This is a genomic window from Paludibacillus litoralis (genome assembly GCF_037646705.1).
GTDB classification, from domain to species: domain Bacteria; phylum Pseudomonadota; class Alphaproteobacteria; order Rhodobacterales; family Rhodobacteraceae; genus Pikeienuella; species Pikeienuella litoralis.
In genome coordinates this window covers 1-115343 of record NZ_JBBHER010000004.1, presented here as the reverse complement: position 1 = coordinate 115343, position 115343 = coordinate 1, and the positions used below count along the sequence as shown (strand labels likewise).

Sequence of the window (115343 nt, the reverse complement as noted above, 5' to 3'; positions counted from 1 at the left end):
AGGAGAGCGTCTTCGCCGGGCGGGAGCGGCGCGTGAGAAGAAAATCCAACGCGGCCTGATTCACTTCTGGCATGTCATTCCTTCGGTTCGGGCGAGGCTCATGTCATGCGAAGGCGCGGTCATGTCAAGAAGTCGAGGAGGCGCGCGCGAAGGGCGGCGTCCGCCTTGATCTCACACTCCCAGATCACCAGCGTCGTCCAGCCCTGCGCGGCGAGCGCGCTTTCGGCGGCGGCGTCCCGCGCCCGGTTGCGGACGATCTTGGCGCGCCAATAGGCGGCGTTCGTCTTCGGCTCCCGCGCGCCGCGCTTGCACTCATGGCCATGCCAGAAGCAGCCATGAACGAAGATCGCGCGTCGCCGGCCGATATAGGCGATGTCGGGCCGCCCGGGAAGATCCCGGCGCTGCAGCCGATAGCCGGGCTGGCCCAGATCGCGAAGGAGGGCGCGCACGGCGCGCTCCGGGCCCGTGTCCCGCGCCTTGACGCGGCGCATGACCTCGGAGCGGTCCATCTCAGCCGGTATTCACCAACAGCGGGCGCGTGAGAGCGGAGAGGGACTGGCGCTGCCGCCCGCCATCGTCGAAGTTTTCGGGCGCGAGCCAGGAGCTGAGCGCGGCGTCCAGCGCCGGCCATTCCTTGTCGATCGCAGCGTACCACGCAGTGTCGCGGTTGCGGCCCTTCACCACCATATGCTGGCGAAAGACGCCCTCGTATGACAGCCCTAGCCGCATCGCGAGCCGCCGCGACGGCGCGTTGAACGCGTTGCATTTCCACTCATACCGCCGGTAGCCGAGCTCGAACGCCCGGCGCATCATCAAATACATCGCCTCGGTTCCCGCGCGGGTGCGCCGAAGCGCGGGCGCATAGGCGATGTTGCCGACCTCGATCACGCCGGAGGGCGGGTCGATCCGGAGGTAGCTCGCGACCCCCTTCGGCTGGTCGTCCTCAGTGTCGATGATCGTGAAGAAGAGCGGATCATCCGCCGCCGCCGCCCCGCGCGCCCAGGAAAGATAGGCGGAAAGATCGGCGAACGGCCCGACATGCATGTAGTCCCACATCTCGTCCACGCCGCGATTTGCGGCGAAGAGCGCGGGGCCATGGCGGGCGGGGTCCAGCGGCTCGAGCCGGCACCATCGGCCGGTCATCGCCGTGCGCGGAGGAGGGGGCGGGGGCGTCCATCCGGCGACCGGGGCGCCAAGCAAGGGGTCAGTGGCCATAGGCGACGCTCGCGCACATGGGGGCGGGTCGTCAAGCGAGGAATTCCGGCCGCGCGCCCATCTCCAGCCCCGGGAAGACCTCCCTCTCCAGCGCCGCGCGCCCGACGCCGAAAAGCGCGCTGAGCGCCCAGGCGGGGTAGCGCCGGATATCGCCGGTCGGCATGAGATCCCGGCCCTTGTAGAGGGCGTCTTCCGCGACGCCGGGCCAATCGCCGTAAATCCGCCCGCCCCTGAGCGCGCCGCCCGCCAGGATCGCCGCGCCGCCGGTGCCGTGATCGGTGCCGCGATTGCCGTTTTCGCGGGCCGTGCGGCCGAACTCGGTCATCGCGACGACGAAGGTGCGGGCCCAGTGCGGGCCCAGACCGGCCTTGAGCGCGATCAGCGCCTCCGACAACTGGCTCAGCGGCCGGTTCAGCGCCGGGCGTTGCCGCGCGTGGGTGTCCCAGCCGCCAAGGGAGAAGGCGGCGATCCGCGCCTCCGCCGCCAGGCGGCGCGCGGCGTAGGCGGCGACGGCGCGGTCCGCTCCCGGCTCGTCGAGCGCGGACAGCGCCGTCGCCATCGCCGCGGCGCGGGCGAAGAGCGGATCGTCCGCGTAAAGGCGGGTGAGGAGGCCGCGCTCATCGTTTCGGAGCGCGAGCCGCTCTCCCGGGGCCCAGGCGCGAAAGGGCGCGTCGCCGCTGGTCAGGAGCATGGCCTCGCGACCAACGGCGAGCGCCTGCTCCTCGGCCGCGCCATCGATCCTCGCGACGGCGCGGTTGAGCCAGCCGTCGCGGGCGGCGCCGACCGTGGCGAGTCCCGCTTCGAGAATGTCCTGCCCGTCAAAATGGCTGCGCTTGTCGCGATATGGCGTGGAGACGGCGTGCGCGACCGCGAACTCTCCCGCCGCCCAGAGCGGGGCGAGCGCGGCGAGCCGGTCGTCCATCCCGAAACGGCCGTCGAGGTCGATCAGCCCGTCGCCGGGGCGCGCGCCGATGGTCGGGCGAAGGGCGGCCCAGTCGCGCTCGCCATAGGGCGGGAACACGCCGAGCCCATCCATGCCGCCCCGGAGGATGATCACCACCAGCCGATTCGCGCCCGGCGCCGATGCGAGCGCGAGACGCGTGGTCACCGGAAAGGCGGCGGCGGAGCAGCCGAGCGCAAGGCCGGATTTCAGAAAGGCGCGGCGATCGAATGCGGGCATGGGCGCCTCCTCACCGGCGATTGAAGTCGGGCGAAGCGAGGATGAGCGCGAGGCCCTCCCAGCGCTCGGCGGCGTTGGCGGCGACGAACCTGACCGCAGGCGAGGCGGCGTCGGAAAGAGCGAGATCGACAAAATCGCGCGGGTCCGTCCGCGCCGCCGCCGCGCGCGCCAGCCGCGAGGCCCAATCGATGCGGACGGTCAGCGCCTGCGGCGTGATCCAGCTTTCGGCGGTTTCCGGCCACCCTTGGGGGCCGGGCGGAAACAGCGGCGCCTGATTGAGCCTCCGGGCGGTCTGGACCATCGGCGAAGGCCCGTCCCCGGGGGCGCGGAGCCCCTCGATCTCGGCCGGGGTCGGATCCGTCGCCCGCAGCGACGAGACGATGAAATCGAAGGGCTGCTTCACCTTCTCGCCAAACCGGGCCCAGCTCTCGTCATGCTCCAGCAGGGCGCCGTAGACGGCGCGGAGATCTCCGCCGGACCGGCGGAACGCGGCGGCGAGATGATCGACCAGCGCCTCCGTGGGCGTATCGGCGACGAAGTGGACGGCGAGTTTGCGCGCGATGCGCCGGGCTGTCGCCGGGTGCGCGGCGAGAGCGTCAAGCGCGAGATAAATGTCCGTCAGGCGCGCCGCGCCGCCCCCGTATGAGACGCCGAGGACCGCCTCCGCGCCGGGCTCCGCGCGCCGGGGGCGGAACCTCATCGCGCCGGTTCGCCGGTCGAACGTGAGGCCGGTCAGGAGCTCGGCGAACTGCCTGACGTCGGTCTGGCTGTAATCCGCGGCGACGCCAAGCGTGTGAAGCTCGATGATTTCGCGGGCGAGGTTCTCGTTGAGCCCGCTCTTGCGGCTTCGCCCTGTGGGGGAGTTGGGGCCGACGGCGCTGTCCTGGTCGAGATAATGAAGCATCGCGGGATGCGTGACGGCGGCCCGCAAAAGCAGATTGAACGGGCCGGCGAGATAGGGGCGAATCGCCTCCGTCTCGAAGCGCCCGGCGAGCGTCTTGCCGAGAAGGTTCTTGCCGCCGAGGGCGAAGTGACCGCTCCAGAACCATGCCAGGCGCTCAAAAAATCCGTGCGGAGAAAGCACCGATGTCAGCACGCGTTCGCGGATATCCGTGAAGAACAGCGTGCGGATCTCTTTCTGGATCCGATCCATCTCGGGGCGATTGGCGTTGTTGCGGTTGGCGCGGCGGAGATCGTTGAAGCGGGCGAACGCGGCGACCCGCTCGGCGATGGGCGGGCCGGGCCGGGTCGGAAACGCGGCGCCCGGCGCCAGCGCCGCCAGGAGCGCGGCGGCGGAGTCCGGCCGCGCCTCTCCGGGGCGGAATCCGCACCCGAACCTGATCGCGGCGATCGTCTCGCGTGACGCCTTCATCCGGAACGTCCTTCTCTTTGCGCGCCCGGCGTCAACGCGCGGGCCTGGCGGGTCCGTCGTCCGAAAAACGGCGCGTTGGACACGGGTTGCATCGAGACCCGCCCCGGCTATAGTCCGCGCCGAATTCTGGACCCAGAGGATCATTCATGTTCGTGACACCCGCATATGCGCAGGGAGCCGTCGGCGGCGGTGGGGCTGATATGCTCACCTCCTTCGCACCCCTGATTCTGATCTTTGTCATCTTCTACTTTTTTCTCATTCGCCCACAGCAGAAAAAGGCCAAGCAACACAAGGCCATGGTTGCGGCGATCCGGCGCGGCGATCAGGTTCTGCTTCAGAGCGGCATGTACGGGAAAGTAACGAAGGTTAAGGAAGGCGGCGAAGATATCGAAGTCGAGATCGCGGACAATGTTCGTGTTCGGGTCTTGCGCTCGACGATCGGCAGCGTCATGTCGAAATCCGAACCGGCTGAAGGCTGAGGCCGCCTCTGGCGGCGCGACGGGGGGCGGACAGTGCTTTATTTCACGCTCTGGAAAAAGGCGCTGGTGATCGGCCTGTGTCTGATCGGCATCATCCTGGCGGCGCCCAACATCACCTATGACCGCGCCGACGGCGCTTCGCAGGCGCGGAAGGCGATCGCCAAGCTCGAGAAGGCCGGCGCGCCCATTCCGGCGGATCTGAAGGCCGAGGCGGAGCGCTGGCCGTCCTTCCTGCCGTCGAGCGTCGTCAACCTTGGGCTCGACCTCAGGGGCGGCGCGCATCTCCTCATCGAAGTCAGGATCGAGGATGTGATCGCGGAGCGGATGGAGTCCGTGCGCAGCGACGCGCGCGCCGCTCTGCGCGATGCGGGCGTCCGGCGCTATTCGCGTCTGACCGCGGCGGACGGGCGCGTATCCGTCCGGATCACCGACGCCGCGGATCTGCCGGCGGCGCGCGAAGCGCTCGCCGCCCTGGCGGAACCTGTCACGGATTCCATACTTGGCGTGTCGGCGCCGGATCTCGTGGTCGAGGACGCGGGGGATCAGACCCTCGCCGTGACGATGACCGACAGCGCGATCCAATCGTTGACCGACCGGACCATGGCGCAAAGTCTGGAGATCATCCGCCGCCGCGTGGATGAAGCCGGAACGCGCGAACCCTCGATCCAGCGGCAGGGCGAGCGGCGGATCCTGGTTCAGGTGCCGGGCGTCTCCTCCACCAATGAGATCAAGGATCTGATCGGCAAGACCGCCAAGCTCACCTTCCATCTCGTCGATGGGCCGACCCGCGATCTCAAACGCGCGCCGGGGCCGGGCAAGGCGGTGTACGAAGACGCCCAGAATCCGGGCTCGGGCTATATCGTCGAGCGGAGAGCGCTGGTCAGCGGCGACGAGCTGGAGGACGCCCAACCCGGGTTCGACTCGAGAACCGGCGAGCCGGTGGTGAATTTCCGCTTCAACAGCGCGGGCGCGCGCAGGTTTGGCCGCGCGACGTCGGAGAATGTCGGGCGCCCCTTCGCGGTGGTGCTGGACGGGCAGGTGATCACCGCTCCGGTGATCCGTGAGCCGATCCTCGGCGGATCCGGGCAGATCTCCGGATCTTTCACCGTCGAGGGCGCGCAACAGCTCGCGATCCTGCTGAGGGCCGGCGCGCTCCCCGCCTCGATCAGTTTCGAAGAGGAGCGGACCGTTGGACCCGGCCTCGGCGCGGACAGCATCGCGGCGGGCAAGATCGCCACGGTCGTCGCCTTCGTGGCGGTGCTGATCTTCATGGTGCTGAGCTATGGCCTGCTCGGAGTCTTCGCGAATCTGGCGCTGATCATCAATGTCGGGCTGATCATCGGGGTGCTCAGCCTCATCGGCGCGACCCTGACCTTGCCGGGAATCGCGGGGATCGTGCTGACCATCGGCATGGCGGTCGACGCCAACGTCCTGATCTTCGAGCGCATACGCGAGGAATTGCGAGGCGGCGCCAAGAGCGTCGCCCGCGCCATCGAGACAGGGTATGAACGCGCGTTCAGCGCCATCGTTGACGCCAACATCACGACATTCATCGCCGCCGTGGTTCTCTTCAGCGTGGGCTCCGGCCCCGTGCGGGGGTTCGCGGTGACGCTGGCGATCGGTATCGTCACTTCGGTGTTCACGGCGGTCATGGTGACCCGGCTGATCATGTCGGTGTGGTATGACTGGCGCCGGCCGAAGACGCTGACGGTCTGAAGGGAAAAGCGATGCGGCTGAAACTGGTTCGGGACGTCACGCATTTCGATTTCATGGGCGCCGGGCGATTCGCCATCGGCGGCTCGGCCATCGCGATGGTCGCCGCCGTGGTGGTCTTTCTGGTGATGGGGCTGAATTTCGGCGTCGATTTCAAAGGCGGCACCATCATCGAGCTGCGGACGCCTGAAGCCGCGGACCTCGGACAGATCCGCGGCGTCGTGGATGGGCTCGGGCTGGGAGATTTCTCGGTTCAGGAGTTCGGAAATCCGAACGAAGTCCTGATCCAGATGTCGTCGGAGGTCGAGGCGGAAGGCGCGAAAACCGCGGATGCGCTGGTTTTGGACGCGCTCAGCAAGGTGGTCTCGGGGATCGAAATTCGCCGTGTCGAATTTGTTGGGCCGAAAGTGTCCAACGAATTGATCGAAGCGGGGGTGCTGGCGGTGGTGCTGGCCCTGCTCGCGGTGCTCGTCTATGTCTGGCTTCGATATGAATGGCAGTTCGCCGTCGGCGCGGTGGCGTCGCTGTTTCACGACGTGATCCTGACGATCGGTCTTTTCGCGGCCATTCAACTCGAGTTCAATCTCTCCATCGTCGCGGCGCTTTTGACCATCGTCGGTTATTCCATCAACGACACCGTGGTGGTCTTCGACCGGGTGCGGGAGAATCTGCGTCGCTACAAGGTGATGCCGGTCAAGGATCTGCTGAATCTCTCGATCAACGAGATGCTGAGCCGGACCTTGATGACTTCCGTCACAACCCTGATCGCGCTGATCGCGCTCTACACGCTGGGCGGCGAGGTGATCCGCGGGTTCACGTTCGGAATGATCTGGGGGATCGTGATCGGGACATATTCGTCGATTTTCGTCGCCTCGATGCTGGTGATGATTCTGGGGGTGAAGCGGGACTGGTCGAAATCGGGCGAGGGCGGGAACGCCGGCGTCCAGTTCGGCTCATCCGAGACGCCCTGAGCCGATGCGGATCAGCGAGCTTTCATGGGACGGACCGCCGCCGATCGACAGTTACGGCGGCGGCGGGTTCAGGGTGTCGGGCGTGTTTCGGGCCGGCGGTCTGCTGCTGACGCCGGGCGGGATGGCGGGATGGCCGGCCGCCGCGCCATTCTCGCCCGAGGACTTCGCCCCGGTGATCGCGGAGGCGGCGGAGACGGACGTGCTTCTGGTCGGGATGGGGCGCGAGATCGCGCCGCTGCCAGCGCCGGTCCGGCTCGCGCTCGAGGCCGCGGGGATCGGCGCCGAGGTGATGGCCACCGGCGCGGCGTGCCGCACATACAACGTCCTCCTTTCGGAAGGTCGCCGGGTTGCGGCGGCGCTGGTCGCGGTTTGAACCTGGCGCGTAACTTGACGCGTCAGGATTAATTCTTTTCCAGCGCGGCGGGGCGGGGGATGGCTCTCCGCGCAAAGAGTCTTATATCTCTCTCGGTCGAAACTGTTTGAGAGAGGGCTTATCCATGGCATTCGAACTTCCCGATCTTCCCTATCCTCACGACGCGCTCGCCGCTGGCGGCATGTCGAAGGAGACGTTGGAATATCATCACGACCTCCACCACAAGGCCTATGCGGACAACACCGCGAAGGCGGTTTCCGGTTCCGACCATGAGGGAAAGAGCCTGGAGGAGATCGTGAAGGCGACCTATCAGAAGGGCGCCGTGGCGCAGTCGGGGCTGTTCAACAACGCGTCGCAGCTGTGGAACCACAATCAGTTCTGGACGATGATGGGGCCAAAGGGCCGCTCGATGCCGTCCGAATTGGAGAAGCGGCTCAAGGATGCGTTCGGCTCCGTCGATGAATTCAAGAAGGAATTCGCCGCGGCCGGCGGCGCGCAGTTCGGCTCCGGCTGGTGCTGGCTGGTGAAGGACGGCGACGCGCTGAAGGTGACGAAGACCGAAAACGGCGTGAACCCGCTCTGCTTCGGTCAGACCGCGCTTCTGGGCTGCGATGTCTGGGAGCATTCCTATTATCTCGATTTCCGGAACAAGCGCCCAGCGTATCTCTCCAACTTCCTCGACAATCTCGTCAATTGGGAGAATGTCGCGGAACGGCTCGAGAAAGCCGGCGGCTAAACAATGTAAAAGGTCCCGCCAGCGACAGCCGGCGGGACCTTTCCAGCCTCAGCGCGCGCGGCGGCTCTCGTTCGCGCGCGACATAGCAAACGCAGATCATGCTTTTTCGTCACATTGCTCGCGTTTTCGATCGCTAGAACAAGGACCTGTCTGATAGCCCGCGCTCGACAGCGCCGGGCTTTTCAGGTCATGAAGGACGAACGGAAATTCGGGAGAGTGCGAGATGGCGAACCGCGTCAGGCCGGGGAAGGGCGTGATCCTCGCTGTCGTGGCGTTGTTCGCGGCGTTTGTCGCCTGGTCCATGCTGAAAGACGATCCGACGCTGACGCCAACGTCGGCGCCGGCGCCGGCGCCGGCGGCGACGAAGGGCGGCGCGGGATCGGCCGCCGTCGCGGGCCGGGCCGAGGCTCCGACGCCGGATGCCGGGGGGGGAACGGAGCGCGCGGCCGAAAGCGCGCCGGCCGCCGATCCGAGCGAGGGCGCCGATCCGGATGACGGTCAGGCGGCGAAAGACGACCTCCCGGCGCCGGAGACCGAGACCGCCGCGCGCCAGGCCGAGGCGCAGGACCCGGCGGCGCCTGAGCTGGATATCGTGCGTATCGAACCGGATGGGGCCGGGCTGGTGGCGGGGCGCGCGCGGCCCGGCGAAGAGATCGAGATCGTCGTCGGCGACATGGTGGCGGGCCGCGCTGAGGCGGGCGCCGACGGCGGCTTCGTCGCGCTGATCCAGACCGCGCCCGACAGCTCCACCAAACGCGTGATCGCGCGCCGCGCCCCGGCGGCGGCGGATGAAGACCTGGCCGCGCGCGCGGCCGGGCCGGATGCGCCTCCCGAGCCCATGGTCGAGGCGGGCGCGTCGGCGCCCGTCTACATCATCGGCGCGGCGGAGCCGGACGCCGCTCCGCTGGTGGTTCAGCCGGGCGCGGAGGGGCTTCGGCTCCTGCAAGGGCCGCCGCGCGGCGCGGCGGACGAAGTGACCCTCGAGACGATCACCTATGATGAGGCGGGCGGCGTTGTTCTCTCCGGCCGGGCGCCGGAGGGCGCGGCGGTCCGCGTCTATCTCGATGACAGGTCGATGGGCGTCGCGGAGGCTACGCGTGACGGCGGCTGGACCTTCCGGCCGGAGGCGGATGTCGCGCCGGGGACCTACACGCTCCGGCTCGACGAGGTCGACGGCGCCGGCCGGGTGGCGAGCCGGATCGAGACCCCGTTCCGACGCGAGGCGATCGTCGCGGGGGAGACGCCGCCGAACGCGATGATCGTGCAGCGCGGCGACAGCCTCTGGCGGATCGCCGAGACGGTCTATGGCGAGGGCCTGCGCTATACGTTGATCTATGGCGCGAACGACGATGCGATCCGCGATCCCGATCTCATCTATCCCGGCCAGATATTCACCATTCCGGACGCTCCGAAGGCGGAATGAGCCGCCACCCCATGGCGTCGGCAGGCGCCGCGGGCTAGATAAGAGGCTTCCGGACGAAAGAAACCCGATGCTGAACTCGAACAACCGCACCCGCGGCGGTGTGGAATGGAATGTGGTGCGCCGGGTCGCGCCCTATCTCTGGCCGAAAGACGACGCGGGCGCGCGGCGGCGGGTCGTGGCGTCGATCATCGCGCTCTTCATCGCCAAGATCGCGACCGTGCTGACGCCGGCCTTCTACATGTATGCGGTCGACGGGCTGGCGAAAGACGCGCCGCCCGCGACGGTCTGGATGATGACGCCGGTCGCGCTGGTCATCGTCTACGGTCTGACGCGGATCTCGGCGGTCGGCTTCGCGCAGTTTCGCGACGGGGTGTTCGCCAAGGTGGCGCAGAAAGGTCTGCGCCGTCTGGCGCTGACGACGTTCCAGCATGTGCATTCGTTGTCGCTTCGCTATCACATCACGCGCAAGACCGGCGGGTTGAGCCGGATCATCGAGCGGGGCGTCAAGGGGGTCGAGTTTCTTCTCCGCTTCATGCTGTTTTCGATCGGGCCGCTGATTCTCGAACTGATCATGGTCGCGACGATCTTCTTCTTCGCTTTCTCCGGCTGGTATTTTCTCGTCATCGTCGTGACCATCGCGATTTATGTGTGGTTCACGTTCGCGGTGACGGAGATGCGGGTGAGGATCCGCACCCGGATGAACGACAGCGATACGGACGCGAACCAGAAGGCGGTCGACAGTCTGCTCAACTTCGAGACGGTGAAATACTTCACCGCCGAAGCGCGCGAGGCCGAGCGCTATGACGTGTCCATGGAGCAATACGAGGATGCGGCGGTGCTGACGTCGGTCTCTCTCGCATGGCTCAATTTCGGACAGGCGGTGATCATCAATGTCGGCCTGATAATCGTCATGGCGATGGCGGCGGTCGGCGTCTCGAACGGGTCGATGACCGTGGGCCAGTTCGTCGCGGTGAACGCCTACATGATGCAGCTGACCATGCCGCTCAATTTCCTCGGAACCGTTTATCGGGAGATCCGCCAGAGCCTCGTAGACATGCGGGAGATGTTCACGCTTCTCGATCACCCGGCGGAGGTCGTGGATCGGCCTGGCGCGCCGGATCTGAAGGTCGGCGCGGGCGAAGTGAGGTTCAGGAACGTCTGCTTCACCTATGAGCGGGAGCGCCCGATCCTGAAAGACGTCGACTTCACGGTGCCGGGTGGGAAAACTCTCGCCATCGTCGGGCCGTCCGGCTCCGGAAAGTCGACGATCTCACGGCTTCTTTTCCGGTTCTACGATGTGGAATCCGGCGCGGTGTTGATCGATGGGCAGGATGTGCGGGAGATCACGCAGACCTCCCTCCGGCGCGCCATCGGCGTGGTCCCGCAGGATACCGTTCTGTTCAATGACACCATCCGCTACAACATCGCCTATGGCCGCCACGGGGCGAGCGACGCCGAAATCGAGGACGCCGCGCGCTCGGCGCAGATTCACGATTTCATTCAGAGCCTTCCCGACGGGTACGACACCATGGTGGGCGAGCGCGGCTTGAAGCTTTCGGGCGGTGAGAAGCAGCGGGTCGCGATCGCGCGGACAATCCTGAAGAATCCGCCGATTCTGATCCTGGACGAGGCGACATCCGCGCTGGACACCGGGACGGAGCAGGAGATTCAGGAAAGTCTGAAGCGGCTCGGCGCGGACCGCACGGTCCTGATGATCGCGCACAGACTGTCGACGGTCGTCGATGCGGACGAGATCATGGTGCTGAACGCGGGGCGGATCGTCGAACGCGGCTCTCACGCGCAACTGATCGCGCATCAGGGGGAGTACGCGGCGATGTGGCGGCGCCAGGAATCCGAACGCGGCAAGGATGAAGCGGCGTGATCCCGCCGGCTCCCTATCGGGCGCATGGGCCCGCGTCAGGCCTTCCGCCGGCGGGGCGGCGGCGCGGTTGCGCATGCGCGGCGCCATCGCGGCGCGGATATCGGCCGATGGATTTCGGGTCTAGGATTTCCCCGGCGCGTTTTGTAACCTCTGTCGCCCGCGACAAGGTCCGCGCGGGGTGGCGGAGGCGCGCGTGAGCAATCCTGATTCATTTATCAACGAGGTCACCGAAGAGGTCCGGCGCGACCGGATGTTCGCGCTCTGGCGGCGCTGGGGGCCCTATGTGATCGGCGGCATCGTCGTGATCGTGGCGCTCGCCGGGGCCAAGGCCTGGATGGACGCGAGGACCGCGGCTGAAGCGCGCCAGGCCGGGGCGGCGATGATCGCGGCGGCGGAGGTGGCGCCGACCGAGGCCGCCGAAGCGCTGACCACATTGGCGGAACAGACCGGTAACAAGGGCGCATCGGCCTTGGCGCGGCTGCGCGCCGCCGGCGTGTTCGCCGAGGAAGGCCGGAGAGCGGAGGCGGTCGCAGCCTATCAGGCGGTCGCGGAGAATGACGCTGTGGACAGGCCGTTGAGGGAATTCGCGGCGTTCCGGGCCGTCATGACGCAGGCGCCGGACCTGACGCCGTCGGCGCTGGCGGAGGCGCTGAAGCCGATCGCGGAGGGGAACGGCGCGTTCCGTTTGCTGGCGCTGGAGGCGCAGGCCGGCGCGCTACTCGAGGCGGGCGACGTGGCGGCGGCGACGGAGACGCTGCGAAGGGTTGTGGCGGACGACGCGACCCCTCAAGGGCTGCGTCAGAGGGCCGAGGCGGTTCTGGCTGCGATCGGCGCTCCCGTGGACGCCACCGGCTGACCGTGAAAGCAAGAAGGATTCCGAAATCATGACCGTCTTGACGCGCGCCGGCCTTGTCGCCGGGATTCTCGTGCTGGCGCTTTCCGGCTGCAGCGTCTTCGAAGAAGACGAGGAGCGGCTGCCGGGCGATCGGATTCCGGTGCGCGCGGTGGAGGGGGAGCAGATGACGGCGCCCGACGTCGCGGCCCAGCTTTCCGCCATCGGGCCCGCGACGACAAACGCGGAATGGACTCAGGTCAACGGCTCGCCGACCCATGCGATGGGGCATCTGGCGGGGCCGGCGTCGCTCAAGGTCGCCTGGCGCGCGGATATCGGCAGCGGCGGCGAGCGGCTGACCGGAACGCCGGTGGTCGCGGAGGGACGGGTGTTCACCCTCGACTCGTCCGCCACCGTCAGCGCGTTCGGGGCCAGCGGCGGCGCGGCGCAGTGGCGGCGCGACCTTTCGCCGGAGGACGAGAGCGGCGACGACGGTTTCGGCGGCGGGCTCGCCTATGAGGCGGGGCGGCTCTTCGTCACCACGGGATTTGGCCAGGTCGTCGCGCTCGACGCGGCGAGTGGAGAAGAGATCTGGCGGCAGAAGCTCCCGGCGCCCGTGCGCGCCGCGCCGGCGGTGGCGAACGGCGTCGTCGTCGTCGTCGCGCGCGACAACACCGCGCTCGCCTTCTCCGCCGAAGACGGCGGGGTCCGCTGGCGCGCGGCTGGCGCGAGTTCGGCGGCGGGGATCTATGGGGGGGCGAGCCCGGCCATATCTCCGGGTGGCGTGGCGATCCTTCCTTTTGGCTCAGGGGAGTTGATCGCGGTCAGGGCGGGGAGCGGCCAGCGGCTCTGGTCCGATGTCCTCAGCGGCGGCCGGCGCGGGCTTGCGCGCTCGGTCATCAGCGATATCTCGTCGGATCCGGTGATCATCGGCGTCGCCGTGATCGCCGGCAATCAGAGCGGCCGCCTCGCGGCGATCGACGGGCGGAACGGGCGGCGCGGCTGGACGCGGGATTTCGGCGCCCGCGGGCCGGTCTGGGCCGAGGGGCAGACGATTTTCCTCATCAGCGACAATGCGGAGCTGAAACGGCTCTCGGCGCTGGACGGCTCCACGATGTGGTCGACCCCGCTTCCCGAATACCGGGATCCGGAGGATCGTGAAGGCGCGATCGGCTACGGCGGACCGGTGCTGGCCGGCGGCCGGCTGATCCTGACGAGCACCGAGGGCGAAGTGCTTTCCTTTGACCCGATGACCGGCGCGGCGAAGGGCGCGGTGTCGATCTCCGGCCTCGCCGGCCTGGGGCCGGTGGTCGCGGGAGGGACGGTTTACGTGCTGTCCCAGTCGGGAGAGTTGGTGGCGTTGCGTTGAGGACGCTTGTCGCCGGCGTCCGGCCGGCGTAATGGGCGCCATGGCTTACACGATCGCACTCATCGGCCGACCGAATGTCGGCAAATCGACGCTCTTCAACCGGCTGGTTGGGCGGCGCATCGCGTTGGTCGACGATCAGCCCGGCGTCACCCGCGACCTTCGCGAGGGCGATGGCCGGATCGGCGACCTCAAGTTCCGGGTGATCGACACCGCGGGCCTGGAGGCTGTCGCGGATCAGAGCCTGCCGGGCAGGATGCGAAAGCTGACCGAGCGCGCGGTCGAGATGGCCGATTGCTGCCTTTTCATGATCGATGTGCGCGCCGGAGTGCTGCCGGCGGACCTTGAGGTGGCGGAGATCCTGCGCCGGACGGGCGTGGACGTGATCCTGATCTGCAACAAGGCGGAAGGGCGGGTCGCCGACGCGGCGCATGAGGCGTGGTCGCTCGGCTTCGGCGAGCCAGTGCCCGTCTCGGCCGAGCATGGCGAAGGAATGCAGGAGATATACGCGAAGCTTCAGGCGCGGGTCGACGCGTTCGAAGCGGCGTTGGCGGCGGTGGATGAGCCGCCTTCGGACCCGGCGGACGCGGCGGATCGCCCGCTCCAGATCGCGGTCGTCGGGCGGCCGAACGCCGGCAAATCGACGCTCGTCAACGCGATCCTCGGAGAGGATCGTCTTCTGGTCGGGCCGGAAGCGGGCATCACCCGGGATTCGATCGGGCTGGAGACGGAATGGGGCGATCGAAAATTTCGAATCTTCGACACCGCCGGCCTCCGGAAACGGGCCAGGGTCGATGAGAAGCTCGAAAAGCTCTCGGCCTCCGACGCGGTCAGGGCGGTGAAGTTCGCCGAAGTCGTCGTTCTTCTGATGGACGCCGCGAGCGCCTTCGAGACCCAGGATCTGCGGATCGCCGATCTGGCCGAGCGCGAGGGCCGGGCGGTGGTGTTCGCGGTCAACAAGTGGGATCTGGAGGAAAATCGGGGCGCGCGATTGGCGGAGCTGAAAGAGATGCGCGAGCGGCTCTTGCCGCAACTCTCGGGCGCGCCTCTGGTCACGGTTTCCGCATTGACCGGGCGCGGCCTGGATCGGCTGCGCGCCGCTGTGCTGGAGATGCATGCGAACTGGAATTTGCGCGTGCCGACGGCGAAGCTGAACCAATGGCTGGCGGCCCGGGTCGCGGCGCATCCGCCTCCGGCGCCTTCGGGGCGGCGGATCAAGCTCAAGTACATGACTCAGATCAAGGCGCGCCCGCCAAGCTTCATCGTGTCCTGCTCCAAGCCCGAGGATCTGCCCGAAAGCTATTCCCGTTTTCTGATCAACGGGCTACGCCAGACGTTCGGCATGAAGGGCGTGCCGATCCGCCTGAATATGCGCAAGAGCGAGAATCCGTACGCGGACAAGAAAAAGCCCCGGGGCCACTGACCAGCCCTTTCAGAGCGCCACGGTCTCGCCCGGCTCGACATCCGCCGACGCGATCCTGTCGACGAGACGCGCCGCCACATCGGCGCAGGCCGAGAGCGTCATGGGGTCCTCCCCCGGCCGCGAGCGCGCGCGAATGGCGGTCGGCATGGGGGGCGGGGCGGCGAGCCAGATCCGCGGCCCATGCCGCGCCTGCTCTTTGGCCCAGGACATGACCAGCGCGCGCGCCGCGGCTTTGACCGCGCCATAGGCGCCGTTGAAGCGCGCGCCTTCGGCGTCCGGATCGACGAGGAACACCGCCTGCGGGGTCTTTGCGCGTTTCAGCAACGGGTCGACGACGCGGATCAACCGCTGGACGGCGCGGAAATTGGCCGCGATCACCTTGTCCAGTTCGGCGGCGGCGATGTGCTCCGCCGGGGCCATCGGCGCGGCTTCGGCGGCGGCGTGAACGACGAGATCGAGCCGTCCCCAACGCTCGTAAAGCGCGGCGCCGAGCCGCTCCAGTCCGGGGTCGTCATTCAGGTCGAGCGGGACGAGGGTTGCCTCGCCGCCGGCTTTCTTGATCGCGTCGTCGAGATCTTCAAGCCCGCCGACGGTGCGGCCGACCGCGACGATATGGGCGCCGCGGCGGGCGAGCGATAGTGCGGCGGCGTAGCCGAGCCCACGCGTGGCGCCGGTCACAAGGCAAATCGAGTTGTTCATATCTGCTGAAATCTTACGCGCTTTCGGTGAGCTTCAAGGCGCCCTTCGCGATCATGTCGGACGGCGGGATCGGATAGTCGCCGGAGAAGCAGGCGTCGCAGAATTGCGGCCGTGCGGCGTTGCGCCCGTCCTTGTGGCCGCAGGCGCGATAGAGGCCGTCGAGACTGATGAACCGCAGGGAATCCACCTTGAGATGCTTCGCCATCTGCTCTTCGGTCATGTTGTGCGCGAGGAGCTTCGAGCGCTCCGGCGTGTCGACGCCGTAAAAGCATGACCATTTGTTCGGCGGCGACGCGATGCGGAAATGAACCGAGGCGGCGCCCGCGTCGAGCACCATGTCGCGGATCTTCCGGGACGTCGTGCCGCGCACGACGCTGTCGTCGACCAGCGCGATCCGCTTGCCCTCGATCAGCGCGCGGTTGACGTTCAGCTTCAGGCGCACGCCCATGTTCCGGATCTGGTCGCTCGGCTCGATGAACGTGCGGCCGACATATTGATTGCGGATGATCCCCATCGCGAAGGGGATGCCGCTTTCCTGACTGTAGCCGATCGCGGCCGGCGTCCCGCTGTCGGGAATTGGGCAGATATAATCCGCTTCGACAGGGGCTTCCTTCGCCAGCTCGACCCCGATCCGCCGCCGCGCCTCATAAACCGAGAGCCCGCCGATCATGCTGTCGGGGCGCGAGAAATAGACATATTCGAAGATGCAGAACTTTGACGGCGCGGGCGCGAACGGCCGCTCCGATGTCACGCCGTCGCTGGTGATGACGACCATCTCGCCCGGCTCGATGTCGCGAACGAATTCCGCGCCGACGATGTCCAGGGCGCAGGTCTCCGAGGACAGGACGTAAGCGTCGCCAACCTTGCCGAGAACCAGCGGCCGAAAGCCGAGCGGGTCGCGGACGCCGATCATTTTCGTGCGGGTCATGGCGATGAGCGAGAATGCGCCCTCGACGCGGCGGAGCGCGTCCTTCATGCGCTCCTTGATGTTGCGCTGAATTGAGCGCGCCATGAGATGGACGATGCATTCCGTGTCGGAGGATGACTGGAAGATCGAGCCGCGCTCGATCAGCTCCGCACGCAGCGACTCGGCGTTGGTCAGGTTGCCGTTATGGGCGACGGCGAAACCGCCGCGCGCGAATTCCGCATAGAGCGGTTGCACGTCGCGGAGCGCGGTCTGGCCTTTCGAGCCGGAGGTGGAGTAACGGACATGGCCGATCGCAAGCGGGCCGGGGAGCGTGCGCATGACATCGGCCCGCGTGAAGTTATCGCGCACATAGCCAAGCCGGCGAACCGAGTTGAACCGGCCCTCTTCAGGATCATACGCGACGATGCCGCCGGCCTCCTGCCCGCGGTGCTGCAGGGCGTGGAGGCCCAGAGCAACGAAATTCGCCGCGTCATGAGGCCCCAGGACACCGAAGATTCCGCATTCTTCATGCAGCTTGTCGTCATCTGGCCCGGCGTCGAATGGCGAGCGGAATTCAGGTGCGAATGATGCCGACATGGTGCGATCCTCGACTCGACCCCTCACGGGGGCGCTTATAGGCGGGTGGGCCGGGCGTGTCGACACGCGGCGTCAGGCTTCCTGGGCGACGCATGCGCCCATCAGATTGTCGATCCGGGTCTGCAGCCAATCCGGCACGGAGGTCGGCGCCCATGCCTGAACCGCGCGCGCCGCATCGGAGATCAGCGCGTGGCTGGCGGAATTCTCGATCACGGCCAGGCGCTCGGTGTCGGTGATGACGAGATTGTAGAGAAGATAGACGACCGCGACGAGAAGCACCCCGCGCGCCGCGCCGAACACAAACCCGAGACCGCGGTCCACGACCGCAAGCGGCGTCGCCTGCACCGCGGATGAGAGAACCGGAGTGAAGATCGACAGCACGATCAACGCGACGGCGAAAACGGCGATGAACCCGGCCAGCGCCGTCATCGTGCAGGACGAGCGGAGGAAATCGCCAAGATACGGGATCTCCAGCATCAGCGGCGCGGCGAGGGGCGCGAAATAGAATGCGATGAATGCGCTGGCCACCCAGCCGCCGATCGCCAGCGCCTCCCGCACCAGGCCCCGATTGAAGGCGAGCATGGCGGAGACGAGCACCACCAGCGCCACGACGGCGTCCGCGATTGTCAGCGCCATGCGTTCCTCGTCATCGTCATGGTCATGCCCCCTGCGCCGGCCCGATCAGATCCATCAACGCGTCCAGATCCGCCGTCTCCTCGACCTTCATGCCCGATTCGAGGTCGGGTTTCACCATAGAAGGCGCCCATGCGGTGGTGAAACCCAGCTTTTGCGCCTCTTTGAGGCGCGAAGGCGTCTGCGAGACGGCGCGCACGGCGCTGGAAAGCGAGATTTCGCCAAAGACCACGACCTCCGGCGCGATCGCGATATCGCGATGCGCGGAAAGAACGGCCGCCGCGACCGCGAGGTCGGCGGCCGGTTCGGTGATCCGCAGGCCGCCCGCGACATTGAGAAAGACGTCATTGCCGGCGAGAGAGACCCCGCAGCGCGCCTCCAGCACCGCGAGGATCATGGAGAGGCGCCCCGCGTCCCAGCCGATGACGGTTCGGCGCGGCGTCCCGAGCGGGGAGGACGCGACCAGAGCCTGAAACTCGACGAGGAGCGGGCGCGTTCCTTCCACCCCGGCGAACACCACCGAGCCCGGGGTCCGGTGATCGCGCCCGGCGAGAAAGAGCGCGGAGGGGTTGGCGACCTCGCGAAGGCCTCGGTCGGACATCTCGAAGACGCCGATTTCATCGGCGGCGCCGAACCGGTTCTTCACCGCGCGGAGGATGCGGAACTGATGCCCGCGTTCGCCTTCGAAATAAAGCACCGTATCGACCATGTGTTCGACCACGCGCGGCCCCGCGATCTGCCCATCCTTGGTCACATGGCCGACAAGGACGACGGAGACGCCGCGCCGCTTGGCGAAACTGGTCAGCTCATGCGCGACGGCGCGGACCTGACTGACCGAGCCTGGCGCGCTTTCGACATTGTCGGCCCACATCGTCTGAATCGAATCGATGATCGCGAGCGCCGGGCGCTCCGCCTCCAGCGTCGTCAGCACATCGCGCAGATTGGTGGCGGCGGCCAGCAGGACCGGCGCTTCGGCGAGGCCGAGCCGCGCGGCGCGCATGCGAATCTGCGTGAGCGCCTCCTCGCCGGAGAAGTAGATCGCCTTCTGGCCGGTGAGGCTCAGCGCGGCGGCGACCTGAAGGAGAATCGTGGATTTGCCGATCCCCGGATCGCCGCCGACAAGGATGGCGGAGGCGGGCGCGAGGCCGCCGCCGAGAACCCGGTCGAATTCGGCGATTCCGGTGAGCGCGCGGGGCGGCTCCGGCTCCTCGCCGGTGAGGGCGTGAAGCGGGATCGCGCGCCCCTTCGACGGGCCAAGGGTTTTCGAGGCGGGGCCGGCGGCGGAGAGGCCGGCTTCTTCATGCACCGAATTCCACGCGCCGCAATCGCCGCAGCGCCCGGCCCATTTCTTGTGCTGGGCGCCGCAGGCGGAGCAGACGAAAAGAGTCGCGTTCCGAGCCATGGTCGGGGTTTGGCTCATGACGGCGGGCGGGGCAAGCCCGGTTCATGGCTCATCGTCCCCGGCTTCGCCCCGCCGCGAGAGCGAGGCCGAAGGAGGCGAGCACCAGCCCGGTGAAGAACCAGAGCCCCCACGCCGTCTCGACATGGCCGACGCCGACGCCTTTCACGACGACGATGTAGAGCGCGAGAAGGAACACGTCCGTCATGGAAAGCTTGCCCATGAACACCAGGACGCCGCTCCACCCAGCCCCGCTGAGCGCGCCGAACTGAACCAGCGCCAGCAGGATCGTCTTCAGATAAGGCGCGCCGATGGCGAAGAGGGCCACAAGAACGGCGAGCGCGGGATCCGAGCGCCAGAGGTCGCGGACGCCGCCGAGGATCGTGAGCTCGGTTCCGGAGAAAAACGGCAGGATCCGCGCCCGGGCGAGGGGCGCCGCCCAGGCGATGGGATAGAGGACGAGAAGCGCGAGATTGAACGCCTTCAAAACCGTCTCGGTCGCGGCGCTCACCGAGATTTCTCGCGCGATCAGGTTCATTTTCACGATGCGCGCGCCTCCTGCCGCCTCCATGGGAGATATGGGCGCGCGAGGCGGGGCGGGGAAGCCGCCCTAGCGGATCGCCTCGATCGGGCCGGTCTCGCGGCCATGGATGAACTGGTCGAGATACGGGTTGCCGCTGTTCTCGATCCGGTCCACCGGACCCTCCCATTGCACCACTCCATCATGGATCATCGCCACCCGGTCGGCGATTTCCACGACGGAGCGCATGTCATGGGTGATCGTGATCGCCGTCGCGCCGATCTCGGCCACGAGGGAGCGGATCAGCTTGTTGATGACGGAGGCCATGATGGGATCGAGCCCCGCGGTCGGCTCGTCGAAGAAAATGATCTCCGGGTCCGCGGCGATCGCGCGGGCGAGCCCGACGCGCTTCTGCATGCCGCCTGAAAGTTCGGCCGGATAAAGATCCGCCGTTTCGGGCTTCAGGCCGACCCGGCGCAATTTCTCGATGGCGATGGCGCGGGCCTCCGCGGTCGGGCGCTTTTGCCGGCCCTGAAGAAGGCGGAAGGCGACATTTCTCCAGACCGGCATCGAATCGAACAGCGCGCCGCCCTGAAAGAGCATGCCGAAACGCTCCAGCAGCGCCTCGCGCTTGGAGCCGCTCGCTCCGAGGATGGAGACGCCGTCGAGAAGGATGTCGCCTGAATCGGGCTCGATCAGGCCGATGATGGTCTTGATCGTCACCGATTTTCCGGTGCCGGAGCCGCCGATGATGACGAGGCTGCCGCCCTTCGCGACGCCAAGATCGACGCCCCGAAGAACCTTGTTGGAGCCGAACGCCTTGGCGACGTTTTTCATCTCGATTTTCAGAGGTGCGCTCATTTGGTGAAAAACGCTTCATTGAGCGCGTAGTTGGAGGCGAGGATCAGGATCGACGCGGAGACGACGGCGTTGGTCGTGGCGCGCCCGACGCCGAGCGCGCCGCGGCCGGAGAAATAGCCCTGATAGCAGCCCATCAGCGCGATGATGAACCCGAAAACCGCCGCCTTCACCAGGCCGGAGGAGACGTCGCCGAGGGTGAGAAAATCCCACGTGGTGCGCACATAGCTCGCCGGATTGAAGCCGAGCCGTGCGACGCCGACGGCGAATCCGCCCATCACGCCGATCACGTCGCTGATGAGGGCGAGCGCCGGCAGCGTCAACGTCGCCGCGAGGATCCGGGGGGCCACGAGATATTTGAACGGGTTGGTCGAGAGCGTGGTGAGCGCGTCGATCTGCTCGGTCACGCGCATCGTGCCGATCTCGGCCGCGATCGAGGCCGAGACGCGCCCGGCGACGATGAGGCCGCCGAGCACGGGGCCGAGCTCCCGGACCATGCCGATGGCGACGATGGACGGCACCACCGATTCCGCGTTGAAACGCGCGCCGCCGATATAAATCTGGAACGCCAGCGCGGCGCCGGTGAAAAAGGCGGTCATGCCGACGACGGGAAGAGAGAAATAGCCGACCCTGAGAATCTGCTTGCCGATCTCGGCAGGGTACCATGGCGGCTGAAACACATGGAGGACGGATCGCGCCGCGAACAGGACGAGAGAGCCTGTCGCGGCGCAGAGGCCCAATGTCGCCGCGCCGATGGCGGCGAGAAAACCTTGAATGAGGGTCATGTGGTCTTGGCCTCTCGCTCGATCACGCGTCTCTGTAGCGCCGTTCAAATCGCGAGCCAAGGCTGGTGAGGATTTCATAGCCGATGGTGCCGGCGGCGTCCGCGAGATCGTCGATGGTCTGATCCGGCCCGAGCAGCGTCACCAGCGCGCCTTCCTTGGCGTCCGCGCAGCCGGTGACGTCCAGCGTGACGAGGTCCATCGAGACGCGGCCGACGGAGCGGAGCGGGGTCCGGCCAAGATGGGCGGCGAACCCGGCGCCGAGGCAGCGGAGGAACCCATCCGCGTAGCCGAGCGCAAGGGTCGCGACGCGCCGCGCCGTCTCCGCCTTGTAGGTCGCGCCGTAGCCGACGATCTCCCCCGGGGCGACATCGCGAACCTGGATGATCGGCGCCTCCAGCATGACGACGGGCCGCGCGCCCCTGAACGGCAACCCGCCGTAAAGGCCGATGCCGGGGCGGGTCAGGTCATGGTGGTACGCCGGGCCGAGAAGCACGCCGCCGGTCGCGGCGAGACTTTTCGGCGCGGCGGCGAGCGCCGGATGGGAGGCGAGCGCGAGGAAGGCCGCATTCTGCGCGCCGTTCAAACCCTCCGCAGGTTCGTCCGCGCAGGCGAGATGGCTCATCACCAGAGCCACGTCGAGCCCCTTCAACGCGTCAGGCGCCGCGAGAGCGTCGGACAGCTCGGGCGCTTCAAAGCCGAGCCGGTTCATGCCGCTGTCCACCTGAAATCCGACCTCGAGCGGCGCGCCGCCGGCCGCGGCCATGTCGCGCGCGCGGGCGAGCTGCGCCGGCGCGTTGAGCAGGGGGATGAGCCGGGCGTCCCGGATCAGCGGCTCATCTCCGGGCATGAGGCCGGAGAAGACGAAGATGCGCGGCCGGGCGCCGAGGGCGGCCCGCAGCGCCGCGCCTTCCTCCGCGAGGGCGACGAAGAAGGTTTTCGCCCCCGCCGCCGCCAGCGCGGGCGCGACGCGCGCCGCGCCGAGCCCATAGCCGTCCGCCTTCACGACCGCGCCGGTCTCGCAGGCGCTCATCGCGTCCAGCGCGCGCCAGTTCGCGGCGATCGCGCCGAGGTCTATCGTCAGTCTCGCGGACGCCATATCACCGAAAATCCTTGTGGTCGCCGCCGAAACGCTCAGGCTTCGCGAGATTGGAGAACCGGGTGAACTCGCCTTCGAACTTCATCTCGACCGTGCCGATCGGCCCGTGCCGCTGCTTGCCGATGATGGCCTCGGCCTTGTTGAACAGCCGCTCGCCTTTCGCCATCCACTCGGGGTAGGCCGGATCCTCCTCCGGCGGCTTCATGCGCTCGTGGTAGTATTGCTCGCGGAAGACGAACATCACCACGTCGGCGTCCTGCTCGATGGAGCCGGACTCGCGAAGATCGGAAAGCTGGGGCCTCTTGTCTTCGCGGTTCTCGACCTGGCGCGAAAGCTGGGAGAGGGCGATCACCGGAATGTTCAGCTCTTTGGCGATGGCTTTCAGGCCCTGCGTGATCTCCGAGACCTCATTCACCCGGTTTTCCTTCGCGGAGGCCGCGCGCGCGAGTTGGAGGTAGTCGATAAAGAGCACGTCCAGCCCTGATTTCCGCTTCAGGCGGCGGGCGCGGGCGGCGAGGGTGGAGATCGGGAGCGCGGGCGTATCGTCGATATAGAGCGGGATATTGCCGAGCAGGCGCGACGCCTCGACCACGCGGCGGAACTCCTCCTCCTCCATCTCGCCGCGGCGAAGCTTTTCCGAGGGGACCTCGGCCTGCTCCGAAAGGATGCGGGTCGCAAGTTGCTCCGCGCTCATCTCGAGGCTGAAAAAGCCGACGATTCCACCGTCGATCGTGCCTTCCGTCCCGTCCGGGCGCTGGCCTCTCTTGTAGGCCTTGGCGATGTTGAAGGCGATGTTGGTGGCGAGCGCGGTTTTCCCCATCGAGGGCCGCCCGGCGAGGATGATCAGATCGGAGGGGTGAAATCCGCCCAGCAGCCGGTCCATGTCGGCCAGCCCGGTCGAGATTCCGGCGAGCCCGCCTTCGCGGTGATAGGCGGCGTTGGCGACGTCCACCGCCTCGTTCACCGCCTTCAGAAAGGTGCTGAAGCCCCCTTCGTATTTGCCCTTTTCCCCGAGGAGATAAAGCTGCTGTTCGGCGCTCTCGATCTGGTCGGAGGGGGAGCTGTCGATATCCATCGCCGCCGCTTTCGCGGAGATTTCTTCGCCGATCATGATGAGATCGCGCCGGAGCGCGAGGTCATGGATCACGCGGGCGTAGTCTCGGGCGTTGAACAGCGAAATGGCGGCGCCCGCGAGCCGGGCGAGATAGGCGGGGCCGCCGAGCTCCGCCATTCCCGGGTCGTTGTCGAAAAACGGCTTCAGCGTGACCGGGGTCGCGAGCGCGTTCTGCTCGATCCGGCGCATCGCGGTCTCGTAGATCCGGGCGTGCAGCGGGTCGTAGAAATGCCGGGGTTCGAGAATCGACGACACCCGCTCATACACCTCGTTGTTCACGAGAAGAGCGCCGAGAAGCGCCTGTTCCGCCTCGATATTGTGGGGGGCCTCCTGGACCTTCAGCCCGTCTGATCCGTCCGCCATCATCTGCTCCTTGTTGGCCGCGGACATTAGGCGGATGGACGGATTCGGCCAAGATGTATGTGGCGGAATCCGGGGCGCCGCGGGATGGCGAGAGTGCGTTATCGCATGCGATAAGGGGGTTAACCCATTGAGATATATAGAATACCCAAAAAACGGACATTTTCGGCGGCGGGAAACCGCGCCGAGTCCGGCCGCCGAGAGGGAAGGCGGGGGCGCCGGCCCGCCGTCACCCCGCGGCGGGCGCGCCGGTCAGCTCGTCCAGCACCCGCTCCCACAATTCGGGAGGCTGCGCGCCGGAGACGACATGCTTGCCGGCGACGACGAATGTCGGCACGCTGTTGACCCCGATCTCGCGCACCGTCGCCTCCTCGGTCTGGAGCGCTTCGCGGTCGGCGTCGCGGTCGAAAAGCTCCTTCACCACGGCGCGCTCCATGCCGACGCTTTCCGCGATGTCGAGCAGGAGATCCCGGTCGCCGATATCCTCGCCCCGTTCGAAATAGCTGGCGAAGAGCCGCTCGACGAGCGGGGTCTGCGCGCCGGAGGTCCGGGCCCAGCGAATCAGGCGGTGCGCGTCGAAGGTGTTCGGCGTGCGCTTGATGAGGTCGAAGCGAAGCTCGAGGCCGGCGGCCTTCGCGTGCTCCTCGATCCGGGCGTAGGATTTCTTCGCCCCGTCAGGCCCGAATTTCTGCTCCAGATAGGCCCGCCGGTCCATGCCGGCGGCGGGCATGTCGGGGTTCAGCTGGAACGGGCGCCAGTGGATGTCGAAAGGCTGCACGCCCCGGGATTCGACCGCGCGGTCGAAATGCGTCTTGCCGATATAGCACCAGGGGCAGACCGGATCGGAAATGATGTCGAGTGTTATCATGATCTGTTCATAAGCCTATTCTGCGGTTTTGTAACCATGTTGCGCGACCAGATCCTTCCGCCTGAGCTTGCCGTTCGGATTTCGGGGCAGCGCGGCGACGATACGGACGATCTTCGGCCGCTTGTAGTCGGCGAGCGTCGCGTCGGCGTGGGCGCGGAGGGTCTCTTCGTCCGGCTCGCCCTCCACCGTCAGGAACGCGGCGATGAGCGAAAGATCCGCGCGAACCGGCAGCGCCACCGCCGCCGCGCCGGTGACCGCGGGATGGGAGAGGAACGCGGCCTCCACCTCCTCCGGCGCGACGCGGTAGCCGAGCGCGTTCATCTGATCGTCGGCCCGGCCCTGAAACGCGATGTAGCCGTCCTCGTCCATGAGGCCGATATCGCCGCTGACGAACCACGCGCCGCGCATCGCGGCGGCGGTCTCCGCCTCGCGCCGCCAATAGCCGAGCATCAGGCCGGGGTCCGACCGATGCGCGGCGATCAGGCCCGGCGCGCCAAGCGGGACGGGGGAGGCGGCGCCCTCCAACGGCAGGATCGCGACGCGCCGGCCCGGCTGCGGCCTGCCGGCGAAGCCCGCGCGCGGCGGCGCGTCGGGCGAGCTGGAGATATAGGTGGAGATCTCCGTCATCCCCAGGGCCTCGTAGATCGGCTTCCCGGCGCGCTGGAGCCATTCATCCCGGGTGGGCGCGGGCAGCGTCTCCCCGGCGGAGAGGGCGTGGCGAAGCGCCGAAAAGCCGGAAAGATCCGCGCCTGACTTGAGGAGTTGGCGGTAAACGCCGGGCGCCGCTGCGAAAATGCTTGCGTCATGCGCCTTGGCGAGGGCCGGCCAGACGCCCGGATCGCGCGGCCCCGCGTAGATCAGCGTGGAGGCGCCGGCGGCCCATGGGTCCATCAGCCCCGCGCCGAGCGTATAGGTCCAGTTGAAGGCGCCGGCGTGGAACATCACGTCGTCGGGCCCGAGCCCATACCAGCCGCGCCACATCATGCGCCGCGCCCAGGCCGCGCGATGCGCATGCGCGACGCCCTTCGGCCGGCCGGAGGAGCCGGAGGTGTAGACGATATAGGCGAGATCGTCGGCGCCGGTGTCGGCGAAGGCCGCCTCCGGCCCGTCGATGTCCGCCGGCGTCCGGATGGGGGCGGGGGCGCCGGCGAGATCCAGGCCTTCGGAGGCCACGATCAGGCGCGCCTCGGTCTCGTCGGCGATATAGCGGACCTCCTCCGCGCTGAGGAGCGTCGAGGTGGGAACCGGAACCGCGCCGAGCGCGGCCGCGCCGAGGAAGAAAACCGGAAAATCGCTGGAATGTCCGATCCGGAGCAACACCCGCTCGCCCTGGCGGACGCCCTCGGCCGCGAGCCCGCCGGCGGCGCGAAGAACGCGGGTTCTGAGATCGGCGTAGGTCAGGCGTTCGGGCGCGGGGTCGGCGGCGGCGCGCGCCACGGTCAGCGCGGTCTTGGCCGCGGGGCCGGCCGCCAGCGTATGCGCCGCGAGATTGAAGCGGGAGGGAGGGGGCGGCGGCGGTCCGAGATCGCACTCGCTGAGCGTCAAGGACGGCATCGGCGCGCTGCTCGCATATCGAACCCTCATGGCGTATCTATTGAAGAAGCCGGACGACGGGGAGGATGAACCGATGAGCGATGGAGAGCAATCCCGGGAAGCCGTGTCGATGCTGCGCCTGGCGGCGAATGACGGGACGGGGCCGCGCGTCGCGCCTCTCAAGCTGGGGGAGCGGGCGCGCGCCATTCGGCTCGCCCGGAACTGGACGCTGGAGGAGGCGGCGCAGCGCGCCGGCCTCGCGCGCTCCACGCTTTCCAAGATCGAAAACGAGCAGATGTCTCCGACATTCGACGCGGTTCAGAAACTGGCCCGCGGCCTGGATATCGACGTGCCGCAGCTGTTTCGGCCGGCGGCGGTCGACAAGGTCTCCGGCCGCCGTTCGATCACCTTCAAGGGGGAGGGGCGCGCTCACCCGACGGCGACATATGAGCATGAGCTGCTGGCGACGGAAATCAGCCGCAAGCGGATGCTGCCCTACAAGGCGACGGTGCATGCGCGGGATTTCAACGAGTTCGACAATTGGGTTCGCCATCAGGGCGAGGAGTTCCTGCTGGTGTTGACGGGCTCGGTCACGCTCTTCACAGAGTTCTACGAGCCCGTCGACATGCAGGTCGGCGACAGCGCCTATTATGACGGATCGATGGGGCACTGCGTCGTCTCGACGAGCCCGGAGGATGCGGTGATCCTCTGGGTCACGTCGATGTGATCGGGGAGCCGATCGGGAATGTCAGAGCGCGGTCCAACCGCCGTCGACCGAAATCGTCGTGCCGGTGATCTGGTCGGCGTCGGCGGAGCAGAGGAACGCGACCGTGCCGCCCATCTGCTCCACGGTGGCGAAGGCCTTGGAGGGCTGGCGCGCCAGCATCACGTCGCGAATCACCGTCTCGCGGTCCTTCCCGTACTCCTTCATCGTGTCCGGGATCTGCGCCTCGACCAGCGGCGTCAGCACATAGCCGGGGCAGACCGCGTTGGCGGTGATCGGCTCCTCCGCCGTCTCCAGCGCCGTGACCTTGGTCAGGCCGACGACGCCGTGCTTCGCGGCGACATAGGCGGATTTGAACGGCGAGGCGGTGAGGCCATGCGCGGAGGCGATGTTGACGATCCGGCCCCAGCCGCGCGCGCGCATCAGAGGCAGCGCCGCCGCGGTGGTGTGAAACGCCGAAGAGAGGTTGATCGCGATGATCCGGTCCCATTGCGCGGTGGGAAATTCGGCGATCGGCGCGACGTGCTGGATCCCGGCGTTGTTGACCAGAATATCAAGGCCGCCGAACGCCTTGGCGACCGTGTCCACCACCTTGCGGCATGCGTCGGCATCCGACATGTCCGCCTGAAAATAGCGGACGTCGGCGCCGGTCTCGGCCGCGATCTTCGCCGCGAGGTCGTGATCCTCGCTGGCGTCGGTGTATGAATTCAGCCCGACGGAGGCGCCCCGCGCGGCCAGGGTTCTGGCGATGCCGAGGCCGATCCCGGAATTGGAGCCGGTGATGAATGCTGTCTTGCCGGAAAGCGGATGATCGGACATGTGAGCGCCTTGATGAGGGTTGAAGTTGCGGTGCAACATAGGCCCGAAACGCGCCGAATAGAAGCCGGGCCGGAAGGCCGCCGCCGGCGCGCCATAAAAAAAGCGCCCTCGCGAGCGAGGGCGCCAGTACATTGAGGCAGGTTTCATACAGGCAAGAAACCTATCGAGCAGTGAGGTTAAGATGAGGGTATGCGCGCCAAATAGCAAGGCCAAAAATGGCCATGCCGGCAGGGTTCGACAAATTTCACTCTTCGGAAAACTGTTTGCTTTCGCGGCGCTGTCCATCTTTCTTGCGCCTGCGGATTCACTTGCGGCGCAGCCGGGAGCTGGGCTCGCGATGTATGGCGAGCCGGAATTGCCATCGGATTTCATCCACTTGCCATACGTCAATCCGGCGGCGCCGAAGGGCGGCGCGATCCGCTTCGGCGAAGTCGGCGGTTTCGACAATGTTAACCCTTTCATCGTGAAAGGTGTGGCGCCGTGGCAACTGCGGTTTCTGACATTCGAGTCGCTTCTGGGGCGAAACTGGGACGAGGCCTTTTCGCTCTACCCTCTGCTGGCGGAGCAGGCGGCCATCGCGGATGATCGCTCATGGGTCGAATTCCGGCTGAACCCGGCGGCCCGGTTCGCGGACGGCGCGCCGGTCACCGTGGACGACGTGGTCTTCTCGATGGAGACGCTGGCGGCCGACGGGCGGCCGAATTTCCGCAACACCTGGGCGAATGTCGAACGGGTGGAGCGGGTGGGCGAGCTGGGGGTGCGGTTCCACTTCCGGACGCCGGAGCGCGAGGCGCCGTTGATTCTGGCGCTGCATCCGATCCTCCAGAAGGCGGACGCCGCGCCGAGGGCGTTTCGCGAGACGACCCTGTCGCCGCTGGTCGGCAGCGGCCCCTATGTCGTGGACGCGTTCGAGCCGGGGCGGCGGATCTCCTTCCGGCGGAATCCGGACTATTGGGCGCGCGACCTTCCGCTGATGCGCGGGCAGGCGAATTTCGACGCGGTCGTCATCGAGTATTTCCGCGACGCCAACGCGGTCTGGGAGGCGTTCAAGGCCGGCGCGATCGACGTCTACCGCGATGGCGACCCGGCGCGCTGGCGGCGCGGATACGACTTTCCGAGAGCCTTGTCCGGCGAGGTCGTCCAGTCGGAGATCGAAAACGGGCGCCCGTCAGGCATGAAGGGGTTCGTGTTCAACACGCGCCGGGCGCTCTTCGCCGATATCCGGGTGCGCGAGGCGCTGACGCTCGCGTTCGATTTCGAATGGATCCAGCGGACGATGCTGGCGGGCGCCTATACGCGCATCTCCAGCTATTTCGGGGCGTCTCCGCTGGCGTATTCCGGCGCCGCCGAGGGGCGCGAGCGCGAGATCCTGGCGCCCCACGCGGACGCCTTGCCGCCGGGCGCGCTCGACGCGGCGGTGACGCAGCCGCGATCGGATGGCGACGGGCGCAACCGGCGCAATCTCACGCGGGCGGCGGCGCTTCTGGAGGAGGCGGGATGGCGCATGGTCGACGGCCGCCTGCAGGATGAGGCGGGCAGGCCCTTCGCGTTCGAGATCCTGCTCGGGAGGAGCGCCGACGAGCAGGTCGCCGGCGTTTACGCGGAGGCGCTGAAGAAGCTGGGGATCGCGGCCTCCGTGCGGCTGGTCGACTCGGCGCAGTATCAGGCGCGGCGCACGGAGTATGATTTCGACATGATGGTGAACGCCTGGGCGCTCTCCTTGTCGCCAGGGGTCGAGCAGCGCTTCTACTGGGGCGAGAGCGGCGTGGAGACGCCGGGCACGCGCAACTACATGGGCGTCGCCAATCCGGCGGTGGAGGCGGCGCTGGCCGCGCTGATGGCGGCGAACGACAAGGAGGGGTTCGTCGCCGCGGTTCACGCGCTCGACCGGGCGTTGACGGCGGGGCGCTATGTGATCCCGTTCTGGTATGCGCCGACGAGCTGGATCGCGCATGACGCGCGGCTTCGCCGGCCGGCGGTCACGCCGCTTTACGGCGACTGGATCGGCTATCTGCCGGATGTGTGGTGGCGAGAGCCATGACCGCCGCCGGCGAGGGCGGCGTCAGGCGGCGGGCTCGGAGCGCCGCGCCGCGACCCCGGCCTTGATCTCCGCCTTCGTGGGGGGGACGACGAGCCCGGCGGAGATGACCAGTTTCGCGGCCTCCTCCACGCTCATGTCGAGGAGGACGACATCGGAGCGCGGCGCAAAGAGAAGAAAGCCCGAGGTCGGGTTCGGCGTGGTCGGCAGGAATATGCTCAGCATCTCCGGCTCGCCGGTGCGGCCCGGGATCTCGCCTTTCGTCGTCGTCGAGACGAAAGCGATGGCCCAGAGCCCCTTGCGCGGATACTCGACCAGACAGGCGTTCTTGAACGAGGTCTGCGACTGACTGAGGATCGTCTCGGCGATCTGCTTCAATGCGTTGTAGATCGAGCGGATCACCGGCATCCGCGAGACCCAGCTCTCGCCCATCCGCACGATCTGCCGGCCGAAGAAATTCTTCGTCAGCCAGCCGACGATGGTGGTGAACACGAGAAAGACGATGACGCCGAATCCGGGAACGTCGGAGCCGAGATAGGTTCCGGGATTGTAGGCGCCCGGCACCCACGGCACGATCCACCGGTCGATGACGGTGATCACGGTCCAGGCGAGATAGATGGTCAGCGCGACCGGGCCGACCAGCACGATTCCGGCCAGGAAGTTGCCGCGCAGCCGCTGCAGCAACGTCCGGCGCGGCGGTTTGATGATGACGCGTCGTTTCGCGCGCGGCTGCTTCGCCATGGTGCCCCGTGCCCTCTTCAAGGATCGCCTGTTATCTAGTAGCCGGCGGCGCGGTCGACAACATTCAGCAGCGGCTCGCCCCGAACCATTCGTCCGATCTGCTCGACGACGACGCGCGCGGCGTCTCTCGGGCGGGTTTCGGCGGCGATATGCGGGGTGACGGTGACCTGCGGATTGCGCCAGTAGGGATGCCCCTCCGGCAGCGGCTCCGTCTCGAAAACGTCAAGCGTCGCGTGGCTGATCTGGCCGGATTCGAGCGCGGCGAGAAGCGCCTCGTCGTCGATCAGCGGCCCGCGGCCGGGATTGATGACGACGGCGCCGCGCGGCGCCAGCGCCAGCGTCCGCTGGTTGAGAATTCCGCGCGTCTCGGCGGTGTCGGGCAGGATCGTCACGATGATTTCGGACCGGGCGAGAATGTCGTCGAGCCCCGCCGGGCCATGAAAGCAGGTCACGCCTTCGATCGATCTGGGCGTCCGGCTCCAGCCGGCGACATCGAAGCGGAGCCGCGCCAGCATCCGGGCCGCGTCCGCGCCGAGCGCGCCGAGCCCCAGCACGCCGACCTTCCGGTCGCGGGCGAGGGGCGGGCCTTGCGGCTTCCAGACGCCGGCGAGGCTGTTCCGGACATCCCGGTCGACGCCGAGATGGTGGCGCAGGACATGCCCGGCGATATATTCGGTCATCCCTTCGGTCAGCCCCGGCTCGACCATGCGGCAAAGCGTCGGCCCCTCGGGCAGCGTCGGGTTGGCGAGAAGCGCCTCGACGCCGGCCCACATGCTCTGGATCACCTTCAGGTTCCGGTAGGGCGTCAGATCCTGAACGCCCCTCACCGGGTTTATGACCAGCATGTCGATCTTCTCGGTCGGCGCGGCGGCCGGATCGAGATGGAGTGTGAACGGAACGCCCAGCTCCGAACGGAAATGCGCGAGGCGGGGCGCCCAGGATTCGACCTGATCGGGTCGGGTGGAAAGCAGAACATGAGTCAATTGCGGCCGCTCCGGTGTATGTGCGCGCTCTGTATCAGTCCGAACGCGAAAAGAAGCACCAGCATAGCCGAGCCGCCGTAAGAGACCAATGGCAGCGGCACGCCGACGACCGGCATCAGCCCGACCACCATCGCGATATTGACCGCGAAGAAAAGAAAGAAGGTCATCGCCAGCCCCCCGGTGAGCAGCGCGCCGAAGCGGCCCCGGTTCGCGGCCATCGACGCGAAACAGAACACCATGATCAGCAGATACAGCGCGATGAGCGAGGCCGCGCCGACGAAACCGAACTCCTCCGCCAGGGTGGTGAAGATGAAGTCGGTGTGATTTTCGGGCAGAAAGTTGAGCCGGCTCTGCGTGCCCTCCATGAAGCCTCTGCCGGAGAGGCCGCCGGAGCCGAGCGCGATGGTGGATTGCGTGATGTGATAGCCCGCGCCCAGAGGGTCCTGGGACGGATCGAGGAACACCGCGATCCGGCGGAACTGATAATCCTCCAGAATCTGCCATTCCGTCCCCTGGGACATCATGACCAGCGCGACGGCGCCCAGCGCCGCGACGAGCCCGGCGGCGAAATACCAGAGCGAGACGCCGGCGAGGAACATCACCGAGACGCCGCCCATGATCAGCAGGATCGCGGTGCCGAGATCGGGCTGGCGCAACACCATGCCGACCGGGACGAGGATCAGAAGCGCCGGCGGGATCAGCCAGAACGGGCGCGACGCCTTCTCCGGCGGCAGCCATGCGTAATAGGCGGCGAGGGCGAGAACGACGGCGACCTTCATCACCTCCGACGGTTGCAGACGAACGGCGCCGAGGTCGATCCAGCGCTGCGCGCCCATCCCGGTGACGCCGACGATCTCCACCGCCGCCAGAAGCGCCAGAGAGACGCCGTATATGGCCGGCGCCGCCGCGCGCCAGAAGCGTAGATCGATCATGGCGACGACCAGCATCATGGCGAAGCCGACGGCGAAGCGGATCATCTGCGGGCGCGCCCAGGGCGTGAGCGCGCCGTTCGCGACCGAGAACAGCATGAGGAAGCCGACCATGGCGACCGCGATGACGAGAAGCGCGAGCCCCCAGTGGAACCGGAGCGTCTTCGCCCAGAGGCCGAGCCGCTCCGCGCGGCGTCTCTCGCCGAAAGTCACGCCCGGCTCCGCGGCGCGCCGACGGTGTCGTCGGGGGGCGGGCGCCGCTCCTCGCGGCGGCGCTGGATCATGTCGCGCTGCTCGGGCGGGTAGGCGCGGAGCGGCGCCTCTCCGCCGTATAGCGCCCGCAGCATCACGTCGCGCGCGATCGGCGCCGCGACGGTGGAGCCGCCGCCGCCATGCTCCACGATGACGGAGACCGCGTAGCGCGGCCGGTCATAGGGGGCGAACGCGACGAAAAGCGCGTGATCGCGCCGCTCCCAGGGCAGGTCCTCGTTGCGGGTCACGCCGCGGGCGCGCTCGGCCGTGGTGATCCGGCGCACCTGGCTGGTGCCGGTCTTGCCCGCCATCGCCATCGTCGCCTCCGCGATCCGGTTGCGATAGGCGGTGCCGCTGCGCTCGTTCGAGACGGCGAACATGCCGTCGCGAATCAGGCGCAGATGCGCCGCCGAAACGCCGAGCGGCGGCGCCTCGGCGACGGGCGCCGGCGCCCCGTTGATGGTGCGGATCAGGCGCGGCGCCACTTGCCCGCCGTCGCCGGCGATCCGCGCCGCCATGGTCGCGAGCTGGAGCGGGCTCGCCAATATGTAGCCCTGACCGATGCCGGCGTTGAGCGTGTCGCCGCCCTGCCAGCTCTCTCCCTGGGTCGCCAGCTTCCAGGCCTTGGTCGGGGTGAGGCCGCTTCGCACCGCGGTGATCGGCAGATCCGGCTGGACGCCGATCCCGAACCGGTTGGCCATCTCCGAGATCCTGTCGATGCCGACCCGGCGCGCGGTCTCGTAGAAATACACGTCGCATGAGAATTTCAGCGCGTCGCGCAGCGCGACATGGCCATGCCCACCGCGCCGCCAGCAGTGAAAATACCTGTCGCCGAGCTTGTATCGGCCATTGCAGAACACGCTCTCCTTCGGGTCGATGACGCCGGCTTCGAGCGCGGCGAGCGCGACCATCATCTTGAAGGTGGAGCCGGGCGGATACTGGCCGGAGACGGTCTTGTTCGCCAACGGCCTGTGGTCGTTCTCCAGCAGAGCGCTCCATTCCTGCTGGCTGATGCCGACGACGAACTTGTTCGGGTCGAACCCCGGCGAAGAGGCGAGGGCGAGAATATCGCCGGTCTCGATCTCGATCAGCACCGTCGCGGCGCTTTCCTCTCCCATCCGCTCCAGCGCGTAGCGTTGCAGGTCGAGATCGATGGTGAGCCCGAGATCGGCGCCGGGAACGCCTTCGGTGCGGTCGATCTCCCGGATGACCCTCCCGTAAGCGTTCACCTCGATCCGGCTCGCGCCGGCGGCGCCGCGCAGGGTCTTCTCCTTGACGCGTTCGACGCCGGTCTTGCCGATATGGAAATCCGGGATCTGGAACAGCGGGTCGTCCGCGTCGTCGCGGTCCTGATCGGCTTCGGAGAAACGCGCGACATATCCGATGACGTGGGCGAGCGCCTCCTTCTCGGGATAGTGCCGGGTGAGGCCGACCTCGGGCGCGACCCCGGCGAGGGCGGGGGCGTTGACGTTGATCCGCGCGAACGCGGCCCAGTCGAGATTTTCGGCGATGGTCACCGGCACGAACGCGCTTTTCGAGCGGATCTCGCGCAATGCGCGGCTGCGCTGGTGCGGGGGGATGTCGACGATGCGCGCGAGCTCGTCGAGCGCCGCCTCCACGTCGCCGGCCTGCTCGCGGATCATCACCACGCGGTAATTCTGCTTGTTGACCGCGAGCGGGCGGCCCTTCCTGTCGGTGATGTCGCCGCGGGCCGGCGGGATCAGCCGGATGTTGATCCGGTTCTCCTCCGCCATCATCCGGTATTCGGCGGCGGCGTCGATCTGGAGCGATTTCAGGCGCCAGAGCAAGCCGCCCGCGACCAGCGTCTGCGCGCCGAGCAGGAGCGCGCCCCGGCGCGTCAGGCGGGGCGGGGCGCCGGGGCGCCGGGCGTCGCGGCGGAAGGTGAACCGCTTCATCTTCCGCGCCCCGCGCGATCGGAGAGCTTCAGGTTCTCCTCGGTTTCCGGCCGGATGCGAAAGATGTGGCGGAAGATGAGCGCGACGCCGAAATAGGCCGCGAAGGTGGCGAGCGCGCCGATCCCGAGCACCTCGAGCGGCGGCGAGGGCGTCAGCGCCAGAAGCAGCAGCGCGAGCTGCGCGGCCGTCATCGCGACGATCGCGAAGGCGACGGCGCCCGCCTCGGCGACGAACGAGCGGATCAGCCGGTCGCGGCGAAAGCGAAGAAACTCGACGCCGCCCCAAAGCGCGAGCGCGCCAAGCCCGACGGGGCCGCCGCTGGCGAGATCGCGCGCGAGGCCGAGGATCAGGATCAGCGCCGCCGGCGTCGCGCGCGGCCGCCGGATCGCGAGAAACGCCGCCACGCAGAACAGAAGATCGGGCGTGGGCGCGGCGGAGGCGCGCGCGTCGACCGGGGTCAGGCTGATCAGGATCGCGAGCCAGCCGAAGCTGATCAGCACGGCCATGTTCGCGAGAATCAGCGGACGGGACGCGCGCTCGGCCATGTCTATTCCTCCGCCGCGCCGAGCGCCGGGGCGGGATCCGGCGCGGCGGGGGGGGAGAACGGCTCGATCAGCCCGCCGGGCGTGTCTATCCGGGTGGAGGGGCGGTAGAGCAGGATGCGGACGAACTCCAGACGTTCGTAATCGGCGCTGATCTGCACGCGGGCGCCGTAATCGCCGACGACGGCGACGAGGCCGACCGGCAGATCCGGCGGGAACACGCCGCCATCGCCCGATGTGGTCACGCGGTCGCCCGGCGCGACATCGGTCATGGCGTCGAGAAAGTTCAGGCGCGGCGCGTCCGAATTTTCACCGGTCAGGATCGCGCGGCGCCCGGAGGGCAGAACCTTGACCGGGATCCGGCTGTTGAAGTCGGTCAACAGGAGAACCCGCGACGCCCGCTCGCCGACGCCGACGACGCGCCCGACCAGCCCGCCTCCGTCGACCGCCGCCGCGCCGTCGAGAACGCCGTCCGCGGCGCCGATATTGAGGAGCGCGGACTGCGCGAACGGGCTGCCGCTGTCGGCGATCACCTCGCCGGCGACGAAACCGATCCGGGGGGCGAGCCGCAGATTGTTCAACGCGCGGAGCTGCGCGTTCTCGCGCTCCAGCTGCTGCGCCGTTTCGCGCCAGGCGCGCAGACGCTGGATCTCATGGCGCAGCGCCTTGTTCTGCTTGTAGACCCGGGTGAAGTTCTCGAAATCCCGCGCCATGTCGACCATGGCGCCGAGCGGGTTCGCGGTCAGCTCGACCGACGGCGTCGCCCAGTCGACCAGCGCCATGCGCAGCCGCTCGATGCGCGGGCTGTCGGCGCGCCAGAGGATGAAAAGCGCGATCATCAGGAAAACCAGCGCAACGACGACGCCGCGGCGCAGGAGCCGCCCGAACTCCGTGCCGATATCGCCGCGCTCACGGCTCGCCATGGTTGCTGCTCCTTTCCGCGCCGCTCGGGCGCGGTCGTCTAGACGCTGTCGCGCAGAACATGCCGCAATGCGGTCCGGTGCTCCAGCGCCTTGCCGGTGCCGAGCGCGACGCAGTTGAGACATTCTTCCGCGACCGTGACCGCAAGGCCGGTCTGCTCGCGCAGCGCGCGGTCGAGATCGCCGAGAAGGGCGCCGCCCCCGGTCAGCATGACGCCGCGATCGACGATGTCCGCGGCGAGGTCGGGCGGGGTCGCCTCGAGCGCGACCATCACCGCCTCGACGATCTGCTGGACCGGGTCCTGAAGCGCGGCGGCGATCTGGGCCTGGGTGATCTCGATCTCCTTCGGTACGCCGTTCAGAAGGTCGCGCCCGCGAATCTCCATCGACTTGCCGCGCCCGTCATCGGGCATGCGCGCGGTGCCGATCGCCTTCTTGATGCGCTCGGCCGTCGCCTCGCCGATCAGCAGGTTCTGCTGCCGGCGGAGATAGGAGATGATCGCTTCGTCGATCTTGTCGCCGCCGATGCGGACCGAGCTCGCATAGACGATATCGCCAAGCGAGAGCACCGCGACCTCCGTGGTTCCGCCGCCGACATCGACGACCATGGAGCCGGTCGGCTCGCCGAAGGGCATGCCGGCGCCGATCGCGGCGGCCACCGGCTCGGGGATCAGCGACGCCTTGCGGGCGCCGGCGGAGAGCACGCTTTCGAGAATCGCCCGCTCCTCCACCGCCGTCGCGCCGTAGGGCACGCAGACGATCACCTGCGGCGCGGTGAAGAAGCCGCGCCGCTGCACCTTGCGGATGAAATGCTTGATCATGGTCTCGGCCACGTCGAAATCGGCGATGACGCCGTCGCGCATCGGCCGGATCGCCTGGATCGAGCCGGGCGTGCGGCCCAACATGAGCTTGGCGTCCTCGCCGACGGCGAGCACCTCCCGCTTTCCGTCCTTCACATGATAGGCGACGACCGAGGGCTCGTTCAGCACGATTCCCTTGCCCTTCACATAAACAAGGGTGTTTGCCGTGCCGAGATCTATGGCCATGTCCGAGGAGAACATGCCGAATAAGCCGTTGAACATCAGTAATCGCCTTTTCGCCCGAAGGCCGGTTCGCCGTATCGACGTGCTTATAAGTTGAGTGCGCGGCGAGGAAAAGGGCTAGCGGCTTTCACAGGATCCCTACGTTATCCGCCGAAGATTAGCAGAACTTCAACGCAGCCAGCGGCCCGGAAGCCCGGGCGGGGCCGAGGACCGGCCCCGCCGCCGATTCAGCTTGCGATTGAGATGGTCTCGTTCGGCGCGCTTTTGCCCCGCCGGAGCAGGAGACGATTCAGCGCGACCACATAGGCCCGCGCGGACGCGACGATGGTGTCCCCATCCGCCGCCTGACCGGTGACGAGCTTGTCGCCCTCCCCAAGCCTCACGGAGACGGTGGCCTGGGCGTCGGTGCCGTCGGTCACGGCGTGAACCTGATAGAGCTTCAGCACGGCCGTATGCGGGACCAGTTGGCTGATCGCGTTGAACACGGCGTCCACCGGGCCGTTGCCGGTCGCGGTCACGCTCTTGTCGACGCCGTCGATGGTCAGCGTCAGATCGGCCGATTGCGGCCCGTCGGTGCCGCAGACCACGCGCAGCGCCTTGACGCGGATCCGGTCGTTCGCCGCGGAGGTCCGCTCATCGTCGATCAGCGCGACGATGTCCTCGTCGTAGACGTCCTTCTTCGAATCGGCCAGCAGCTTGAAGCGGACGAACGCCTCCTGAAACGCGTTGTCGCCGAGTTCGATGCCGAGATCCTTCAGCTTGGCTCGGAACGCGGCGCGGCCCGAATGCTTGCCCATCACCAGCGCGTTGGTGGTGAGGCCGATGTCTTCGGGCTTCATGATCTCGAAGGTTTCGGCGTTCTTCAGGACGCCGTCCTGATGGATCCCCGATTCGTGCGCGAAGGCGTTCTTGCCGACGATCGCCTTGTTGAACTGCACGGGAAAGCCCGCGGCGGTGGCGACCATGCGCGATGCGCTCATGATCTTCGTCGCGTCGACGCCGGTGTGGAACGGCATGATGTCGCGCCGCACCTTCAGCGCCATGACGACCTCTTCGAGGGCGGTGTTGCCCGCCCGCTCGCCGATGCCGTTGATCGTGCATTCGATCTGGCGGGCGCCGGCCGCCACCGCCGCCAGCGCGTTCGCCGTCGCCATGCCGAGGTCGTTGTGGCAATGCGTGGCGATCACGCATTTGTCGAGCCCGGGCGTGTTGGCCAGCAGATCGCGGATGATCTCGGCCGATTCGTTCGGCGCGGTGTAGCCGACCGTGTCGGGAATGTTGATCGTCGTCGCGCCGGCCGCGATCGCGGCCTTCACGGTTTCGATCAGATAATCGCGCTCGGTCCGGGTCGCGTCCATCGGCGACCATTGCACGTCCTCGCAGAGCGAGCGGGCGTGGCCGACCGTCTCCTCGATCTTGCGGAGCACCTGGTCCCGGTCCATCGCCAACTGATGCTGCCGGTGCAGCGGCGACGTGCCGATGAAGGTGTGGATGCGCGGCTTTTTCGCATGTTCGAGCGCGGCCCAGGCCCGGTCGATATCCCCCTTCGCGGCGCGGGCGAGCCCGCAGACCACGGCGCGCTCCGCGACCTTGGCGATCTCGCTGACCGCTTCGAAGTCGCCTTCCGAGGCGATGGGGAATCCGGCCTCGATGATGTCGACGCCCATCTCGTCGAGGATCCGCGCGATGGCGAGCTTCTCGCTCAGCGTCATCGTCGCGCCCGGCGACTGCTCGCCGTCACGCAGGGTGGTGTCGAAAATGAAGACGCGCTCGGCGTCGGCTCTTGTGTCCTGGGTCATAAAACTCGCTCAGCTTTTCCGGGTGTCTTGCGGCGCGTGGTCAAATCCCCCAGACGCGCGCGCCGCGATCCCGGCGCGCCTAGGGGCGGCTAAGGAGAAGGAGCGCGCGCGGCGCGCCCATAAGGGCGGCCGGAATAACGACGTCGATGTGCGCGGCGATCTTCATGGGTCCGTTATACGCGCTGGAGCGCGCCGCGCAACGCATATTCTTCGTCTTCGCGGCGGCGGGGCGTCAATCGGCCGGGGCCGGGGCGGGCTTCTCCGCGCCGCGCTGGCCGTCGACCCATTCGCCCTCGTAGACCGCGCCGTTGGCGAAGGTCATCGCCCCCGCGCCGTGGCGGCGGTTGTCCTTGAAGACGCCCTTGTAGACGTCGCCGTTCGGATAGGTCGCGACGCCGGGGCCCTCCATCCGGTCGTCGACCCACTGGCCGTCATAGCTGAACCCGTCGGTCTGGGTGAATTTTCCGGCGCCCATGCGCCGCCCCCCGACGAATTCGCCTTCGTAGACGCCGCCGTCCGGAAACCGGGCGACGCCGATTCCGTGCGGGCGCCCGTCGGCCCATTCGCCTTCGTATTCATAGCCGTCCGGATAGGTGATCGCGCCCTTGCCGCTGATCTCTCCGGCCTTGAACTCGCCCTTGTAGACGGCGCCGGTGGCGTAATGGAATTCACCCACCCCCTCGATCCGGCCGTCGACCCATCCGCCCTCGTAGACGCCGCCGTCCGGCGTGGTCATCTTGCCGACGCCGGAGATCGCGTTGTTGACGAAAGCGCCTTCGAGCACCCGCCCGTCGGCGAGCCGGGCGACGCCGTTTCCTTCGAACCGGCCGTCGACCCAATCGCCTTCGTAGACGTCGCCGTTGGCGGCGGTCAGGGTTCCGGATCCGTGGCGTTTGCCGGCCTTGAAGGCGCCCTTGTAGACATCGCCGTTCGCATAGGTCGCCTCGCCTTCGCCCTCGCGCTCCCCATCGACGAAATAGCCGACATAGACGTCGCCGTTGGCGTAGGTCGCCTCGCCCTTCCCGGAGATCTGGCCGTCCCGCCATTCGCCGGAATAGACGAAGCCGTCGGGCATCCTGATCTCGCCGACGCCCTCGCGGACGCCGGCCTTGAACGCGCCCTTGTAGGCCGAGCCGTCCGAATAGGCGACCGAGCCCTCGCCATCGGGCGAGCCGTCCGTCCACTGGCCCTCGTAGCGATACCCGTTCGGCCGGGTCATCACGCCCCGGCCGTCATGAGCGGAGTTCTTGAATTCGCCTTCGTAGCGCGCGCCGTCGGCGTAGACCGCGACGCCGGTTCCCTGGATCACGCCGCCGATCCACTCTCCGTCATAGGAGCCGCCGTCGGCGTAGACGATCTTGCCTTTCCCGTGCGGCGCGCCGTCCTTGAATTCGCCCTCGTAGACGGAGCCGTTTTCATATTTCACCCGGCCCTGGCCCTCGATCCGCCCGTCGACCCACTCGCCTTCGTATTCATAGCCGCCGGGCAGCGTGAACGAGCCGTGCCCATGCTGCTTGCCGTCCTTGAACTCGCCCTCGTAAACGCCGCCGCTGTCGTATTTCTTCACCGCGACGTTCGCGTCCTGCGCCGCGACGGAGAGTGGGACGAGCGCGAGCGCCGCCGCGGCCGCCATTCGCGCCCCGCAGGCCGCCAACCGGAATGATCCGCGCATGTTTTCAGCTCCCGCCGTTCCTCGAATTATCGCGCCGAGATTAGGGGGATGGGTCCGCCCTGACAACTCCGCGTCGTCTTCCGCGCTTGCGCAGGCGCCGGGGCGGCGGGTAAGGCGGGGTCCGAAGTCCAAGCCTCGGGGCGGAGATCGGAAAAGCCATGATCACGACGCGGTTCGCGCCTTCGCCCACCGGAGCGCTGCATCTGGGCAATCTCCGGACCGCGGTCTTCAACGCGCTCCTCGCGCGGAAGGCCGGCGGGCGGTTCATTCTGAGGATCGACGACACCGACCGGGAGCGCTCGCAGGAGCGGCATGTCGACGGCATCCGGCGCGATCTCGAATGGCTCGGCCTCTCCTGGGACGCGGAGTTCCGGCAATCGGCGCGGATCGGGCTTTATGAAGAGGCGGCGGCCCGGCTGAAGGCGGAGGGCCGGCTTTACCCCTGTTGGGAGAGCGCGGCGGATCTGGCGCTGATGCGCCGCCGGCTCCGGGCGGCTTCGAGGCCGCCGATCTATGACCGCGCCGCGCTGCGCCTGAGCGAGGCTGAGCGCGCGGCGCTTCTCGCCGAACGCCCGCCCCATTGGCGCTTCAGGCTGGAGCCGGGCCTGATCGAATGGGACGACGGCATGCGCGGCCCGCAGCGTTTCGAGGCGGAGGCGATCTCCGACCCGGTGCTGATTCGGGAGGATGGGCAGTTTCTCTATTCGCTCTGTTCGGTGGTGGACGACGCCGATATGGGCGTGACCGACGTGGTGCGGGGCGCGGATCACGTGACCAACACCGCGACGCAGGCGCAGCTCTTCGCGGCGTTGGGCGCGCCGGCGCCGCGGTTCGCGCATCACGCGCTGATGGTCGGCCCGGGAGGGGAGAAACTCTCCAAGCGGATTGGCGGCCTCTCCGTCGCGGAGCTGCGCGAGGGCGGCGCGGAGCCGGCGGCGCTGATCTCCTGGCTGGCGCGAATCGGCTCTTCGCTGCCGGTGGTTCCGGTCTGGTCGGTCGAGGCGGCCGCGGCGGGGTTCGATCTTTCGAGCTTCGGCCTCGCGCCGGTGCGCGCGGCGCCGGAGGACATCATGCATCTTTCGAGGAAGATCCTGCACGACGCGCCGTTCGAGTCCGTTCGCGCCCGGCTTCCCGACGACGTGAGCGAGGCGTTCTGGCTGGCGGTCCGGCCCAATATCGAGCGTCTCGAAGATGTGGCGGAGTGGCGGGCGGTGGCCGCCGGCGCGGCGCCGACAGAGGCGGAGACCGCGCCGGAGGACGAGGAGTTCGTCGCGCAGGCGCTCGCGCTTCTGCCGCCGCGCCCATGGGATGAGCGAACCTGGGCCGAATGGACCGGCGCGGTGAAGGCGGCGACGGGGCGCAAGGGCAGGGCGCTCTTCCAGCCGCTCCGCCGCGCGCTGACCGGGCGCGACCATGGCCCGGACATGGCGTCCTTCATGCCGTTTCTCGAAGGACCCTGACTCGGCGCTTGCCTCGATATGGCGCTTCGGGCATAGGACTACGCATGAACCGCGCGATCATCATCGAGATCTGCATTATCCGCTGACATTCGTCTGCGGCGGCGCTTCGTGTTCATCTCTCGACAGAACCATGGCCCGCCGGGACCTCCGGGACCGAAGCCATGACCGAGATTCGCCTCCATAATTCCGCGACCCGCGAAAAGGAGATTTTCGCGCCCGAGGATCCGCGGAACGTGCGGATGTATGTCTGCGGCCCCACGGTCTACGACCGGGCGCATATCGGAAACGCCCGCCCGGCGGTGGTCTTCGACGTTTTGTTCCGTCTGCTTCGTCATCGCTATGGCGAGGCGCATGTGACCTATGTGCGCAACATCACCGATATCGACGACAAGATCATGGCCCGCGCGAAGGAGCGCGGCGTCTCCATCGGCGAGATCACCGCCGAGACGACGGCCTGGTATCGGGACGACATGGCGGCGCTCGGCTGCCTCCCCCCGACGCACGAGCCCCGCGCGACCGAGTTCGTGCCGGAAATGATCGCGATGATCGAGGTCTTGGTCGCGAAGGGAAACGCCTATGTCACGGAGGGCCATGTGCTTTTCGAGGTCGCGACCTGGCCCGAATATGGCGGGCTCTCCGGCCGCTCGACCGACGACATGATCGCGGGCGCGCGCTCCGAGACCGCGCCCGGCAAACGCTCGCCGATGGATTTCGTGCTCTGGAAACCCTCGGCCGCCGATCAGCCGGGCTGGGACAGCCCATGGGGCCGGGGCCGCCCCGGCTGGCATATCGAATGCTCGGCGATGGCGTCGAAGCTGTTGGGCGAGACCTTCGACATCCATGGCGGCGGCGGCGACCTGATGTTCCCGCATCACGAGAATGAAATCGCGCAAAGCTGTTGCGCCGCGCCGGATTCCGGGTTCGCGCGTGTCTGGATGCATAACGGCATGATCAATGTCGATGGGCGGAAAATGTCGAAATCGCTGGGGAATTTTCTCACGGTGGAGGATCTGCGCGGACAGGCGCCGGGAGAGGTGCTGCGGCTGGCGCTTTTGGGGACGCATTATCGTGGAACGTTGGACTGGACGCAGCAGCGAATGGATGAGGCTGCGGCGGTGTTGACCAAGTGGCGAGCTGCTATTGAGGGGGCTTCTCCTAAGGTTCCTCATGTGGTGGTTGAAGCGCTGGCCGATGACCTAAATACTCCTGCAGCGATTGCGGAGTTGCATCGATTTGCTCGGGAAGGAGACGGCGGTTCACTCGCTGGCGGAATGGCGCTAATGAATCTTCGTGCGCCGAATCTTGAGCTTTTTCAGGAAGTTCTCGATAGCGAATCTGAGCTTATTGAAGAGTTGCTTGCTGAGCGATCAGCGGCTCGCGCTGCGAAAGAATTCGGGCGCGCCGATACCATACGCAAGCGACTTGATGCTGCCGGGGTGCTGGTGATTGATGAGAAAGGCGGACCTTCCGAGTGGCGGCGTGGTCCGGGCTTCGATCCCAAGAAACTTTACGACAATCTGTCGGAGCAGAGATGATGACCCGCGCCCGTCTCTCCCTCTACGACACCACGCTTCGCGACGGCCAGCAGGCGCAGGGGGTCGATTTCTCCGGCGACGACAAGCGCAAGATCGCGCTGGCGCTGGATGCGCTCGGCCTCGATTACGTCGAAGGCGGCTGGCCCGGGGCCAACCCGACCGACAGCGAGTTCTTCGCCCACGCTCCCACGCTCCGCCGCGCGACCTTCACCGCCTTCGGCATGACCAAGCGCGCCGGGCGCTCCGCCGCCAATGACGAGGTGCTGGCCGAGGTGGTGAACGCCGGAACCCCGGCGGTCTGCATCGTCGGCAAGACCCATGATTTTCATGTGACGACCGCGCTCGGCCTCACATTGGACGAGAACGAGGCCAACATCCGCGAGAGCGTCGCGCATCTGACCGGGCTTGGCCGCGAGGCGCTGTTCGACGCCGAACATTTTTTCGACGGCTACAAGGCGAACCCCGCTTACGCGCTCCGCTGTCTCGACGCGGCGATGGAGGCGGGCGCGCGCTGGGTCGTTCTCTGCGACACCAATGGCGGGACGCTGCCCGATGAGATCGCCGAGATCGTCGGCGCCGTGGCGGCGCGCCTCCCCGGAGACCGGCTCGGCATCCACACCCATAACGACACCGAGACCGCCGTCGCCGGCGCGCTGGCGGCGGTGGATGCGGGCGCGCGGCAGGTTCAGGGCACGCTGAACGGCCTTGGAGAGCGCTGCGGCAACGCCAATCTCGTCTCGCTCATCCCGACGCTTCTGCTGAAAGAGCCATGGGCGAGCCGGTTCGAGCTGTCCGTCGCGCCGGAGAAGCTGGGCGGGCTCACCGCGCTCTCGCGCATGCTGGACGAGCTTCTGAACCGGGCGCCGAACCGGCACGCGGCCTATGTCGGCGCGGCGGCGTTCGCCCACAAGGCCGGGCTGCACGCCTCCGCTATCGTCAAGGATCCGACGACCTATGAGCATATCCCGCCCGAGACGGTGGGGAACGCGCGCATCATCCCGATGTCGAACCAGGCCGGCCGCTCGAATCTGGTTCGCCGCCTCGCCGAAGCCGGGATCGAGGTCGAGAAGGACGATCCCCGCCTTGCGCGTCTCTTGCAGGATGTGAAGGAGAAGGAGGATCAGGGCTTCTCCTATGACAGCGCCGAGGCGTCGTTCCAGATTCTGGCGCGCGCCCATCTCGGCCTTCGGCGGCGCTTCTTCGAGGTCGAGCGATTCCGGGTCACGGTGGAGCGCCGCTACAACGCGGTGAACGATCTCGTCACCGTCTCGGAGGCGGTGGTGGTGCTGAACGTGGATGGGGAGCGGTTCGTCTCCGCTTCCGAAAGTCTGGACGCGTCGGGCGCCGATCAGGGGCCGGTCAACGCGCTCTCGCTCGCGCTTCGCAAGGATCTCGGCAAATACGACGCCGTGATCGCGGATATGAAGCTGGTCGATTTCAAGGTCCGCATTCTCTCCAGCGGCACCGAGGCGGTGACCCGCGTGCTTCTTGAAAGTCAGGATGGCGCGGGGCGCCGCTGGACCACGGTCGGCGTCTCCGCGAATATCGTCGACGCCTCCTTTCAGGCGCTGATCGACGCGATCGACTTCAAGCTCCATCGCGACGCGGCCTGAGAAACCATGGCGGCGCCCCCTCTCTCCACGGTCGGAAACCTCGCGCGCGAGGGCGATGAGACCCGCTTTCTCGCCGCGCTCTGCGCGCCGCCGCAGGCGCGCGAGCGGCTTTTCGCCCTGATCGCGTTCAATCTGGAGCTGGCGAAGATCCCGGCGCTGGTGTCGGAGCCGATGCTGGGCGAGATCCGCCTCGCATGGTGGCGGGAGGCGCTGGAGGATCTCTTCGACCGCGGCGTCGCGCGCGGCCATGAAGTGATCGGCGCGCTGGCCGCGGCGCATCGGGAGGCGCCGTTCGACCGGGCGGCGCTGGAGACGATGGTCGAGGCGCGTCTCTATTCGCTGGCGCCGGGCGGCGCCGATGATCGCGAGGGGCTGGACCGGTTTCTGGCCGGCACCGGGGGGGCGCTGGCCGTCGCCGGCGTGCGCGCGCTCGGCGGCGGGGACGCGGCCGCCGAAGTCGCCGGGCTCGGCGGCTGGGCGGAGGGCGCGGGGCGGCTGATCGCGGCGCTTCCGGCGATCATCGCTTCAGGCGGACAGGCGCCCATGACTGCGGGGCTCGACATGAACGCCATCCGCGAAGGCCGCGCGCCGGAGACGTTGACCGGCGCGCTCCGCGATCTCGCAGACGACGCGTTGACCCGGCTTCGCGCGGCCCGGGCCCGCCGCCGCGAGGTGCCGCGCGCGGCGCGCGCGCCGCTCCTCAGCATTCACGCGGCGGAGCCGGCGCTCGTCGCGGCCGCCGCGCCGGGGTTCGACCCGTTCAGGCGAGTGGGGCCGTCGCCGCTTCGCGCCCGGTTGTCGCTGCTTCGGCGGGCCGCGACGGGGCGGTTCTGACGGCTCAGGGAACCCGCTGGGACCTGCCTTCGCCCTGATCCGGATTGACGGCGGGCATCAGCACGCTCATCAGGACCGAAAGCCTCTTGCCGAAATCCGGATCCGACGGCGTGGGGGAGCCCGCGGCCGTGAAAAGCGCTTCCGAGGCCGGCGTGCCGTAACTGGAGCAGAAGGCTCCGAAGACCTTCAGGGGCGAGCCCGCGACGCCGCCGGAGACTTCGCCGCGACAGGCGTCCCGCGCGGAGGCGGCGCTTTGCGGCGCGAAGACCAGCACGAGATGCGGGCCGTTCTGCGCCTCCCCGGTCGGCGCGGCGTGGACCGTTCGCTGCGCGAGATGAGCGGGCAGCCGGAGCGCCGCCGCGATCTCGTCCGGGCTGGCGCCGTCGCGCGTCGAGCCGAGAATGGTCGTCGCGCCGCCCGATGCGGCGAACACGCTGACCGAACTCGAATCGTAATTCGGCTCGATCATGGTGCGGGTGACGACGTCGAGGGGGAGGCCGCCGCCGGTGGCGCATGCGGAAAGGGCGGCGGCCGCGCTGGCGACGAGAAGGAGGCGTTTCATCTATCTTTTCCTTTGAAACTCCCAAAGGAATATAGGCTGCGCGGGGCCTTCTGTCGATCATCTCCGCGCTTAACGCGGCATTCAAAAGTTCGAGACCCGCCCGTGGGCGCAGGCGCGAGGAGGGGCCGGAACGCGCGGCGCCGGCGTTTCGGCCCCGCGCCGGAGCGAGCGGCGCCGCCGGCCGGGGCGCCCGCGTCAGATATCCAGCGCCTCGGCGAAGCGGGCGTTCTCCTGAATGTAGTTGAAGCGGAGCTCCGGCTTCTTGCCCATGAGCCGGTCGACCAGAGTCGCGGTCTCGCCCGGCTCGTCATCGTCGATGGCGATGCGGATGAGCTGGCGCGTCCTCGGGTTCATCGTCGTGTCTTTCAGGTCCTTCGCGTCCATCTCGCCGAGCCCCTTGAAGCGGCTGACGTCGACCCGGCCGCGGCCGGAGAAGGCGCTCTTCAACAGCTTGTCGCGGTCGACCTCGTCATGCGCGTAGACCGAGCGCCCGCCCTGGGTCAGCCGGTAAAGCGGCGGCCTAGCGAGGAACAGGGCGCCGTTTTCGACCAGCGGGCGCATCTGGGTGAAGAAGAACGTCATCAGGAGCGAGGCGATATGCGCGCCGTCGACATCGGCGTCGGTCATGATGATGATCCGCTCATAGCGCAGGTCGTCATGATCGTATCGCGCCCCCATGCCGACGCCGAGCGCCTGACAGAGATCCGCGATCTCCTGATTCTGGCCGAGCTTCGACGACGCCGCGCCGAGCACGTTCAGGATCTTGCCCCGCAGCGGCAGGAGCGCCTGATTTCTCCGGTCGCGCGCCATTTTGGCGGAGCCGCCGGCGCTGTCGCCCTCGACGAGGAAGATCTCCGTCCCCTCCCGCCCGGTGGCGGAGCAATCGACCAGCTTCCCCGGCAGGCGGAGTTTCTTCGTCGCGGTCTTGCGCCGGGTCTCCTTCTCCTTGCGGCGGCGAAGCCGGTCCTCGGCGCGCTCGATGAACGTCTCAAGGAGCGCGTCGGCGGATTTCGGATCGGCGGCGAGCCAGTTGTCCCAGTGGTCGCGCACGGCGCCTTCGACCAGGCGCTGCGCCTCCGCGGTCGAGAGCCGGTCCTTGGTCTGGCCGACGAAATCCGGGTCGCGGATGAAGGCGGAGAGGGTCGCGCATCCTTCGGCGAAGAGATCCTCGCCGGTGATCTGGGCGGCCTTGCGGTTGCCGACCAGTTCGCCATAGGCGCGGGCGCCCTTGGTCAAGGCGGCGCGAAAGCCGGCCTCGTGGGTGCCGCCTTCGGGGGTCGGCACCGTGTTGCAGTAGCTGAAGGTGAAAGGGTCGCGCGCCGGCGTCCAGGTGATCGCCCATTCGACGGAGCCGACGGCGCCGGCGCCGAATTTCTCCGAGAAATCGACCTTCCCGGCGAAGGGCAGGGCGGTGCGCGTCATGGCGCCCTTCAGGGTCGCGGCCAGAAAATCCGCGAGCCCGCCCGGAAAATGAAACTGATCCTCCGTCGGGGTGGCGTCGCCGGGGCCGAGCAATTCGGGCGCGCATTTCCAGCGGATCTCCACGCCCCGGAAAAGATAGGCCTTCGATCGGGCCATCTTCCAGAGCCGGGCCGGCTTCAGCGCGGCGCGCGGGCCGAAGATCTCCGGGTCCGGGCTGAAGAGCACGCTGGTGCCGCGCCGGTTCGGCGCCGGGCCGATCTTCTCCAGCGGGCCGAGCGGCGTCCCGCGCGAGTAGCATTGCCGCCAAAGCACGCGGTCCCGCGCGACCTCGACCTCCAGCCGGTCCGAGAGCGCGTTGACCACCGAGACGCCGACGCCGTGAAGCCCGCCCGAGGTCTCATAGGCCTTGCCCGAAAACTTGCCGCCCGCATGCAACGTGGTGAGAATCACCTCGAGCGCGGATTTCTCCGGAAAGCGCGGGTGCGGGTCCACCGGCACGCCGCGCCCATTGTCCACGATCCGGCAGGCGCCGCCCTCCAGAAGTTCGACCTCGATCCGGCTGGCGTGGCCGGCGACCGCCTCGTCCATGGCGTTGTCGAGCACTTCGGCGGCGAGATGATGGAGCGCGCGCTCGTCGACGCCGCCGATATACATGCCGGGGCGCTTCCGGACCGGCTCCAGCCCCTCCAGAACCTCGATGGCCGACGCGTCATAGGCTTTCGACGCGCGGTCTTCCGCTGCGAATAGATCTGTCGCCGTCTGTGCGGCGGTGCGGGCGGCGGCCATTGGGCTCTTCCTGATACTGCTCGAGTGGTCTTTGGCGGCGATTGTGCGGCGCCGCGCGGCGCCGATCAACCTCAATGCGGGTTGAGCGCCCCGCCCGCAACCTCTTCCGCGCAGAACCCGGCGATCAGCGCCGCGACCTCGTCGGGTTTCTGGTGATGCAGCCAATGGTCGGCGTCGTCGATCTCGGCGCGGGTGAGCGCGTCGCAATGGCTTTCAAGCCCGGCGGTCGCTTCGGGCAGCAGGGCGCGGTCCTTCATCCCCCAGATCAGAAGATGCGGCGGCCTGACCCGGAGCCGCTCGGGATCGAAGGCGACCAGATCCGATTCCGCGAGAGGGGCGCCGGGATCGGCGACCTGAAACGGCGTCGCGCGATACCAGTTCAGCATGCCGGTGAGCGCGCCGGGCGCCTCCCAGGCCGCCTGATAGGCCGCGCGGCGGGCGCCGGTCAGCCAGTCGAGATTCATTCCCTCCGCGAAGAGACGGGCGAGGCCGGCGAACCCGTTCGCGGACAGCCGCGCCTCGGCGGTTTCGTTTCGAAGATAGTGAAAATACTGGGAGGCCGCGGATTGCGGCCCGCCGGCGGCGAGCGCCCTCTGGAACGGGATCGGGTGCGCCCCGTTCATGATCACCAGACGCTCCATCAGCTCCGGATGCTTGAAGGCCAGCACATAGGCGACCGAGGCGCCCCAGTCATGGCCGATGACGGCGCGGGCGCGGGGCGCGAAATGGGTCAGGATCGCGGCCGCGTCCTCCGCCAGCTTGCCGGCGGCGTAGTCCTGAACCGCCGGCGGCTTCGACGAGCGCCCGTAGCCGCGCTGATCCGGCGCGACGCAGAAGAAGCGGTCCGAAAGGCGCGCCAGCATCTCCTCCCAGGCCCCGGAATATTCGGGAAAGCCATGCAGGAAAAGCAGAAGCGGCCGCGCCCGCGAGCCGGCTGTCAGGCAATGGAATGAAAGCGGGCCGGCGGTGACGGTTTCCGATCTGATCATGCCCGAAGATCGCGCGGCGGCGGCGCGGCGTCAATCGCGATGTCAGAGCCCGGCGACGCCGAGCGCGTCGGCGAACCCTTCGGCCCCGATCGCCGTCTCCGCCGGCCGCTGGCGCACATCCGCGAGGGTCGAGAGCCCGCTCGCCGTGGTGGCGGCCATCAGCTCTCCGTGAACCCGCGGCCACCACACCGCCTGCCAGAGCCAGATCAGGAAAAGCACCGTCGCGGCGTAATTGAGCCACGCGGCGCCCAGGAAGATCGCGCGCGCGCCGAAGGACTGGAATCGCCCGAGCATGGAAAGATCGAGGCTGAGCGCGAAACCCGCCGGGTCCGCGCCCTCCGCCGCCACCGCGAGCCGCAAGGCCAGCGAGGCGAAGGAGAAGAGGAGAAGCGCGAGCAACGCGCCCACCACAATCGCGCGCCCGATCGTCGCCCAGGCGGGGCGCAAAAGCCCCTTCGCGTTGAAATCGCAGGAGATCCGGACGCCCTTGATCCGCCGCGCCGTCATGAAGAGCCTGAGCTCCGCCGCCCGGTAATGGCACCAGAACCGGAAGACGAACCAGATGAGCCCGGCCCCGATGAGCGGAACCAGAAACGACATGACGTCGATTCGCGCCCCGTCATGAACGAAGCCGAAATGGACCCGCCTTATGATCGAATAGGCGGCGAAGGCGGCGACGGCGGCGAGCCAGAGCCGCAGCCAATCCATGAAAATGGCGCGCGCCGAGCCGTCGAAACTGAAATCCGCGTCGCCGTAGACCATCGCTTCGGTCATGCACCGCTCCCGCGCGACGCGGAGCCAGGGCCGGGCGAGGCCGAGGGTCAGAACCATGATCAGCGCCCATTTGAGCCAGATCCGCATGAACGCGCCGGCCGAGCCGTTCATCCCGAAGCGCAGCCCGCGCCAGCGGGTTCGGCGCAGCCGGTACCGCCGCGCGCCGAACCGCGCGAATTCGAGGATCGGCGTGAACGCCAGCGCGCTGAGGAGCGCCGAGGCCTGCGGCGACCAGGCGTCCCAGAGCGCGAGGCCGACATATCCGAGCGCGAAATTGAAGAGCAGAAAGACGACCGAGAGCGCCAGCACCGCGAGAAAGACGCCCCGCGCCAGTTCGAGCGCGGTTCCGTCATATTCGAACGGATCGCCCGCCAGGGTGGTGCGCCGCCAGATCAGCCGGCGAAAATGGGTGTTCATCCAGAAGCGATAGACGCCGAAACTGAGCGCGCTGATCGCGCCGTCCCGCAGGATGAGATCCTGCACTTCTCCCGGAGCGGGCGCGAAGCGGAACGCGCCTTGGTCAAGTTCATTCATCGCATCATCGCCCCAACGTCGCCGCCCGATGCTAACCGTCCGGCGCGGCGAAGGAAACGCCCGTTCTGCGCCAGGGTGGAGCGGCGCGCGGGATTGCGGGGGAGAGGCGCCGCTTGTATGAGCGGAGCCATGGATCCGGTCGCCGCGCAATATGAAGCCTACCCCTATCCCGCCCGCAATCCGGCGGACGAGGCGAAGCGCCTGATCGAGGGCTCGCCTTCGCACCCGGCCGAGGTCGATCATTTCCTGTTCGGCGGGCGGCGCGACTGGTCGAGGCCGTTCCGCGCGCTTTTCGCCGGCGGCGGCACCGGCGACGGGCTGATCATGCTGGCGCAGAAGCTGGCGGACCGCGGCGCCCCGGCGGAGATCACCTATCTCGACATGTCGGCGGCGAGCCGGCGCGTCGCGGAGGCGCGGGCGGCGGCGCGCGGGCTCGGCTCGATCCGGTTTCTGACCGGCGATCTCCTGAGCGCGCCCGATCACGGCCCATTCGATTATATCGACTGCACCGGCGTGCTGCATCATCTGCCGGACCCGGACGCGGGGTTCGCCGCGCTCGCCGCGGCGCTGGCGCCGGATGGCGGGCTCGGGGCGATGGTTTACGCGCCCTATGGGCGGACCGGGGTCTATCCGCTCCAGGGCGCGCTCGCCGCGCTGACGGCGGGGGAGGCGCCGGAGAAGCAGGTGGAGATCGCGAAGGCGACTCTGAAAGGCCTGCCGAAAACCAACTGGTTCACGCAAAACCGCATTCTTGGCGATCATCGTGAAAGCGACGCCGGGCTGTACGATCTTCTCCTCCACGCCCGCGACCGGCCCTATGACGTCGAGGCGTTGATCGGCGCGCTCGGGCGGGCGGGCCTCGCGCTCACGTCCTTCACCGAGCCGCTCCGCTATGAGCCGGCGCTGTATCTGCCGGCGGCGCTGCATCCGCGCCTCGAAGGGCTGGCCCCGACCGCCCGCGCCGCGATGGCGGAACGGCTGGCGGGGAACATGAAGGCGCATGTCTTCTACGCCGCGCGCGGGGCGCGAAAGCCCGCCGGGCTCTCGCCCGAGGCGCGGCCCCGGCTCGGCGCGCTCTCCCCGGCGGCGCTGGCGGCGCAGATCGCCCGGCGCGGCGGGCTCCGGGTGGAGCGGGACGGGCTCACGCATACGCTGGCGATCCCGCGCCAGGCGGCGGAGCTCATCGCGCTCGCGGACGGGCGGCTTCGCCTCGGCGAGATCGCGCGCGTCAGGCGGATCGACTGGTTCGCCTTCGCCGCGCTCTGGAAGCCGGCGCATGACGCGCTGACGGGGTTCAACCTCCTGCGCTATTCCGAGGGGATGCGCTGACGGGGAGGGGGCGTTACTCCGCCCGCGCCTCTATCGCCGCGATCTGATCGTCGGTCAGGCCGAAATGATGGCCGATCTCATGGACGAGCACGTGGCTCACCAGCTCGTAAAGCCCGACATCGCCGCGCTCCGCCCACTCGTCGAGGATCGGCCGGCGATAGAGCCACACCTCGTCCGGCGGCGGCGCGATGTCCTCGTGGCTCTTCAGGGTGAGATCGACCCCGCTATAGAGCCCGGTCAGGTCGAACGGGTCGTCGATCTCCATCTCGCGCAGAATCTCGTCGCTGGCGAAATCGGCGACGCGGATGACGACCGAGGCGCACCGCGCGCGAAACGCGGCGGGCAGCGATTCAAACGCGCGGGCGGCCATCTCGGCGAACGCGTCGAGATCGGGCGCGACGAGATCTTCTTCGGCGGCGTCTTCCATCCCCTTCGCGTAGGCGCCCGCCGCGCGCCGGTCAAGCGGAAGCATATGGACATTTCGAGCGCCGCGCTCATCATGGGCCCGCCCGACAACAAGGAGTGCGCCGATGCCGACCCTGGACCACATCTCCGGATACGCCGATGAGTTGACCGCGATCCGCCATGACCTGCACGAACATCCGGAGCTCGGCTTCGAGGAGGTTCGCACGGCGGGGATCGTCGCCGAGAAGCTGAAAAGCTGGGGCGTCGAGGTGACGACCGGCATCGGCGGCACCGGAGTCGTCGGCGTGATCGAGGGCGATCGCCCCGGCCGCACGATCGGCCTCAGGGCGGATATGGACGCCCTGCCGATCGAGGAGCAGACCAATCTTCCCTACGCGTCGAAGAACCCCGGAATCATGCATGCCTGCGGGCATGATTCCCACACGACGATGCTGCTCGGCGCCGCCCGCTACCTGGCGGAGACACGGAATTTCGCCGGCCGCGCGGTCCTGATCTTTCAGCCGGCGGAGGAGGGGCTCGGCGGCGGCCGGGCGATGATCGCCGACGGGCTGTTCGACCGGTTCCCCTGCGACGAGATCTACGGGATGCACAACTCGCCCTATCACGCGCCGGGCGAAATCGGCGTGAAGCCGGGGGCGGCGATGGCGGGGGCGAATTTCTTCGACATCACCATGACCGGCCGCGGCAGCCACGCGGCGATGCCGGAGGTCTCGCGCGATCCGATCGTGATCATGTCGGCGCTGGTCGGCCAGATCCAGACCATCGTCTCGCGGAACATCCCGGCGACGAACCCGATCGTGCTCTCGATCACCCAGTTCCACGCCGGCTCCGCCTATAACGTGATCCCCGAGACGGCGAAGATCAGCGGCACGGTGCGCTATTTCGACCGCGACCTGGCGGACAAGGTCTCGGAGCGGATGCGCGCGCTTTGCGCCGGTTTCGCGGCCGCGCACGAGATCGAGATCGATTGCGACATCCGGAACGTCTTCGACGTGCTGATGAACGACACCGAGCTTTCGGCGGCGATGGTCGGCGCGGCGGCCGAGCTTGTCGGCGGCGACAAGGCCAAGATCCGCGACACGCTGGTCATGGGATCCGAGGATTTCGCCGACATGCTGCATGTCGTGCCCGGCGCGTATTGCACGCTCGGGCACGGCGGCGACGTGCCGCTGCACAATCCCGGATTCGTCTTCGACGACGAGATGCTGCCGGTCGGCGCCAGCCTCATGGCGCGGATGGTGGAGCTTCGCGGCGCCGCCTAGAGCCAGGATGAATGCGCGCTGTGGCGCGGGATGCGCGCGTAGGCGGCGTCGAGATCGGGCTCGACGCCGAGCAGCGCCTCGATATTGAGCGCGCGCACGCGAATCCGGTCGTTCGGCCCGGCGTTGATCCTGCGAAGGACGCGGACGTCGTCGGCGCTCGCTCTGAGCGCCTTGCGAAACGCCTCGACGATCTTCCAGCGCGCGTCGAAGCGCTCCAGCATGGCGCGGTGGCGCGCCACCCAGAGCGCCGCCGCCGCCGCGACCTGCGGCGCCGCGTAGGAGGTGCCGACAGGCTTGCGCTCGGTGTTTCGGGGGTCGTTCGTGTCGGCGAAAAAGCGGAGCGGCTTTCCGTCCGGCGCCCGGACGCCGGACGCCCGGTTCAGATTCGCCGCCTGGGCCCAGACATCGATCAGCCCGTTCTCGCCATAGCCGCCGTCCGGATACTGGGCGCACGTGAATCGTGAGGCCGGTTCGGTCAGCCCGCCGACGGCGATGGTGCGCTTGAACCGCGCCGGATAGGCGACGGTGTTATGGATCTGACCGCCGGCGCAGACGACGATGACGCCCATCTCGTAGGCGCGGTTGATCGCGTCCACCGTCCGCTTCTGCATCCCCGGCGTCGACTTCACCCCGAAGGCGTTCAGAAGATGCGCCGGCGAGCCGCCGGGATTGCCCATCGAGATCGTGACCACGCGCGGCGGGCGCGGGGAGGCGAGCGCATGATCGAGCGCGTCGCCGATCGCGCCGGTTTTCGCCTCGCCGACGAAGACCGGGCCGTTGGCGGCGCGGTAGGGGCGGACCCGCGCGCCGGGCGCGACGCCGCGAAATTCCGCGGTGGCGCCAAGGATGACCGACAGCGTCTTGACCCCATGATCGGGAACCTGCGTCACCCGCGCGACGAGACCGTCGGGCACGGAGAGGTCGGTGAGAGGCAGGCGCCCGAACGGCCCGCCCGGATCGAACACGTTCAACCCTTCGTCGACGCGGACATTCTCCGGCCAACCGGCGGTCTCCGACCAACCGAGCGCCTCATGGCCGAAAAGTCCGGTGTCGATCTGGGCGATCCAGTCCTCGGACGCCGCGAGAACGCCGATCGTGTCGCGCCATCTGGCGTCGCCGTGTCGCGGCCCGAGATCCCGGTTTAACTGCATGCGATTCTCCCTCGGATACGGGCGCGTCGCGCGCGCCCGCCTTCGGGAATCAAATCTACCTTAAAGCGAGCGCGGGGCGGAGGATTATTGTCACATGAAGAAAAGGGCCCCGTTCCCGGGGCCCTCTCTCGCCGCTTGCCGATCCGGTCAGCAGGAGTAGTACATCTGGTATTCAACCGGGTGGGGCGTGTGCTCGAAGCGGTACACCTCCTCCCATTTCAGATCCATGTAGCCCTGAATCTGGCCTTCGGTGAAAACGCCGCCCGCCGTCAGGAACTCCATGTCCGCCTCAAGCGATCCGAGCGCCTCGCGGAGGCTGCCGCAGACGGTGGGGATGCCGGCCAGCTCCTCCGGCGGCAGATCGTAGAGATCCTTGTCGGAGGCTTCGCCGGGGTGAATCCGGTTCCGGATGCCGTCAAGCCCGGCCATCAACAGCGCCGACATGGCGAGATAGGGGTTCGCCGTCGGGTCGGGGAAGCGCGTCTCGACCCGCTTGGCCTTGGGGTTGTCGGTCCAGGGGATGCGAATGGACGCCGAGCGGTTCTGCGCCGAATAGGCCAGAAGCACCGGCGCCTCGAAGCCGGGGATCAGCCGCTTGTATGAATTGGTCGACGGGTTGGTGAACGCGTTCAACGCCTTGGCGTGCTTCAGGACGCCGCCGATATAGAACAGCGCCTCTTCCGAGAGGTCGGCGTACTGGTTGCCGGCGAAGAGCGGCTTGCCATCCTTCCAGATCGACTGGTTGACGTGCATCCCGGTGCCGTTGTCGCCGGTGATCGGCTTCGGCATGAAGGTCGCGGATTTGCCATAGGCGTTCGCGACCTGATGGATGACGTATTTGTATTTCTGAAGGTTGTCCGCCTGTTCGGTCAGCGTGCCGAAGACCATGCCGAGCTCATGCTGGCAGGAGCCCACCTCATGGTGGTGCTTGTCGACGTTCATGCCGATCTGCCGCATGGTCGAGAGCATCTCGGAGCGCATGTCCTGGCCATGATCGACCGGCGGAACCGGGAAATAGCCGCCCTTCACGCCGGGGCGGTGGCCGGTGTTGCCCATTTCATATGCGGTGTCCGAGCTCCAGGCGGCGTTGACCGCGTCGACCTCGTAGCTGACCTTGTTCATCTTCACGGAAAAGCGCACGTCGTCGAAGACGAAAAACTCCGCCTCCGGCCCCCAATAGGAGACATCGCCGATTCCGGTCGCCTTCAGATGGGCCTCGGCCTTTCTCGCGGTGCCGCGCGGGTCGCGCTCATAAGGCTCGCCGGTGTCGGGCTCGACGACGTCGCAATGCAGGCAGAGCGTCTTTTCGGCGAAGAACGGATCGAGATAGGCGGTGGCCACATCGGGCGTCAGTTTCATGTCCGACTGATCGATGGATTTCCAGCCCGCGATCGACGAGCCGTCGAACATGAAGCCGTCCGCGATGAAGTCCTCATCGACCTGATTCTCCATCACGGTGACGTGCTGAAGTTTCCCGCGCGGATCGGTGAAACGGATATCGACATAGGCGATATCCTCGTCCTTGATCCTTCTGATGATTGATTCTGCGTCGCTCATCTTGAGATATTCCTTCTCGGATTGATCTTGTTCGGGCGGTGCGTCGACTCAGAGGGCGTCGACGCCGTCCTCGCCGGTGCGAATGCGTATGGCGCGCGAAATCTCGGAGACGAAGATCTTGCCATCGCCGATCTTGCCGGTTCTCGCCGCGGCGACGATGGCGTCGAGCGCCTGGTCGACCAGCTCGTCGGAGACGACCAGCTCGATCTTCACCTTCGGCAGGAAATCGACGACGTATTCCGCGCCGCGATAGAGTTCCGTATGGCCTTTCTGGCGGCCGAATCCCTTCGCCTCGATCACTGAAAGGCCCTGAATGCCGATCTCCTGCAGGGCTTCTTTCACCTCGTCGAGCTTGAAGGGCTTGATGATCGCCTCGATCTTTTTCATCCTGGTCTCCTGCTGGGCGGCTCGGCGCGTTGCTCTGGGTTGGAACCACTTGCCGGCGCGCGTTTCAATCGGTCCGCGCCGCAATCGACGCGAACCGAGTCTGAATTCGTGATTTTCGCCTATTTTTTAGGCATGGCGCCTGTTGTGTGGGCGGATTCGGGAGAGTGAACGTGGAGCTTCTGACAGCCGCGCAGATGCGCGGGATCGAACAGGCGGCCATCGGCGGCGGTTCGGTCGCCGGGCTGGAGTTGATGGAGCGCGCCGGGAGCGGGGTGGTCGACGCGCTCCTGGCCTGGCGCCCGGCCTTCTTTCGCGCGCCGGGCCGGGCGGCCGCGCTCTGCGGGCCGGGCAACAATGGCGGGGACGGATTCGTCATCGCCCGGCGTCTGAAAGAGGCGGGGTGGGAGGTCGAGGTCTTCTTGCTGGGAGACCCGGAGAAGCTGCCTCCCGACGCGGCCGAGAACGCCCGGCGCTGGCGGGAGCTGGGCCGGATCAGGCCGCTCGCGGAGGCGCCCGATGATCTGGGCGCCTCCGCCGATCTGGTGATCGACGCGCTTTTCGGAACCGGGCTGGCGCGGCCGCTGGAGGGGGCGGCGGCCCGGATCTGCGCGGCGTTGTCGGCGCGGCCCGCCGGCGGGCGCGCGGTGGTTGTCGGCGTCGATGCGCCGAGCGGCCTATGCTCCGACAGCGGCCGCGTTCTCGGGGACGGCTCCGCGGCGGCGATGGTCTGCGACCTGACCGTGACCTTTCACCGGGAGCGCCTTGGCCACCGGCTCGATCAGGGGCCGGACCGGCTATGCGGCGATCTTCGCGTGGTCGATATCGGCCTCTCCGGCGCGCCGCGAGAGGCCGCGCGCCTCATCGGGCCGAAGGCTTTCGACGTCGCGAAGCGCGGCGGCCACAAATATGCGCATGGCCATGTGTTCGTCATCTCGGGCGGCGCCGGCAAGGGCGGCGCGGCGCGGCTGGCGGCGCGGGGGGCGCTGCGCGTCGGCGCGGGGCTGGTCACGGTCGGCGCGCCGCCGGCGGCGATGGCCGAAAACGCCGCCCGGCTTGATGCGATCATGCTGCGCCCGATCGGGGACGCGGAGGAATTGGCGGCGGCGCTGGCCGACCCGCGGCTCAACGCGCTCGCGCTCGGCCCGGGGATGGGCGGCGGCGAGGGCGCCCGGGCCATGGTCAAGGCGGCGCTGACGGAGGGGCGCCGGGGCGTCGTGCTGGACGCGGACGCGCTCAGCGCGTTTTCCGACGATCCGGACTCCCTCTTCGCGCTCTCACATGACGCGAACGCGGTTCTGACGCCGCATATGGGCGAGTTCGGGCGCCTCTTCCCCGCGATCCGGGCCAAGCTCGCCGCGCCGTCGGCGACCGGACCGGCCTATTCCAAGGCGGATGCGGCCCGCGAGGCGGCGGCGCTGGCCGGCTGCGTGGTGTTGCTGAAAGGGCCGGACACGGTGGTGGCGAGACCGGACGGAGGCGCCGCCGTCGTCTCGGCGGCGTATGAGCGCGCGTGCCCGTGGCTGGCGACGGCGGGCGCGGGCGACGTTCTGACGGGGATGATCGCGGGGCTGATCGCGCGGGGGATGGACGCGGGGCCGGCGGCCGAAGCCGCAGCCTGGCTGCATCAGGAGGCGGCGCTGACATTCGGCCCCGGCCTGATCGCGGAGGACCTGCCCGAAACGTTGCCGGCGGTGTTTCGCGCGCTTGGCCTATGACCGGCCGCCAGGGCGATCGCGCCTGAGAAGCCGGGGCAGGAACGCCGGCGTCCGCGCCGACCACGCCGCGTAGCCCGGTTTGGAGGCCTCGAGGCCGGCGCCGGTCATCGGCGCGCCGGAGACCCGCGTCAGAAGGAAGGTGAGAATGAGCGGAGAGACGACGCTCCACCAGGCGCCAGCCTCCGCCGCGATCAGCCAGATTCCCCACCAGAACAGCATCTCGCCGGTATAGGAGGGGTGGCGGACATGGCGGCGGAGTCCGGTCGTCAACAACTGGTCGGGGCGCGCCCGCAGCTTGAACCGGTCGAGCTGCGCGTCGCTGATCGCCTCGATGAGGAATCCGGCGGCGGCGAGCAGCGCGCCGGCCGCGCCGATCACGCCGATCCTGGTCGGCGGGGCGAGCGCCCCGGCGGCCGCGGTGAGTGAGATCAACCACTGAAGAACGCCTTGCAGGATGAAGACGATAAACAGACTTTTCCACCAGAAGCCGCGCCCCCAGGACCGGCGGACGGAGATGTAGCGGCTGTCCTCGGCGCCATGGCGAAGGCGCCGGCGCAGCATGACGCCCCCCAACCGGAGCGCCCAGGCGCCTACAAGGATGAGAATGATCGTTGAGCGCGCGCCGCCGTCGCCCATCCCCCACGCGACCGCCGCGACGCCGAGAAAGCCGGGCCCCCACCAGGCGTCGACGATGCTGACGTCGCGAAGGAGAAGGCTGACGGGCCAGAGCAGCGCAAAGACGCCGAGCGACAACGCCAGAGTGGCGAGATAAAGGTGCGCCTGGTCCATTTGATCGTCGCTTCCGATTCGGGGTATGCAAGCAGTGGTTGAATCGTCGCCCATGCCGAAACCGGGCGCCAGCCCTGTGAGCGGCGGTTCGCCGCTGTCAACCCAACGTTAATGTAACAGGCGCGATTATGTGAGCGAAAGTTCAGAAATATCTTGTTATCTGGCGCTGAGGTTTCCGTGTGTTTCATGCTAAATTGATGCGGCTGAAACTTGCAGCAAGGCGGCTTAGGCCATAATACGCTTAGGCGTGGTGAAGAGGCGTTGGGATCGGGCATGGGGAGTGAATATCACCCCGGGTTGCGAGGCTTTGATTCCTTTGAATTGAAGCTCGGGGACGAATTGCGCGGTGAACGCGCCTCCAAGGGCAAGTCGCTGCTCGATGTTCAGCGCGAGTTGCTCATCCGCGCGGATTATATCGCCGCCATCGAGGATGCGGACGCCTCGGCGTTCCCGTTCGCCGGATACGCGGCCGGATATGTGCGCTCCTACGCCCGATATCTGGATCTCGACGGCGACGACGTCTACCGCCGTTTCTGCGAAGAATCAGGGTTCACGGGAGTGGAGATCACCGGCGCGCTCAGCCCGAAGGAGCGCGCGGCGACGCAGGCCAGGCCGCAGACGCGCGCCGTGGGCGCGAGCGCGGCGGACCGGGCCGTCATCTCCAACCGGTTCATGAAGTCGAACGCGAACGCGGCGCGGGTCGATCTCGGCGCCAGCCTGCGGGGGCTCGCGTCCGTCGCCGTCCTTGTCGCGCTCGTCGGCGGGCTCAGCTATGGCGGCTGGAGCCTGCTTCAGGATCTGCAGCGACTCGGATTCGCGCCGTTGCCGACGGCGCCGGAGGTGCTGGTGACGGCGCCGGACATCTTCGCGCCGGCGGAGATGAAGGTCGCCGGCCCCGCAGAGCCGGGGCGGGCCGATGACGACCGGATCACTCTGGCGTCGATCTACGCCGCGCAAGAGGCCGCCGCGCCGCCGGTGTCGCCGCGCGACGGCCCGATCTCCTCGATCGACCCGAGAAGCGCCGGAATATACGCCGTGCCGGCGGCGGTCGTGGTCGCGGATGCGCAGATCGAGCCGCCGGTGGAGCATGTGCTCGCCGCCGTCGACGAAACGCCGGCCGCAGAGATCGCGGCCAGCGCGCTCTCGGCGCCGCCGCAGGGTGTGGACGTCTACGCGACGGAAGACGCCTGGGTGCGGGTGCGGGATGGGGAGCGGCGCGTGCTTTTCACCGGCATTCTCGGGCCGGGCGAGCGGTTCACCCTGCCTGAAGGCGCGAGCGCGCCGCAACTCCGGGCCGGAAACGCGGGCGCGGTCTATATCCTCGTGGACGGGACCGCGTTCGGCCCGCTCGGCGACGGGCCGGAAGTCGCGAAGAATGTCGACCTGAAGCCGGATGCGGTGCGCGCGCTCTATCCGGCGGCGGTGAATTTCTCGGCTCCGCCGCGGGCGGACCGGGAGGCGAACCTGACCGGCGATGAAAACACGGTCGCGCTGCGCGGCGAATAAGCCGACGCAGGGCTGCGCGATGGACAAGCGCGCGGGCGGGGCCTATCTCTCCAGCGTGATGCAGGACCGGAGTTTGGCATGAGCATTCGCCCCTGGCGCGATATCCAGCGCCGCGTCTCGCGCAAGATCCGCGTCGGCGCGGTCGAGGTTGGCGGCGATGCGCCGATCTCGGTCCAGACGATGACGAACACCCTGACGACGGATGCGAAAGCGACCATCGAACAGGTGCTCGCCTGCGCCGAGGCGGGGGCGGACATCATCCGCGTCTCCTGCCCGGACGAGGGATCGACCCGCGCGCTGCGCGAGATCACGCGCGAGAGCCCGGCGCCGATCGTCGCCGACATCCATTTCCACTATCGCCGCGCGATCGAAGCCGCGGAGGCGGGCGCCGCCTGTTTGCGGATCAACCCCGGCAATATCGGCTCGCCCGAGCGGGTGCGCGAAGTGGTGCGCGCGGCCAAGGATAACGGCTGCTCGATCCGGATCGGGGTCAACGCCGGCAGCCTCGAGAAGCATCTTCTCGACAAATACCGGGAGCCTTGCCCCGAGGCGATGATCGAGAGCGGCCTCGAGCATATCCGGATCCTCGAAGACAACGATTTCCGGGACTACAAGATCAGCGTGAAGGCGTCCGACGTGTTTCTGGCCGCCGCCGCCTATCAGGGGCTGGCCGAGGCGTGCGACGCGCCGATTCACCTCGGCATCACCGAGGCGGGCGGGTTCGTCTCCGGCTCGGTGAAGTCGGCGATCGGGCTCGGGTTCCTGCTCTGGCAGGGGATCGGCGACACGATTCGCGTCTCCCTTTCGGCCGATCCGGTCGAGGAGGTGAAGATCGGGTTCGAGATCCTGAAATCGCTCGGGCTGCGCCATCGCGGCGTCAACATCATCTCCTGCCCCTCCTGCGCGCGGCAGGGGTTCAACGTGATCGAGACGGTGGCCATACTCGAAAAGCGGCTGGAGCACATCCGCACGCCGATGAGCCTGTCGATCATCGGCTGCGTGGTCAACGGGCCGGGCGAGGCGCTGATGACCGATGTCGGCTTCACCGGCGGCGGGGCCGGGGCGGGCATGGTCTATCTGGCCGGCAAGCAGGATCACAAGATGGATAACGAGCGGATGATCGACCATATCGTCGAACTCGTTGAAAAGCGGGCCGCCGAGATCGAGACCGCGCGTGAAGCCGCCGAGTGAGGCGCATCGGCAAGGGGCTTCTCTGGCTGGCGGCGGCGCTGGGGCTCGCGGTCGCCGGATTCGCGATCTGGGTTCGGGCCGCGCCTGACGATCCGGCCCGCTGGAGCGTGGACCCGGCGGCGATCGTCTCCGAAGGCGCGGCCAACGCCTATGTCGTGAAGCCGGCCGGGGAAGGGGGCGACGCCGCCTCGCCGATCTTCGACGAGACGCCGGCCGCGCTTCTGGCCCGATTCAAGGCGGTCGCGCTGGCCGAGCCCCGCGTCACGCTGCTGAGCGATGATGGCGAGAGCCTGACGCTGATTCAGCGCTCGGAGATCATGGCGTTTCCGGATTATATCTCCGTGCGCGCGGTCCCGGTGGAGGGCGGCGCGGCGCTCGATATCTATTCGCGCTCGCGCTATGGCGCGGACGATCTGGGGGTCAACGAAGCCCGGATTTCATCCTGGCTGGGAAAGCTCTGAAAGCGGCGCGGACCGGCTGAGCGGCGTCGGCGCGCAGCCTTCGGTCTTGTCGCGCCACGCCGGATTGTTCAGCGACATGCCGCAGCGCGCGGTGAATTCCCGCGCCCCGATCCGCAGGCAGCTTATCTCCCCGATCTCCACCCGAACCCCGCGGTTGGTGCAGTAGCATTCGGGATAGGCGTATCCGCTCTTCGCCTTCGGGTGCTGGAAGGTCGGGTCCGCCGCGCTCCCGCCCGGAGCCGCGCCGAGAAGCAACGCGGCGCCGAGAACTCCGATCAGTCCCATGCCGGATGTTCGGCCCATGCCGTGATCCTACCGCATTCGGACCCTCCGCGATACTCTTTCCATGCCGGTTTGCGCGGGGAGGCGTTGACTTCGGGGGGCGGCGTTCGTACCCAAGCGCCGTCTTTCCCGAGGGTGGCGATGCCCCGACTGATCATACATCCGGGCGCGCCGAAAACCGGCACATCGACCCTTCAACGGTTCCTTCATGCGCACCGCGAGGCGCTTCTGCGGCGGGGCGTCGCCGTCTACACGCCCGCCAATTTTCGCCGCGCGCCGATGATGCGCGCGTGCCGGAGCGCGACCCGCGGCGGCCCGCCGCTCAGCCGCGCGGCGTTGGACGCCTTCGCGGCGGAAACGGCGGACGCGGATATCGTTCTTGTCTCGGAAGAGGGGTTCTGCAGCGGTTTCCTGCTTGGCGGCGAGCCGGAGCCCTCCGGGCTGGAGCGCGCGGGGGTGAGCGCGGAGGTGATCGGCTCGCTCCCATTCGACGATATAAGCGTGATCCTCACCATCCGTCAGCAGCGCGGTTTCCTGGTGTCGAGCTACACGCATCGGGTCAAGCTGCACCGGGAGGCGCGCGGCTTCAGCCGCTGGCTGGACGAGGCGGTGGACGCGGAGCGCCTGTCCTGGTCCGGCGTCGCGTCGGCGTTCGAAGCGCGCCTCGGCGCGGGGCGGGTCGCGCTCCTGCCGTTCGAGATCGTCAAGGCCGAGAGCGCCGTAAGCTATGTGCGGGCCTTCTTCGCCGCCGCCGGCCTCTCGCTCGACGATCTGGATCTCGGCGAGGTGCGGGCGGCGAATGTGTCCGCGTCGCATCTGGCGGTTTCGGCGTCGCGACTCTTCAACCGGCTGTCGCGGCGAAAGACCGGGCGCTCCGAGTTGAACGCCTGGCTGACGCGGCGGTTTCCGTCCGACCGGCATGGGGGCTTTCGCCCCTCCGATCCGCGTCTCGACGAGATCGCGAACGCCTACGCGGCCGAGAACGATGCGCTCGCCCGGCGCTACTTTCCGGACCACGCCGATGTCTTCCTCGGCGCGCGCTCTTGACCGCTCGTCCGCTGGGGGTGAAGAGACCCGATGATCCCGCGCGATAAAATCAGTCAGATCGTTCAACGGCTCGGCTATCTGGAGGCGAAGCTCTCGGAGACGAGCGCGCCGGACGAATTGGCGGCGCTGTCGAAGGAATACGCCGACCTGAAGCCGGTGGCGGAGGAGGCGGCGGACTATCTGCGCCTGCTCGATGAACGGGCGGCCGCCGAGGCGCTGCTCTCCGACGCGGAGATGGCGGCGCTGGCGCGCGAGGAGATCGAGGCGCTCGACGCGGCCCTGCCGGCGATGGAGGCGCGGATGCGCCGGGCGCTGATCCCGAAGGACGCCGCCGACGCGCGCCCGGCGATCATCGAGATCCGGCCCGGGACCGGGGGCGAAGAGGCGGCTCTTTTCGCGGCCGTGCTCTGGCGGATGTATGCGCGCTTCGCCGAGTCGCGCGGCTGGAAAACCGAGATTCTGGATGAGAGCCTGACCGAGCTTGGCGGCGTGAAGGAGCTGGTCGCGGCGATCCGGGGCGCGGGCGTGTTCGCGGCGTTGAAATATGAAAGCGGGGTGCACCGCGTCCAGCGCGTGCCGGAGACGGAAAGCGGCGGGCGCATTCACACCTCCGCGGCCACGGTCGCGGTGCTGCCGGAAGCGGCGGAGATCGACGTCTCCATCGCCGAGTCCGATATTCGCATCGACACGATGCGCGCCTCGGGCGCGGGCGGGCAGCATGTGAACACGACGGACAGCGCCGTCAGGATCACCCATCTGCCGACCGGCCTGGTGGTGACCAGCTCGGAGAAGTCGCAGCACCAGAACCGCGCGCGGGCGATGGAGGTGCTGCGCGCCCGGCTCTTCGATATGGCGCGGCGGGACGCGGATCAAAGCCGCGCCGCCGATCGGAAGGGGCAGGTGGGCTCCGGCGATCGGTCGGAGCGGATCCGAACCTACAATTTCCCGCAGGGCAGGGTGACCGACCACCGGATCGGGCTGACGCTCTATCGGCTGGATCAGGTTCTTCAGGGCGACCTCGATGAGATCGTCGAGGCGCTGTCGGCGGCGGACGAGGCCGCGCGGCTCGGGGCGATGGAGCCGTGAGCGATTCTTACGCCGCAGTGTTGAAACGCGGCGTCGCCGCGCTCGAGGCGGCTGGGATCGAGGGCGCCGCGCGGGACGCCGAACTTCTCCTTCGCTGGGCCGCCGGGCTCGATGGCGCGATGCTTTCCGCGCGGCGGATCGAGGCCGCGGCGCCGGGCGTCGCCGCGCGCTACGACGCGGCGCTTGAACGGCGCTCCAGGCGGATTCCGGTCTCGCACATACGCGGCGGGCGCGCGTTCTGGGGGCGCTGGTTCGAGGTGACCGCCGACGTCCTGGACCCGCGCCCGGAATCGGAGGTGCTGATCGCCGCGGCGCTCGATATTGGCGGCGGGGCGCGCCCGGCGGCGCGCGTTCTCGATCTCGGCGTGGGCTCCGGCTGCCTCCTCGGGACGATCCTGGCGGAGTGGGGCGGGGCGACGGGGCTCGGCGTCGACGCCTCGCGCGCCGCGCTCGACGTGGCTGAGCGGAACATGGCGGCCCTCGGCGTCGAAGATCGGGCGCGCCTTCAGCTCGGCGATTGGCAAGCAGGGCTGAGCGGCGCGTTCGATCTCATTCTGTGCAATCCGCCCTATATCGCGTCCGCCGAGATGGACGGGCTCGCCCCCGAAGTGCGGCTTCATGAGCCGCGCCTCGCGCTCACGCCCGGCGGGGACGGGCTGGACGTCTACCGGCGGATCGCGCCCGATCTCGCCTCGCTGCTTGAACGCGGCGGGCGCGCGCTCTTCGAAATCGGGCCGACCCAGGCGGCGGCGGTCGCCGGGATTTTCGGCGCGTCCGGCTGGCCCGCGCCGGTCGTCCATCGCGATATGGACGGCCGCGATCGCTGCGTCGAATATCGACGCGGCGCCTGAGCGCCATTTGTGCTTGTAGCGGCGGCTCATGGGCGCTAGTCTCCCCTTGTCCGACGTGATCGATATTCTTGATCGCGCATATGGGCGGACGACTGTGACCCAGAAACATATAGACGGTCTGGCGGCGGTGATCGCGGCGGGATCGGAGGGGTACGCTCCAGAAGAGCGCTACCGAAACACATGAAACCTACCGAGACGTATTCAATGAGACCTTCTCAGAAATCCGGGCGCTCGCGCGGGAAAAACAATCGCAACAGAGGCGCGGGACACTCGCCGAACCGTGTGTACGAAAGCGCGGGGCCTGAAGGTAAGGTTCGCGGCACGCCGCAACAGGTCATCGACAAGTATCTTTCTCTCGCCCGGGACGCGCAGCTTTCGGGAGACCGCGTGACCGCGGAGAACTTCCTTCAGCATGCGGAGCATTACGTGCGCATCCTGATCGCGATGCAGGAAGCCGCGAACCAGGATCGGCGCGACCAGAACCAGCAGCCGAGCGGCGAGCAGGACGATCGCGACGACGACTCCGGCGATCAACGCGCCGCCGCGTCGGATGACGACGAGTCCGACGGCGACAGCGGCCGCGATCAGGGCCGCGGCCAGCGAAGCCGGCGCGGCTCCGGCCGGGGCGCGGCGGAGGCAAACAATCGCGCGGAGCCGAAGCCGGCTGCGCCCGAGGAGCAGCCCGCCGCCGACGGGCTCGCGGCGATCGACGCCGCGGAAGGCGCCTCTGAGATTGTCGAGACGCCGGAAAACAAACCGAAGACGGCGGAACGCCGCCCGCGCCGCCCGCGCGCGAAAGCGGCGAAGCCCGCGACCAAGGAAACCGACGAGTCTTCCGCCGAAGTCGCGGAGTGATCCTCTGAACATCGGCTTGCGGCCGAAGCGCGAACGGCGAGGATCGCATCGCGCGGCGGCATGGGCCTCGACGTCGTCCGGCGACGCCGGTTGAACGGCGAACCAGATCCTTAATCCCGCCTGCGGCCGTCCGCCGAGCGCCGGATCGGAGGCGCGGGCGCGCCCTTCCCGGCCTCGTCCCTTCTGGTTCTCGAACGCGCTTCGGTCTCCCCACGCCCGATCGATCCGGCGCGCGCGTCCTGAACGCGGGTCTCGGCGACGGCGCCTTCCGGTCGTCCTCGCCACGAGGCGTCGTGGCTCGCGGCGGCGACGCGCGGGAACACGCGCGGCGCCGCATACTCTGGCGTTCGCCGCGTCATTTCTCTAAATCCGGCGTGCATGGCGGTTTGACGAGTCGGATTTCGCCGACCGGATTGATGCGGAACTAGGTTAGGAACAGATGAATGATGAACGCGATTGATGAAAAACTGCAACCGATCCTGAGGACGGTTCTGCATCGAAACGCGGGTGAGCAGGAATTCCACCAGGCCGTACATGAAGTTCTTGGGAGCTTGGGGCGGGTGATTTCGAAACACCCGGAATACGCCGAGGATTCACTCATCGAGCGGATCTGCGAGCCGGAGCGGCAGATCATCTTCCGCGTGCCGTGGATCGACGATTCCGGACAGGTTCAGATCAATCGCGGGTTCCGCGTTCAGTTCAACTCGGCGCTCGGCCCCTACAAGGGCGGCACCCGGTTTCACCCCTCGGTCAATGTCGGCATCATCAAGTTTCTCGGCTTCGAGCAGATCTTCAAGAACGCGTTGACGGGCCTGCCGATCGGCGGCGGCAAGGGGGGAGCGGACTTCAACCCGAAGGGGCGCTCGGATCGTGAGATCATGCGCTTCTGTCAATCGTTCATGATCGAACTTTATCGCCATATCGGCGAGTATATCGACGTGCCGGCGGGCGATATCGGCGTCGGAAGCCATGAGATCGGCTACATGTTCGGCATGTATAAGCGGCTGACCAACCGCTATGAGGCCGGCGTGCTGACCGGCAAGGGCCTGTCCTATGGCGGCTCGCGGGCGCGCACCGAGGCGACCGGGTTTGGCAGCGCCTATTTCATGCAGCGCATGCTGGAGACCCGCAACGGCGCCTTTGACGGCCAGCGCTGCGTGATCTCCGGGTCCGGAAATGTCGCGATCTACGCGATGGAGAAGATCATGGCCTTCGGCGGCAAGGTCCTCGCCTGTTCGGATTCGGACGGCTACGTCGTGGACGAAACCGGCTTCGACCTCGATCTCCTGAAGGAGATCAAGGAGGTGCGCCGCGGGCGTATCTCCGAATATGCGCGGCTCAAGGGCGCCGGGTGCCGTTATGTCAAGGGCGGCTCGATCTGGGATGTGCCCTGCGATGTGGCGATGCCGTCCGCGACCCAGAATGAGCTCAACGGCGACGACGCCGCGAAGCTGGTCCGCAATGGCGTGAAGGCGGTCGGCGAAGGCGCCAACATGCCCTGCACGCCCGAAGCGGTTCAGATTTTCCAGAAAGCGGGCGTGTTGTTCGCCCCCGGCAAGGCGGCGAACGCCGGCGGCGTCGCCACGTCCGCGCTGGAGATGCAGCAAAACGCCAGCCGTGACAGCTGGTCGTTCGCCAAGACCGAAGAGCGCCTGGCCGAAATCATGCGCAACATCCATGATTCCTGCGCGGAGACCGCGGAGAAATACGGCGCGCCGGGCGACTATGTGCTGGGCGCGAACATCACCGGATTCGTTCGCGTGGCCGAAGCGATGCGCGCCATGGGCGTGATCTGATCGGCGCCGATGGGGCGGCGCCGGCCGCCGCCCCCTCATGCCCGCCGGGAATGCGCCGCGCGCGGGATGCGCGCCTCATGGGCGCGCCGCCATCCGCCTCGATGCGCAGAAGCCTCGTCTAGCCGTCGAGGCGGCGGGACCAGTCTTCGAGCGTTCGGGTCTTCAGCCGCTTCTCGGCGAGCGCGCGCCATGAGGCGGAGAGGCCCTCAAGGGCGCGAAACTCCTCGATCGCCTCCGTCTCCGGCCGTTCGCGGTAGAGAAACCGCCAGACGCGGTCCAGCGGCCAGGACGGATTCGGGCGGGCGATCCGCGCGAACGCATCCCCGGCCCCGATCTCGCCCGGCTCCAGCACCCGGAAATACCATCCCGTTCGGCCGCTGTCCTGCACCTGACGCGACATGTCGCGCCGCTCGAACCGGATGTTGAGCTTCCAGCAGGGCTGGCGCGCCTGACTGACCTGCAAGCGGGCCGAGCCGAGGGTGAAGACATCCCCGATGCAAAGGTCGCGCTCGGTCAATCCCTCGACCGCGAGATTCTCGCCAAAGGCGCCCGGGACGAAATGCGCGGCGGATTCTGGAAACTCGCGCTTCCAGATCGGATAATGCGCCAGAGAATAGGCGTGAATCGCCTTGTCGAGCCCGCCATGATGGACCGGGTCGCCCACACGGTCCCCGACGAGGCCGAGCGGCAGGGCCTTCACGCGCCCCTCCACCCGCTTGCGGCGGATGCTGCTCGGGGCGCCTTGGGGGCCGAGCGGCGCCGGGGCGCCGATCCGGAGTTCGGCCACCCATGCGGCCGTCTTCCCGGCCCTCAGCCTGTCGTCACGCGTATCCGCCATCGTCCGCCTCCACCTGTCGAGCGGCATAGGATCGAAGGCCGGATGTGGCAAGGCCTCACGGCTTCGCGTTCGCCGCGCCTCCACCGCTCCGCCCGGCCTCGAAGCTCTCCAGCATCTGCCGGCGCTGGAACGCGGCCTCGCTCTCGCCTGGCCTCGGGCCGCGGCCGAGGGCGCGCGCGAGTTCGAAAAACCCCTTTCCGGGAACGCCGCCGCCCCCCCGGCCGCCGACGCGCGCGGCGATGAAGGCGCGGCCCGCCGCCGCGTCTTCGCGCATCGTGGCCTCGAGCGCGCCGGTGACCTTGCGGATCGATCCCGGCGCATACATGCCGAGACCGCGCGCGAGGCGGCCATAGGTGATCGGCAATTTATCTTCAGGCAACGCTTCAAGATAGGCCCGCACCCGCCGCGTGAGCGGGCTGGCTCCATGTTCCGCCGCCGGCGCCGCCCGAGGCGGCGGGATCTCGTGCGCCGCGCCGTCGGGCGCGATCTCCGCCGCCCATGCGCGTTTCGGGCTCCGCGCGACCACCCGCGTCCGCCCCGGCGTCGGCTCGAGACTGGTCTCGGTGGTGATGACGATGTCCCCGCGCGCCCATGCGACCGCCAGCTGATCGGGTTTCAACCCGAGCCGGGGCGCGAGATACTCCGGGTCGATCGCCAATTCGCCATCCACCCAGCGGACGGCGCCGGCGGGAACGGGGCGCGACATGAGCGCGCTCTGGCCCGGGGCCGCGCCATAGAAGGGATTCTGGCCTCCGGCGTGGTCGGTCACGTCCACGATCTCCCGGATCGCGGGCAATTCCGAGCGCAGGATCGTCTCGACCCCCTGTCTCAAGGTCACGGCCGACGCCGAGCAGCCCTGGCAGCCGCCGGACATGCGGAGATAAACGACGCCGTTCTCGACCGATTCCGCGCTGATGCTCCCGCCATGGCTGGCGATCGACGGGTTCGCCCGCGCGTCGAGCACCCGCGTGACCGCTTCGAGCAGCGCCGCGTCGTCGTCCTCGCTCGCCGCGTCCGGCGCCTCGCCGAGCGGCGGGGCGTCGCCGTCGAGGGCGCGCCGGATCGCCGCGGCGACCGGACCCTTGAGCGCGCGCCAGTCGGCGCCCGGCGCGCGCGTCACCAGGATCGTCTCGCCGGTCACCTGCGCTTTCTTCACGCCGTCGATCGCGAAGAGCGCCTGCGCCAGAGGCGCGTCACGCGTCGTCCCGTCGAAGCGCGCCGAGCACCCGTCCTGAACCGGCGCGTCGAGGATGAAGCGCATGGTCGAGGGATCGCGCGGCGACGCCTGCGCGCGGATGCGCCGCCGCGGGGCGATGTCAGGCATCAGACATCTTCGACCTCGGCGCTTTCGATCTCGCGGAGCGCGGGGAAGGTGTAGATCCCCGACCGGTGCCCGTCGCTGAAGGCGACGCCGAACGCGTAATTACCGACGCTCCAGATCCGTGTCGGCGCCACGTCCAGCGGCACGGCCCCGGGCTTGAGTAGCTGTTCGCCGCTGACCTCGTCGCGGCACGCCGCGCAGCGGCAGGCGAGCCGCAGGTCGCGCGGATCGATATGCTGGACCCGGTCCGCCCATCGGATCGTCAGCCCCGCCGCGTCATAGTCGAGCGCAAGCGGCTGATCCGGCGCGCCATCCTGCGCCGGCGCGGGCTGGCCTTCGCCGGTCTCAAGGTTCCAGTCGAAAGGAACCTGAAGGCCGCCGGCCGGCTTCACGTCGCCGGTCAATATATCCGCGATCGCCGCATAGGCTTGCGCGGCCGGGCTGTCCGGGGCCGAGGCGACCAACGGCGCGCCGCTGTCGCCGCCGTCGACGATGGCGGGGTCAAGCGGGATCGCGCCCAGAAACGGCGCGCCGAGGCTCTCCGCGATCTTCTTTCCGCCGCCCTGATGGAAGATATGCGTGACCTCGCCGCATGACGGGCAGGTGAAGCCGCTCATGTTCTCGACGATGCCGAGGATCGGCACATTCACCTGCTGCAGCATCCGCAGACCGCGCCGCGCGATCTTCAGGCTGACATCCTGCGGCGTGCTGACCACGACGGCGCCGCTGAGCGGGAACGCCTGCGCCAGCGTCAGCTGCGTGTCGCCGGTGCCCGGCGGCAGGTCGAGAAACAGGATATCGAGCGCGCCCCAGTCCACCTGCGTGATGAACATCCGCAGATATTTCGTCACCATCGGCCCGCGCAGAATCGCCGGTTTGTCGTCGCCGGTCAGCATCCCCATCGAGATGACCTTGACCCCGTACGCCTCGGCCGGGGTCACCTTTCCGTCGGGCGACATGGATGGGGGCCGATCGACCGCAATGCCCAGCATGCCGGGGATCGAGGGGCCGTAAAGGTCGGCGTCCACCAGCCCGACGCGGAGCCCGCGCCGCGCCAGCATCACCGCCAGATTTGCGGTGACGGTGGATTTGCCGACGCCGCCCTTGCCGCTGGCGACCGCGATCATGCGTCCGAGATGCGACAGACCGCCGGAAGCGGGCGCGCCGGGGCGTGGGTTAGGTGTGTTCAAGACTCTGGCTCCTGTGATCTGGTTCGGCGGAACGGGCGGCCGACCAGCCCCCCGGAGGGCCGGTTTTCGCCGCGTGAACGGCATGTCGGCGACGCCGCATCAGGGGCGCCGGCCCGGGTCATGTCAATCTTGCTCATGCGCCGCATTCTCCGTCAGGAAAGTCGGCGTCGCCACATTCATCGTGCTGGAGGACAGGATCGCGCCGGCTTCATCCGCGATGATCTGAACATGGCGGCCGGCGGAAAAAAAGGTGAGACGCAGCTTTCCGGCGTCCTCCTCCTCCCCGCGCTCGAGGCGGCTGGTGATCGCGCCTTCGCGCATGCCGCGCTTCAGGTCGTCGACGCTGATCGCGAAGGCTCTGGCGAGGATGTCGGCGTCGATCTGGACATCGTCGCCGGCGCGGTCGATCCGGGTCATCGATCTCTCCATCTCTCTGTTCGGCGGCTTTTAATCGGCATAATCCATACTGATTATATGGAGGGCCATGGGCCATTGCAAACGCCTGCCGCGCAGGGGGCGTCGGCGCGCGAGGTTGGGCGGCGTATCGCCTGCGACGCTATAGCCCTCAAAACTATCTCCGATTTCGTCAGATTAAACTTGACCATTTTTATCAGCTATACAAATGTCCGCCCGTGAGACTCACCGGGAAGAACAGGAGCATTGAATGCGACATCACGGATCACTTTTCGCCGGCGCCTTCGCGTTCGCCGCGGCCATGCTGGCCGGATCGTCGGCCCTTGCGCAAACGCCGGTGGAGATCGTCGTATATAACGCTCAGCATGAGAGCCTGACCAGAGCCTGGGTTGAGGGATTCACCGCCGAGACCGGCGTCAAGGTCGTCATACGGGACGGCGGCGACACCGAACTCGGCAACCAGATCGTGGTGGAGGGCGCCGCGTCGCCCGCCGATGTGTTCCTGACCGAGAACTCGCCGGCGATGGCTCTGGTCGACAAGGCGGGTCTGTTCGCTCCGGTCGATGAAGAGACGCTGGCGCAGGTGCCGCCGCAATATCGCCCAGAGAATGGAAACTGGGTGGGCGTCGCCGCGCGCAGCACGGTTTTCGTCTATGACAAGCGCAAGCTCTCCGAGGCCGATCTGCCGAAATCCATGGTGGACCTCGCCAGCCCGGAATGGGAAGGCCGATGGGCGGCGTCCCCCACGGGGGCGGATTTTCAGGCGATCGTCGCCGCGCTATATGATCAGAAGGGCGAGGAGGCGACGCGGGAGTGGCTCGCCGGGATGAAGAGGAATTTCACCGCCTACCGCGGCAACAGCACGGTGATGAAGGCGGTCAACGCCGGGGAGATCGAATCCGGGGTCATCTATCACTATTATTATTTCCGGGATCAGGCGAAGACCGGCGAGAACAGCGAGCATGTCGGGCTGCACTTTTTCCGGAACGAGGATCCAGGCGCGTTCGTCAGCGTCTCGGGCGGCGGCGTTCTGGCGTCGAGCGCGCACCCGGAAGAGGCGCAGGCGTTCCTCAAATGGATTACGGGCGAGGGGGGCCAGAATATTCTGCGGACCGGAGATTCACTCGAATACGCGGTGAACGGAGAGTCGAACCCCGCGCTGCCGCCCCTGGCCGACCTGCAGGCGCCGGACGTCAATCCCTCCAGCCTCGACAGCAAGAAGGTCTACGAGATGATGCTCGACGCCGGGTTGCTCTGAGGCTTCAAGATCGGAGATGGATTCTCCCTCGGAGCCCGCGCGGGGAGCGCGGGCTCCTACGCGACCTCGGCGCATGTGACATGCGTGGTCGCGTTCTGCGGCGGCCGGTCCGGCCGCCGACGCTGTGAATCGACGTGGAGCCAGTTATGGCGATACAGCTAAGCGACGATCAGGCGCTGCGGGCTTCACGCCCGCGGCCCGTTCGTTTGCGGTCTGGCCCGTCGTGGATCGGCGTCGCGGCGGTGCTGGTGACGGTGTTTTCGTTGATTCCGCTCGGCTTCATCGTCTGGGCCGGATTCCAGAGCGGCTGGGGGACGATCACAGAGCTGTTGTTTCGCGAGCGGGTCGCGGGATTGCTGTTCAATACGCTTGTGCTCATCGGCCTGACGATTCCGATCGCCGCGACGCTGTCGGTCGGGCTCGCGTGGTTGACGGAGCGCAGCGACCTGCCGGGCGCGCGGTTCTGGGCGTGGCTCGCGGTCGCGCCGCTGGCGGTCCCGGCCTTTGTCCACAGTTACGCCTGGATCACGCTCATTCCGGGCCTGAACGGCCTGTCGGCGGGGGTTCTGATTTCGGTCATCGCCTATTTCCCGTTCATCTATCTCCCCGTGGCCGCCACGATGCGCCGGCTTGATCCGGCGCTGGAGGACGCCGCCGCGTCGCTCGGCGATGCGCCGGGGCGGGTGTTTCTGCGCGTGGTCCTGCCGCAGCTCCGCCTCGCGTTGCTCGGCGGCGCGTTGCTCGTCGCCCTGCATCTTCTGACCGAATACGGGCTTTTCGTCTTCATCCGGTTCGACACGTTCACCACCGCCATCGTCGATCAGTTCCAGACCAGCTTCAACGGCCCGGCGGCGAACGCGCTCTCCGGCGGGCTGGTCGCCTGTTGTCTCGCGGTCGTGGGGCTCGACATCCTGCTGCGCGGCTCCGAGCGCTACGCCCGCGTCGGCTCCGGCGCGGCGCGCGAGCCGGAGCGGTTCCGCCTTGGGCGCGCGGCTCTGCCCTGCATGGCGATCCCGCTCGTCGTGGCGCTGATCACCCTTGGCGTGCCGTTCATGACCATCGGGCGCTGGCTCGCCAAGGGCGGCGCCTCGATCTGGGAGTTTGCGGAGATCGGCCGCGCGCTCTGGCAGACCACGGGCCTCGCGGTGGTCGGCGGCTTCCTTGCGGTGGTGTTCGCGGTTCCGATGTCCTGGCTTTCGATCCGGCGGCCGGGGCCGCTGCCGCGGCTGCTCGAGGCCTGCAATTACATCATCGGCGCGCTGCCCGGCGTGGTCATCGCCCTCGCTTTCGTCAGCGTGACGGTGCGCGTCGCGCCGTTCCTGTATCAGAGCGTCGCCACAATTCTGGCGGCCTATGCGGTGATGTTCCTGCCGCGCGCGCTGATCAGCCTGCGCCCCAGCCTCGCGCAGGCGCCTGTCGAGCTGGAGCAGGCGGCGGGCGCGCTGGGGCGCACGCCGCTTCAGGCGCTGATGCAGATCACGGTGCGGCTTTCGGCTCCGGGGGCCGCGGTCGGCGCGGCGCTGGCCGGGATCGGGATCATGACCGAGCTGACCGCGACTCAGATGCTCGCCCCGAATGGAACCCGCACCCTCGCTCTGGCGTTCTGGGCCAAGAGCGGAGAGCTGGATTACGCCGCCGCGGCGCCTTATGCGCTGATCATGGTGGCGGTGTCGCTGCCGCTGACATGGATCCTCTTTGTGCAATCGCGACGAATGGCCGGACGATGACGGTTCTGGAATTTGACGATCTTCACAAGGCGTTCGGCCCGGTGATGGCGGTCAACGGCGTCAGTCTCCGGATGGAGGCGGGCGGGCGGACCGCCATCGTCGGCCCGTCCGGCTGCGGCAAGACGACTCTTCTGCGGCTCATCGCCGGGTTCGAGACGCCGGATTCGGGGCGGATCCTGTTGAACGGAAAGCTGCTGGCGGACGAGAAGGGCGCGGTGCCGGCGCATCTTCGCGGCATCGGCCTCGTCGCGCAGGATGGCGCGCTGTTTCCGCATCTCAGCATCGCCGACAATATCGGCTTCGGGATCTTCAAGACGGAGCCGCGCCGCGCCGCGCGGATCGCCGAGCTTGCCGATATCGTCGGCCTGCCGCGCTCGACCCTCGAGCGCTGGCCGCACGAGATCTCCGGCGGCCAGCAGCAGCGGGTCGCGCTGGCGCGGGCGCTGGCGCGCAAGCCGTCCCTAATGTTGCTGGATGAACCATTCTCGGCGCTGGACGCCGGCCTCAGGGCCTCGATGCGCCAGGCGGTGATCGACCTCCTCACCGACGCCGGGATCGCGTCGATCCTCGTCACGCACGATCAGGCCGAGGCCCTCTCCTACGCCGATCAGGTCGCGGTGATGTATGACGGCGCTTTCATTCAGGTCGGCCGGCCGCAGGAGCTGTACTGGTGCCCCCGCACCCGCAGGACCGCCGAATTCCTTGGCGACGCCATCATCCTGCCGGCGCGGATCGTCGGGGGCTGCGCCGAATGCGCCTTGAACCGCATTCCGGTGACGGCCGCGCGCGAGGACGGGCGCGCCAGGATCATGATCAGGCCCGAGCAGGTGCGCCTGGTCCGGTGCACGGGCGCATGCGCCCACGGCATGACGCATGGAACGGTGACCGCCGTCGATTTCAGCGGCGCGGCCAGCCTCGTCACCGTGCGGCTTGATCCGGACCAACCGCAACCGGCGGGCGTCAACGGGCTGACGACCCTGCATGTGCGTCAGGCCTCCACCGACATGCTGAACGTCGGCGACACCGTGACCTTCGAGATCACGGGCTGCGCGCATGTCCTCGACGAGGCCTATCCCGCCGCGCGCCCGGACGAGCCGCGCGGCTGAACCGGCGCCGGGTTCGTTCCGGCCGCGCGCGCCGAGGACGGCGGCCGCCCGGGAAAGGGCGGGGCGACAGCTACGAGAGGCGGCTTATTCCTTCACCGCGCCGGTCATCGACGAGACGTAATAGTCGACGAAGAAGGAATAGAGGATCACCACCGGGAGCGAGCCGAACAGCGCGCCGGCCATCAGCGCGCCCCATTCATAGATATCGCCGCGCACCAGCTCGGTCAGCACGCCGACCGGCACCGTCTTGTTCTCGGAGGAGGAGATGAAGGTGAGCGCGTAGATGAACTCGTTCCACGAGAGCGTGAAGGCGAAGATGCCGGCGGAAATCAGGCCCGGCACCGCGAGGGGCAGAACCACCTTGGTGAGAATCTGCCACCGCGTCGCGCCGTCGACCAGCGCGCTCTCCTCGAGCTCGAACGGGATCGAGCGGAAATACCCCATCAGCAGCCAGGTGCAGAACGGGATCAGGAACGTCGGATAGGTCAGGATCAGCGCCAGCGGGGAATCGAAGATCCCGACATTGAAGATGATGAACGCGAGCGGAATGAACAGGATCGACGGCGGCACCAGATAGGCGAGGAAGATCATGAGGCCGGTGACCTGCGCGCCGGTGAATCGCACCCGTTCGATCGCATAGGCGGCGAACACCGACGCGACGAGCGAGAGGAAGGTGGAGCAGACCGAGATGTAGACCGTGTTCCACAGCCAGCCCGGGAACGAGGTCTCGAAGAACAGGAACTTGATATGCTCCAGCGTCGGCGCGACGACCCAGAACGGGCTGTATTCAGCGTAATTCGTCAGCTGATGGTCCGGTTTCACCGCGGTGATCGCCATCCAGTAGAATGGGAACAGCAGCACGAAGACGAACACGCCAAGCGGCAGGTAGATCATCATGATGCGGCGGGTTCGGGTGTCGAACTGCTCAACGCCGACGATGTCGTCGCTCGCGCCGGAGGCCTGTGTCGCTTTGCTCATGTCGCCGGTCTCCTCAATCCGATCCGCCCTGCTGCCACTTGCGGCGCTGCAGGCCGAAGAAGCTGAACATGACAGCCGCGAGCAGGAAGGGAATCATCGCGACGGCGATCGCGGCGCCCTCGCCAAGCTGGCCGCCGGGAATGGCGCGCTGGAACGAAAGCGTGGCCATCAGATGGGTCGCGTTCACCGGCCCGCCGCGGGTCAGGACGTAGATCAACTGGAAGTCGGTGAAGGTGAACAGCACCGAGAAGGTCATCACCACCGCGATGATCGGCGTCAGCAAGGGCAGGGTGATCTTGTAGAACCGCTGCCACGGCGTCGCGCCGTCGAGCGCGGCGGCCTCGTTCAGCGACGCGGGAATGGTCTGAAGCCCGGCGAGGAGCGTGATCGCGACGAACGGGATCCCGCGCCAGACATTGGCGGCGATCACCGAGAAGCGGGCGTTCCACGGGTCGCCAAGGAAATTGATCGGGGCGTCGATCAGGCCCCATTGCATCAGCACCCACGAGATGATCGAGAACTGGCTGTCGAACATCCACGAGAACGCGAGCGCCGAGAGCACCGTGGGCACCACCCAGGGGAGCAGGACGACGGCGCGGAAGAAGGATTTGAACGCGACATTGTTGTTCAGGATCAGCGCCAGCCACAGGCCGAGGCCGAATTTCAGCACCGACGCCACGGTCGTGTAGAAGATGGTGTTGAAGACGGAGAGCATGAACACCGGGTCGCCCATCAACCAGATGTAATTCTCGAGCCCGATGAAGACGCCGCCGCGCCCGATTCTGGCGTCCGTGAACCCGAGCCAGACGCCGAGCCCGAGCGAATAGACCAGGAAGAAGAGCAGAAACGCCGCCGCCGGCACCATGAACAGCAGCCCGAGCCCATTCCGCGATTCGAGCATGCGGCTCAGCCAAAAGCGGTTCTCGACGGTCGAATCAGCGGCCATATCGCTTTGTCTTCCCCTGAAATAGGACGTGAAATCCGGCGGGCGGCGCGCCGCCCGCCGGCTTCATGGCGTCAGCGGTAGTACCGCTTCGCGCGGCGCGCGGCGTTCTTGATCGCGTCTTCCGCGGAGCTCTGGCCGGTCACGGCCTCCGCGAACATGTCCACCAGCACGTAATCCGCCATCACGCCGGCGGATGCGGCCCCGAGCGTTCCGGCGTAGCCGTTCGGCCGCAGGGTCGCGGACGCCCGCGAATACGGCTCGTTGATCGGATTCTCGGTCCAGACCGGGTTGTCGGCGAACTCCTTGAGCGCCTGGCAGCAATAGCCGCTCGCGCCCTGGATCCAGGCGTTCATGTTGTCCGACTGGTACATGTGGTTGAGGTAAGCCTTGGCCGCGTTGGGATACTTGGTGTGGTTGAAGATGGAGATGGTGGTCGTCTGGGCCATCTCCGCCGCCACGCCGGTCGGCCCGACGGGAAGGTTCGTCGTGCGGATGTCGTCGGCCATCTCCTTCATCGTCGGATCCTTGGCGGCGGCGTAGTAGAGCGAGACGCCGTTCGCCGTCAGCGAGATCTGACCGGCGAGGAACGCGCGGTTGTTGTTGATGTCGAGCCAGCTTTCGGTGCCGGGGATGAAGGTCGCGTAGAGCTTCTTGGCGTATTCGATGGCGTCCCTCGTCTCGGGGCTGTCGATCGCGACCTGGTTGTTCTCGTCGACCATTCTGCCGCCAAAGGCCCAGAGCAGCCAGTGCGCGTAGTTGTTGCCGTCGCCGACCGCCTTGCCGTGCGGGAACCCGGCCGGGGTGCCGTTGGCCTGCATCGCCTTGCACAGCTCGAGAAAGCCGTCGGTGTCGGTCGGGAATTCGCTGAAGCCCGACGCTTCCATGTGGCTCTTGCGATAGCAGACGGCGTTGCCGATGACGCAGAGCGGGACCGAGATGAACCGGTCGCCGTCCACCGCGTAACCTTTGACGCCCTCATACCAGCCGCCATGCTGCTCGCCGAGCGAGGTGGCGAGGTCGGTCACGTCGATCAGCTTGTCGGGATATTGGAACGGATCGTCGAACCAGCTCATCACCATGTCGGGGCCGGAGCCGACATTGGCGGCGACGGCGGCCTTCGGGCGCACGTCCTCCCAGCTTTCCTGATCGATGCGCACCGGAACGCCGGTCTTGTCGGTGAAGGCCTGGGTGTTGGCGTTCCAGGCGTCTTCCTCGCCCTTCACGAAGGGAACCCAGCGCAGCAGGCGCAGCTCCGCGCCCTCCTCGGGCGTGAACGTGGCGCCTTGCGCGAAGGCGCCGAGGCCGAATGATTGAGCGGCGGCGAAGCCGGTGGCGCCCGCCAGCAGCGTTCTGCGATTGATAGACATGGCATTTCCTCCTCATGCGGGCGTTGGTCGTCTTGAAACGGGAGGCCCGCTTTCTTCCCTTTGGTCACGCCGCCAGCCTCCAACCAGCGACGCTGATTTCAGTCTCCGGCCCTCAGAGCGAAACGCGCTTGCCGGTTTCAGTGTCGAAGAGATGCGTCGCCTCCGGATCGACCGAGACGCCGATCTCCTCGCCCGGCGCCGTCGAGATGCGGTCGCGAAAGACGCCGATCACATCCGCCTGGCCGATCTTGCCGACGACATGCGTCTCCGATCCGGTCTGCTCCACCACGTCGATCCTGAAGGGGATATCGCCGCCGACCCGGAAAGATTCCGGGCGCAGGCCGAAGACCGTCTCCCGCCCCGGCTTCGCGCCGCCCGGGTTCGAAATCGGCAGGATGATGCCGTCTTTGGTCTGGAACCGGGTGCTGTCCTCGGGGTCGATCTGGCCGGGGATCATGTTCATGGCGGGGGAGCCGATGAAGCTCGCCACAAACAGATTGTCGGGCCGGTCGTAGAGGTCCAGCGGGGTGCCGATCTGCTCGACCCTGCCGTCATGCATGACGACGATCTTGTCGGCCATGGTCATGGCTTCGATCTGATCGTGGGTGACGTAGACCGTCGTGGTCTTCAGCCGCTGGTGCAGGTTCCTGACCTCGCTCCGCATGGAGACCCGGAGCTTGGCGTCAAGATTCGAGAGCGGCTCGTCGAACAGGAACACCTGCGGATTGCGCACGATCGCGCGCCCCATGGCGACGCGCTGGCGCTGGCCGCCGGACAGTTGCCGCGGATAGCGGTCGAGCAGGTGGGAGAGGCCGAGGATCTCCGCCGCCGGGCCCACCTTCGCCGCGATCTCGGCTTTCGGCGCCTTCGCCAGCTTCAGCGAGAAGCCCATGTTGTCGCCGACGGTCAGATGCGGATAGAGCGCGTAATTCTGGAACACCATCGCGATGTTGCGCTCCTTCGGCGGAACATCGTTCACGACCTTGTCGCCGATGACGATCTCACCCGAAGTGACGTGCTCCAGTCCGGCGAGCATCCGCAGAAGGGTGGATTTGCCGCAACCCGAGGGGCCGACGAGGACGACGAACTGCCCCTCCTCGATATCGACCGAAACGCCGTGAAGCACTTCGACCGGGCCGAACGACTTTCGGACATCGCGGAACTCGACCGACGCCATGCATCCCCCTTGTTCTCAACTTCTGATAATCGAGCAATTCGCTCTTGTTGAGTCGACCCTATAGGGGAGACGCATAGTGGGCAATGTCGATCTTCGACTTGCCCGGATGGAGCGTGGACTTCACGCTTTCTCGGCGCGGGGCGGCCGGGTGATCGGCCTCATCAAGCCCTCCTGCGCGACCGAGGCGACGAGGCGGCCGTCCTGTGTGAAGATCTTTCCACGGTTGAAACTCCGGCCTCCGCCGCTGAACGGGCTGTCCATTTCATAGAGATGCCATTGGTCGAAGCTGATCGGCGCGTGAAACCACATGACGTGATCGAGGCTCGCGCCCATCACCTCGCCCGTATACCAGCTGATGCCGTGCCGCCGATTGCCGGAGCTCAGAAGCGACATGTCGGACGCGTAGGCCATCAGGCAGTGATGCACCCAGGGCTCCGCCTCGATCATGTCGGCGACGCGAAACCAGAGTCGGTTGTAGTCGCTGGTCTTCTCGGGCTTCAGCAGGTCGATCGGGTCGACCTCGCGAATCTCGATCGGGCGCCGCCGGAGGAAATGCTCGCGTATCTCTTCGGGCAGATGCGCGGCCGCCGCCTTTCGCGCGTCTTCGCGCGGCGGCAGCGAGTCCGGCGGCGGCGCCTCCGGCATGTCGTGCTGATGGGTCCAGCTCGTCTCCTCCTTCTGGAAGGAGGCCGCGAGATTCAGGATCTGTTTCCCGTGCTGCACCGCGATCACGCGTCTGGTGGTGAAGCTGCCGCCGTCGCGCGCGCGGTCCACCTCGAAGATGATCGGGATCGTCGGGTCGCCCGGGCGGATGAAATAGGCGTGCAGCGAATGGCAGAGACGGTTTTCAACGGTCCGATACGCCGCCGTCAGCGCCTGCGCGATGACATGGCCGCCGAAGATCCGCTTGCCGTTCTCGCCGCCTTCGCCCTGTCCGCGGAAAAGATCGACCTCGAGCCGCTCGATGTCGAGCAGGCGGAGGAGATCGTGCGTCAGCGCGCTCATGTGCGCGCCCCATGGACCAGCGCCTTCAGCTCCGAGCGGGCCGGATAGCTCGAGGACGGCGTGAGCTGAGTGAAGAAGATGGCGGTGAGATCGGCGACCGGATCCAGCCAGAACACCGTCGACGCGATGCCGCCCCAGGAGAAGTCGCCGACATTCCCCGGCGCGCGCGCCAGCGCCGGGTCGAGCACGACGGAGCCGCCGACGCCGAATCCGATCCCGGTCATCGGCGTCTCGGCGAAGCTCTTCGGCCCCATCGAGGCGATGTCGCCGGAGAGATGGTTGCGCCGCATGAAGGCGAGCGTGGCGGGCGAGAGCAGCCGCGCCCCGCGATGCGCGCCGCCCTTGCGCAGCATCTCGGTGAACGCGAAATAATCGTCGATGGTCGACAGCAGCCCGCCGCCGCCGGAAAAGGTGCGGGTCCCGCGCCAGGCGCTGCCTTCCGCGGTCTCCACCTCCCGCATCACCCCTCGCCCGGCCGCGCCGAGGCTCATGGCCGAGCCGCTCTCGAGCGAGGTGTAGAGATGCGCGAGCCGGCCGATCTTGGCGTCCGGAATGGCGAACCCGGTGTCCTTCATGCCGAGAGGCTCGAGGATCTCGTCGCGCAGCCATTCGTCGAGCGGGCGGCCGGCGACGACCTCGATCACCCGGCCGATCACGTCGATCCCGACCGAATATTCCCACCGCGCGCCCGGCGTGAAGGCGAGCGGCAGCGCCGCGAGCGCGCGCGTCATCTCCGCCAGGCCGGGCCTGTCCGGGGCGAAGTCGATTTTCGCCTCGGCGTAGGCGGCGGCGGCGAGCCCGGGGTTGAAGCCGTAGGTGAGCCCGGATGTGTGCGTCAGAAGCTGGTGCAGGGTCGGGGGCGGGCAGGGCGCGACGTCGTCCGCCGTGGCGGCGCCCGGGACCAGCGCGCGGCACTCCGCGAATTCCGGCAGGAAGGCGCTGACCGGCGCGTCGAGATGGAAGAGCCCGCGCTCCGCCAGCATCATGAGCCCGACGGAGACGATCGGCTTCGTCATCGAGTAGATCCGCGCGATCGTGTCTTCCTCGAAGGGCGCCTTCGCCTCCACCGCGCGATACCCGGCCGAGGCGCGGTGAACGATCTCGCCCCTCTCCGCGAGCAGAAACGTGGAGCCGGGGAATTTCCCCTCATCCACATAGCGCCGCATCCAGTCGTCGATACGGGCGAGGCGCGTGGGGTCGAAACTCTGCATGACGATATATCCTGATCTTCGGTCTCACCGGCTTGGCGGCAACTTAATGCGCGCTGCAACGAAAGCGCCAGAGCCGCGGCGCCGATGGGCGCAAAATTCACGATGCGCGAAGACGCAGTAATTATTCGCGTTTTGGTCGATTCCAGTCTACATTGGCTCATCCCACCGACATAAAGGCCCGGTTGTGGACGCAAATCGAGAGATCGCCGCGATACGAAACGCCGCCTCGCTCGCATTCAAAGCGGATGTCGGCGCTTTGATGGCCGCGAAGTTCGATCGCCGCTCCAATCGGATCGAAGCGCTCAAGCGGGTCACGGAGACGGAGACGCGCCTCGGCGAAATTCTCGCCGACATCGGGAGCCCTGCGGCCGCGAACGCCGCGGCGCGGGAGGCGGAGGCCGCCTCCCGGGGGGTTGTCCTCGAAGCGCTGAAGCTCTCTCTCCGGACCACGGCGTCGATCGACGTCCGCGCCGCCCAGATCGAGACGATCCATGGCGGGGCCGCCGCGCGCCGCGCCGACATCTCCGCGATCGCCCGCGCGCCCGCGCCGCGCCAGGCGGTCGCGGCGGCGGAGATCATCGAGAAGGCGGGCAAAGCGCTCCGCAGCCTCCGGACCCTTGCGTCCGATCCGAAGAAGTATCTCGGCCTTGCGGAGAAATTCTGGAATCAACAGGTGCGCGCCATGGCCGCCGCCACGCGCGACGCCTCCATCAAGAGCATGACGCTGACCGTGAGCGAGAAGATTCTCACGACGATCGACGAAAAGCTCTCCCTCACCGCCAACCGGGTCAGCGCGGCGTCGGTCGGCCGGTTCATCGGCTGGGTCGGCGTCGGCCTGCTGGTCGTCAATGTGGTGATCCGCGCGGCGGCCGACGACGCGCACTGGGCGACGACCCTCGCGAAAGGCGCGATTCCGCTCGCGGCGACCATCGGCCTCGGTCTCGTCATCACGTCTGAAGCCGTGGTCGCGGGAACGGCGGCGATCGGCACGGTCATCGCGGCGTGGACCGCCAGCCTCGGCGCGGGCGCGGCGGCCGCCGCAGGCGGCGAGGTGGTCGTGCTTGGCGGCGCGGCGGTGGCGGGCGTCGATACGGTGATCGCTGGCTTTTCGAGCGCGGGAGTCCCTCCGGCCGCGGCGGTGCTGATCGCGACCGGCGCCATCATTCTCCTTGGCGTCGCAGTGACGGCTCTTGTCGATTTCCTGATCGGCACCTGGTTCGGGCCCGGAATGCCGGCGTCGATGATGGTGGCGATGCAGGCGCCGATGAGCGCGACGATGCGCGCGCAGATGGCCGCGCCGATGTTCCGCTCGATGAGCGGCGGCTGATCCGCGCGCCGCCCGAAGACCGCATCAAAGCGGGCTGAAACCGGCCTGCGTCAACCAGAAGGAAGAAGAACATGAAATATGGCAGACCCCTTCGCTATGACACGCTCGAGGCGGCCGGGCAGACGCCCGATTTCGAGGAACTCGCGAGCGACGCCTACGCCGCGCTGAACGCCGAGGGGGCGAAAGGGCTTGGCCACGAAGAGGCGGCGATCGAACGCGTGAACGGGATGAAAGAGGAATACGGAACCGGGGTCTCGGCGCTGATTATGATCTACAACGCCACCGGATCGACCCTGAAATTCGACAGTCTCGAAAGCGCCCACGGCAAGATCTTCAAATACCAGCCCGACCCGACGATCTATAATGGCGAGTGGAGCGTCTTCCTGCATGTGAAGAGCTCGGGCGCCGCGCGCGGCTCCGGCGGCGCGGTGAAATACTGGTTGAGAGGCGGCGTTCCCAAGAAAGCGCATATGCTCACCGTCAACTGGGATATCCCCTGGAGCGGAACAAACACGGCGGGCGCCACTTTTTCCCACCTGCCGCCGCACCTGGATGTCTCTCAGGCGTCGTTCATGAAGGTGATGAAGGAAATCATGGACGCCCAGGCGAATACCCCGTTCGGAACGCGGATCTCCTATTCGCAGGAAACATCGCCGCTCATCCGCGTCATGGCGGCGCGCAAGACGGTGCTCTGAACGCGGACTCGGCCGAGAAGGACAGCGCGCGCCGCCCCCGGCGAGGCGCGCCGAGGCCTGTTCCGCGGAAACAGAGGCGGGACTATGACGTAAAAGGCCGCTTTTATTTCCCGCGGCCATGAGTAAAAGTCCGCTCCATGACAAAACCAGTTACAGACGCTCATGAAGCGGTCGCCGGAATCGGCGACGGAGCGGTGGTGATGACCGGCGGCTTCGGCGGCGCCGGCATCCCGATCGAGCTGACGCACGCGCTCCTCGACCAGGGCGCGCGCGGCTTGACCATCGTGAACAACAATGGCGGCACCGGGAGGGTTGGAATCGCGGCGCTGATCGACGCGGGCAGGGTGGAGAAGGTGATCTGCTCCTACCCCCGCACCAGCGACAGCCGCGCCTTCCGGGAGAAATACCTCGCCGGGAAGATCGAGCTGGAGCTGGTGCCGCAAGGCGTGCTGGCCGAGAGGATCCGCGCGGGCGGCGCCGGGATCCCGGCATTCTTCACCAGCACCGGCGCCGGCACCGAGCTCGCCGCCGGCAAGGAGACGCGCGTGATCAACGGCGTCCCCTGCGTGCTCGAGCCCTGGCTTCGCGCCGATTTCGCCTTCGTGAAGGCGGAGGTGGCGGACCGGTACGGCAACCTCACCTATCGGCTGACGGCGCGGAATTTCGGCCCGATCATGTGCATGGCGGCCGATTGCTCCATCGTCCAGGTCCGCAAGGTGGTGGAGCCCGGCGGCATCGATCCCGAACATGTGATCACCCCTGGAATTTTCGTCGACCGGATCGCGCTTGTGCCCGATCCGGCCCAGGAAGAGGATCTTGTAGCGCGCGGGGTGGCCTATCCATGACCGATGATCTGGCGAAATATCGTCTCAACCGGGAGCAGATCGCCTGGCGCGCGGCGCAGGACATCGAGGATGGCTCCTATGTCAATCTCGGCATCGGCATCCCGGTCCTCTGCGCCAACCATCTTCCGGCGGAGCGGCACATCACCTTCCAGAGCGAGAACGGAATCCTCGGCTTCGGCGGCCGGCCCCCGGCGGGCGAGGAGGATTACGACCTGATCAACGCCTCGAAACAGCCGATCTCGCTTCTGCCTGGCGTCTCGATCGTCCACCACGCCGACAGTTTCGCCATGATCAGGGGCGGGCATATCGACATCGCCGTGCTCGGCGCCTTCGAGGTCGCGGCCAATGGCGATCTCGCCAACTGGTCGACCGGGCCGGGCGGCGTGCCGGCGGTGGGCGGGGCGATGGACCTCGCGGCCGGGGCGCGGGAGGTGCGGGTGCTGACCTCCCACGTCGACAGGTCCGGCGCGCCGAAACTGGTGGAGCGCTGCGCCAAGCCGTTGACCGGGGCGGGAGTGGTGAAGCGCGTCTACACCGATTTCGCGGTGATCACGGTCGAGCCGGAGGGATTCGTGCTGAAGGAGATCGCGCCCGGGGTTTCCGTCGCGCGGCTTCAGGAGATGACCGGCGCGCCGCTGATCGTCAAAGGCGACCCGGCGCCGCTGATCACGCCGGAAGGGCTCTGAGCGCGCCCGCGCGCGCCTGATCGTGAACGGCGCGGAGCGGGGCGTGGGCGCGCAGGCGCCTGTCGGAGCCCCATCGATCCCGCCCCGCCCCTCTCGGGCGGGAAGGAGACTGCTGCGTCGCAAAAAATCCCTTGAACGCGCTTCACAGATGCGTAGAGAGTGCCGCTTCGCACGGGATGTAACCTGACGCAGGGAGACGAAATGATGCGCTCGCCAATCAGTCGCCGCGCCGCACTCTTGGGAATGGGCGCCGTTGGGCTCAATTTCACCCTACCGAAGGCCGGGCGGGCCGCCGCCGGCAAGGTCAATTTCTACAACTACGACACCTATATCGGCGAGACGACGCTCGCGGATTTCACCGCCGCGACCGGCCTCGAAGTCCAGATGGACCTCTTCGCCGAGAATGACGAGCTGTTCGCCAAGCTGAAGACCGGCAATCCGGGCTATGACGTGGTCGTCGCGACCACCGACTATGTCGAGCGGATGGTGCTGGCGAACATGCTGTCGGAGATCGACCACAACAAAATCCCGAATATTTCCAATATATCCGAGGAGTTTCTTGATCCGGCGTTTGATCCGGGCCGGAAACATTCGCTGCCCTATATGTGGGGCTCGGTCGGGATCGGGTACCGGAAATCGGCGGTGGACGAGGTTCCCGACAGCTGGTCCTGGCTTTACACGTCCGACCGCTACGCCGGCCGCATCTCGATGCTGGGCGACGGGCAGAACGTGTTCGCGATGGCGTTGAAGCTGATGGGCGAGTCGCTGAACGGCTGGACGCCGGAGAACATCGCCGCCGCGGAGGCGATGGTGATCAAGCAGAAGCCGAACATCGCCGCATTCGCCCCGGATAACGGCCAGGATCTGCTTCTGGCGGGCGAAGTCGATCTCGCGATGGAGTGGAATGGCGATATTCTTCAGGTGATGGCCGAGGACGACGACATCGGCTACGCCATCCCGAAGGAGGGCGGCATGCTCTGGGAGGATACGCTCTGCATCCCGAACGGCGGGCCGAACCCCGAGGGCGCCCATGCGTTCATCAACTATCTCCTCGATGCCGAGGCGGGCAAGGAGATCGCGGAATTCATCCAGTTCGCGACCCCGAACGCCGCCGCGAAGGCGCTGACCGACGAATCCTACCGGAACAATCCGGCGATCTTCCCGGACGCTGCGGCGATCGCGAATTCCGAAGTGCTGACCTATCCCGGTCAGGAAATCACGCAGTTGATCGACGCCGCGTGGACGCGGGTCAAGGCGGCGGGGTGACGCCGCTGACGGCCTCGTCGCCGGGGGCGGGCGGCGCCGCGCGCGCGGCGCCGCTCCCGCCGAAAGGGCGATAAGGTCGGAATGGAAAGCTGGCGGCGCTCCATTCCGGCGTTCGCGGCCTTCGCCGGGCCGACCGCGCTCTGGTTGTCGATCTTCTTTCTCATCCCGATCGGGATCATCTGGGTCTATTCCTTCGGTGAGAACGTCACGCTGACCGAGATCCGGACGACGTGGACGCTCGACAACTACGCCCGCATCTTCCAGCCGGAGATCATCACGCTCTTCTGGCGGACGGTCCGGCTCGCGGGCGTCGCCACGATCGTGTGCATCGTCGTCGCCTATCCGGTGGCGCTGGTGATCGCGACGGCGGAATCCAGGTGGAAGCCATGGCTTCTACTGATCATCATGCTGCCGTTCTGGACCAATCTTCTGGTCAGGACCTACGCCATGCTGAACATTCTCGGCGCGCGCGGGCGGCTCAACGGCGCGCTCGAATGGCTCTGGCATCAGGGCGACGCGCTTGCGGGCGTGATCGGGCTCGCGGGCCTCCTTGGCGAGCGCTTCACGCCGGTCACCTTCCTCGGGACGGAGCTCGGCGTGACGCTCGGCCTCGTCTATGTCCATCTGCCGTTCGCGATCCTGCCGATCTATTCCGCGCTGGAGCGGCTCGACCGGTCCTATCTCGAGGCGTCGATGGATCTGGGCGCCGGGCAGGTCCGGACCTTTTTCCTGATCCTCGTTCCGCTCACGTCCGCCGGGCTGGCGACGGCCGCGATCATCACCTTCATCCCCGCGCTCGGCTCCTTTCTCACGCCGGACCTTCTCGGCCGCGGCCAGGTGGACATGATCGCCAACGTGATCGAGCGGCAGTTCAAGCGCGCGAACGACTGGCCGTTCGGCTCCGCGCTGTCGCTGTTCCTGCTCTATGTCACGTTCATCATTCTGGCGATCCGGGCGGTGATCGACATGCGGGCGGCGAGGGGGCGGCGGGCATGAGGGCGAGCCCATTCCAATATGCGCGCAAGGCCTCGATGCGGGCGATCTTCGCGGCCGTGTTCGTCTTTCTCTACGCGCCGATCGTCGTGCTCGTGATCTTTTCCTTCAACGACTCCCGGCGGGGCGGCAATGTCATCTGGCGCGGCTTCACCACCGATTTCTACGTCAAGGCGTTCAACAACGACTCTCTGGTCGAAGCCTTCGTGAACTCGCTCGTCATCGCGCTGGTCTCCACGATCGTCGCGGTGATCCTCGGCGCGATGACCGCGGTCCTGCTCTGGCGGTGGCGGTTTCCGTTGAAGCCGGTCTATGAAGGGCTGGTGGCGCTGCCCATCGTCATCCCGGAGATCTGCATGGGGGTCAGCCTCGCAGTGTTTTTCGCCGCCACCGGCCTCACCATTCCGCCCGAGGCGCCATGGCCGCTCAATCTCGGCAACATCATCGCCGCGCATATCACATTCTCCTTTCCGTTCGCGGCGATGGTGATCCGGACGCGCCTTCAGAGCTTCAGCCCCGAGATGGCGGAGGCGGCGCGCGATCTCGGCGCGTCGGAATATCAGGTCTTCCGCGACGTCCTGATCCCGCACATGGCGCCGGGGCTGGTCGCCGGCGCGCTTCTGGCGTTCACGCTCAGCCTCGACGATTTCATCATCACCTTCTTCACATCCGGCCCCAACACCCTGACATTCCCGGTCAAGATCTATTCGATGGTCCGCTTTTCCGTGACGCCGGAGATCAACGCCGCCTCGACGGTCCTGATCGTTCTGACGCTCGGCCTCACCTTCTTTGCGATCCGGCTGCAAAAACCGACGGAGTTGAGGACATGACCGGCCCCATTGTCTCGATCCGCGCCGTCTCGAAGATTTTCGGCGCGTTCACGGCTGTCGACGATGTGAGCCTCGACATCGCCGAGGGCGAGTTCTTCGCGCTCCTCGGGCCTTCCGGCTGCGGCAAGACCACGCTGCTGCGGATGGTCTCCGGCTTCGAGACGCCGAGCCGGGGCCAGGTGCTGATCGGCGGCGCCGACATGACGACGACGCCGCCCAACCGCCGGCCGGTGAACATGGTGTTCCAGTCCTACGCGGTCTTCCCCCACATGACGGTGGCGAAGAATGTGGCCTACGGATTGAAGGTGGACGGGGTCCCGGCGGCTTCGATCGGGCCGCGGGTCGAGGAGGCGCTGGCGCTGGTCCAGCTCTCGCAACTCGCCGGGCGAAAGCCCGATCAGTTGTCGGGCGGGCAGCGCCAGCGGGTGGCGCTGGCGCGCGCGCTGGTCAAGAAGCCGCGCGTTCTTCTGCTCGATGAGCCGCTCTCAGCGCTTGACGCCAAGCTGCGCGACGAGATGCGGCTGGAACTGGTGAAGCTCCAGCAAACCACCGGCGTCAGCTTCATCATGGTGACGCATGATCAGGACGAGGCGATGGCCGTCGCCGACCGGATCGCGGTGCTGCATCAGGGTCGGATTCGCCAGATCGCGAGCCCGGAGGCGCTCTATCGGAACCCGGTGGACAGTTTCGTCGCCGGGTTCATCGGCAAGGTGAATTTCTTCGAGGCGCGCCGCGTCCGCCGCGCCGGCGCCGGCGCCGTGGTGGAGACGGCGGAGTTGCCGCCTCTCACCTTTTCGAGCGTGCCCGAGGGCGATATGACGCTGGCGATACGCCCCGAGAAATTGCGTCTCGGCCCGGATGCGAGCGGCGAAATCCGCATCGAGGCGCGCCTTGGCGACGTGGCGTTTCAGGGGGAAAGCTCCAGCGTTGAACTTTTTCTGCCGTGCGGGCGCGCAATTCTCGCGTCCGTGCATGGTAAAGTCGCCGCGCTGGTCGGAAAGGTGGAGGAAGGCGCCTCCATTGCGGTTGCGTGGGACGCCGCAGATATGCTTGTTCTGCCGAAAGGCTGAGACAGCCAGATCGACCAAGGCATGGAAACGAAGACGGGCGATGATCGCCCGCGACAACACGAAAGGGAACTCGCATGTTCAAGACCATCGTGGTCGCCTACGACGGATCGGACCATGCCAAGCGCGCCATCAAGACGGCGTGCGATGTGGCGAAACATTATGAAGCGGCGCTCTGGCTGAGCCATACGCCGGAAAGCGCTTCGGCGCCGATCGCGGTGGACCCGTTCATCGGCGCGATCGGGGCGCCGTTGCCGCCCGAAGAGATCGCGGCCGCGGCGAAAGCCATGACCGATGAGGCCGACGCGCTGGTGAAGGCCGAAGGCTGCACGCTCGCGGGGATCCGCACCGGCTCCGTCACGCCGGCCGAAGACATCGCCGCGCTCGCCAAGGACGTCAAAGCCGATCTGATCGTTCTCGGGCGGCGGGGGCGGGGCGCCGTCACCGGCCTCCTGTTCGGCTCGGTGACCCAGGAAGTCTCCAAGGCGGCGCCCTGCGCGGTGCTGACCGTGGTCTGACGCCTATCCAAGCAGCCCGGCGACAAGCTCGCTGTCAGGCGCCGCCAGATCGTCGATCACGTCGTAATGGTGGCGCCCGGGCGCTTCATGCGCCGCCGTTTCGGCGCCGAGCCCAAGCCAGACATTCGCCAGAAGCGCGGATTGGCGCCTGAATTCAGGGAGCTCCGCCGCGCCGACCCAGGCGAGGAGCCGCGCGCCGGGCAGGGGGGCGAGCAGCGCGGGGCTTTCCGCCGCCGCCTCGGCCGCGTCGAGCCGAAGATCCGCGTTCATCGCGGTCCGGAGCAGCGGCCTGAGATCGTGAACCCCGGAAATGGAGACCACCCGCTCCACGCGCCGGGCGATCGGCATCGGCAACGGCCCGTTGTCGGTGATCATGCGCGCCGCCAGATGCCCGCCGGCGGAGTGGCCGCTCAGCCGGAGCGGCCCGGCGACGCGCCCGGCGGCCGCGACCACGGCCGCCCCGACCTCGGCGGTGATCTCCGCGATGCGCACGGCCGGCGCCAACGTATAGGAGGGCATCGCCACCGCCCAGCCATGCGCCAGCGGGCCGGCCGCGAGCCAGGACCAGGCCGACTTGTCGAACGCTTTCCAGTATCCGCCATGGATGAAGACGACGAGCCCTCGCGCCTCGCCTTGCGGCCGGAAGAGATCGAATGTCTGGCGCGCGCCGGCGGCGTAGGGCAGGTCGATCTCCGCCCGCGCGCCCATCGATTCGCGGAACGCCGCCGCCGCCTCCGCCCAGCGTGGCGGATAGGCCGCCGAACCGCTGATATGGGCGCTGTTCGCGTAGGCGTCGTCCCAATCGTCTATCCGTGTGCCGACTGTCATTTCAATCCCCGTCGCATGCGCTTGATCGCAGAGTTGATCATGCGAAATCATGGCCTTTGTCGAGGGCGCCAGCAAGGGCGGCGGCGGGGAAGGGGCGCCGCGCCTATCTGTTTCCGCGTTGCGCGAAGCGGGCGGCCTCCTCCGCCGCGCGCATGACGGCGCGGGCCTTGTGCATCGTCTCCTGCCGTTCGAGTTCGGGGTCCGAATCCCAGACCACGCCGCCGCCAGCCTGCACATAGAGCGCGCCATCCTTGATGACGGCGGTGCGGAGCGCGATGCACATGTCCATCTCGTCGGCGCAGGAGATGTGGCCGACGCCCCCGGCGTAGGGGCCGCGCTTCTCCCGCTCCAGCTCGTCGATGATCTCCATGGCGCGGATCTTCGGCGCGCCCGAGACCGTGCCCGCCGGCAGTCCGGCGAGCAGCGCGGAGAGCGCGTCTTGCCCCGGCGCGAGCTCACCTTCGACATTGGAGACGATGTGCATCACATGCGAATAGCGCTCGACGGTGAATTCCGCTGTCGGCGCGACAGTGCCGATCTTCGAGACCCGGCCGACGTCGTTCCGCCCGAGATCGAGCAGCATCAGATGCTCCGCCAACTCCTTCGGATCCGACATGAGCTCCGCTTCGAGCGCGCGATCTTCGGCCTCGGTCGCGCCGCGCCTGCGGGTGCCGGCGATCGGGCGGATGGTGACGACGCCGCCCCGCACCTTGACCAGCACCTCGGGCGAGGCCCCGGCCAGCTGAAAGCCGCCGAAATTGAAAAAGAACATATAGGGCGAGGGATTGGTCCGCCTCAGCGCCCGATAGAAGGAGAACGGCGGCAGGGGGAAATCCATCCGCCAGCGCTGCGAGAGGACGACCTGAAAGATGTCTCCGGCCTCGATATAGGCTTTGCCCTTCGCGACCATCGCCAGATAGTCGTCGACCCCGGTGTTGGAGATCGGCTCGCCGATCGCGGTGGCGGCGCCGAAATCGCGCTCCAGCGGCGCCGGCCGGTCCAGCGCGGCGACGGCGTCGGAGAGCCGCTCGGCCGCCTGCGCATAGGCGGCGCGCGCGGCGAGGCCGTCTCTCGCCCAGACCGGGGCGATCAGGGTGACGACATCCTTCACCGCGTCCATCACCGCCACCACGGTCGGGCGCAGCATCAGGCTGTCCGGCAGGCCGAGCGGGTCGGGGTTCGGGGCCGGCAACCGTTCCGCGAGGCGCGCCATGTCATACCCGAAAAATCCGAAGAGCCCGGCGGCGATCGGCGGCAGTTCGGACGGAAGATCGATCCGGCTCTCGGCCTGAAACGCGCGGAGACTGTCGAGCGGCGCGAGGGGCTCGGGCGTGAACGCGTCGGGGTCGTAGCGGGCGGCGCGGTTGATTTCCGCCTTGTCGCCCACGCAGCGCCAGATCACGTCCGGCTTCATGCCAAGCGCGGAATACCGGCCCTTGACCTCGCCGCCGGTCACGCTCTCGAGAAGGAAGGAGTTCTCCGCCGCCGCGGTCAACTTCAGCATCAGCGAGACCGGCGTGTCGAGATCCGCCGGAAGCTGCGTCCAGAGGACCTGATTCACGCCGCTCTCATGGCGCGCGGCGAAACTCTCGAAACTTGGGCTGATCTCCATCGTCAATGACCGCTGCCAAAGCCGGTGACCTGCGATTGCATCGCTTCGACCGCCTGCTGGTCGACCGAGAGTCCGACCTCCTGCTGCGCGGCCGCGATGAAGAGGCCGACCACGTCATTCGCCGCCATCTCGTTCATCTGTCGGGTCAGGGCCTCGCGAAGCGCGATGTTCTGGCTCGTCTCCGCGCCCGGCGCGATGTCGGCGACGGACGCGATGACGACGCTGGAGCCGACCTGCTCGAAATCCGCCCCGCCGGGCGGCAGTTCGAACAGGCGGGTGACGAGCGGCGCGGGAATCGCGTTCCAGCCCTGACCGCGGGATTTCGGCCCTTCGCTCTTCAGCTCGGCCTGCATTTCGGCGGCGATGGCGGAGAGCGGCTCGCCCCCGTTCGCGCGCTCGACGATGGTCTCGCCAAGGGCGGAAAGCGCGTTTCGGACCGCCTCGGCCCGCCAACTCGCCGCAACCGCGTCGCGGACGTCGGAGAGCGGCTGAAGCGCGGCGGGCGTGATGGCGTCGACCCGCAGCACGAAATATCCGCCGGCCGCGGTCTCGACCAGATCGCGCTCTTCGCCCTCTTCGGCGGTGAACAGCTCCGCGAGGAATTCGGGGCTGGCGGAGAGGCCGCTCGCCCCGTCGCCGTCCGCCGCGACTCCGTCCGCCTTGACGAGGGGGAGGCTCAACTCGGCCGCGATCTCTTCGAGAGTGGCGCCGGCGGCGCGCCGGTCCTCCACCTCGCCGGCGAGCTCAGGCGCATGGTCGAGGGCGTAGTCGCGCCGGAGCCTCGCGGCGAGCTGGTCCTTCGCCGCCTCGAACGACGTCGTCTCGGCCGGAAAAATCTCCGCGACGTCGATCAGCGCGAAGCCGAAACCGGTGTCGACCGGGCCGACGACGCCCGGCGCGTCAGGCGCGAACGCCGCCGCGCCGGCGGCGGATGCGACCTCTGCCTCGGTGACGTCGCCGAGGGCCGTGTCGGCCCGGCTTTCACCCTGCTCGGCGAGGATCCCGTCGAAATCGATCTCGCCGGCGGCGACGCGGCTCGCGGCGGCGTTCGCTTCGGCTTCGGTGTCGAACACGATCTGGAAAAGCCGCCGGCGCTCTGGGCGCGCGAAGTCGGCGGCCTGATGCTCGTAAAGCTCGCGGAGCTCATCCTCATCCGGCTCGTACCCGGCCGACAGGACGTCGAGCGAAAGGTCGAGATAGACGGCGCTTCGCCGCTCCGGCTCGCTGAACTCCTCGGGATGCGCGGCGTGATAGGCCTCCAGCGCGGCGTCGTCGGGCGCGCCGATATCGCCGGCGAAACTTTCGTCGAGCGTGATGTGGTCGAGCCGCCGGGTCTCGGTCTGGAACGTGTAGATCGCGTCGATCGCGCCTTTGGGCGCGGCGGCCCCCGCGGACAACGCGCGGATCAGCTCCCGCCGGACGATGGCGCGGCGCACGGTCTCCTCGTAGCCGTCGACGGAGTAACCGTTCTGGGCGAGCACATAACGATAGGTGTCGTGGTCGAAGGCGCCGCTCTGGCCGCGAAAGCCGGGGTCGGCGACGATCGCGTCGCGGACGGCGCTGTCGGGGGCGGAGACCTGAAGATCCGCCAGCACCTGATCCAGCGTCGCCTCCTGCGCCATTCGCGCCAGAACCTGCTGCGGCAGGCCGAGCGCGCGGACCGCGTCCGCGTCGAGCTGCTGGCCGAAGCGTTGCGAGACGGTCCGAATCTCCCGGTCCAGCGTGTTCGCGTAGCGCTCGGCCGAGATCTTCTGGTCGCCGACCGTGGCGACGGATGAGCCGATCCCGAAGCTGAACACGTCGCCGATGCCCCAGATCGCGAAGCTCACGACCAGCAGGCCGAAGAGGGCCTTCGCGACCCAGGTTTTCACGCCGCGGCGGAGGAGATTCAGCATTGGAGCATCCTGTTGATGGCGAAACCGCGCGGACCATAGATGGCGGCGGGGTGGGGTTCAAGCGACGGGCTCAGAGCCGGAACGCCCTGAGCCGGCGCGCGGTTTCGCGGATTCCGGCGCGATCCACGTTGGCGAAGGCGAGGCGGAGCGTCCTGGCGCCGTCGGCGTCTCCCGGCGGCGCGAACATCGTCCCCGGCAACGCGAGAAGCGCCTGCTCCGCTATCAGCGCCTTCGCCACCTCCTCCGACGGCGCGTCGAACGGGTGCGCGACATAGGCGAAATAGGCGCCGATCCCGCGGAGCCGCCAGCCGCCCACGCCCGCCTCGAATTCGTTCTGAAGCGCGAGGCGGCGGGCGGTGAACTCGGCGCGTTCCGCCGCGACGAACGCATCCTGCGTCCGCAATCCCTCCAGCGCCGCGATCTGACCGATCCGGTTCGGGCAGATCGTCACCGTGTCGAGAAATTTCTCGATCAGCGCGATCCGCGCCGGCCCGGAGACAAGCGCGCCGACGCGGTGCCCGGTCAGATGATAGGCTTTCGAGAAACTGTAGAGATGGATCAGCGTCTCGTCCCGGCCGGGGCGGGTGAAAAGATCGTGCGGCGGCCCGTCATGGCCGAGATAATCGCGGTAGGTCTCGTCGAGAACCAGCGCGAGCCCGTGCTCCGCCGCAAGATCGTGGAACGCGCCGAGAAGCGGCGCCGGATACTCCGCGCCGGTGGGATTGTTCGGCGAGACGAGAGCGATGGCGCGGGTGCGCGGCGTGATGAGCGCGCGCGCCGCCGCCGGATCCGGCAGGCAGGCGTCGCCGACGGCGAGCGGAACCGCCCGCGCGCCGATCATGTCCAGCCACATCTTGTGATTGAAATACCATGGCGTCGGCAGGATCACCTCGTCGCCGGCGCCCGCCAGCGACAGCAGCGCTGCGGCGAACGCCTCGTTGCAGCCCGCCGTGACGGCGACCTCTCCCGGCTCGATCGGCGCGGCGTAGCGCGCGGACCAGCGGGCGGCGATCTCGCGCCGGAGAGCGTCGTCTCCCGGAACCGGCCCGTAGAGATGGGCCTCCCCCTCGGAAAGCGCGGCCTCCGCCATCGCCCGCCGCAACGCCAGCGGCGGCGGGCCGACCGGCGCGGCCTGCGAGAGATTGATCAGCGGCAGATCGGCGGAAAAGACGCGCCCGCGAATCCAGCCCTGCGCCGTCATGATCGGCGAGGCGAGAGCGCCGTCGAGGGCGGGGTTGGAAGGGGCGCGGCGCACGACATATCTATCGGTCGGCGGGAGGGCGCGCGCAAGGGCTTCCGCGCGGCGAATGTTGACCAAACCCGCGCCGACGGCTACGCGGCCCGGATGGCAAAGCTCCCGATCCTCACTCTCGACCGCATCTCGCTCGATCTGGGCGGCGCGCCGCTTTTCAAGGATCTCTCGCTCTCGGTCTCCGCCGGCGACCGGCATTGCCTCGTCGGGCGGAACGGCGCCGGGAAGTCGACGCTTCTGAAGGTCGTCGCCGGGGTGATCGAGCCGGATTCCGGCGCGCGCTTCGTCCAGCCCGGCGCGCGGATCTCCTACCTGCCGCAGGAGCCGGACTTCACCGGCTTCGCGACCCTCGGCGATTACGTGGCCGCGGATCTCCTCGAGCATGAACGCTACAAGGCCGAGATCATGATGGAGGCGCTCCAGGTCGTCGAGGCGGCGGCGCCTGACGCCGCTTCGGGCGGTGAGCGCCGGCGCGCCGCGCTCGCCCGGTGCCTCGTCGGGGAGCCGGACCTGATGCTGCTCGACGAGCCGACGAACCATCTGGATATCGCCGCGATCGAATGGCTGGAGGCGGAGCTGGCCCAAACCGCGGCGGCCCTCGTCCTGATCAGCCATGACCGCCGCTTTCTCTCCCGCCTCAGCCGCGCGACCATCTGGCTCGACCGCGGCGTATGCCGCCAGGTGAGCCGGGGCTTCGACGGCTTCGAGGATTGGCGCGACAAGATGCTGGAGGAGGAGAGGGCGGAACGCCACAAGCTCAACCGCCTGATCAAGGCGGAGGCCCGTTGGGCGGTGGAGGGCATCTCCGCCCGCCGGACCCGGAACATGGGCCGGGTGCGCCGGCTCGCGGACCTGCGGGAGGCGCGGGCGGGCCAGATCGCCGAGACCGGGCGCGCCGCGATGGCGTTCGCCTCCGGGGCGGCGTCGGGAAAGCTGGTGATCGAGGCGCGCGGGATCACGAAACGCTTCGGGGATCGCGAGATCCTCCGCCCGTTCTCGACCCGGATCGCGCGCGGCGACCGGGTGGCGCTGGTCGGGCCGAACGGCGCCGGCAAGACGACGCTTCTGAACATTCTGACCGGCGCGCTCCCGCCTGACGAGGGCGCGGTGCGGCTCGGCTCCAATCTCGAGATCGCGAGCTTCGACCAGAACCGCGCCGCGCTCGACCCGGAAAAATCATTGTGGGAGACGCTGACCGACAACACGGCGCGTGGCCCGAAGGAGCGGTCGGACCAGATCATCGTGCGGGGGCGCCCGCAGCATGTCGTCGGCTACCTGAAAAGCTTCCTCTTCGATGAGTCGCAGGCGCGGGGCCCGGTCTCCGCGCTCTCCGGCGGGGAGCGGGCGCGGCTCCTGCTGGCGAAGATCATGGCGCGCGAATCCAACCTTCTGGTGCTGGACGAGCCGACCAACGATCTCGATATCGAGACGCTGGACCTTCTGCAGGAGTTGCTCGCGGATTATGACGGCACCGCGCTGATCGTCAGCCACGACCGGGACTTTCTGGACCGGGTCGCGACCTCCGTGATCGCGCTCGAGGGCGACGGCGCCGCGGTGGAGTACGCCGGCGGCTGGTCCGACTACGCCGCGCAGCGCCCGGCCCGGCCGGACGCGGCGGGTCCGAAGCCGAAGCCGAAACCCGCAGCGCCCAAGGAGGCGGCGGGAGACTCGAAACTGACCTTCAAGGCCGCCCACAGGCTCGCCACGCTGCCGGCGGAGATCGACAGGCTCTCGGCCGAGATCGAGAAGCTGGAGGCGTTTCTCTCGGACGCCGCGCTCTACACGCGGGATCCGAAGAAATTCGCAAAGGCGACCGCTGCGCTGGCCGAACGGCGCGCCGCGCTCCACGCCGCCGAGGAGGAGTGGCTTGAACTTGAGGCGCAGCGCGAAATGCTGACTTGACTGAAGTCAGGTCTTTTTAAGGACATAGACGGTCGAGTTGAAGTTTTCGTTTCGCAGGTGGTCGCCGTAATCATGCGATATGACCTGCGCGCCGCCGGCGTCCGTGATCTCCTTCACGCGTCCCTCATAGGCGCTGTGGGAGATGGCGTGATCGTTGAGCGAAAAGCAGAAATACCCGCCGGACGCCAGGATCTGGAACACCTGGTCCATGGCTTCCGGAGGCGCCATGCCGGGGCTGAAGACGCCGACCGCGACGACGGCGATGTAGGATCCGGGCGCCGCCGTCAGCGGGCGATCCGCTTCGATCTGGCGCAGCACGCGGTAGACGTTGCGCGCCTCTGCGCGCGCGAGCATCTCCGATGAGGGATCCCAACCGTCGATGATGGAGAAACCTTCGGCGCGGAGCGCGACGCCGGAAAGCCCGGTGCCGCATCCGAGGTCGAGCACGGGGCGGTCGCGTTCGGTCATGGCGGCCGCGAGCGCGCGCGCGCACCGGCGCGGCGCGGCGTAGCCGCTCTCGGCCACCTCCTCGTCATATGTTTTCGCCCAGGCGTCGAAGAACGCGGGCGTCTTGACGCATGACGAACGCCTCACCTCGTCGAGAAACCTTCTGACCATCACTCCCTCGAAGCCGCCGCCGCACGAGGGGCGCTTGCGTGGTGATCGTCAAGCGCCTTCCATGCGTGGTTCCAGTCCGCGAACTTGGCGCGCGCCCGTGATGTATACAAGAACTTTCTCTCAGCCTTCCCCCGCCTGCCGCCGGGCGCCGGGCCGAGCGGTGGAAAGAGGCCGAAATTCACGTTCATCGGCTGAAACGTCTCCGCCTCCGCGCCGCCGGTGATGTGCGAGAGAAGCGCGCCATGGGCGGTGTCCGGCGGCGGCGGCGGCAGCGCGCGCCCGAGCCGCTCCGCCGCGGCGAACCGCCCGGCGAGCAGCCCCATGGCGGCGCTTTCCACATAGCCCTCGACGCCGGTCACCTGCCCGGCGAACCGAAGCCGCGGATCCGCCCGCAGGCGCATCCCGCCATCGAGGACGCGCGGCGAATTGAGAAAGGTGTTGCGATGGATCCCGCCGAGACGGGCGAAGCGGGCGTTTTCCAGCCCCGGAATGAGCGAGAGCGCGCCAGCCTGCGCCGCGTATTTCATCTTGGTCTGGAACCCGACGATATTATACAAAGTTCCCAGCGCGTTATCCCGCCTTAATTGAACCACCGCATAAGGCTTGTTCTCCGGATCGTGCGGATTCGTCAGGCCGATGGGCTTCATCGGCCCGTAACGGAGGGTCTCCCGCCCGCGCGCCGCCATCACCTCGATCGGCAGGCATCCCTCGAAATAGGGCGTATCCGTCTCCCAGTCGTGGAATTCGGTCTTGGGCGCGGCGATGAGCGCGTCGATGAACGCCTCGTACTGGTCGCGGTCCATCGGGCAGTTGAGATAGGCGGTGCGCTCGGCCTCGGTCTCGCCCTTGTCGTAGCGGGACTGGAACCACGCCTTCTCCATATCGACGCTGTCGACGTAGACGATGGGCGCGATGGCGTCGAAAAAGGCGAGGCTTCCCTCTCCGGTCAGGTTCCGGATCGCTTCCGCCAATGGAGGCGACGTGAGCGGGCCGGTGGCGATGATCACCGAGCTCCAATCCGCGGGCGGGAGCCCGTCGATCTCGCCCCGCTCGACGGTGATCAGCGGATGCGCCTCGATCCGCGCGGTGACCTCGGCGGAGAACCGCTCCCGGTCCACCGCCAGCGCGCCGCCCGCCGGCAGTTTCGCAAGCGCCGCCGCCGCCATGACGACGGAGTCCGCCGCCCGCATCTCCCAATGCAGGAGGCCGACGGCGTTGGATTCTGCGTCATCCGAGCGGAACGAGTTCGAGCAGACCAGTTCGGCCAACCCGTCGGTCTGGTGCGCCTCGGTCCCGCGAATCGGGCGCATTTCGTGCAGGATGACGGGCACGCCGGCGTTCGCCGCCGCCCACGCCGCTTCGGACCCCGCTAGTCCGCCGCCGATGATGTGGAGTGGATCCATTTTCGCTCCCTCGTTGCGAACTACGCCCCATGACATATCGTAACGGGAGGGAAAGCGCGAGGCCCCCCATGTAGGGCGGCCTCGTCGACTCGCATCGAGCCCGCGCTCCGCGCAGGGGCGCGCGGGGCGCCGCGGAACCGGAATTCCAGATTCATCACAGACCCGATCCCCCCGAACCCGGGGCGAAGCCCGGCGCTCGCCAGACCCGCCTGACGTTATTCTTCCGCAGCTCCGTCTTCGGCGTCGTCTTCGGCCTGGATCTCGATCGCGTCGTCCTCTCCCGGATCGGCGATCCGGGCGACGGAGACGACCTTCTCATCCGGAGCGATGTTGAAGACGCGCACGCCGCCGGCGTTCCGCGACCGGAAGGAGATCCCGGAGACCGGGCAGCGGATCGATTGTCCGGAGTCGGTCACCAGCATGATCTGATCGTCGATCTCGACCCGGAACGCCGCGACCAGCGGCCCGCCGCGCTGCGCCCGGTCCATGGCGTAAACGCCTTGCCCGCCGCGCCCGCGGAGCGGGTAGTCATGGCTGGAGGAGAGCTTCCCGGCGCCGTTCTCGGTCAGCGTCAGAATCAGGTTCTCGGCCGCGGACATCTCCGCATACCGCGCGCCGCCGAGCGCGACATCGGCGACGATCTCGTCGTCTTCGGGCTCCGCGCCCTCATCCGCCCCGTCGGCGTGCCCGGCGACGGCGCGACGCATCTTGAGATAGGCCGCGCGCTCTTCCGGCGTCGCCTCGAAATGGCGGATGATCGCCATCGAGACGACCCGGTCGTCCCCGAGAAGCCGGATGCCGCGCACCCCGGTCGAATCCCGGCCGGTGAAGACCCGCACATCCGTGGTTCTGAACCGGATCGCCTTGCCGGCGGCGGTGACCAGCATCACGTCGTCGTCCTCGGACGAGATCCGCGCGTTCACCAGGCGGACGCCGTCCGGCAGCTTCATCGCGATCTTGCCGTTCCGCATCACATTGGTGAAGTCGGAGAGCCGGTTGCGCCGGACGTGGCCGTCCGAGGTGGCGAAGGTGATCTGGAGATCGGCCCAGTCCTTTTCCGGCTTGTCGACCGGCATCATCGCCGCGATGGAGACGCCGGGATCGACCGGCAGGATGTTGACGATCGCCTTGCCGCGCGTCGCGCGCCCGCCTTGCGGCAGTTGATAGGTCTTCAGCTTGTAGCAGATCCCGTCGGTGGTGAAGAACAGGATCGGCGTGTGGGTGTTGGCGACGAACAGGGTGGTGACGAAATCGTCGTCCTTCATCGCCATGCCGGAGAGCCCCTTGCCGCCGCGCGCCTGCGCGCGGAAATCGGTCAGCGGCGTGCGCTTGACGTAGCCGCCATGCGTGATGGTGACGACCATGTCCTCACGCTCGATCAGCGCCTCGTCGTCGACATCGCCGTCGAACTCGACGATCTCGGAGCGGCGCGGAACCGCGAAATTGTCGCGGACCTCGGTCAGCTCCTCCGAGATGATCGTCATGATGCGCTCGCGCGAGCGCAGGATGTCGAGATAGTCGGTGATCTTCGTGGCCAGCGTCTCAAGCTCGTCCGTCACCTCGCTGACGCCGAGGGCGGTGAGCCGCTGCAGCCGGAGTTCGAGGATCGCCCGCGCCTGCGCGTCGGAGAGGTTGTAGGTTCCGTCCTCGTTGACCGGATGGTTCGGATCGTCGATCAGGCGGAGATAGCCGGCGATGTCCTCGGCGGGCCAGCGCCGCTCCATCAGCCGCGCGCGCGCGGCGGCGGGGTCGGCGGAGGCGCGGATCGTCCTGACCACCTCATCGACATTCTCGACCGCGACGGCGAGCCCGCAGAGAAGATGCGCCCGCTCGCGCGCGCGGCGCAGATCATAGGCCGTGCGCCGGGTGACCACCTCTTCGCGAAAGGCGATGAAGGCGGAGAGGAACATCTTGAGATCGAGCTGCTCGGGCTTGCCGTTGCGCAGCGCCAGCATGTTGCAGCCGAAATGGGTCTGAAGCGGGGTGAAGCGGAACAGCTGGTTCAGCACCACGTCCGGGGTCGCGTCCCGTTTCAGCTCGATCACCACGCGCACGCCGTGGCGGTCGCTCTCGTCCTGGACGTGATGCAGCCCGTCGATCTTCTTCTCGCGGACCAGCTCCGCGATCTTCTCGATCATCGTGGACTTGTTCACCTGATAGGGGATCTCGTCGACGACGATGGCGTAGCGATCCTTGCGGATCTCCTCGATATGGGTCCGCGCCCGCATGATCACGGAGCCGCGCCCTTCGTGATAGGCCTTGCGCGCGCCGGAGCGGCCGAGGATCAACCCCCCGGTCGGAAAGTCCGGGGCCGGGATGTGCTCCATGAGATCGTCGATCTGGAGATCGGGATCCTCGATCAGCGCCAGCGTCGCCGCGATCACCTCGCCGAGATTGTGCGGGGGAATGTTCGTCGCCATGCCGACCGCGATGCCGCCGGCGCCGTTGACGAGAATATTCGGAAAGCGCGCCGGCAGGACCGTGGGCTCGCGGTCCTTGCCGTCGTAATTGTCCTGAAAGTCGATGGTCTCCTTCTCGATATCGGCGAGAAGGGCGGCCGCGGGCTTGTCCATCCGGACTTCGGTGTAGCGCATGGCCGCCGCGGAATCGCCGTCCATCGAGCCGAAGTTTCCCTGCCCATCCAGAAGCGGCAGGCTCATGGAGAAATCCTGCGCCATCCGCACCAGCGCGTCATAGATCGCGCTGTCGCCGTGCGGGTGGTATTTCCCCATCACGTCTCCGACCGGGCGGGCGGATTTTCGGTACGGCTTGTCGTGCGTGTTGTTGGTCTCGTGCATCGCGTAGAGAATGCGCCGATGCACCGGCTTCAGCCCGTCGCGGACATCGGGGATCGCGCGGCTGACGATGACCGACATCGCGTAGTCGAGATAGCTCCGGCGCATCTCGTCTTCGATCGAGATGGTCGGGCCAGAATAAACGGGGCGGGACGGGCCGCCATCTTCACGGCCGTCCTCGATGTCGTCGTCGCTCAATGGATTTTTCCTGCTCGAACCGGGCTTGTCTCGTCTGGCCCCATTCATACTCTCTTGGGCTCGGCGCGTCCACCTTCCGGGCGGGCCCGTCCGGCGGGGAGGCGCGCCGGCGTCCGGAGCGCGTTATCGCACGCGATAACGGGGTCAACCTGTTGTATTATATAGATAATCGAAAAATGGCGCGTGCGATAACGCGCGTTTCGAGCCGATTCAGGCGAGGGCGCTGAGGAAGCTGTCGATCTCGCGGAGCGCGATCGGCCAGGCGCTGTCGTAATCCGGCATGAGGTGGTTCCGCGAGTTCAGCGCGACGAAGCGCGCGTCCGGCATGCCCGAGGCCAGCCGCCGCCCCTGTTCGATCGGGTGGGTCCGGTCTCCGGTGGCGTGAAGCACCAGCGCGGGGCAGGCGACCGAGGCCAGACGATCGGCGACGTCGAGACGCCCGACCGCCTCGCGGAAGCGGCCGAATTCCTCCGCCGTGATCGCGTCGCGCATCCTTTCGGCGAAGACGCGCTGATCCTCCATCGTCGCGTCGGGCGAGATCAGACGCGCGAAATGGTCGCGGATCGAGGGGTAGGCGTCATCCCAGCCGGCGCGGCTCATGGCGTCCTGCGCGGCGACGAGGGCGGCGTGGCGCGCATCGGCCCGCACGTAAACGCCCTGCGCGAAGCCGCCGACGCAGATCAGGCCCGAGACGCGCTCCGGATAGCGGGCGGCGAAGGCGGCGGCGATGGTCGCGCCCTGCGAGAGGCCGATCACCGGGGCCCGCGCGACGCCGGCGGCGTCGAACACCGCTTCGAGATCGTCGACGAACCGGTCGAGCGACAATTCGGCGACGCCGCGATCCGAAAGGCCGTTGCCGCGTTGATCGAAGCGGATCAGCCGGCGCCCGTGGGCGAGGGAGGCGAGCCAGCCGCCGAAGAAGCTGTCCCAGTCGCGCGTGAGGTGGGAGATCCAGTTCGGCGCCTTGATCAGGACCGGGCCGGCGCCGATCCCGGTCCAGGCGAGGCGGACGCCGTCCCGCGAGGTCGCGAAGCGGATCTTCTGCGAGGCCTCGAATCCGGCCATGGAGGCGGCGCGGCTCTTGGAGCCGAGATCGATCGAGAGCGCCTCGATCGGGCGCGCGGCGCCCTTGAGGTTGAGCGCGCCCTCGGGGCGGAGCGCGACCTCGAGCGCGCCGCCGGCCATCTCGGCCGCGAACCGGCTGACCAGCCCGCCGCCGGGCGGCGCGGCGGCCTGAAGGCGCGCGGCGATGATGACCGCGTCGCCGAAAATGTCGTCGCCCTCCACGGCGACGTCGCCGACATGCACCCCGGCCCGGAGCCGCGTCGCGCCCTGCCGCGTCGCGGCCAGAATTTGGGCCGCCGCGCGGATCGCGTCGCCCGCCGAGGGGAATTCGACGAGGGCGCCGTCGCCCAGCAGCTTGACGATGCGGCCGTCGCCGCCGCGCACCGCGGGTCTGACGACCGCGCGGAGGACGCGTTGAAGATCGTCCAGCGTTCCGGCGGGATCCGAGGTCATGCGCGCGCCGTAGCCGACGACATCGAGCGAGAGAATCGCGGATATGCGCTGGACCATCGGCCTCTCCGGCGAGGACACATCCAAAGGCGTTGAGCGCGCAGTGTATGACGAGGCCGGCGTTTTAGCCAGCAGACATCCGCGCCGCCGGAGAGACCGCGCGGCCTAGGCGAAGACCTTCGGCATCAATTTCAGCAGATGCCTCGTGTAGTCGACCTGCGGGCGCTCAAAGAGATCCTCGGTCGAGGCGATCTCCTCGATCTTGCCCCGGCGCATCACCGCGATGCGGTCGCACATCTGCCGGATCACCGGCAGATCGTGGCTGATGAACAGCATCGTCAGGCCAAGCTCGGATTGAAGATCCTTCAGCAGGTTCAGCACCTGCGCCTGGATCGACACGTCGAGCGCCGATGTCGGCTCGTCGCAGATCAGAAAGCGCGGCCGCGTCGCCAGCGCCCGCGCGATCGAGATGCGCTGGCGCTGTCCGCCGGAAAACTCGTGCGGATATTTCGAGGCGGCCTTCGCGCCGAGGCCGACATGATCGAGAAGATCGTCGACGATGCGGCGGGTCTCGGCGCGCGAGTCCGAGAGTTTGTGAAAGCGGATCGGCTCGGCGACGATGTCGCGCACCTTCATGCGCGGGTTCACCGACGAATAGGGGTCCTGGAAGATCATCTGCATCTGCCGCCGGTGGCGGTTCAGCTCGCGGCGGCCCGAAATCTTCGCCAGATCGGCGCCGGCGAAGAGGATCTCGCCGCCGGTCGGCGTGTAGATGCCGGTGATGAGCCGCGCGATCGTGGACTTGCCCGAGCCGGATTCCCCGACGAGCCCGAAGGTCTCCCCCTGTTCGACGTCGAACGAGACGCCATCGACCGCGCGGACCTCGTTCCGGCCGCCGCCGAACATCGAGCCGGTGCGGAACACCATCTCGAGGTCGCGAACGGAGAGAAGCGGGCCGTCGATCGCCTCGTCGTTGCGGTGCCGGCCGAGCCAGTGGGTCTTCAGGTCGAGGCGTTTCCGCTCGCCCGCGCTTTCGATATGCTCGACCATCGGGAAGCGGTCGAGCTTGACGTCCGAGCGCGGGACGGCGGAGATCAGGCTCTTGGTGTATTCATGATCCGGGTCGCCGAGGATCTTGCGCATCGGCCCGGTCTCGACCACCTCGCCGCGATACATGACCATGACCCGGTCGGAGATCTCCGCGATCACGCCCATGTCATGGGTGATGATGATCATGCAGGCGCCGGAATCCTTCACCAGAGAGCGCAGGAGCGCGAGAATCTGGGCCTGGATCGACACGTCGAGCGCGGTTGTCGGCTCGTCGGCGATGATCACGTCCGGCTCGGCGCAGAGCGCGAGCGCGATCACCACCCGCTGGCGCATGCCGCCGGAGAACTGATGGGGGTAATTGTCGATGCGGGTCTCAGGGTCCGGAATGCCGACCTGATCCATCAGGGTGAGGGCGCGTTTGCGCGCCTCGGCCGCGGAGATCGGCAGGTGGGTGGTCATCGTCGTGATCAGCTGCTCGGCGATCGAGCGCAGAGGGTCGAGCGACGTGAGCGGATCCTGGAAGATCATCGCGATCTTCTTGCCGCGCAGCTTGCGCATCGATTCCGGGTCGAGCCCGTCGATCCGCTCGCCTTCGAGGGTGATCTCGCCGCCGGCGAGCCGGCCGGGGCTTTCGAGCAGCCCCATCGCGGCGTTGCCGATGGTCGACTTGCCGGCGCCGGATTCGCCGACCACGCCAAGAATTTCACCCGACTTGACGGAAAGGGACACGTTTTTCGCGGCGACGATGTCGCCGTGGCGGGATTCGAAGACGACCCCAAGGCCGTTGATCTCGAGAAGGACACTCATTCCTCGTCGCCCCTCACCGCAATTTCGGATTGAGCGCGTCGCGCAGCCAATCGCCAAGAAGATTGATGGCGAGGACGAGGAGCACGAGCGCGATCCCCGGGAAAATGGTGATCCACCACTCGCCGGAAAACAGATAGTCGTTGCCGATCCGGATCAGCGTGCCGAGCGACGGCTGGGTCGGCGGCACCCCGACGCCGAGGAAGGACAGCGTCGCCTCGGTGATGATCGCGAGCGCGAGCTGAATGGTCGCGATCACCAGCACCGGCCCCATGACGTTGGGCAGGATATGCCGGAAGAGGATGGTTCGGGGCGCGAGGCCGATGACCTGGCCGGCCTGCACGTATTCCTTGGTCTTCTCGATCATGACGGAGGAGCGGACCGTGCGGGCGTATTGCACCCAGAAGGACAGGCTGATCGCCACCACCAGCACATAGACCGCGACCTCGTCATGCACCCCGCGCGGCAGGATGCCCCGAAAGACGCCGTCGATCAGCAGCGCGATCAGGATCGCGGGGAACGAGAGCTGCACGTCCGCGATCCGCATCAGGATCGAATCCGTCAGGCCGCCGGCGTAGCCCGCGATCAGGCCGATGGTGATGCCGATGATCGACGCGAAGATCACGGACAGGAATCCGACGGTGATCGAGATGCGCGAGCCGTAGAGGATCGTGGAGAAGACGTCGCGGCCCTGATTGTCGGTGCCGAGCAGGAAGGACGGGTCCCCCCCGGTCCGCCATGCGGGCGGCAGCAGGGAGTTGAACAGATCGACCTGGGCCAGGTCGAACGGATTATGGGGCGCCACGATGTTGGCGAAGAGGGACGAGAACACGAAGACGATCGTGAACGCCGCCGAGATCATCGCGAGCGGGGAGTGGGTGAAGGAATACCAGAGATCGCTGTCCGCGAAGCGCCGCCGCCATCCGGCCGTCTCCGCTTCGGTCGCCGCCTTGACGTCGCTCATCGGCCTTGCGTCCTCAATCGCGGATCCACGACGACATAAAGGATGTCGACCGTCAGGTTGATGACAACAAAGATAAAGGCGATCAAGAGCAGATAGGCCGCCATGATCGGGATATCGACCTCCAGAATGGCCTGAATGAAGAGAAGCCCCATCCCCGGCCACTGGAAGACGGTCTCCGTGATGATCGCGAAGGCGATGATCGAGCCGACCTGCAGGCCGATGATGGTCATCACCGGCACAAGCGTGTTCTTGAGCGCGATGGTGAAGTTGATCACCCGGGGCTTCAGCCCGCGCGCCTTGGCGAACCTGACGTAATCCGTGCGCAGGACCTCGAGCATCTCGGCCCGCACCAGCCGCACGATCAGCGTCATCTGGAAGATGGCCAGCGTGATCGCCGGCATGATCAGCGATTCAAGGCCGCTTCTGGTCAGGAAACTGGTGGACCACCAGCCGATCTGGACGACGTCGCCGCGCCCGAAGGTCGGCAGCCAGCGCAGGATGACGCCGAAAAGCAGAATGAGAAGGATGCCGATCAGGAAGGTCGGCAGCGAGATGCCGATCAGCGAGAGGGTCATGAACCCGCGCGAGGTCCAGCTCTTGCGGTTGAGCGCGGTGTAGACGCCCATCGGAATGCCGATCAGGAGCGCCATCAGCGCCGAGACCATCGAGAGCTCGAATGTCGCGGGGAAGCGCTCGGCGATCAGCGCCGAGACCGGCTGGCGCAGACGGTAGGACTGGCCGAAATTCCCCTCCAGCGCATCGCCGATGAAGCGCGCGAACTGGACGAAGAACGGGTCGTTCAGCCCGAGGCTCTCACGGAGCAGCTCCCGTTCGGCCAGGGACGTGTCCTGACCGACCATGTTGTTGATCGGATCGCCGACGAAGCGAAACAGGGCGAAGGCGATCAGCGCGACGACGAGCATCACCAGCACCGATTGCGCCATTCGCTTGAGAATGAACCAGGCCATCTATGTCTTTCTCGCTACGCGGGCCGCTCGGCGACCAACGGCCCTCATGGCGTCCCGGCAGGGCGGGCGGGAGCTTTCGTCGCTCGCTCGCCCGCCCGCCGACTCTTCGTTGCGGACGTTACTTTCCGCCGACGACGACCAACCGCAGATCAAGCAGGTTGTCCGCGCGCTGCACGACCTCGACGCCGTCCCTGACTCCCCAGGACAGCGGCTGCTGATGCAGGGGCAGGTAGCCGTAATCGTCCCTGAGGATCTTCATCGCCTCGTCGATCATCTGCTGACGCTTGGCCTGATCGGTCTCAGATTCGATCTTGTTCGTCAACTCGTCGAACTTCGGATTGGAGTAATGCCCGTAATTGAACTGCCCGGTGTTGGCGTCCGCGTCGAAGGACTGCACCAGGTTGAACATGGCGTTATGGGCGTCGATCGTTCCGGGAGTCCAGCCGAGCATGTAGAAGGACGTGTCGTTGCCGCTCTGCGGCGAGACCTTCGCGAAGTATTTCGACTTCGGCTGGGCGTTGAGATCGACCTTGATGCCGACCCGGGCGAGGAAGCCGACGACCGCCTGACAGATGATCGCGTCATTGACGTAGCGGTTGTTCGGGCAATCCATGCCGAGCTCGAACCCGTCCGGATAGCCGGCCTCGGCCAGAAGCGTTTTCGACATCTCCGGATTGTATTCGTACGGAGTGTTGAGCGCCTCGTTGAAGCCGTTGACCTGCGGCCCGATCAGCAGCCCGGTCGGGGTCGCGGCGCCGCGCATGATCTTCGCGTTGATGGCGTCGAGGTCGATCGCGTGCGCCATCGCCTGACGAACCTTCCTGTCCTTGAGCGGGTTCACGCCCTTGACGTCGGAATAGAGCAGCTCATCGCGGAACTGATCCATGCCGAGGAAGATCGTGCGCACCTCCGGGCCGGAGACGACTTTCACCCCGGCCGCGTTGTCGAGGCGCGACCAGTCCTGAACCGGGATCGGGTAGGCGAGGTCGAGATCGCCGGAGATCAGCGCGGCGGTGCGGGTCGCGTCCTGGCCGATCGGCGTGAAGGTCACGTCGGTGACGTTGGTCGGCATGTCCTTGTCCCAGTAGCCGTCGAAGCGCTTCAGCGTCGACTTCACGTCGGCCTGGCGCTCGATCAGCTCGAACGGGCCGGTGCCGTTGGCGTGCTGGGCGGCGAAGGTCGCGGTCGAGTCGCCGGCCTTCGGGCTCGTCGCCTCGGTCGAGCCGTTCTCTTCGGACCAGCCCTTGTCCATGATGTAGAGAAAGACCAGCTCGCGCGGCAGGATCGGGTTCGGCGTCGGCGTGATCAGGTCGATCGTGTACGGGTCGATCACGTTGATCTGCGCGATCTTGGAGCCGTAGCCCTTCATGTCGGAGCCGGGCGTGAGGGACCGCTTCCACGAGAAGATGACATCCTCGGCGTCGAAATCCTGTCCGCCCTGGAATTTCACGCCCTTGCGCAGATTGAAGCGCCAGGTGGTGTCGTCGGTCTGCTCCCAGGATTCGGCGAGCGCCGGCCTCAGCTGCAGATCGCCGTCATAGCTGGACAGCGCCTCGTAGATGTTGCCGAGAAAGCCCAGCGTGAAGGTCTCGTTGAGCCCCATCGGGTCAAGCGACTGCACATCGCCCTGAAAGGCGAAGTGGAACTGTTCGGCCATGGCCGAGGTGGGCGCGCCGAGCGCAAGAGCGGCGGCGCTTGCTAACAGGATCTTTTTCATCGTCGGTCTCCGTTGTTTCAGAGTGGCGTGTGGACAGTTCAGCGAAATCACCGGGCGAGGGGCATGGCCGTCTCGACCAGCTTCGCCCAGTAGGAGCAGCCGAGCGGGATCAGCTCGTCATTGAAGTCGTATTTCGGATGATGCAGCGGCGCGGTGTCTCCCTGGCCGGCGAAGATGAAGGCGCCCGGTCTGGCCTCCAGCATGAAGGCGAAATCCTCGCCGCCCATGATCTGCGGCGTATCCCGGACGACCTGATCCTCGCCGACGATCCCGGCGGCGACGGAGGCCGCGAACGCGGTCTGCTCGTCGTGGTTGACGACGACCGGGCAATGGCGCCGATAGTCGGTCTCGGCGGTGGCTCCGAAGGCTTTCGCGGTCATCTCCGCGACCTCGCCGATGCGTTTCTCCATCAGGTCGCGGATCTCGGGCTTGAGCGTGCGGACCGTGCCGCCGAGCGTCGCGGTCTCGGGGATGACGTTGAACGCCTTGCCGGCGTTGAGCGTGGTGACGGAGAGGATCGCCGATTCGATCGGATCGACATTGCGGGCGACGATGGTCTGCAGGGTCAGCAGGATCTGCGCGGCGACCAGCGTGGCGTCGACCGCGTGGTGCGGTTTCGCGGCGTGGCCGCCATAGCCGGTGACGGTGATCGAGAATTCGTCGGTCGCCGCCATGACCGGGCCGGACCTGATCTCGAACGTGCCGAGCGCCATGCCCGGCATGTTGTGCATCCCGTAGACCTCCTGAACGCCGAAGCGCTCCATCATCCCGTCGTCGACCATCTCCTTCGCGCCCGCGCCGCCTTCTTCGGCCGGCTGAAAGATCAGCGCGACCGCGCCGTCGAAATTGCGCGTCTCCGCGAGGTATTTGGCCGCGCCGAGAAGCATCGCGGTGTGGCCGTCATGCCCGCAGGCGTGCATGGCGTCGGGGGTCTTGGAGGCGTGGGGCGCGCCGGTGGCCTCGTGGATCGGCAGCGCGTCCATGTCGGCCCGAAGGCCGATGACGCGGCCCGAGCCGGTCTCACGGCCCTTGATGACGCCGACGACGCCGGTGCGCCCGATGCCGGTCACCACCTCGTCGACGCCGAATTCCTTCAGCTTCTCCGCCACGACCGCGGCGGTGCGGTGCACCTCGTAGAGAATCTCGGGGTTTTCATGGATGTCGCGCCGCCATGCGGCGACCTCGTCGGAAAACTCGGCGAAGCGGTTGATGATCGGCATTCCGGTCCTCCCTTACGACCTGAGTTCGGCGATCAGGCGGCGCTGAAACGCCTCGCCCGCGCGCAACTGGTCGATTTCGATGAATTCGTCGGCGATGTGGCCCTGCTCCATGTCGCCCGGTCCGCAGACGACGGTGGAGAAGCCCGCGTCCTGAAACTGGCCGGCCTCGGTGCCGAAGGCCACCACGTCGCGCGCCGCGCCGCCGCCGCCGCCCGCCGAAAGCCGCCGGGCCAGCGCCTCGGCGGCGCCGTTCTCCTCGCGGGCGCATGGCGGCACATTGGCCTTGATCTCGATCTCGACGCCGCACGCGGGGTCGACCATCCGCATCTCCGCGGCGAGGCGCTCGGCCTCGCGCCGGAAGGCGGCGACATGGGCCTCCGGGTCGTCGCCCGGAAGCGCGCGGATATCGGAGGTCAGCGTCGCCTCGCCGGCGGTGATGTTGAGCGCCTCGCCGCCGACGATGATCCCGGAATGAAGCGAGGTGTAGGGCGGGTCGAAACGGGCGTCGGTCGGCCCGGTCTCCGCCAGCCCGCGCATGCGCTCGTCGAGCCAGACGGCGAGGCGCGCCGCATAGGCGACGGCCGAGACGCCGTGGTTGACCACGCTCGAATGCACCGCCTTGCCGCGCACGCGCGTCGTCAGCGCGACGACGCCCTTGTGCGAGGTGACGACCTCCATGCCGGTCGGCTCGCCGACGATGACGGCGGCGGGCTTCGGCGCGGAGGCGGCGATGTGGCGGATCATGAGCGGGGCGCCGAGGCAGCCGACCTCCTCATCGAAGGAGAACGCCAGATGGATCGGGCGCTTGAGCTCCGCTTCGACCATCTCCGGGACCAGCGCGAGGGCGATGGCGATGAAGCTCTTCATGTCCGTCGCGCCGCGCCCGTAGAGGCGCCCGCCCTCGGCGCGGAGCGCGAATGGATCGGAGGACCAGGCCTGCCCGTCGGTCGGAACCACGTCGGTGTGGCCGGAGAGCACGACGCCGCCCGGCGCCTGCGGCCCGATGGTCGCGAAAAGATTGCTCTTCGGCTGAGTCTCGCTCCTGATCCGGATCGGCGCGACGCCGGCGTCCTTGAGACGCGCCTCGACAAACTCGATCAACGGCAGGTTGGTGTCGCGCGACACGGTCGGAAAACCGACAAGACGCTCCAGTATGTCTTCGGTGGAAGAGTTCAAAGGAGAGGCCCGCTCGGGCGCCTGAAGGCAAAATAAATCCGCATAGGTCCTCACGCTCGTGGTTCAATGGGCCTTCGTTGGCCGAATCGCCCCGTCGCGTCGATGAGATACTTACGAACGGCCAAAATCAAGCGCCTTGGACATCGGCGCGAATTGGTCCGCACGACATGGTTTTAAGTATTATGACCGGTTCGTGATCGCTCACGATCTGTTGATAGGCGCCTTGAAGGCGCGCGGCGTCGATGTCGATGGAGCGGGGGGCCGCCCGCCAAGCGGCGGCGCCGACGGGCGGCTCACGCGCGGAACGCGCGCCCGCCTCAATCCGGTATGGATGGAGGCGACGGCCGGAATCGAACCGGCGTACACGGATTTGCAATCCGCTGCGTAACCACTCCGCCACGTCGCCAAATCGCCTTTGCGCGGCGGGAGATAACCCGATCCGGCGCGGAGCGCAATATGGGCCGGTAGACACTCGGTAGACACTTTCCCCGTTCGTTCAGTGTTCGCCCCGGGCGGCGCCGCGCGCCTATTTGGTCAGCAGAAGCTTGCCCTGCCGGGTGATGCGGAGGGTGTAGACCTTCCCGTCGAGCACCAGCGCCGCGGTGCCGGCCTCGCCCGTCAGCGCGCGGGCGTCATAGGCGGGCTCGGTCGGGGCGCCGGGGGCGTCGTCGCTGCGGCCCGTCTTCGTGAGCGCGGCGTCGATCATGAGCGGTCCTCCCGGGTGAACAGCCGGTCCAGCAGCCATTCGACGCTCAGACCGTCCGTCGCGGCGCCGCCGGCGCTGGCGGCGGTCAGCGCGCCCAGCGGCTCGATCGCCGTCACCCTGTCGTCGGAGAGGGGCTCGGTGTGGGGGTCGTCGGGCATGGAGGCTCCTGTCGCTCTCGTGGATCTGAACGTCGGCTCGCCCGGGCGGGGCAGGGCGGCGTGACGCCGAAAGCCGCCGCTGATCCCGCGCCCGGTTAATCCTGACTGTTTTGCTTTTTATCCTTACCTGACTGATTCAGTCAAATATAAACGCCGCCGCCGGAACGCGCGGCCGCGCGGCCGGATTCGCCATGCGCTTCATCGCTTTGCGGGCGAGGGCGCGCCAGCGGGATGAATCCGGTTTCCCCGCGGGCGGGTTCGGGTGCAGACTGCGCCTGATCGAGGTGCATGCGGGAGTCGGACTCATGGCGGATATCCGGGTGAAGCGCGCATATCGCGCGGCGCGCGTCTCAGATGGCGCGCGCGTTCTGGTGGATCGTCTCTGGCCGCGCGGCCTCGCCAAGGATCGCGTGCGGCTCGCCGCCTGGCGGAAAGACCTCGCGCCAAGCTCCGAGCTCCGGAAATGGTTCGGCCATGACCCCGAGAAATGGGAGGAGTTCAAGGTCCGCTATTTCAAGGAGCTGGACGAGAACCCGGATGCGGTGGACGAACTCGTCGCCGGGATCGGAGACAGGCCGACGACGCTGATCTTCGGGGCGAAGGACGAGGAGCGCAACAATGCGGTGGCGCTGAAACTCTACCTGAAGGAGCGCCGGGGGATCTCCTGAGCGGGGCGCCGCGGCTCCCGTGACATCCTGTCTTTTCAGGGACTCGCGGGCGGAGCCGCGGCCATGATCCTGATCCGGGTTCAGGGCCCGGGCGGATCCTCTCCCGGTTGACTGCGGGAGGTTTCTTTTGCATAGCGCGATGGCTGTCCGGCTCGTTTGTGGGCTGGCTCGAGAGGGGTGGAAGAGGGGCCGATGCTCAACCATGGCGCGTATTTGA

Annotated in this window: 103 protein-coding genes and 1 tRNA gene (1 of these 104 running past the window's edge); 41 read left to right on the top strand and 63 right to left on the bottom strand. The window is 67.6% G+C overall.

What is annotated here, in order from left to right; translation table 11 throughout:
- The 5 genes in view from WG921_RS07410 to WG921_RS07390 are tightly spaced (at most 46 nt apart) and all read right to left on the bottom strand, a layout consistent with a single transcriptional unit that may run on beyond the window.
- Positions 1-73, bottom strand: the 5' end (the start) of a protein-coding gene (locus WG921_RS07410; protein WP_340108581.1) for a nitroreductase family protein. The gene continues 506 nt to the left of window position 1, outside the view; the window shows 73 of its 579 coding nt (coding positions 1-73); it begins with the start codon at positions 71-73; the stop codon falls past the left edge of the window.
- Positions 74-119: 46 nt separating this feature from the next.
- The gene (locus WG921_RS07405) at positions 120-509 is read right to left on the bottom strand and encodes a very short patch repair endonuclease (RefSeq protein ID WP_340108580.1); all 390 of its coding nucleotides are present in this window, start codon (positions 507-509) and stop codon (positions 120-122) included.
- A 1-nt stretch (position 510) separates the two neighbouring features.
- A complete protein-coding gene (locus WG921_RS07400; protein WP_340108579.1) occupies positions 511-1215 on the bottom strand; it encodes a GNAT family N-acetyltransferase in 705 nt (234 codons plus the stop codon).
- A 31-nt stretch (positions 1216-1246) separates the two neighbouring features.
- The gene (locus tag WG921_RS07395; RefSeq protein ID WP_340108578.1) at positions 1247-2395 is read right to left on the bottom strand and encodes a DUF1501 domain-containing protein; all 1149 of its coding nucleotides are present in this window, start codon (positions 2393-2395) and stop codon (positions 1247-1249) included.
- 10 nt (positions 2396-2405) lie between these two features.
- The gene (locus tag WG921_RS07390) at positions 2406-3767 is read right to left on the bottom strand and encodes a DUF1800 domain-containing protein (RefSeq protein ID WP_340108577.1); all 1362 of its coding nucleotides are present in this window, start codon (positions 3765-3767) and stop codon (positions 2406-2408) included.
- Positions 3768-3913: 146 nt separating this feature from the next.
- On the opposite strand from WG921_RS07390, the gene yajC reads away from it, so the two are divergent.
- The 10 genes from yajC (at position 3914) to der (ending at position 14965) form a co-directional block, all read left to right on the top strand.
- Positions 3914-4246 (top strand): preprotein translocase subunit YajC, encoded by a 333-nt coding sequence (gene yajC, locus WG921_RS07385; protein ID WP_340108576.1) that lies wholly within the window; start codon positions 3914-3916, stop codon positions 4244-4246.
- A gap of 33 nt (positions 4247-4279) precedes the next feature.
- Positions 4280-5962 (top strand): protein translocase subunit SecD, encoded by a 1683-nt coding sequence (gene secD, locus WG921_RS07380; protein WP_340108575.1) that lies wholly within the window; start codon positions 4280-4282, stop codon positions 5960-5962.
- 11 nt (positions 5963-5973) lie between these two features.
- On the top strand, positions 5974-6930 hold the full coding sequence (gene secF / locus WG921_RS07375) for a protein translocase subunit SecF (protein WP_340108574.1): 957 nt from the start codon (positions 5974-5976) through the stop codon (positions 6928-6930).
- A 4-nt stretch (positions 6931-6934) separates the two neighbouring features.
- On the top strand, positions 6935-7303 hold the full coding sequence (locus WG921_RS07370; RefSeq protein ID WP_340108573.1) for an Mth938-like domain-containing protein: 369 nt from the start codon (positions 6935-6937) through the stop codon (positions 7301-7303).
- Positions 7304-7427: 124 nt separating this feature from the next.
- Positions 7428-8039: a superoxide dismutase gene (locus tag WG921_RS07365; RefSeq protein WP_340108572.1), complete on the top strand. Its 612-nt coding sequence runs from the start codon at positions 7428-7430 to the stop codon at positions 8037-8039.
- A 223-nt stretch (positions 8040-8262) separates the two neighbouring features.
- A complete protein-coding gene (locus tag WG921_RS07360) occupies positions 8263-9462 on the top strand; it encodes a LysM peptidoglycan-binding domain-containing protein (RefSeq protein ID WP_340108571.1) in 1200 nt (399 codons plus the stop codon).
- A gap of 67 nt (positions 9463-9529) precedes the next feature.
- Positions 9530-11344 carry an ABCB family ABC transporter ATP-binding protein/permease gene (locus tag WG921_RS07355; protein ID WP_340108570.1) on the top strand — a complete coding sequence of 605 codons (1815 nt, stop codon included), beginning with the start codon at positions 9530-9532 and terminating at the stop codon, positions 11342-11344.
- Between the two features lie 193 nt (positions 11345-11537).
- Complete coding sequence (locus tag WG921_RS07350) at positions 11538-12200, top strand: tetratricopeptide repeat protein (RefSeq protein WP_340108569.1); 663 nt, start codon at positions 11538-11540, stop codon at positions 12198-12200.
- A 28-nt stretch (positions 12201-12228) separates the two neighbouring features.
- Complete coding sequence (locus WG921_RS07345; protein ID WP_340108568.1) at positions 12229-13545, top strand: outer membrane protein assembly factor BamB family protein; 1317 nt, start codon at positions 12229-12231, stop codon at positions 13543-13545.
- Between the two features lie 40 nt (positions 13546-13585).
- Positions 13586-14965, top strand: coding sequence for a ribosome biogenesis GTPase Der (gene der, locus WG921_RS07340; protein WP_340108567.1), 1380 nt, complete (start codon positions 13586-13588; stop codon positions 14963-14965).
- Between the two features lie 9 nt (positions 14966-14974).
- Here der and WG921_RS07335 read toward each other — a convergent pair whose 3' ends face one another.
- From WG921_RS07335 to WG921_RS07285, 11 genes are all read right to left on the bottom strand, one after another.
- Positions 14975-15664 (bottom strand): SDR family NAD(P)-dependent oxidoreductase, encoded by a 690-nt coding sequence (locus WG921_RS07335; RefSeq protein WP_340108566.1) that lies wholly within the window; start codon positions 15662-15664, stop codon positions 14975-14977.
- Between the two features lie 13 nt (positions 15665-15677).
- Positions 15678-17168 (bottom strand): amidophosphoribosyltransferase, encoded by a 1491-nt coding sequence (gene purF, locus WG921_RS07330; RefSeq protein WP_340108565.1) that lies wholly within the window; start codon positions 17166-17168, stop codon positions 15678-15680.
- A 72-nt stretch (positions 17169-17240) separates the two neighbouring features.
- Positions 17241-17804: a CvpA family protein gene (locus WG921_RS07325; protein WP_340108564.1), complete on the bottom strand. Its 564-nt coding sequence runs from the start codon at positions 17802-17804 to the stop codon at positions 17241-17243.
- A 22-nt stretch (positions 17805-17826) separates the two neighbouring features.
- Positions 17827-19203 (bottom strand): DNA repair protein RadA, encoded by a 1377-nt coding sequence (gene radA / locus WG921_RS07320; protein WP_340108563.1) that lies wholly within the window; start codon positions 19201-19203, stop codon positions 17827-17829.
- Positions 19204-19252: 49 nt separating this feature from the next.
- Positions 19253-19738, bottom strand: coding sequence for a paraquat-inducible protein A (locus WG921_RS07315; protein WP_340108921.1), 486 nt, complete (start codon positions 19736-19738; stop codon positions 19253-19255).
- Between the two features lie 72 nt (positions 19739-19810).
- Positions 19811-20581, bottom strand: a complete 771-nt coding sequence (locus WG921_RS07310) for an ABC transporter ATP-binding protein (RefSeq protein WP_340108562.1) — start codon at positions 20579-20581, stop codon at positions 19811-19813.
- Positions 20578-21363, bottom strand: a complete 786-nt coding sequence (locus WG921_RS07305) for an MlaE family ABC transporter permease (RefSeq protein ID WP_340108561.1) — start codon at positions 21361-21363, stop codon at positions 20578-20580. Before WG921_RS07305 ends, WG921_RS07310 begins: the two co-directional genes overlap by 4 nt.
- 22 nt (positions 21364-21385) lie before the next feature.
- Positions 21386-22459: an alanine racemase gene (alr, locus tag WG921_RS07300; RefSeq protein ID WP_340108560.1), complete on the bottom strand. Its 1074-nt coding sequence runs from the start codon at positions 22457-22459 to the stop codon at positions 21386-21388.
- A 1-nt stretch (position 22460) separates the two neighbouring features.
- The gene (locus tag WG921_RS07295) at positions 22461-23936 is read right to left on the bottom strand and encodes a replicative DNA helicase (protein ID WP_340108559.1); all 1476 of its coding nucleotides are present in this window, start codon (positions 23934-23936) and stop codon (positions 22461-22463) included.
- A 226-nt stretch (positions 23937-24162) separates the two neighbouring features.
- Positions 24163-24801 (bottom strand): DsbA family oxidoreductase, encoded by a 639-nt coding sequence (locus tag WG921_RS07290; protein ID WP_340108558.1) that lies wholly within the window; start codon positions 24799-24801, stop codon positions 24163-24165.
- Positions 24802-24816: 15 nt separating this feature from the next.
- A complete protein-coding gene (locus WG921_RS07285) occupies positions 24817-26355 on the bottom strand; it encodes an acyl-CoA synthetase (RefSeq protein ID WP_340108557.1) in 1539 nt (512 codons plus the stop codon).
- A 73-nt stretch (positions 26356-26428) separates the two neighbouring features.
- On the opposite strand from WG921_RS07285, the gene WG921_RS07280 reads away from it, so the two are divergent.
- Complete coding sequence (locus tag WG921_RS07280) at positions 26429-27061, top strand: helix-turn-helix domain-containing protein (RefSeq protein WP_340108556.1); 633 nt, start codon at positions 26429-26431, stop codon at positions 27059-27061.
- A gap of 21 nt (positions 27062-27082) precedes the next feature.
- Here WG921_RS07280 and WG921_RS07275 read toward each other — a convergent pair whose 3' ends face one another.
- Positions 27083-27877, bottom strand: coding sequence for a 3-hydroxybutyrate dehydrogenase (locus WG921_RS07275; protein WP_340108555.1), 795 nt, complete (start codon positions 27875-27877; stop codon positions 27083-27085).
- A 337-nt stretch (positions 27878-28214) separates the two neighbouring features.
- Here WG921_RS07275 and WG921_RS07270 point away from each other — a divergent pair, with 337 nt between their 5' ends.
- Positions 28215-29918, top strand: coding sequence for an extracellular solute-binding protein (locus tag WG921_RS07270; protein ID WP_340108554.1), 1704 nt, complete (start codon positions 28215-28217; stop codon positions 29916-29918).
- A 21-nt stretch (positions 29919-29939) separates the two neighbouring features.
- Here the strand turns inward: WG921_RS07270 and WG921_RS07265 are convergent, their stop codons facing one another.
- The 9 genes from WG921_RS07265 to WG921_RS07225 all read right to left on the bottom strand — a co-directional run bounded on the left by WG921_RS07265 (position 29940) and on the right by WG921_RS07225 (position 40712).
- Positions 29940-30656, bottom strand: coding sequence for a DUF502 domain-containing protein (locus WG921_RS07265; protein ID WP_340108553.1), 717 nt, complete (start codon positions 30654-30656; stop codon positions 29940-29942).
- 35 nt (positions 30657-30691) lie between these two features.
- On the bottom strand, positions 30692-31639 hold the full coding sequence (locus WG921_RS07260) for a 2-hydroxyacid dehydrogenase (RefSeq protein ID WP_340108552.1): 948 nt from the start codon (positions 31637-31639) through the stop codon (positions 30692-30694).
- Positions 31636-32781 (bottom strand): rod shape-determining protein RodA, encoded by a 1146-nt coding sequence (gene rodA, locus WG921_RS07255; protein ID WP_340108551.1) that lies wholly within the window; start codon positions 32779-32781, stop codon positions 31636-31638. The genes WG921_RS07260 and rodA overlap by 4 nt, the downstream gene beginning before the upstream one ends.
- A complete protein-coding gene (mrdA, locus tag WG921_RS07250) occupies positions 32778-34736 on the bottom strand; it encodes a penicillin-binding protein 2 (RefSeq protein WP_340108550.1) in 1959 nt (652 codons plus the stop codon). Before mrdA ends, rodA begins: the two co-directional genes overlap by 4 nt.
- A complete protein-coding gene (locus WG921_RS07245) occupies positions 34733-35281 on the bottom strand; it encodes a hypothetical protein (protein WP_340108549.1) in 549 nt (182 codons plus the stop codon). The genes mrdA and WG921_RS07245 overlap by 4 nt, the downstream gene beginning before the upstream one ends.
- Before the next feature lie 2 nt (positions 35282-35283).
- On the bottom strand, positions 35284-36201 hold the full coding sequence (mreC, locus tag WG921_RS07240) for a rod shape-determining protein MreC (RefSeq protein ID WP_340108548.1): 918 nt from the start codon (positions 36199-36201) through the stop codon (positions 35284-35286).
- Between the two features lie 38 nt (positions 36202-36239).
- On the bottom strand, positions 36240-37280 hold the full coding sequence (locus WG921_RS07235; RefSeq protein WP_340108547.1) for a rod shape-determining protein: 1041 nt from the start codon (positions 37278-37280) through the stop codon (positions 36240-36242).
- Positions 37281-37468: 188 nt separating this feature from the next.
- Entirely contained in the window at positions 37469-39040 is a 1572-nt protein-coding gene (locus WG921_RS07230; RefSeq protein ID WP_340108546.1) for a 2-isopropylmalate synthase, read from the bottom strand.
- 232 nt (positions 39041-39272) lie between these two features.
- Positions 39273-40712 carry an MORN repeat-containing protein gene (locus WG921_RS07225; protein ID WP_340108545.1) on the bottom strand — a complete coding sequence of 480 codons (1440 nt, stop codon included), beginning with the start codon at positions 40710-40712 and terminating at the stop codon, positions 39273-39275.
- Between the two features lie 158 nt (positions 40713-40870).
- Between WG921_RS07225 and WG921_RS07220 the strand changes: the two genes are divergently transcribed.
- The 4 genes from WG921_RS07220 (at position 40871) to WG921_RS07205 (ending at position 46154) form a co-directional block, all read left to right on the top strand.
- Complete coding sequence (locus WG921_RS07220) at positions 40871-42172, top strand: glutamate--tRNA ligase (protein WP_340108544.1); 1302 nt, start codon at positions 40871-40873, stop codon at positions 42170-42172.
- Positions 42173-42333: 161 nt separating this feature from the next.
- Positions 42334-43707, top strand: coding sequence for a cysteine--tRNA ligase (gene cysS, locus WG921_RS07215; RefSeq protein WP_340108543.1), 1374 nt, complete (start codon positions 42334-42336; stop codon positions 43705-43707).
- The gene (gene cimA, locus WG921_RS07210) at positions 43707-45320 is read left to right on the top strand and encodes a citramalate synthase (RefSeq protein ID WP_340108542.1); all 1614 of its coding nucleotides are present in this window, start codon (positions 43707-43709) and stop codon (positions 45318-45320) included. The genes cysS and cimA overlap by 1 nt, the downstream gene beginning before the upstream one ends.
- Before the next feature lie 6 nt (positions 45321-45326).
- A complete protein-coding gene (locus tag WG921_RS07205) occupies positions 45327-46154 on the top strand; it encodes a squalene/phytoene synthase family protein (RefSeq protein WP_340108541.1) in 828 nt (275 codons plus the stop codon).
- 4 nt (positions 46155-46158) lie between these two features.
- On the opposite strand, the gene WG921_RS07200 is transcribed toward WG921_RS07205, so the two are convergent.
- The 4 genes from WG921_RS07200 to WG921_RS07185 all read right to left on the bottom strand — a co-directional run bounded on the left by WG921_RS07200 (position 46159) and on the right by WG921_RS07185 (position 51221).
- Positions 46159-46716: a hypothetical protein gene (locus WG921_RS07200; protein WP_340108540.1), complete on the bottom strand. Its 558-nt coding sequence runs from the start codon at positions 46714-46716 to the stop codon at positions 46159-46161.
- Between the two features lie 195 nt (positions 46717-46911).
- Positions 46912-48924 (bottom strand): DNA topoisomerase IV subunit B, encoded by a 2013-nt coding sequence (locus WG921_RS07195; RefSeq protein ID WP_340108539.1) that lies wholly within the window; start codon positions 48922-48924, stop codon positions 46912-46914.
- Between the two features lie 71 nt (positions 48925-48995).
- Entirely contained in the window at positions 48996-49913 is a 918-nt protein-coding gene (locus WG921_RS07190) for an alpha/beta fold hydrolase (RefSeq protein ID WP_340108538.1), read from the bottom strand.
- 42 nt (positions 49914-49955) lie between these two features.
- A complete protein-coding gene (locus tag WG921_RS07185; protein ID WP_340108537.1) occupies positions 49956-51221 on the bottom strand; it encodes a DUF898 family protein in 1266 nt (421 codons plus the stop codon).
- A 117-nt stretch (positions 51222-51338) separates the two neighbouring features.
- Here WG921_RS07185 and WG921_RS07180 point away from each other — a divergent pair, with 117 nt between their 5' ends.
- Complete coding sequence (locus WG921_RS07180; protein WP_340108536.1) at positions 51339-52550, top strand: class I SAM-dependent methyltransferase; 1212 nt, start codon at positions 51339-51341, stop codon at positions 52548-52550.
- Between the two features lie 13 nt (positions 52551-52563).
- On the opposite strand, the gene WG921_RS07175 is transcribed toward WG921_RS07180, so the two are convergent.
- Positions 52564-52977 (bottom strand): metallopeptidase family protein, encoded by a 414-nt coding sequence (locus tag WG921_RS07175; protein WP_413788572.1) that lies wholly within the window; start codon positions 52975-52977, stop codon positions 52564-52566.
- 103 nt (positions 52978-53080) lie between these two features.
- On the opposite strand from WG921_RS07175, the gene WG921_RS07170 reads away from it, so the two are divergent.
- Positions 53081-54238, top strand: coding sequence for a M20 aminoacylase family protein (locus WG921_RS07170; RefSeq protein WP_340108535.1), 1158 nt, complete (start codon positions 53081-53083; stop codon positions 54236-54238).
- On the opposite strand, the gene WG921_RS07165 is transcribed toward WG921_RS07170, so the two are convergent.
- The 3 genes from WG921_RS07165 to WG921_RS07155 form a co-directional block, all read right to left on the bottom strand.
- Positions 54235-55389 carry a S8/S53 family peptidase gene (locus WG921_RS07165; protein ID WP_340108534.1) on the bottom strand — a complete coding sequence of 385 codons (1155 nt, stop codon included), beginning with the start codon at positions 55387-55389 and terminating at the stop codon, positions 54235-54237. The genes WG921_RS07170 and WG921_RS07165 overlap by 4 nt on opposite strands.
- Before the next feature lie 147 nt (positions 55390-55536).
- Entirely contained in the window at positions 55537-56946 is a 1410-nt protein-coding gene (glnA, locus tag WG921_RS07160; RefSeq protein ID WP_340108533.1) for a type I glutamate--ammonia ligase, read from the bottom strand.
- Between the two features lie 48 nt (positions 56947-56994).
- Complete coding sequence (locus WG921_RS07155; RefSeq protein ID WP_340108532.1) at positions 56995-57333, bottom strand: P-II family nitrogen regulator; 339 nt, start codon at positions 57331-57333, stop codon at positions 56995-56997.
- Between the two features lie 170 nt (positions 57334-57503).
- Between WG921_RS07155 and WG921_RS07150 the strand changes: the two genes are divergently transcribed.
- Positions 57504-59048, top strand: coding sequence for an NAD(P)H-hydrate dehydratase (locus WG921_RS07150; RefSeq protein WP_413788569.1), 1545 nt, complete (start codon positions 57504-57506; stop codon positions 59046-59048).
- On the opposite strand, the gene WG921_RS07145 is transcribed toward WG921_RS07150, so the two are convergent.
- Entirely contained in the window at positions 59043-59837 is a 795-nt protein-coding gene (locus WG921_RS07145; protein ID WP_340108531.1) for a DUF1295 domain-containing protein, read from the bottom strand. The genes WG921_RS07150 and WG921_RS07145 overlap by 6 nt on opposite strands.
- Before the next feature lie 273 nt (positions 59838-60110).
- On the opposite strand from WG921_RS07145, the gene WG921_RS07140 reads away from it, so the two are divergent.
- The 3 genes from WG921_RS07140 to WG921_RS07130 all read left to right on the top strand — a co-directional run bounded on the left by WG921_RS07140 (position 60111) and on the right by WG921_RS07130 (position 62995).
- Positions 60111-61343 carry a helix-turn-helix domain-containing protein gene (locus WG921_RS07140; RefSeq protein ID WP_340108530.1) on the top strand — a complete coding sequence of 411 codons (1233 nt, stop codon included), beginning with the start codon at positions 60111-60113 and terminating at the stop codon, positions 61341-61343.
- Between the two features lie 78 nt (positions 61344-61421).
- Positions 61422-62534: a flavodoxin-dependent (E)-4-hydroxy-3-methylbut-2-enyl-diphosphate synthase gene (gene ispG / locus WG921_RS07135; protein ID WP_340108529.1), complete on the top strand. Its 1113-nt coding sequence runs from the start codon at positions 61422-61424 to the stop codon at positions 62532-62534.
- Positions 62531-62995 carry a DUF1499 domain-containing protein gene (locus WG921_RS07130; RefSeq protein WP_340108528.1) on the top strand — a complete coding sequence of 155 codons (465 nt, stop codon included), beginning with the start codon at positions 62531-62533 and terminating at the stop codon, positions 62993-62995. Before ispG ends, WG921_RS07130 begins: the two co-directional genes overlap by 4 nt.
- Here WG921_RS07130 and WG921_RS07125 read toward each other — a convergent pair.
- The gene (locus WG921_RS07125) at positions 62972-63298 is read right to left on the bottom strand and encodes a hypothetical protein (RefSeq protein WP_340108527.1); all 327 of its coding nucleotides are present in this window, start codon (positions 63296-63298) and stop codon (positions 62972-62974) included. The two genes, WG921_RS07130 and WG921_RS07125, sit on opposite strands and share 24 nt — an antisense overlap.
- Positions 63299-63418: 120 nt before the next feature.
- On the opposite strand from WG921_RS07125, the gene WG921_RS07120 reads away from it, so the two are divergent.
- From WG921_RS07120 to gdhA, 5 genes are all read left to right on the top strand, one after another.
- On the top strand, positions 63419-64324 hold the full coding sequence (locus WG921_RS07120) for a hypothetical protein (RefSeq protein WP_340108526.1): 906 nt from the start codon (positions 63419-63421) through the stop codon (positions 64322-64324).
- A 30-nt stretch (positions 64325-64354) separates the two neighbouring features.
- Positions 64355-65410 carry a peptide chain release factor 1 gene (prfA, locus tag WG921_RS07115; RefSeq protein ID WP_340108525.1) on the top strand — a complete coding sequence of 352 codons (1056 nt, stop codon included), beginning with the start codon at positions 64355-64357 and terminating at the stop codon, positions 65408-65410.
- Entirely contained in the window at positions 65407-66261 is an 855-nt protein-coding gene (gene prmC, locus WG921_RS07110) for a peptide chain release factor N(5)-glutamine methyltransferase (RefSeq protein WP_340108524.1), read from the top strand. Before prfA ends, prmC begins: the two co-directional genes overlap by 4 nt.
- 180 nt (positions 66262-66441) lie before the next feature.
- Positions 66442-67116: a DUF4167 domain-containing protein gene (locus WG921_RS07105; RefSeq protein WP_340108523.1), complete on the top strand. Its 675-nt coding sequence runs from the start codon at positions 66442-66444 to the stop codon at positions 67114-67116.
- A 446-nt stretch (positions 67117-67562) separates the two neighbouring features.
- On the top strand, positions 67563-68912 hold the full coding sequence (gene gdhA / locus WG921_RS07100; protein ID WP_340108918.1) for an NADP-specific glutamate dehydrogenase: 1350 nt from the start codon (positions 67563-67565) through the stop codon (positions 68910-68912).
- Between the two features lie 118 nt (positions 68913-69030).
- Here the strand turns inward: gdhA and WG921_RS07095 are convergent, their stop codons facing one another.
- From WG921_RS07095 to WG921_RS07080, 4 genes are all read right to left on the bottom strand, one after another.
- Complete coding sequence (locus WG921_RS07095) at positions 69031-69750, bottom strand: MOSC domain-containing protein (protein WP_340108522.1); 720 nt, start codon at positions 69748-69750, stop codon at positions 69031-69033.
- Between the two features lie 55 nt (positions 69751-69805).
- A complete protein-coding gene (locus WG921_RS07090; RefSeq protein ID WP_340108521.1) occupies positions 69806-71074 on the bottom strand; it encodes a NifU family protein in 1269 nt (422 codons plus the stop codon).
- Positions 71074-72261 (bottom strand): P-loop NTPase, encoded by a 1188-nt coding sequence (locus WG921_RS07085; protein WP_340108520.1) that lies wholly within the window; start codon positions 72259-72261, stop codon positions 71074-71076. The genes WG921_RS07090 and WG921_RS07085 overlap by 1 nt, the downstream gene beginning before the upstream one ends.
- 123 nt (positions 72262-72384) lie before the next feature.
- Entirely contained in the window at positions 72385-72678 is a 294-nt protein-coding gene (locus WG921_RS07080; RefSeq protein WP_340108519.1) for a DUF6522 family protein, read from the bottom strand.
- Between the two features lie 247 nt (positions 72679-72925).
- Here WG921_RS07080 and WG921_RS07075 point away from each other — a divergent pair, with 247 nt between their 5' ends.
- The 3 genes from WG921_RS07075 to WG921_RS07065 all read left to right on the top strand — a co-directional run bounded on the left by WG921_RS07075 (position 72926) and on the right by WG921_RS07065 (position 76766).
- Positions 72926-73933, top strand: a complete 1008-nt coding sequence (locus WG921_RS07075; protein ID WP_340108518.1) for an iron ABC transporter substrate-binding protein — start codon at positions 72926-72928, stop codon at positions 73931-73933.
- A gap of 146 nt (positions 73934-74079) precedes the next feature.
- Positions 74080-75660: an ABC transporter permease gene (locus WG921_RS07070; RefSeq protein ID WP_340108517.1), complete on the top strand. Its 1581-nt coding sequence runs from the start codon at positions 74080-74082 to the stop codon at positions 75658-75660.
- Positions 75657-76766, top strand: coding sequence for an ABC transporter ATP-binding protein (locus tag WG921_RS07065; RefSeq protein ID WP_340108516.1), 1110 nt, complete (start codon positions 75657-75659; stop codon positions 76764-76766). Before WG921_RS07070 ends, WG921_RS07065 begins: the two co-directional genes overlap by 4 nt.
- An 84-nt stretch (positions 76767-76850) precedes the next feature.
- On the opposite strand, the gene WG921_RS07060 is transcribed toward WG921_RS07065, so the two are convergent.
- From WG921_RS07060 to WG921_RS07035, 6 genes are all read right to left on the bottom strand, one after another.
- Entirely contained in the window at positions 76851-77744 is an 894-nt protein-coding gene (locus WG921_RS07060; RefSeq protein ID WP_340108515.1) for a carbohydrate ABC transporter permease, read from the bottom strand.
- Positions 77745-77757: 13 nt separating this feature from the next.
- A complete protein-coding gene (locus tag WG921_RS07055; RefSeq protein ID WP_340108514.1) occupies positions 77758-78690 on the bottom strand; it encodes a carbohydrate ABC transporter permease in 933 nt (310 codons plus the stop codon).
- 71 nt (positions 78691-78761) lie between these two features.
- Positions 78762-80057, bottom strand: coding sequence for an ABC transporter substrate-binding protein (locus WG921_RS07050; RefSeq protein ID WP_340108513.1), 1296 nt, complete (start codon positions 80055-80057; stop codon positions 78762-78764).
- A gap of 112 nt (positions 80058-80169) precedes the next feature.
- Positions 80170-81234, bottom strand: a complete 1065-nt coding sequence (locus WG921_RS07045; RefSeq protein WP_340108512.1) for an ABC transporter ATP-binding protein — start codon at positions 81232-81234, stop codon at positions 80170-80172.
- Positions 81235-81354: 120 nt separating this feature from the next.
- Positions 81355-82239 (bottom strand): acyl-CoA thioesterase, encoded by an 885-nt coding sequence (locus tag WG921_RS07040; RefSeq protein WP_340108511.1) that lies wholly within the window; start codon positions 82237-82239, stop codon positions 81355-81357.
- Positions 82236-83450: a serine hydrolase domain-containing protein gene (locus WG921_RS07035; RefSeq protein WP_340108510.1), complete on the bottom strand. Its 1215-nt coding sequence runs from the start codon at positions 83448-83450 to the stop codon at positions 82236-82238. The genes WG921_RS07040 and WG921_RS07035 overlap by 4 nt, the downstream gene beginning before the upstream one ends.
- A gap of 259 nt (positions 83451-83709) precedes the next feature.
- Here WG921_RS07035 and WG921_RS07030 point away from each other — a divergent pair, with 259 nt between their 5' ends.
- The 9 genes from WG921_RS07030 (at position 83710) to WG921_RS06990 (ending at position 91677) form a co-directional block, all read left to right on the top strand.
- Positions 83710-84777, top strand: coding sequence for a hypothetical protein (locus tag WG921_RS07030; RefSeq protein WP_340108509.1), 1068 nt, complete (start codon positions 83710-83712; stop codon positions 84775-84777).
- Between the two features lie 71 nt (positions 84778-84848).
- Positions 84849-85472 (top strand): hypothetical protein, encoded by a 624-nt coding sequence (locus WG921_RS07025; protein WP_340108508.1) that lies wholly within the window; start codon positions 84849-84851, stop codon positions 85470-85472.
- A 137-nt stretch (positions 85473-85609) separates the two neighbouring features.
- Complete coding sequence (locus tag WG921_RS07020; RefSeq protein ID WP_340108507.1) at positions 85610-86317, top strand: 3-oxoacid CoA-transferase subunit A; 708 nt, start codon at positions 85610-85612, stop codon at positions 86315-86317.
- Positions 86314-87003, top strand: a complete 690-nt coding sequence (locus tag WG921_RS07015) for a 3-oxoacid CoA-transferase subunit B (RefSeq protein ID WP_340108506.1) — start codon at positions 86314-86316, stop codon at positions 87001-87003. Before WG921_RS07020 ends, WG921_RS07015 begins: the two co-directional genes overlap by 4 nt.
- A gap of 201 nt (positions 87004-87204) precedes the next feature.
- A complete protein-coding gene (locus tag WG921_RS07010) occupies positions 87205-88269 on the top strand; it encodes an ABC transporter substrate-binding protein (protein ID WP_340108505.1) in 1065 nt (354 codons plus the stop codon).
- An 81-nt stretch (positions 88270-88350) separates the two neighbouring features.
- Positions 88351-89265, top strand: coding sequence for an ABC transporter permease (locus tag WG921_RS07005; protein WP_340108504.1), 915 nt, complete (start codon positions 88351-88353; stop codon positions 89263-89265).
- On the top strand, positions 89262-90092 hold the full coding sequence (locus WG921_RS07000) for an ABC transporter permease (protein ID WP_340108503.1): 831 nt from the start codon (positions 89262-89264) through the stop codon (positions 90090-90092). The genes WG921_RS07005 and WG921_RS07000 overlap by 4 nt, the downstream gene beginning before the upstream one ends.
- Entirely contained in the window at positions 90089-91162 is a 1074-nt protein-coding gene (locus tag WG921_RS06995; protein ID WP_340108502.1) for an ABC transporter ATP-binding protein, read from the top strand. The genes WG921_RS07000 and WG921_RS06995 overlap by 4 nt, the downstream gene beginning before the upstream one ends.
- A gap of 74 nt (positions 91163-91236) precedes the next feature.
- Positions 91237-91677, top strand: a complete 441-nt coding sequence (locus WG921_RS06990) for a universal stress protein (RefSeq protein ID WP_340108501.1) — start codon at positions 91237-91239, stop codon at positions 91675-91677.
- A gap of 3 nt (positions 91678-91680) precedes the next feature.
- Here WG921_RS06990 and WG921_RS06985 read toward each other — a convergent pair whose 3' ends face one another.
- From WG921_RS06985 to WG921_RS06970, 4 genes are all read right to left on the bottom strand, one after another.
- A complete protein-coding gene (locus WG921_RS06985; protein ID WP_340108500.1) occupies positions 91681-92505 on the bottom strand; it encodes an alpha/beta hydrolase in 825 nt (274 codons plus the stop codon).
- Between the two features lie 103 nt (positions 92506-92608).
- Positions 92609-94117 (bottom strand): anthranilate synthase component I, encoded by a 1509-nt coding sequence (trpE, locus tag WG921_RS06980; protein WP_340108499.1) that lies wholly within the window; start codon positions 94115-94117, stop codon positions 92609-92611.
- A 2-nt stretch (positions 94118-94119) separates the two neighbouring features.
- Positions 94120-96012 (bottom strand): peptidylprolyl isomerase, encoded by a 1893-nt coding sequence (locus WG921_RS06975; RefSeq protein WP_340108498.1) that lies wholly within the window; start codon positions 96010-96012, stop codon positions 94120-94122.
- A gap of 70 nt (positions 96013-96082) precedes the next feature.
- Positions 96083-97267 carry an aminotransferase gene (locus tag WG921_RS06970; protein WP_340108497.1) on the bottom strand — a complete coding sequence of 395 codons (1185 nt, stop codon included), beginning with the start codon at positions 97265-97267 and terminating at the stop codon, positions 96083-96085.
- Positions 97268-97357: 90 nt separating this feature from the next.
- Between WG921_RS06970 and WG921_RS06965 the strand changes: the two genes are divergently transcribed.
- Positions 97358-99166 (top strand): ABC-F family ATP-binding cassette domain-containing protein, encoded by a 1809-nt coding sequence (locus tag WG921_RS06965; protein ID WP_340108496.1) that lies wholly within the window; start codon positions 97358-97360, stop codon positions 99164-99166.
- Between the two features lie 6 nt (positions 99167-99172).
- Here WG921_RS06965 and WG921_RS06960 read toward each other — a convergent pair whose 3' ends face one another.
- The 13 genes from WG921_RS06960 to WG921_RS06900 form a co-directional block, all read right to left on the bottom strand.
- Positions 99173-99784, bottom strand: coding sequence for a class I SAM-dependent DNA methyltransferase (locus WG921_RS06960; protein WP_340108495.1), 612 nt, complete (start codon positions 99782-99784; stop codon positions 99173-99175).
- Positions 99784-101187, bottom strand: coding sequence for a methylenetetrahydrofolate--tRNA-(uracil(54)-C(5))-methyltransferase (FADH(2)-oxidizing) TrmFO (gene trmFO / locus WG921_RS06955; RefSeq protein ID WP_340108494.1), 1404 nt, complete (start codon positions 101185-101187; stop codon positions 99784-99786). The genes WG921_RS06960 and trmFO overlap by 1 nt, the downstream gene beginning before the upstream one ends.
- Before the next feature lie 215 nt (positions 101188-101402).
- Complete coding sequence (gene gyrA / locus WG921_RS06950; RefSeq protein ID WP_340108493.1) at positions 101403-104180, bottom strand: DNA gyrase subunit A; 2778 nt, start codon at positions 104178-104180, stop codon at positions 101403-101405.
- A 210-nt stretch (positions 104181-104390) separates the two neighbouring features.
- Complete coding sequence (locus tag WG921_RS06945; RefSeq protein ID WP_340108492.1) at positions 104391-105755, bottom strand: alpha/beta fold hydrolase; 1365 nt, start codon at positions 105753-105755, stop codon at positions 104391-104393.
- 105 nt (positions 105756-105860) lie between these two features.
- Positions 105861-107552: an ABC transporter ATP-binding protein gene (locus WG921_RS06940; RefSeq protein ID WP_340108491.1), complete on the bottom strand. Its 1692-nt coding sequence runs from the start codon at positions 107550-107552 to the stop codon at positions 105861-105863.
- Between the two features lie 13 nt (positions 107553-107565).
- Complete coding sequence (locus WG921_RS06935; RefSeq protein WP_340108490.1) at positions 107566-108513, bottom strand: ABC transporter permease; 948 nt, start codon at positions 108511-108513, stop codon at positions 107566-107568.
- Positions 108510-109481: an ABC transporter permease gene (locus WG921_RS06930; RefSeq protein ID WP_340108489.1), complete on the bottom strand. Its 972-nt coding sequence runs from the start codon at positions 109479-109481 to the stop codon at positions 108510-108512. The genes WG921_RS06935 and WG921_RS06930 overlap by 4 nt, the downstream gene beginning before the upstream one ends.
- 118 nt (positions 109482-109599) lie before the next feature.
- The gene (locus WG921_RS06925) at positions 109600-111198 is read right to left on the bottom strand and encodes an ABC transporter substrate-binding protein (protein ID WP_340108488.1); all 1599 of its coding nucleotides are present in this window, start codon (positions 111196-111198) and stop codon (positions 109600-109602) included.
- A 47-nt stretch (positions 111199-111245) separates the two neighbouring features.
- Positions 111246-112418: a M20 aminoacylase family protein gene (locus WG921_RS06920; protein WP_340108487.1), complete on the bottom strand. Its 1173-nt coding sequence runs from the start codon at positions 112416-112418 to the stop codon at positions 111246-111248.
- A 12-nt stretch (positions 112419-112430) separates the two neighbouring features.
- Positions 112431-113594: an acetylornithine deacetylase gene (gene argE, locus WG921_RS06915; protein WP_340108486.1), complete on the bottom strand. Its 1164-nt coding sequence runs from the start codon at positions 113592-113594 to the stop codon at positions 112431-112433.
- 332 nt (positions 113595-113926) lie between these two features.
- Positions 113927-114000: transfer RNA gene (locus tag WG921_RS06910), tRNA-Cys, on the bottom strand.
- 120 nt (positions 114001-114120) lie between these two features.
- Positions 114121-114300 carry a hemin uptake protein HemP gene (gene hemP, locus WG921_RS06905; protein ID WP_340108485.1) on the bottom strand — a complete coding sequence of 60 codons (180 nt, stop codon included), beginning with the start codon at positions 114298-114300 and terminating at the stop codon, positions 114121-114123.
- Positions 114297-114458 carry a hypothetical protein gene (locus tag WG921_RS06900; RefSeq protein WP_340108484.1) on the bottom strand — a complete coding sequence of 54 codons (162 nt, stop codon included), beginning with the start codon at positions 114456-114458 and terminating at the stop codon, positions 114297-114299. Before WG921_RS06900 ends, hemP begins: the two co-directional genes overlap by 4 nt.
- Positions 114459-114649: 191 nt before the next feature.
- Here WG921_RS06900 and WG921_RS06895 point away from each other — a divergent pair, with 191 nt between their 5' ends.
- A complete protein-coding gene (locus WG921_RS06895) occupies positions 114650-115126 on the top strand; it encodes a DUF488 domain-containing protein (RefSeq protein WP_340108483.1) in 477 nt (158 codons plus the stop codon).
- The last annotated feature ends 217 nt before the right edge of the window (positions 115127-115343 follow it).

Coding starts and splice junctions, on each gene's coding strand:
- WG921_RS07405 (WP_340108580.1), bottom strand. CDS start 509: ATGGACCGCTCCGAGGTCATGCGCCGCGTCAAGGCGCGGGACACGGGC.
- WG921_RS07400 (WP_340108579.1), bottom strand. CDS start 1,215: ATGGCCACTGACCCCTTGCTTGGCGCCCCGGTCGCCGGATGGACGCCC.
- WG921_RS07395 (WP_340108578.1), bottom strand. CDS start 2,395: ATGCCCGCATTCGATCGCCGCGCCTTTCTGAAATCCGGCCTTGCGCTC.
- WG921_RS07390 (WP_340108577.1), bottom strand. CDS start 3,767: ATGAAGGCGTCACGCGAGACGATCGCCGCGATCAGGTTCGGGTGCGGA.
- yajC (WP_340108576.1), top strand. CDS start 3,914: ATGTTCGTGACACCCGCATATGCGCAGGGAGCCGTCGGCGGCGGTGGG.
- secF (WP_340108574.1), top strand. CDS start 5,974: ATGCGGCTGAAACTGGTTCGGGACGTCACGCATTTCGATTTCATGGGC.
- WG921_RS07370 (WP_340108573.1), top strand. CDS start 6,935: ATGCGGATCAGCGAGCTTTCATGGGACGGACCGCCGCCGATCGACAGT.
- WG921_RS07365 (WP_340108572.1), top strand. CDS start 7,428: ATGGCATTCGAACTTCCCGATCTTCCCTATCCTCACGACGCGCTCGCC.
- WG921_RS07360 (WP_340108571.1), top strand. CDS start 8,263: ATGGCGAACCGCGTCAGGCCGGGGAAGGGCGTGATCCTCGCTGTCGTG.
- WG921_RS07355 (WP_340108570.1), top strand. CDS start 9,530: ATGCTGAACTCGAACAACCGCACCCGCGGCGGTGTGGAATGGAATGTG.
- WG921_RS07345 (WP_340108568.1), top strand. CDS start 12,229: ATGACCGTCTTGACGCGCGCCGGCCTTGTCGCCGGGATTCTCGTGCTG.
- der (WP_340108567.1), top strand. CDS start 13,586: ATGGCTTACACGATCGCACTCATCGGCCGACCGAATGTCGGCAAATCG.
- WG921_RS07335 (WP_340108566.1), bottom strand. CDS start 15,664: ATGAACAACTCGATTTGCCTTGTGACCGGCGCCACGCGTGGGCTCGGC.
- purF (WP_340108565.1), bottom strand. CDS start 17,168: ATGTCGGCATCATTCGCACCTGAATTCCGCTCGCCATTCGACGCCGGG.
- WG921_RS07325 (WP_340108564.1), bottom strand. CDS start 17,804: ATGGCGCTGACAATCGCGGACGCCGTCGTGGCGCTGGTGGTGCTCGTC.
- radA (WP_340108563.1), bottom strand. CDS start 19,203: ATGGCTCGGAACGCGACTCTTTTCGTCTGCTCCGCCTGCGGCGCCCAG.
- WG921_RS07315 (WP_340108921.1), bottom strand. CDS start 19,738: ATGAACCTGATCGCGCGAGAAATCTCGGTGAGCGCCGCGACCGAGACG.
- WG921_RS07310 (WP_340108562.1), bottom strand. CDS start 20,581: ATGAGCGCACCTCTGAAAATCGAGATGAAAAACGTCGCCAAGGCGTTC.
- WG921_RS07305 (WP_340108561.1), bottom strand. CDS start 21,363: ATGACCCTCATTCAAGGTTTTCTCGCCGCCATCGGCGCGGCGACATTG.
- alr (WP_340108560.1), bottom strand. CDS start 22,459: ATGGCGTCCGCGAGACTGACGATAGACCTCGGCGCGATCGCCGCGAAC.
- WG921_RS07295 (WP_340108559.1), bottom strand. CDS start 23,936: ATGGCGGACGGATCAGACGGGCTGAAGGTCCAGGAGGCCCCCCACAAT.
- WG921_RS07290 (WP_340108558.1), bottom strand. CDS start 24,801: ATGATAACACTCGACATCATTTCCGATCCGGTCTGCCCCTGGTGCTAT.
- WG921_RS07285 (WP_340108557.1), bottom strand. CDS start 26,355: ATGCCGTCCTTGACGCTCAGCGAGTGCGATCTCGGACCGCCGCCGCCC.
- WG921_RS07280 (WP_340108556.1), top strand. CDS start 26,429: ATGAGCGATGGAGAGCAATCCCGGGAAGCCGTGTCGATGCTGCGCCTG.
- WG921_RS07275 (WP_340108555.1), bottom strand. CDS start 27,877: ATGTCCGATCATCCGCTTTCCGGCAAGACAGCATTCATCACCGGCTCC.
- WG921_RS07270 (WP_340108554.1), top strand. CDS start 28,215: ATGTATGGCGAGCCGGAATTGCCATCGGATTTCATCCACTTGCCATAC.
- WG921_RS07265 (WP_340108553.1), bottom strand. CDS start 30,656: ATGGCGAAGCAGCCGCGCGCGAAACGACGCGTCATCATCAAACCGCCG.
- mrdA (WP_340108550.1), bottom strand. CDS start 34,736: ATGAAGCGGTTCACCTTCCGCCGCGACGCCCGGCGCCCCGGCGCCCCG.
- WG921_RS07245 (WP_340108549.1), bottom strand. CDS start 35,281: ATGGCCGAGCGCGCGTCCCGTCCGCTGATTCTCGCGAACATGGCCGTG.
- mreC (WP_340108548.1), bottom strand. CDS start 36,201: ATGGCGAGCCGTGAGCGCGGCGATATCGGCACGGAGTTCGGGCGGCTC.
- WG921_RS07235 (WP_340108547.1), bottom strand. CDS start 37,280: ATGTTCAACGGCTTATTCGGCATGTTCTCCTCGGACATGGCCATAGAT.
- WG921_RS07230 (WP_340108546.1), bottom strand. CDS start 39,040: ATGACCCAGGACACAAGAGCCGACGCCGAGCGCGTCTTCATTTTCGAC.
- WG921_RS07225 (WP_340108545.1), bottom strand. CDS start 40,712: ATGCGCGGATCATTCCGGTTGGCGGCCTGCGGGGCGCGAATGGCGGCC.
- WG921_RS07220 (WP_340108544.1), top strand. CDS start 40,871: ATGATCACGACGCGGTTCGCGCCTTCGCCCACCGGAGCGCTGCATCTG.
- cysS (WP_340108543.1), top strand. CDS start 42,334: ATGACCGAGATTCGCCTCCATAATTCCGCGACCCGCGAAAAGGAGATT.
- cimA (WP_340108542.1), top strand. CDS start 43,707: ATGACCCGCGCCCGTCTCTCCCTCTACGACACCACGCTTCGCGACGGC.
- WG921_RS07205 (WP_340108541.1), top strand. CDS start 45,327: ATGGCGGCGCCCCCTCTCTCCACGGTCGGAAACCTCGCGCGCGAGGGC.
- WG921_RS07200 (WP_340108540.1), bottom strand. CDS start 46,716: ATGAAACGCCTCCTTCTCGTCGCCAGCGCGGCCGCCGCCCTTTCCGCA.
- WG921_RS07195 (WP_340108539.1), bottom strand. CDS start 48,924: ATGGCCGCCGCCCGCACCGCCGCACAGACGGCGACAGATCTATTCGCA.
- WG921_RS07190 (WP_340108538.1), bottom strand. CDS start 49,913: ATGATCAGATCGGAAACCGTCACCGCCGGCCCGCTTTCATTCCATTGC.
- WG921_RS07185 (WP_340108537.1), bottom strand. CDS start 51,221: ATGAATGAACTTGACCAAGGCGCGTTCCGCTTCGCGCCCGCTCCGGGA.
- WG921_RS07180 (WP_340108536.1), top strand. CDS start 51,339: ATGAGCGGAGCCATGGATCCGGTCGCCGCGCAATATGAAGCCTACCCC.
- WG921_RS07175 (WP_413788572.1), bottom strand. CDS start 52,977: ATGGAAGACGCCGCCGAAGAAGATCTCGTCGCGCCCGATCTCGACGCG.
- WG921_RS07170 (WP_340108535.1), top strand. CDS start 53,081: ATGCCGACCCTGGACCACATCTCCGGATACGCCGATGAGTTGACCGCG.
- WG921_RS07165 (WP_340108534.1), bottom strand. CDS start 55,389: ATGCAGTTAAACCGGGATCTCGGGCCGCGACACGGCGACGCCAGATGG.
- glnA (WP_340108533.1), bottom strand. CDS start 56,946: ATGAGCGACGCAGAATCAATCATCAGAAGGATCAAGGACGAGGATATC.
- WG921_RS07155 (WP_340108532.1), bottom strand. CDS start 57,333: ATGAAAAAGATCGAGGCGATCATCAAGCCCTTCAAGCTCGACGAGGTG.
- WG921_RS07145 (WP_340108531.1), bottom strand. CDS start 59,837: ATGGACCAGGCGCACCTTTATCTCGCCACTCTGGCGTTGTCGCTCGGC.
- WG921_RS07140 (WP_340108530.1), top strand. CDS start 60,111: ATGGGGAGTGAATATCACCCCGGGTTGCGAGGCTTTGATTCCTTTGAA.
- ispG (WP_340108529.1), top strand. CDS start 61,422: ATGAGCATTCGCCCCTGGCGCGATATCCAGCGCCGCGTCTCGCGCAAG.
- WG921_RS07125 (WP_340108527.1), bottom strand. CDS start 63,298: ATGGGCCGAACATCCGGCATGGGACTGATCGGAGTTCTCGGCGCCGCG.
- WG921_RS07120 (WP_340108526.1), top strand. CDS start 63,419: ATGCCCCGACTGATCATACATCCGGGCGCGCCGAAAACCGGCACATCG.
- prfA (WP_340108525.1), top strand. CDS start 64,355: ATGATCCCGCGCGATAAAATCAGTCAGATCGTTCAACGGCTCGGCTAT.
- WG921_RS07105 (WP_340108523.1), top strand. CDS start 66,442: ATGAAACCTACCGAGACGTATTCAATGAGACCTTCTCAGAAATCCGGG.
- gdhA (WP_340108918.1), top strand. CDS start 67,563: ATGAACGCGATTGATGAAAAACTGCAACCGATCCTGAGGACGGTTCTG.
- WG921_RS07095 (WP_340108522.1), bottom strand. CDS start 69,750: ATGGCGGATACGCGTGACGACAGGCTGAGGGCCGGGAAGACGGCCGCA.
- WG921_RS07090 (WP_340108521.1), bottom strand. CDS start 71,074: ATGCCTGACATCGCCCCGCGGCGGCGCATCCGCGCGCAGGCGTCGCCG.
- WG921_RS07080 (WP_340108519.1), bottom strand. CDS start 72,678: ATGACCCGGATCGACCGCGCCGGCGACGATGTCCAGATCGACGCCGAC.
- WG921_RS07075 (WP_340108518.1), top strand. CDS start 72,926: ATGCGACATCACGGATCACTTTTCGCCGGCGCCTTCGCGTTCGCCGCG.
- WG921_RS07070 (WP_340108517.1), top strand. CDS start 74,080: ATGGCGATACAGCTAAGCGACGATCAGGCGCTGCGGGCTTCACGCCCG.
- WG921_RS07065 (WP_340108516.1), top strand. CDS start 75,657: ATGACGGTTCTGGAATTTGACGATCTTCACAAGGCGTTCGGCCCGGTG.
- WG921_RS07060 (WP_340108515.1), bottom strand. CDS start 77,744: ATGAGCAAAGCGACACAGGCCTCCGGCGCGAGCGACGACATCGTCGGC.
- WG921_RS07055 (WP_340108514.1), bottom strand. CDS start 78,690: ATGGCCGCTGATTCGACCGTCGAGAACCGCTTTTGGCTGAGCCGCATG.
- WG921_RS07050 (WP_340108513.1), bottom strand. CDS start 80,057: ATGTCTATCAATCGCAGAACGCTGCTGGCGGGCGCCACCGGCTTCGCC.
- WG921_RS07045 (WP_340108512.1), bottom strand. CDS start 81,234: ATGGCGTCGGTCGAGTTCCGCGATGTCCGAAAGTCGTTCGGCCCGGTC.
- WG921_RS07040 (WP_340108511.1), bottom strand. CDS start 82,239: ATGAGCGCGCTGACGCACGATCTCCTCCGCCTGCTCGACATCGAGCGG.
- WG921_RS07035 (WP_340108510.1), bottom strand. CDS start 83,450: ATGCAGAGTTTCGACCCCACGCGCCTCGCCCGTATCGACGACTGGATG.
- WG921_RS07030 (WP_340108509.1), top strand. CDS start 83,710: ATGGCCGCGAAGTTCGATCGCCGCTCCAATCGGATCGAAGCGCTCAAG.
- WG921_RS07025 (WP_340108508.1), top strand. CDS start 84,849: ATGAAATATGGCAGACCCCTTCGCTATGACACGCTCGAGGCGGCCGGG.
- WG921_RS07020 (WP_340108507.1), top strand. CDS start 85,610: ATGACAAAACCAGTTACAGACGCTCATGAAGCGGTCGCCGGAATCGGC.
- WG921_RS07015 (WP_340108506.1), top strand. CDS start 86,314: ATGACCGATGATCTGGCGAAATATCGTCTCAACCGGGAGCAGATCGCC.
- WG921_RS07010 (WP_340108505.1), top strand. CDS start 87,205: ATGATGCGCTCGCCAATCAGTCGCCGCGCCGCACTCTTGGGAATGGGC.
- WG921_RS07005 (WP_340108504.1), top strand. CDS start 88,351: ATGGAAAGCTGGCGGCGCTCCATTCCGGCGTTCGCGGCCTTCGCCGGG.
- WG921_RS07000 (WP_340108503.1), top strand. CDS start 89,262: ATGAGGGCGAGCCCATTCCAATATGCGCGCAAGGCCTCGATGCGGGCG.
- WG921_RS06995 (WP_340108502.1), top strand. CDS start 90,089: ATGACCGGCCCCATTGTCTCGATCCGCGCCGTCTCGAAGATTTTCGGC.
- WG921_RS06990 (WP_340108501.1), top strand. CDS start 91,237: ATGTTCAAGACCATCGTGGTCGCCTACGACGGATCGGACCATGCCAAG.
- WG921_RS06985 (WP_340108500.1), bottom strand. CDS start 92,505: ATGACAGTCGGCACACGGATAGACGATTGGGACGACGCCTACGCGAAC.
- trpE (WP_340108499.1), bottom strand. CDS start 94,117: ATGGAGATCAGCCCAAGTTTCGAGAGTTTCGCCGCGCGCCATGAGAGC.
- WG921_RS06975 (WP_340108498.1), bottom strand. CDS start 96,012: ATGCTGAATCTCCTCCGCCGCGGCGTGAAAACCTGGGTCGCGAAGGCC.
- WG921_RS06965 (WP_340108496.1), top strand. CDS start 97,358: ATGGCAAAGCTCCCGATCCTCACTCTCGACCGCATCTCGCTCGATCTG.
- WG921_RS06960 (WP_340108495.1), bottom strand. CDS start 99,784: ATGGTCAGAAGGTTTCTCGACGAGGTGAGGCGTTCGTCATGCGTCAAG.
- trmFO (WP_340108494.1), bottom strand. CDS start 101,187: ATGGATCCACTCCACATCATCGGCGGCGGACTAGCGGGGTCCGAAGCG.
- WG921_RS06945 (WP_340108492.1), bottom strand. CDS start 105,755: ATGGTCCAGCGCATATCCGCGATTCTCTCGCTCGATGTCGTCGGCTAC.
- WG921_RS06940 (WP_340108491.1), bottom strand. CDS start 107,552: ATGAGTGTCCTTCTCGAGATCAACGGCCTTGGGGTCGTCTTCGAATCC.
- WG921_RS06935 (WP_340108490.1), bottom strand. CDS start 108,513: ATGAGCGACGTCAAGGCGGCGACCGAAGCGGAGACGGCCGGATGGCGG.
- WG921_RS06930 (WP_340108489.1), bottom strand. CDS start 109,481: ATGGCCTGGTTCATTCTCAAGCGAATGGCGCAATCGGTGCTGGTGATG.
- WG921_RS06925 (WP_340108488.1), bottom strand. CDS start 111,198: ATGAAAAAGATCCTGTTAGCAAGCGCCGCCGCTCTTGCGCTCGGCGCG.
- WG921_RS06920 (WP_340108487.1), bottom strand. CDS start 112,418: ATGCCGATCATCAACCGCTTCGCCGAGTTTTCCGACGAGGTCGCCGCA.
- hemP (WP_340108485.1), bottom strand. CDS start 114,300: ATGATCGACGCCGCGCTCACGAAGACGGGCCGCAGCGACGACGCCCCC.
- WG921_RS06900 (WP_340108484.1), bottom strand. CDS start 114,458: ATGCCCGACGACCCCCACACCGAGCCCCTCTCCGACGACAGGGTGACG.
- WG921_RS06895 (WP_340108483.1), top strand. CDS start 114,650: ATGCGCTTCATCGCTTTGCGGGCGAGGGCGCGCCAGCGGGATGAATCC.